This is a genomic window from Rhizobium sp. HT1-10, from assembly GCF_049472505.1.
Lineage (GTDB): Bacteria > Pseudomonadota > Alphaproteobacteria > Rhizobiales > Rhizobiaceae > Rhizobium.
Window position 1 is genome coordinate 508480 of record NZ_JBCEBQ010000001.1, and the last position, 112771, is coordinate 621250.

Consider the following 112771-nt stretch of genomic DNA (forward strand, 5'->3'; position numbering starts at 1 on the left):
CGCCCGGCCAGTCGCAGGATCCGAACTCCATGCCGCTCGCCGAATTCGCCGACGAAGTCATGGCCTTGCTGCACGGCAGCGGCGACCGCTCGCCCGCGGAAATCTGCGTCGAGCGCGTCCGCGATTTTCGCAACGCGGAACGGAGCGGCAGCTTCGACGCGCTGCTGGCAATGATGGTCGAGTACACCCCGAAGGGATAGGATCACGCACCGGCCTTAAGCCGCGACGTCGATCTCCCCAGCCACGGATATTTTCCAACATCCGGCCCGGCCCTGTCGTCTCTCTGTACCTAGCGCGGCGGGCAGGATTCCAGCGGGATGGTTTTTCCCGGGGCTGTCTGAAGATTGCCGAAGTGGGGCGCGATCATGAACGGTGGGCATGGCTACCCGACAACCCTTGCAAACGATTGACGGCCGTGATGGTCTTTTCGCGGCCGCCCATGAGATCAAGGCAGTATCGGGCATGCCGTGTCGGATGGCATGCCCAACTTGGCCTGCTTAGCGAAAACCGCCACTTGCGGTCAGTTTTTCGCCGGTGAGCCAGCGGGCGTCGTTCGAAGCGAGGAAGACTGCGACATCGGCGATATCGTCGGGCTGGCCGGTGCGGCCGAGCGGGGTCTGGGCGACGGCGCTGACCTCGAAATCCGAGCCGACGAATCCGGCGGTATGCGTCCCTTCGGTTTCGACGATGCCGGGCAGGATGGCATTGACTCGGATCTTGCGCGGACCGAGTTCCTTGGCGAGCACGCTGGTGATGACGTCGACAGCGCCCTTGGTGCCCGAATAGACCGCGGAGGTCGGCGGAGCCAGGCTCGTCACCGCAGACGAGATGTTGATGACGCTGCCGCCTTCACCGATGTGCTTGACCGCCGCCTGCGTCATCAGCAGCACGCCGAGGACGTTGACGTCGAACATGCGACGATAATGTGCCTCGGTAATGTCGTCGATGGCGCCGAACTCGTAGACACCGGAGTTGTTGACCAGGACGTCCAGCCGACCGAAGGCCTCGATGGCGGCATCGACCAGCCCCTTTGCCTGCTCAGCCTTGGAAACATCGCCCTGCACCGCAATGGCCTTGCCGCCAGCGGACTTGATGGCCTCCACAACGGCGTCAGCGCCAGCCTGACTCGAGGCATAATTGACAACGACGTGCGCGCCCTCCGCTGCGAATGCCTTGGCAATTGCCGCGCCTATTCCCTTGGATGCACCGGTCACCAGGGCCACTTTTCCCGTAAGTTTAGACATGATCGTTCCTTTCGACACGGACGCCGCCGCTTTGTCGGGCGTTGTTCCGTAGTTCAGGATTTCGGAACTGTTGATCCTGATTTCAAGTGTCCCTATATAAAGTTTATGAGACCGCTCCTGCATCCAGCCATAGAAGACATCAGGCCCGAGGCCGTCCTGTACGCGCTTTCCGATCCGGAACGGGCCGCGATCTTTGCCCAGATCGCCGGCGTCGGTTCGAGCGGGACGTGCGCGGCACTCGCATGCCTTGGCGAGCGCGTCATTCCGAAGTCGTCTCTCTCGCAACATTTCAAGGTTTTGCGCGAGGCCGGACTGATCCGCTCCGAGCGCCGCGGCATCGAAATGAGCAATCATTCGCGCTGCCAGGAAGTGGATGGCCGCTTCCCCGGCCTCATCCTGGCCATTCTACGCGCCTATGGCCAGCCTTCCGCTGCGGTCTCCGGCGAGCAAACGGCTCCTTGATGCTTCGCCATCGGTGGATTCCGCGGCTGCAGACCGGCGCGCCGGTGCAATTCCCTTGGGCAGACCTACATATGGTGGGCCCTACATCGGCGATTGAAATTCTGCGGCCGAGTGACCTGCAGACGCCCAAGCAAAGGAATCGACAATGAGTGCTTATGTGGTTTTCGTGCGCGACCGGATCACCGATCCGGAGGAGTTCGCGACCTATGGAAAGATGGCGCCGCTGGCGCGGGACGGGCATGAGATGAAGGCCCTGGCGTTCTACGGCACGGTCAAGACGCTCGAAGGCCCGGCCGTCGATGGTTCGGTCATCCTCGAATTTGCGACGATGGCGGAAGCCCAGGCCTGGTACGACAGCCCTCTCTACCAGGAAGCCGTGCAGCACCGCTTCAAGGGTGCCGAATACCGCGTGTTCATCGTCGACGGCGTGGCCGGCTGACGACCGTCGAGAGCCGTCGCCAAGGCGAGGCAAAACCGGCGGCCCTCTCTGCGGCCGCCGACAAATTCTGACCCAGACGATCATGGACCCGGCCGCTTCCGCGCGGCGACACGCCAGATGGGTGCCATATTCTTCGTCTAAGGCATCCGCCAAGATGATTCTGCTGGAGGAAAGCATGCCCGCTCCCATCACTCGCCGCCTGCTCCTGGGTTCCGCCGTCCTCGCACCGGTGGCGATCCTGATGCCGCAGGGCCTGCTCGCCCAGACAACCCCGCCGCCCGTCGTGCCCACTAAACCCTTGAGCGACGCGGTGCCTGAGCAGCCGGCACCGCCAGCCGGCGACCATAAGACCGAGGAGGATGCCGACGCCCAGCTGACGGCGCTTGAAAAACGCACCGGCGGCCGGCTCGGCGTCTCCATTCTCGATACGGAAACCAACATATCCCTCGGCAACCGCGAGACCGAGCGCTTTCCGATGTTCAGCACCTGGAAGGCGCTCGCCGCCGGCTTCGTGCTCGCCCGCGTCGACCAGGGCAAGGAAAAGCTCGATCGCCGCGTGACCTTCGGCAAGGAGGCGCTGGTTGCCTATTCGCCGGTCACGGAAAAGCACGCCGGCACCGACGGCATGACCATTGCCGAGCTCTGCGAGGCGGCCGTGACCGTCAGCGACAACACGGCCGCAAACCTCATCCTCGACAGTTTCGGCGGCCCCTCGGCTCTGACCGACTGGCTGCGCACAACAGGCGATACCGAGACGCGTCTCGACCGTCGCGAACCGGAACTGAACCAAGCCAAGAAGGACGATCCGCGCGACACCACGACACCCGACGCCATCCTCGACACGCTGGGCCTGCTGACCCTCGGCAATACCCTGTCGGACGCCTCCAGCGCGATGCTGACCGGCTGGCTGATCGCCGCCACCACGGGCAAAGATCGTCTGCGCGCCGGCCTGCCGCCGCAATGGAAGGTCGGCGACAAGACCGGCACGGGATCTGCCGGAATGGCTGCCGACATCGCCATCGTCTGGCCGCCGGAGCGCGGGCCGATCCTGGTCGCGGCCTATATCGCGGAGGCAACGGCGCCGGCTGCAGAGCTCAATGCGGTCTTCGCGGAAATTGGCAAGATGGTCGCCGGCATGGTCGGCAGCTCGGCGGAAGAACAATAACCACCGAAAGTTCAATGCGCTGCGGGAGAGAAGCGATTCTCTCCCGCAGCGTCTTCATGTGATGAATGGGACAATCAGCCGAGCGAGACAGCCGTGCTGCCGCCGTCGCTGTCCCCGTCGGCATCGCCCGTCTTGCCGTCGCCGAGCTGCTGCTTGATCATGTCGGCGATCTGGTCATTGATCGCCTTCTGCTGATCGGCCGGTAGCTGCGAAAACTGCTCTTCCGTCATGTTTTGCTGTTCGAGATACTGGGCGCGGATCTTTTCCGCTGGGCTCATATTCGCCCATTTCGCGAATTCGGACAGGATGTCGTCGTCGGACGCGGCGGTGTTTGACGACGACGTGCCCGACGTCGAAGCCGTGCTGTCCCCTGCGCCGCCCGACTGGTTCAGCCAGAAGCCGGAGGAAATCGAATTGGAGATGCCGGCACTGCTGATCGAGGGCGCCGCCTTCTTCTGACTGCTGTCTTCGTCATCGGGCAGGACGAAGGGGGTATCGTCATCGGAGTCCGAATAGGACTGGCTGAGCAAGGGGGCGCTGTAACTGCTCTGGCTGCTGTGAACCTTCATTGTCGAGTCTCCTGAGATCTGCGTCGACGTTCCGCCGCCAAGCCTGCGCGGGCCTTGCGTTGAAGGCATCCATCCACAAAAAACCTCCCCGTCGTTGCCAACGGGGAGGTGCTGATTCAGGCGGTAGCGATGCCGGCGCTTACGGCAGCGTGTAGGCCATCACATAGTCGCCGGGCTTGGTGCCGATGGAGCCGTGGCCGCCGGCGACGATCAGCACGAACTGCTTGTTGTCGCCAGCCGTGTATGTCATCGGGGTGGACTGGCCACCGGCCGGAAGCCGGCCCTTCCAAAGCACCTTGCCTGTCGTCAGGTCATAGGCGCGCAGGAAATCGTCGACGGCGGCTCCCATGAACACGACGCCGCCCTTGGTGATCATCGGCCCGCCGATGCCGGGAACGCCGACGTTGAAGGCGAGCGGCAGGGGTGTCATGTCGCGCGTCGTGCCGTTCTTGTGCTTGTAGACGGTCTTGCCGGTCTTGAGATCGACGCCAGCGACGTAACCCCATGGCGGAGCCTGGCAGGGGATCTGCAGCGGGCCGAGGAAGGGGCCCATGAACACGCCATAGGGCGCGCCGTCATTGCGGTTGAGGCCCTGTTCGCTGCCCTTCTCGTCCTGTCCGCGTGGCGGGATCTGGCTGGCGGGGACGAGCTTCGAGGTGAAGGCGAGGTAGGTCGGCATGCCGAACATCACCTGGCGCTCCGGATCGACGGCGACGCTGCCCCAGTTGAAGGTGCCGAAATTGCCGGGATAGATCAGCGAGCCCTGCAGCGACGGCGGCGTGTAGCGGCCTTCATATTTCAGCTCGTGGAACTTGATGCGGCAGGCCAGCTGGTCGAACAGCGACACGCCCCACATGTCCTTTTCCTGCAGCGGCGGCGGGCTGAAGGTGAGGTCAGAGATCGGCTGCGTCGGCGAGGCGTGGTCTTCCGGGATCGTGCCGCCCGGCGCCGGGATTTCCTTGAACGGGATGACGGCTTCGCCGGTGCGCCGGTCGAGCACGTAGATGTCACCCTGCTTGGTGGCGCCGACCAAAGCCGGAACGGTGGTGCCGTCCTTCTTGGTGATATCGATCAGCGACGGCTGGGCCGGCACGTCCATGTCCCACAGGTCGTGGTGGACGAACTGCTGAACCCAACGGACCTTTCCGGTGGCAAGGTCGAGCGCCGCGATCGACGACGAGAACTTCTCGACGCTCGGGCTGCGGCCCATGCCGAGCTGGTCGGGCACCTTGTTGCCGAGCGGCACGTAGAGGAGGCCGAGGGCTTCGTCGGCGCTGGAGACGGACCAGCTGTTCGGCGAGTTCGTCGTGTAGGTCTGGCCTTCAGGCAGCGGTGTTGTCTCGTCCGGGTTGCCCGTGTCGAAGTTCCAGACGAGGGCGCCGGTGTTGATGTCGAAGGCGCGGATGACGCCGGAGGGTTCCTGCGTCGAGTAGTTGTCGTTGACGGCGCCGCCGACAATGATCATGCCCTTGGCGACAACGGGCGGCGACGTCGAATAGTAGTAGCCGGCCGGATTGAACTTCATGCCCTGGCCGAGGTCGAGCGTGCCCTTGTTGGCGAAGGTCTCGCAGACTTTGCCGTTGGCGGCATCGAGCGCGATCAGGCGTGCATCCGAGGTCGGCAGGTAGACCCGCTCGGAGCAGGCGGCGCCGGCCGGTGCAGCCACATCGTGATAGTAGCTGACGCCGCGGCAGGTCTGGTGCTGCCGGTTCGGGTTCATGCCCGAGTTCGGATCGTAGCGCCATTTTTCCTTGCCCGAAGCGGCATCCAGCGCGATGGCCAGATTGTGCGGCGTGCAGAGATAGAGGCTGTCGCCGACTTTCAGCGGCGTCACCTGATAGGTGGTTTCGCCGACGTCATCAGGGCGCTTGACGTCACCGGTCTGGTACTGCCAGGCGAGCTTCAGATCGGCGACATTGGTCGGCGTGATCTGGGCTAGCGGCGAGTAGCGCTGGCCGTAGGGCGTGCGGCCATACTGGTGCCATTCGCCATCCGGCATGTCGCCACCCATGGGGGCAGCGGCTGCGACATCGGTCGGCAGGGCGCCGGCCAGATCATGCGGATCTGTCGTCATGGAATAGCCGGCAACCACGATGGCAATGATGACGCTGATGGCAAGCGGCCAGGGATTGGCCGGATAGCGTGTTCCGGTGGTGCCCCTGAAGCCGAGCGGCCGGCGTATCCAGGGCGTCAGCAGCCAGAGGCCCAGCACGATGATCAGGCCGCCGCGTGGGCCGAGCTGCCACCAGTCGAAGCCGACTTCCCAGACCGCCCAGCCGAGCGCTGCGAGCACCAGGACCGCGTAGACCCAGAGGGCCGCGGCGCGGCGCATCCAGAGGAGGGCGCCGGTGACGACGAACATCACGCCGGCAAAAAGATAGAAGGGACTGCCGCCGAGGGCAACGAGCCACCCGCCGCCGCCGCCGAGCGCAAGCCCGATCAGAATAAAGAGAATGGACGTAATCGTGATCGCCATCGAGCAATCTCCGCTGAGAGGGAGCCGCACCGCCGGAGAGCGCGCACGGCATTCGGGGCCGCGTGTCGGCCCATTTCAGCGACGCACATAGCGTGCGGAAAATGCCTTTCAATGGCCACAATCGAAATAAGGTAGGCGAGCTACCTATTTTGACGAGATCGGGATGGCTATGGTTGTAAGTGTTTTGCGACGTTAAATTGCGGAGATCGGGCAGGCCTGCATGACAACCCTCTCACCGCCTACGCCCGAAGTTGTCGGTGGTTGCAGCTAGCTTAGGCAAATAGGTGAAGACTATGGCAGGCCGGGGCAGGAAACCTACTGCCAATCACGCCCTATTTGAACATGTCCGGCGAGTAGGTGCCATCGCTATCGAGATCATGCGCTCGTTGCTGTAGCCAGGAAAGAAACTGATGGATTGAGGTTGTGGTCTGCTCTCCATTCCCTGCTTGAAAAGAGTACTTGTCTGCTTCGCCGCTTTTAATCAGATTGGTGATATATTCGATGCGAGGCTGAACTTCAGCCTCGGGTAGCGTCGCAACGTTTGTCTCGTACATCGCGTTGCTCTCGGACTTTGGGCGATAAAAATCCGGATTGGCTGCTGTTGCCGCCTGATATTGTGCGTTGAGGTTCGCCACATTTGCTTTGCTCGCGGCCGCCTGTGCCTTCACTTCAGGCGGCATTGGAACAACGGCAGACGCAGGAACATCGTGCCAATTTTTAATGTCTGATATTTTCAAATCTGCGTAAAACTTTACCGGGCTGCTAGCGCTAATCGTTGAGGTCATATCGGATCCTATAGCCGGCTGGTGCTATCACAAGGTCTCTACTTTTAGTAGAGTTGTCTTGTGTCGAGCTTGCCTTAGCTGGAGCCGATCCGGCAGCCTGGGGGAGGGTAAGGCTCGATCCGGTCTTCGCGGATGTAACGCGCTGCAAATCGGAGACAGCGCCAGACGTCGGTCAGGCGCAAGGAAAATTCTCTCTTGGAGCAGATTGGGCGGCATCGCCTAATCAAAGACTGGGAGACGTCGACCGCGGCCCGAGCTGCAGATCACGGGTCGCGGACCTGCCCACCGGTCATCCCGGTCTATTGGGAGTTGACTTTAGACCGTCATTCCCAGGTCTAGGAGAAACAAGGATATCGCGATGTCATTCTTGCAGAGCCTGTTGAAAGTCCTGGCCTCACTTTTCTTTCCGCTCCCTGTGGCGATCTTCAGGATTATCCAGTGGCTTCGACAGAGGTCATCGAAAGAGGAGGCGGCCCCGCCGACCAACGAGCGCGAAAGCGCAACATCTCCCGATTGAATGGCGCCCATCAACTTGTGCCGAGGAAGGCATGACTACTGGCGGCCTAACTATGTGTAATTTTGGTTTTGGAGTTTGGCATTGGCTAGCCTAAAGGCCGGCCGTCCCCCGCCTCACGTCCCACAGAACGTCTGCAGCACCCGCTCCGCCGGCTTCGGCGGCTCGGCATAGGCGGCAAAAACCGGCTGGTCCTCGTAGGGCTTTGCCAGCACATCCAGCAGCGCATGAAACAGCGAGAGGTCGCCTTCCTCGACGGCGGCGACAATGGCCTGCTCGATGCGGTGGTTGCGTGGGATGAAGGCGGGATTGACCGAGCGCATGCTTTTGGCACGCTGTGCAGCCGTCTGCGGATCGCGCGTCAGGCGCTCCCTCCAGCGGGCGAGCCAGGGCAGGACGGTATCCGGGTTCTGGAAAGTTGCCGCAAACGCCGCGGTGGCGTCGTCGTCCTCGGCGACCGCAGCCAGCCGGCGGAAGGTGAGCGTGAAGTCGGCTGCCTCCGCCTGCATCAAAGCCAGCAATGCCTGGATGAGATCCAGATCGCCATCCTCTTCACCGATAAGGCCGATCTTGCGCCGTATGCCCTCAAGCCAATGGGCCTGGAAGCGGGGGCCGAAGCCCTTGATCACGTCGTTTGCCAGCTGCGCCGCCGTGTCGGGATCGTTATCGAACAACGGCAGCATGGTTTCACCGAGCCGCGCCAGGTTCCACTGGCCGATGGCCGGCTGGTTGGCATAGGCGTAACGCCCCTGCCGGTCGATCGACGAAAACACGGTGGCCGGATCGTACTCATCCATGAAGGCGCAGGGCCCGAAGTCGATGGTCTCGCCCGAGACAGTCATATTGTCGGTGTTCATCACGCCATGGATGAAGCCGACCCGCAGCCAACAGGCAATCAGCGCCGCCTGCCGCTCGACGATCGCCTCGAACAGCGCCAGATAGGGGCGGATGCTGTCGCGCGCGTGCGGATAATGCCGTTCGATGACATAGTCGGCCAGCGCCCGCGTGCCCTCGACATCGCCACGCGCTGCAAAGAACTGGAACGTGCCGACGCGGATATGACTGCCGGCAACCCGGGTGAAAACAGCGCCCGGCAACGCCGTCTCGCGGTAGACCGGCTGCCCAGTGGAAACAAGCGCCAGCGCCCTTGTGGTCGGCAAGCCCAGCGCATGCATGGCTTCGCTGACGACATATTCGCGCAGGGCCGGCCCAAGCGCCGCCCGCCCGTCGCCGCGCCGCGAAAACGGCGTCTGTCCGGCACCCTTCAGCTGGATATCGCGGCGTCTGCCGTTGATATCGATGACCTCGCCAAGCAGGATCGCCCGCCCGTCGCCGAGCTGCGGCACGAAGCCGCCGAACTGGTGCGCCGCATAGGCCATGGCCAGCGGATCTGCCCCTTCCGGCACTCGATTGCCGGAAAAGATCTCGGCGCCATCCCGCTGCAACGCGGCCACGTCGAGCCCGAGTTCCAAGGCCAGCGGCTCGTTCAGCGCCAGGAGCAGCGGGGCTGCCGCTTCTGACGGCCGCTGACGGGCAAAGAAATGCGCAGGCAACCGCGCATAGCTGTTGTCGAAGGAAAAGATGGCGGCAGTCGCCGCGCCGTTGCGAATGGATTGGCTCATGGGTTAAAAATAGGGCGTCGGCGGCGCGGCTGCAAGGCGCTTGCTCGGTCCTGTGTTTCGCCTTACTTTACCGTCCTGACCAAGAGGCGTCCGGGCCATGAACCAGAAACTCAGCATCTCGCTTCCCGCCGAAGTCGTCGACGCCATCAATGCGCGGGTCGAGGCGGGTGCCTATGGCTCGGCCAGCGATGTGGTTCAGGCCGCCATGCGGGCGCTCACCGAGCGGGATGAAGACAGTGCCGCGCGCATCGCCTCCATCCGGGCGCGCGTCCAGGCATCCCTCGACGATCCGCGACCACGCCTCTCGGCCGACGAGCTCGAGACATGGATCGACGCGCTGCCGGATGACGCCGCGTGACCGCGCCACGGCGGGCTGTCTTCGGCCAGTTCGCGCGGGGTGATCTCAATAAGATCTACCAATATGTCAGGGACAGCAGTGGCTCAGCTGCGCTGCCAAAGCCTATCTCCGCCGCATTCGTGATCGCTGTCTGAAGATCGGTGACCTTCCTTTTTCGGGTGTCTCCCGTGAAGATCTCGCCGCGGGCATCCGGGTCGTTGTATTCGAGCGACGGGTGGTCATCCTATACCGCGTCGAGGACGATGCCGTGTTGATCACCAACATCATTTCCGGCGGTCTTGATTAGGAATCGCTGTTCGGCCATCTCGGCCTGATCCCGCCCGAAGACCCCACCTAATCGTTCACCAGCGCCAGGATCAGCTGCTGGACATTGCCGCCCGGGCCCATTTCCACCTTGTCGAAGTCGCGGTTGCGCTGGCGTTCGCGGGCGGAGATTTCGCCGAGCCGCTTGGTGAGCTCGATGCGGATCTTGGCGCAGTCGGGATCGTCGGCGACGGTGAAGCCGATGCTGGTCGCCTCGATCTCGTGCACCATGTCGCGGATGAAGCCGCCATGCACCCGCTCATGGGCCGCAACGCCTGATATGAAGGTCTGCCATTTGGCGTTGACGGCCGGCGGCAGCGGCGAGGACGGTTTCGGCAGGGTGTATATGATCGTCAGCTTCGGCACGGCCGATACCAGGACGCAGGACGAGGCCTGCGGCCGGTAGTTGCGTGTCCAGGTAAGCTTGAAGGTGGTGTGGGCGATCACCCGGCCGCCGCCGAGTGCCGGACCGCGCGCGCCGATCGAGGCGTAGAGCTCGGGCGCCGTCGTGCCCGATATGGCGTACGGTTTCGTGGTTTCGACGGCCTTCCACTCGGCCTTTGCCGCAATGGGTGCCAGCGTCAAGGCCAAGGCCAAGGCCAATGTCATTGCGTTCAGGCCCGTCGAAATCCCTGTTCTCACCACGCTCGCTCCGTCGCATTTCCTCGCTCGCCGCCTAGAGGCCGCAAATCCGCATTGCAATCAAGGGGAATTGTCAAAGCGGCGCAGTCTCGGCCTCACGGGAACCGGCACCGCACATGTCCATCACCGCCAGCGTTGGCTGCCGGTGGCAAAAGGCAGCAGGCACGCTAAAAAACGATTCACGCCGCTGACCCCGCAGGCTAAGGTCGGCGTCCAAGCATTCACTGGACTGGACACCATGACCGATACCGTCACTGACCGCTTCCTCCGCTATGTCGTCATCGACACCCAATCCGACGCCAGCTCCACGACCCAGCCGACGACCGAGAAACAGAAGACGCTCGGCCGGCTGCTGGTGTCGGAGCTGCTGGCGATGGGCCTCAAGGACGCCCATCTCGACGAGCACGGTTATGTCTATGCCACGGTGCCTGCCAACACCGACAAGGACGTGCCGGTCATTTGCTTCTGCTCGCACATGGACACCGCCCCCGATTTCACCGGCACGGATGTCAAGCCGCAGATGGTGCGCAATTACCAGGGCGGCGATATCACGCTCCCGGGCGATCCCTCACGCGTCATCCGCGTCGCCGAGCACAAGGCGCTGGCCGACCAGATCGGCAACGACCTCATCACCACCGATGGCAGGACGCTGCTCGGCGCCGACGACAAGGCGGGTCTTGCCGAGATCATGACGGCGGCTGAGACGCTGATCGACAATCCCGATATCCGCCATGGCACGATCAAGCTGCTGTTCACGCCCGACGAGGAAGTCGGCCGTGGCGCCGACAAGGTCGACCTCACGAAGCTCGGCGCCGCCTTCGCCTACACCGTCGATGGCGAGACCGCCGGCCATATCGAGGACGAGACCTTTTCCGCCGATGGCGTCGAGATCACCATTTCGGGCGTCGCCATCCATCCGGGCTTTGCCAGGGGCCGCATGGAGAACGCCATCAAGATCGCCGGCGCCATCATTGCCGGCCTGCCGAGGGACCAGGCACCGGAGACGACCTCGGGCAGGGACGGCTTCGTCCACCCGGTCGGGATTGCAGGCTCGATGGAAAAGGCGACCGTCAGCCTCATCGTCCGCGATTTCGACGACGAGGGCCTCGCCACCAAGGAAGCGATGCTGAAGACCCTCACCGAAACCGTCATGGCCGACTATCCCGGTTCGACCCACACATTCACCGTCAAGCAGCAATACCGCAACATGAAGCAGGTGCTCGACCGCCACCCGGAAATCATGGAAAACGCCGTGGAAGCCATACGCCGTGCCGGCATGGAGCCGGTGCGCGGCAGCATCCGCGGCGGCACCGACGGCTCGCGCCTGTCCTTCATGGGCCTCCCATGCCCCAACATCTTCGCCGGCGGCCACGCGTTTCATTCGCCGCTGGAATGGGTCAGCCGCCAGGACATGGAAAAGGCCGTGAAGACGCTGGTGGAGCTGGCGCGAGTGTGGGAGGAAAGGGCGTAGGGGCGGGGTCATGGGCAGTAAATTTGATTTCGCCTTGCGGTAGAAACGCGTTATATTGATGGAATGGCGAAGACATCCAATCCAACCAAGAAACTTGTTCGCAATGCCAACACGGGCGAACTCCTTTCCGTGCGCGGCTTGGGTGCGATGAAGGATATGCCGCTTCCACTCCGGCGCGGTATCGATCTGGCAAAGCCCATTGCGGCACAGATCTTGAAGGACAAACGCAAATAAGAGGTCTGTCGCGTGCCGGGACTGTTGCTCGATACGCACGCCTTTTACTGGTTCGTTACCGGGGCCGAGACGCTTTCCGACGAAGCGATTGGCGCCATCGCTGAACACCAGCTGGCCGGCACACTTTACGTATCGCCAATCTCCGCTTGGGAATTGGCGCTGGCTGTGCGCAAGCCACACAACCCACCGCTTCTGGGAGAACCGTCTGTCGGAAACTGGTTCAGTAAGGCGATGCGATCAACAGCGGCGAAATTGGCGCCGATAAACCGCAAGGTCGCAATCGAAGCAGCGGAGGTTGTTGCCGTGACAGGCCATAAAGATCCGGGTGACTGCTATCTGATATCAACAGCGCGTGTTCGGCATATCCCGATCGTGACACGCGACGGAATTCTGTTGAGAATGGCGTCGCAAGCTTACCTCAGCGTCATTCAATGTTGAGGATTGTCCAACCCTGTTCCCTCGGCGGCTGCCGCCATCGCGGCAAGCCTGCGCACTGTATTCAGATTCCTCGCCGTTCCGGCCGTAAGGGCCGGCAGCTTGAGCTTGGAGCGGCCTGGGCCGCCAGAACATGGAAAAGGCCGTGAAGACACTGGTGGAACTGGCCCGGGAATGGGAGGAGCGGGCGTAGAGGACGGGTCTTTCCCAGCTGACACAGGTGTGCGGATAGTGCGGATCACTCTGGCAGAGTGCGAGCCATGTGAAGATTTGCACCGGCCGCCGCTTGCAGCCGCTTGTCGCGGGTCCACAACATCGCGCGGCTGTCCAGCAGCACGGAGGCCAGCAAATGGGCGTCTGTATAGCCATTCCCATGCTAAAAATGCCGTGGCGCTCGATCATGAGCATCACGGCTTCGTGGGTTGCCACCAGCGCTTGATGTTGGCTTGCGAGGTAGGCAAGCACATTGTCGCGGTGAGCGAGACTGCCCAGCGCCAACTCACCGATGACAGCAGGATGGCACAGCAAGGCATCGCTTTCGATGATCCGACGCAACTCTGGATCGGCACGCCGGAAGTGGTCGATCCAGATCGAGGTGTCGGCGAGGATTACGCCGATGGAGCGCTCCGTCGCCTGGGTGCGGCCTCTGCGTCGGGCATGCTGCGGCCGAGAGCGATCAATCGCCTTCCGGCTTCGACGCGGATGAGCGTTTCCAATGCTTGTCGGACGAGGGGCACTGTATCCTTGATGCCGGATAGCGAGCGGGCCGTTTCCAGCAGACTGTCATCAATCTCTATTGTCGACCGCATTGCGCCGCTCCTTTGTCGCCACCATGAATAGCACGACCCGGTGGCTAAATCCACGAGCGGCACCGATGGCTCGCTCCTGTCCTTACAGGCCTGCTATGCCCCAACGTCTTCGTCGGCGGCCACGTCTTCCACGCGCCCTCGGAATGGGGCAGCCGCCGGGACATTGAGAAGGCCGTGAAGACGCTGGTGGAACTGGCGCGGGTGTGGGAGGAGCGGGCGTAGCGCGGCAGGGGCGAGGGCAACGTCGGCAAGGAAGCCGGCAATCCTTACGCGGAGATCACCGGCGCTTTTCGGAGCCACCGATCCTCGGTCAATTGCGCCACCGCAAACCTTGCCACGCTGCGCCGCGAAATCGATCCGCCGTGGAAGCCCGACAGATCGGTCAACGCCCGCACCGCCTGCGGTTCCTGCTTGTCGTTCAGCACAGCCGGCCGCAGGATCACCCAGTCGAGGCCGCTGGCGCGGATCACCGCCTCCTGCCGGTCCTTGTCCTCATAGACCTTTCTCAGCAGGATAGGCTGGATCAGCCGGTCGTAGACGAAGCCGCCGTGGCCCTTGCTGTCGCCGGCGCCCATGCCGGTGATGCAGACAAGACGCGGCACGCCCCGGCGTTTCATCGCTGCGATCAGCGCTGCCGTCGATTGGGACAGCAGCGTGATTTCCTTGATCGGCCCGATGCCGGTGCCGAGTGCGCTGATCACCGCATCGCAGCCTTCGAGGGCGGCAAAATGCGCCGCCTCGTCGCGAGCATCGCCATCGACCAGCACCGCTCCCGCGAGCTCGGCTGCCTTCTGCCTTGAGCGCACCAGCGCGACGACGTTGTGGCCCTCCTCCTGTGCGGTACGAACGATGGCCTGACCGGTTCCCCCGGTGGCGCCGACGACGAGAATTTTCATGGGATCAACTCCTTGATGCGACGTTGAGGATGCGATGGCGGTTGGTTTCAGGCTTTTGCCCATGCGGCGGCTGTTTCGGTTGCAAAGGCCCGGTAGGATGCGAGCGGGCGGCCGAGCATGGCTTCCAGACGCTCGACATCGCCGGCATCCGGGATCATGCCGTCGCTCTGGAAACGGCGGGCCATCAGGGCGAGATCGTAGGCGGTCCAGCTCGGTGAAAATTGCCGCAGCATCGCTTCGAATGCCTGCGTATCGTCGCCTCCATAGGCAATCGGCTTGCCCAGCACGTCCGACCAGATCGCAGCGACCCGCTCGCCCGTCAGGCTGTCCGGGCCGACGACGTTGATCGTCGTGCGCGGCAGCGGGGTTGCGGCCTGCTCGCGGCGCAGCAGTTCGATGACCGCCAGATCGGCGATGTCGCTGGTCGCCACCATTGACAGGCCGCGGCTGCCGATCGGCATGCCGTAGACGCCGTATTCGAGGAGCGCCGTCTTCTGTTGCACGTCGTTATCGAAGAAATAGGCGGGGCGCAGGATGGTGGCGGCCATGTCGAATTGTTCGATCATCCGTTCGACGGTGAACTTGCCGGTGAAGTGCGGCACGTTGGTGTAAAGATCGCTGTGGATGACGGAGAGGTAGACGATCCGCTCGATGCCGGCATCGTGGGCAAGGTTGAGGGTGATCAGCGCCTGGGTGACTTCGTCCGCCGTGACAGCGTTGAGCAGAAACAGCGTCGAGACACCCGTCAGCGCGGCGCGCATGGCGTCGATATCCATCAGGTCGCCTTTGACGACAGCCACGCCGGCCGGGAATTGCGCCTTTGCGGGATCGCGGGCCAGTGCACGCACATCGGCGCCCTTGGCGACCAAGCCAGCCACCACCTGCCTGCCGATGTTTCCGGTGCTTCCAACAACGAGAATGGTCATGATCGTACTCCTTTTCGAGATCGCCGCCGGTCGCGTCATTGCGCCGCCGTGATGTCCAGCTGAAGGTAATCGATCCATTGTCATGCAAGTAGTCCGGGAATATAGATGGGGTGTCTCGCTGATGGAACGATGCCGATGGACCTGCTTGCGATTTCGGATTTCAACCTCGTCGCCGCCCATGGCGGTTTCGGGCTTGCCAGCCGGGCCAGCGGCCGGCCGAAGGCGACGCTGTCGCGGCGCGTTGCCGAGCTTGAACTCAGCCTCGGCGTGCGGCTGTTCGAACGCGGCGCAAAGACCCTGCGGTTGACCGACGAGGGGCGCCGTCTGCACGAAAAGACCGGCGGGCTGCTTGCCGAGATTTCCCAGGCTGCCGAGGAGGTGAGCAGCGGTTCGGCGCAGCCGCGCGGCCGCCTGCGGGTGAGCGCGCCGGTGCTGTTTTCGCATATGGCGATGGGCCGGATCGCCGCCGGTTTTGCCAAGGCCTATCCGGAGGTGAGGCTCGAGGTCACGGCGGAAGACCGCGATGTCGACATGGTCGAGGAGGGATATGACGTGGCGATCCGGGTCAATCCCGCGCCGGATGAATTGCTGGTCGGCCGCCGCTTTCTGCATGACGACCTGCTGCTGGCAGCCGTGCCGACGCTGCTGCCACCGATGGCAGGCGACGGCGATGAGCCGCCACGGCTTGCCGCCGTCGTGCTGGAATCCTTCGGCCTGCGCGCGACCTGGACGACCGTCGATCCTGTCGGCGGCCGGACCTTTGTGCCCGATCCCATCCTTCGGCTCGGCACCATGATCATGGTGCGCGATGCGGTGCTGTCAGGCGCCGGTGCCGGGCTGCTGCCAAAGTCGCTGATTTCAGCCGACCTCGCCAGCGGTCGCCTGGTCTCCTGGGGCAGTGCCAGCCGGTCCGAGACCGCCATCTGGGTCCTCTACAGCTCGCGCCGCCTGCTAAGCAGCAAGGTCTCCGCCTTCATCGCCCACCTGCATACCACCTTCCCGAACGGCACGGCTGAAGAGCTGGGAGCGATGTTTGCGGGCTGACATGCTGGCGCTGTCGCCAGCAGGATCAGATCCGGACATTCCGGAAGAGCAGCGCCAGCGTGTCGCCGAGCAAGGTGTCGACAAGCGGCACGGCGGCTCTGGTCAACCTTACCCCTCGGCCGCTGCCGCCATCGCGGCAAGCTTGCGCACCGTATTGAGATTTCGCGCCGTCCCGGTCGCAAGGAATGGCAGCTTGAGCTTGGAGCGGCCTGAGCCGTCGGGATAGTGGATGAAGATCTCGCGGCCCGTGACGACCACCCTTTCGCCGCCCGGCGCCACCAGCCGGTCGAGCGCGTCGGCGGGTGGCGGCGCGGGCAGGAAGGTGATCAGGACCTTGCTCGGTTCGGCGTTCGCAAAGGGCGAGCGACCCGCCACCGCCTGCATCTCGGCAGCGTCGCGCAGCAGCATGCCCGTTGGCCTGCCCATCCGTTCGCAAAGCGCTGCCTCCAGCCTCGCCAATACCTCCGTCTCGGTTAGAGCCGACCGGAACACCACGTTGCCACTCTGGATGTAGGTCGCGACATCGGCGAACCCCAGCCCGCTGCAGATCGCCTTTAGGTCCACCATCGACAATAAACCGGTGCCGCCGACATTGATGGCGCGCAGAAGGGCGACGTAGACGGTCATGTCTTGGAGCCGTTGTGTGGCAGCCACCATACTCCCAGTCCTAAAATCCTATGATCGCCGCACGCTGGCGATATCTCAAGCTGGGGGGACGATTTTGAGCTCTGGGTGGTAATTCTGAAGGGTCGAAAACCGATACTCTCTGAGGATGTTGCTGTCACCGGAGTTGGCGCCCTTGATGTATTTCTTGATAAATTTTTCGAACTTTTCACGAATGTGAAGTTCCCTGTCGGCGATTTTAACAAATTCGTCTTGGGGGATGTGGAAGGCCTCCCGAGAAACATGGTTTTCATTCCTGATGAGAACCGCTTTCGTATAGTCCAGCCCTTTTGTGCCAATGGTAATAAATGCTGAACGGTGCGTGATATGGGAACGGAGCGGAATTCCGAAAAGCATGCCGTTTTCAATCCGCACTGTCACAACCCCGTAACCACGTGTCTTTTCTGCGGACACGTCGCCGCCGGTCCCACTGTGAAGTGCTTCAATAAGATGGTTGTTTTCTCGGAAAAACGCGTCTTCGAGTTTGACTATTCTAATGATTTTCATGAAAAATCTCGGCAATAAAAAAGGCCCGAAGGCCTTTTTATTGTCAGTCAGCGGGTATTTCAGTTTTTAACGTGGGGCACACCCTACCACCACCTCAGTCAGTGGGTATTTCAGTTTTTTACGTGGGGCACACCCTGCCACCACATCACTAGACATATATACAACTCAAGCGGGCGCAGCGTCAAGAGCTGATTTGCACACCGGATAGGCTGGTCGCCCAATCCGGTGCGTCCTGATCCGATAAGAATATCGGTCGTTAGAGCCGCTTAAAACACCGCCCCCTCAGATCTTCCCCACCACCTTCAGCGCAAATCCATACTCGAACGCGATCTCCTCCAGCCGCTGGAACCGCCCCGACGCGCCGCCGTGGCCTGCGTCCATGTTGGTCTTGAGCAGGATCGGCGCATCGCCGGTGGTCTTTTCACGCAACCGGGCGACCCATTTGGCGGGCTCCCAATAGGTGACGCGGGGGTCGGTGAGGCCGCCCAGCGCCAGGATCGGTGGGTAGGGCTTTTCGCCGACATTGTCGTAAGGCGAGTAGGCGGCGATCTGGTCGTATTCTTCCTTGCTGTCGATCGGGTTGCCCCATTCCGGCCATTCCGGCGGCGTCAGCGGAAGCGTGTCGTCGAGCATGGTGTTGAGCACGTCGACGAAGGGCACGGCGGCGATGATGCCGGCGAATTTCTCAGGCGCCATGTTGGCGATTGCGCCCATCAGCATGCCGCCGGCCGATCCGCCTTCGGCGACGATCTTCGCGTAAGAGGTGAACTTGTTCTCGTTCAGATAATCGGCGGCCGCGATGAAGTCCTTGAAGGTGTTGGTCTTCTTGTCCATCTTGCCGTCTTCGTACCAGGAAAACCCCTTGTCCTTGCCGCCCCGGATATGGGCAATGGCATAGACGAAGCCGCGGTCGGCGAGCGACAGCGCATTGGTGCTGAAGCTCGCCGGAATGGCCATGCCGTAGGCACCGTAACCGTAGAGCAGGCAGGGGGCTGTGCCGTCCAGAACCGTGTCGGCGCGGTAGAGCAGCGACACCGGCACCTCGACGCCGTCCCAGCCGGGCGCAAAGACGCGGCGGGTGATGTAGTCGTTGGCATCGTGGCCGGAGGGGACTTCCTGGGTCTTGAGAAGCGTGCGTTCGCGCGTCACCAGGTTGTAGTCGTAGAGCTGGCTCGGCGTCGTCATCGACGAATAGGAGAAGCGGATGGTGTCGGTGTCGTATTCGGCAGCCCCGTGCAGGCCGAGCGAATAGGCCTCTTCCGCAAAACCGATGGCATGCTCGTCGCCGGTCTCACGGTCGCGCACGATGATCTGCGGCAGGCCTTCCTTGCGCTCCAGCCAGATGAGATGGCGGGCAAAGGCCATGTGCGACAGGATCAGCGTCCCCGGCTTGTGGGCGACGACCTCGGTCCAGTGTTCCTTTTCCGGCGTGGCGACCGGGGCCTGCATGATCTTGAAGTCGAGCGCATCGTCGTCGTTGGTGAGGATGTAGAAGACGTCGCCGCCCTCGGTTATCTCGTATTCGATGCCTTCCTCGCGGGCTGCCACCAGCTTCGGCTCGGCCATCAGGTCCATGGTCGACAGGATGCGATATTCCGATGTCTCGTGATCGTGGATGTCGATGAAGATGTAGTCGTCGAGCAACGAGCCGCCGACGCCCATGAAGAAGCCCGGATCCTTCTCCTCGTAGACCAGCCGGTCGGTCGACTGCGGCGTGCCGACGATGTGGTGGAAGACCTTCGAGGGACGATGGTTCTCGTCGAGGGCCGAATAGAAGAAGCTCTTGCCATCGGGCGCCCAGACGCCACCTCCACCAGTGTTCTCGACGACATCGGAGAGGTCCTCGCCGGTTGCGAGATCGCGGATCTTCAGCGTGAAATATTCCGATCCCTTGTCGTCATAGCCCCAGATGCCGAAAGCGTGATCGACGGAGTGGTCGAGACCGGCCAGCCGGAAATAGCCCTTGCCGGCCGCTTCCTTGTCGCCGTCGAGCATCAGGGTGCGCTCGCCGCCGTCGCGCGCCTCGCGAAAATAGCGCGGCTGCTCGCCGCCGGTGACGAACAGCGTGCCATAGGCATAGGGACCGTCCTTGACAGGCACCGAGGAGTCGTCCTCCTTGATGCGGCCCTTCATCTCGGCAAACAGCACCTTCTGGATGTCCTTGGTGTCCTCCATGGCCGCGTTCATGTAGGCGTTTTCCGCCTCCAGATGCTTGCGGATGTCGGCGTCGAGGATCGACGGATCCTTGAACATTGCCTGCCAGTTGTCGGCCCGGAGCCAGGCGTAGTCGTCGGTCCGGGTGATGCCGTGGCGCGTGTCGGACACCGGGCGTTTCGGGGCGACGGGGGCTGTCGGCAGGGACTTGAATATCGACACGTGGGCTCGCTTTCTGGTGATCTGAGGTGACAGAGAGATAGACACCGGCCGGTGCCGGATCAAGCGCCTTGTCGGTAGGGGCTCGCCGGCGAGGTCGTAACGATTGCGCGATTGGCGGTGGGGAATGGCAAGGTTCAGCCCCGCTCGCCATGATGTCACCACATTATTTCAGACAGATCACGCGATGTTACAAACATGTGAATCGGCGGTCGGCCGCGCATCTGCGCGTTCCATCGCCATTTCTGGTCTGAACTGAACCAAGGAAGTGCCTTTTATGCTGAAATTCATCGGCGTGCTGATCCCCGCCGTTTGCCTCGCGACGACCTCCTTTGCCGTCGATGCCGCCATCAAGAAGCAGCTGGAAAAGCTCGACCCCGCCGAACGCCTGGAACAGAGCTGCGACACCGAGGCGATGAAGCGCATCGGTGCGGAGAAGGAGTATCATCCCGACAAGGTCATCGCCTACACCTTCGGCGACCCTGCCATGACGGCAGACACGATCAAGGCGCCCGGCGCGGTCTTCCGCAGCAAGGGCGAATGGTACCACCTCAACTACGATTGCAAGACCGGCCCGGAACAGATCGACGTCAAGTCGCTGAGCTTCCAGATCGGCGAGAAGGTGCCGAAGGACGATTGGCAGAAGCATTACCTCTACGATTGATGCCGCGCGGGCAGGGGCAGGCCTGACGGCCCCGTGCCCATGGTAAGGGTCGGATACTGCCACGCGCATTACAGGTTGAGGCCAGCAGCGCAACGAGCGTATGCCGGGCACCGAAGGCGGAATAGGATTTGATTTCGCCGATATCAGCGATAAAGGAGGCCGGCCGGCCATAGTTCCGTCCTCCTTCCGTCGGATGGCAGGGCGGGGCGCATCGGCGCTCTCTATCTCTGTCCTTGCTCCGGTGGCTGCTTTGATGATCCGTCTGCTTTTCACATCCGCGGCCCTCTTTGCCGCCGTTCCGGTGGCCATGGCGGCCAACACCACTCTCCCGGCAGCCCCGGCGCCGGTCTCGACGGCGGCGCTGGCAACGGCACCGACTGTGCCATCGGCGCCGAAGGGCGCGCCCGCCGGTGCGCCAACCAAGCTGGTCGAGCCGCATCTGCATGTGCTGAAGGCCGGCAAGCCGGCCGTCCGCGTCGCGCTGACCTTCGATGCCTGCATGGGCAAGACCGACATGCGCATCCTTGATACCCTGATCAATCAGCAGGTGCCGGCCACTATTTTCGTCACTGCCCGCTGGCTGCGCACCAATCCCGAGGCGCTGGCGCTGATGCTGGCCCACTCCGATCTGTTCGAACTGGAAAACCATGGGCTGAACCACATTCCCGCCGTCGATCGTCCGACCCTGGTCTATGGCATTCCCGCCGCCGGCTCGCCTGACGCCGTTGCCAGGGAAGTGCAGGGTGGTGCAGATGCGATGCTGGCGCACGGCATTCCGAAGGCCCGCTGGTTCCGCGGCGCCACCGCCAAATACGATGCCTCGGCGATTGCCGAGATCCGTGCCCTCGGCTTCGAAGTGGCGGGCTATTCGATCAATGGGGATTCTGGTGCATCGCTGCCGGCCGCCGCCGTCGAAAAGCAATATCTTTCGGCCCGCGACGGCGACGTGCTGATCTCGCATATCAACCAGCCCACCCACGCCTCCGGCGAGGGCGTGGTCAAGGGCATCCTCGACATGAAGGCAAAGGGCGTTCAGTTCGTGCGCCTCGAGGACTTCGCAGCCAAGGGCGACGACAACACCACGCAGCAGGCCGCGCGCTAATCGCTTCGCAGCCCTCATGGCGTCCAGAGAGGGGAAGCCTAACGCTGCGGCATCCCTGCTTGCCGCAAATGACGGCGTTAGGCCTGCAGGCTCCGTGCCTGCGGCGGCAGGGCGGCGCTGAAGCCGCGATAGGGCAGCGCCTCGCGGTCCAATGCGAAATCGTCGAACCAGCTGCGCCGCTCTCCCGCGACGAAGGCGCCGATCATCAGCGCTGCCATAAAGGAAAAGGCAATGCCGTTGCGGCCATAGCCATAGGCGGCAAACACGGATTCCATTCCGGGCACCGGACCGATCATCGGCAATCCGTCCTCGGTCTCGCCAAAGGTGCCGGCCCAGCGATAGTCGACAGATGTATCCGCCTGCGGCCATAGCCGCTGCAGTTTCTCCCGCAGGCTTTCCACTTTTTCCGCTGTCTTTGCGTCGCGCAGCGCCGGCGTGCCGATCGCTTCATCTTCGCCGCCGATGATGATGCGGTTGTCTTCCGAGGTCCGCACGAAGAGGGAAGGGTGACTGCCTTCCCAGAGGAAGGTCCGGTCCCTCCAGAGCCTGCCCGGATGCTGCGGCACGGTGGCCATGGCCCAGCTCGAGGTCACGCGGTGCGCCTTTGGCATGGCCACGCCCGGCATGGCATGCCCGGTGGCAAGCACCACATTTCGCGCCCGGATGACATGCCGGCCCTCGGTCGCAATCGTCGTTGCACTGGCATCCGCCTCGATCCTGGTGACAGTGGCCTTGACCAGCAGCGCTCCGCGATCGGCGGCCACCGACAGCAACCCCCAGGACAAAAGCAGCGGATCGACCTCGGCCGCACCGGGCGACAGGATGCCGCCATCGCGTTCGATCTCGAATTCTGTCATCAGATAGGGATGCGAAAAATAGTCGCCCGGCAGGCCGGCCCGCTTGCGCAGCGCCGCCTCCTGCTGCAGCTCGCGGGCGCCGCCGGGGCTGTTGGCGAGATAGAGGCTGGATCGGCGACGGAAGCCGCAGGCAATGTTCAGCCGCTCGATCAGCTTGCCGAGACTGGACACGGCGACAACGCTGCGCTTGTAGAGCGCCGAAGCCTTTTCGAAGCCGTGATGGAACGAAAGGTCGGAGAGCGATGTGTCCATTTCCCACCGTAGCATGGCGGTGCTTGCGGCCGTGCTTGTGAGGTTTGCCTCGTCGCGATCGACAATGGCGACGGAGTAGCCGCGCGCCGTCAGGTGTTCGGCGATCAGCGCACCGCTGATGCCGCCGCCGACAATGGCGACATCGACGGAGACGTCTTCGCGCAGCGGGTTGTACCAGGGCTGCAGCGCCATCCGGCCGAAGGGTGAGCGCCCCTTGGGGCTGTCGGATTTCTGCGGTTCGTAATACAGCGGATCGATGGTCATGGGACGTCGTACTCCACGCGGGGCCGGCTTCACAAACGCGTCACGGCAACTGCGGCTGCGGCTTTTCCTCGACAAACAACTCGTTGATGATGGTCATGACGATCAGCGACAGCGGCAGGGCGAGCATAGCACCAACAGCGCCCCACATCCATGTCCAGAAGATGATGGCGACGAAGACGATGAACGGATTGAGTTCCAGCTGCCGCCCCATGACGGCCGGGAAGATCAGATTTTCCATCGTCAGATGAACCAGGAAAAAGATCGCAGCCGGTATCAGGCCGATGAAGATGCTGTCGCTGCCGAGCACGCCGGCAATTGCCACGGCGAGCGTCATCAGCGTGATGCCGAGGAACGGCACGAAGCTCGACAGGAAGGCGAAGACGCCCCAGAGAAGCGGCATGCCGAGGCCGCCGAAATAGGCGATTGCGGTCATGATCACGCCGAGCCCGACATAGATCAGCGAGGCGGTGGCAAAATAATAGCCGAGCACCTGCTCGACGGCATTGATGATGCGGATCGCAGCCAGCCGCTCGGGCCGGCCCGTGAAGGCCATGATGATGGCGCGGCGCAGATGCACGCGGCTGGCAAGGAACAGCAGCAGCGCCGCGAAGAACACCAGCCCCTGGACGATGGCGGGCGTCAGGTTGTTGGTGACGACATGCAGGATGCTGCCGGTGTTTTCAAGCAGGGCGCCGGCCGACATCGGTCCGCTCTCGAACGTCTTCGGCGTGATGTGCAGCCAGTGGATCTTCTCGATGAACGGCATGACGCGGTCGATCGATTTCTGCATGAGGTCGGGACCCTGGCTTGCCAGGGCAGCCAGTGGACCGGCAATGCCGTTGATAATCAGGAAGATGATGAGCGCCACGGAGCTCGACAGCAGCACGGCGTTGAGAATGCGCGGCACGCCGAGCTTGCTGAGCTTTTCCGCCACCAGGCCGAGGATCATGCCGACGACAATCGCCAGCGTCACGGGGATGAGGATGATCGACATGAAGTAGATGCCGGCGCCGGCCATCAGCAGGAAGATCCCGATCAACGCCCAGGCGGAGGCGACGTCGAGGCCATCCTTCTCCACCCGGCGCATCGGCGCGCCGCCATCCATCTGCTCGGTCGCTTGCTTCAGCGAATTTGCCCAGCTGCTCAATCGCATCTCACGCTCGATCGCAATCTTGCGAGTCTGCTTACGTATACCGTTGGCAATGCCCATTTTTGTGACTGTTCCGGAAGCCCCAGCGCCTCACAGCCATAACGCGCAAATGGCGTCCGGGTTCCGGCCCTGTGGGGGGCGGTGGTTGCAGCCAGTTTCAGCGCCAGATTGGGCTGCTGCCAATGGCAACTGGCCGCGGAGCTCCGGTCTCAACCGACGCGTATAAGCGGGCCTATAGGGCTCGGGGAAGATCGTGGCTGCTTCGGGCTGTAGCCAGCCTTTTCCCTGAGGTTTATGCTTCGGCGGTAAGCGTCAGGCCGATGCCCCAGGGGTCGCGGAGCGAGACGCCGCCGTCGCGCTTGTCATGGGCGATCTCAAGCGTGTCGAGCTTGGCAACGGCGGCATCCAGCGCCGTCCTGTCGTTGAACCGCAGCGTGTAGTCGGACAGGCCGGTCATGCCTGCGGTACGGGCGGTGGCGCCGCGGCTGTTCCAGATATTGGCGGCCACATGGTGGTGGTAGCCACCGGTGGCAAAGAAGCTGGCGCCGGGATAGCGGGCCATGATCTTGAGCCCGAGCACATCGCGATAGAAGGCATCGGCTTCCGGAATATTGCCGACCTGCAGATGGATGTGGCCGATCGCCGAACCCCCGGCCATGCCCTCCCAGCGATCCTGCGGGGCGCTTTCGTAGAGTTTTTGCAGGTCGAGCGCGAGCGTCGCCATCTCGACCATGCCATCCTGGTGAAGCTTCCAGATATCGTGCGACCGGTCGGCATAGACTTCGATGCCGTTGCCTTCCGGGTCTGCCAGATAGATGGCCTCGCTGACGAGATGGTCGGATGCGCCCTGCAATTGGACATTGCTGTGGGCGGCATGGCGCAGCCAGCGCGCCAGTTCGTTGCGATCGGGCAGCAGAAAGGCCGTGTGGAAGAGGCCTGCTGCATTGCGCGGCGCCGTCCTTGCCGCCTTGTCCGTCGTCAGCAGCAGCAGCGGCTTGCCATGGACGCCCAGCACTTCGCCGCTCGCGGTCTTCTCGATCGGCGTCAGTCCCAGCATCGACTGATAGAAGCCAGAAACCAGCGGCAGGTCGCGGACGACGAGATGCGACTGGCCGACATAGGCGGGTCGGGTCAGCGCGTAGGACGGTGCGGTGTCTGTCATGCTGGTCTCCTGCCTCTGCATTGATTGGTCCAGCCGGCGCAACCTCGGCCGGGTCCGGCACAAAGCCGCTCCCGGCGGCCGTTGTCCGCGCGCCGCTCTTCCATCCTATCCTTATGGCCGATATCGACCGTTCACAGAAGATAGGTTTCTGAGGATGAAGCGTGCACCCCTTGTTGACGATGAAGCTTTGACTTCGATCAACGGCCGGATGTCCGGTCATCGCTAGGGTGGCATCGTCGCGCATCGCGCATCACCCATCGCGCATTCCTAGGGAGAGCTGGCATGTACCGGAAGATAATCGTGGCAATCGACATGGCGGCGCTGGAAAAAGCCGAACCGGCGCTGCGCCGGGCAGCCTCCCTGCTCGAGACCGGCGGCGAGATCATCGTCCTCAACGTCGTGGAAGATCTCACCGCAGCGCTCATCATCGACCTGCCGCAGGACTACGTCGCGGAGGCCATCGACGATGCACGAGGCAAGCTGAAAGAGCTCTGTGAGCGACTGGAGATTGCAGCGGTGATCGAGATCCGCGCCGGCTCGCCGGCGGCCACCATCTTGAAGACCGCCGCGGAAGCCGCCGCAGACCTCATCATCGTCTCCTCCCACGTCCCTGATCTCTCCAACTATTTCCTCGGCGCCACCGCCGACCGCGTCGTCCGCCACGCCAAATGTTCGGTGCTGGTCGAGCGGAAATAGGCGCGATTTGCGGGAGTTTCGGGCGTTTCGATCGCGCCGCCACGGCGCGCAAGACGCCCGTCGCTGCGGCGGCACTCGATCGTTCCCCACATGCCTCCAGCGCGCGGCTCCACCCTCCTCTGTCGGCGACGCCGACATCTCCCCCACAAGGGGGGGGATCAGCCACGAGCCCCACGACCCAAAAGCTACCCCACAGCAGCCCCTGAGGCCGGCGATGGTGCCCCAGCCAATCTCCCCCCTTGTGGGAGAGATGCCCGACAGGGCAGAGGGGGGCGGGTCTGGCTGAGCACAGCATTGGCCGTGGGTCTAGTGAAGGCCTTCGTCCACCAGCCAGTTCGCCCCAACCGACCAGCAGGATTGTTACCGCCGTCCGCTCGCCCTATGCTGGACGGAGCTTGAAGCCGCAACGGAGGGCATCCATGGAGTTTCGCCAGGCAGGCGCGGCCGATGCAGCAAACCTTGCTGCGCTCACCGTGCAAGTGTGGCTCCACACCTACGCCAAGCGCGGCATCAGAGGCGTGCTGTCGAATTACGTTCTGTCCGAGTTCACGACTGACAAATTCCGGCAGGTTTTGGCCGATCAAAACCAGATGATCATCCTGTGCGAGGCCGACGCGCATCTGGTTGGCTATGTTCGCCTCGACTTTTCATCGCCATGCCCGACGGATGACAGCGTCCATTCCGAAATTTCTACACTCTATGTGCAGGCGCATTTCCTGCGCCGGGGCATCGGCACGCAGTTGCTGCTGCGGGCGCTCGACGCATTCCGTCGGCGCGGTCGCAAGTCCGTATGGCTGTCGGTCAATCACGAAAATGCCGATGCCATCGGCTTCTACGACCGGCACGGCTTCCAGCGCCAGGGCTCCCTCGACTTCGAACTCGATGGCGAACGGCATGAAAACTTCATCCTCCGGCGGGCGCTGCGCGAGGTGTGAGGCAGGCGGCTGCCGCTTGGCTCTCGCCCAAGACTTGCTCGCATCCGCACAAAATGGCACCATCGGTTATCGCCAACAGCGACGGACAATCCTCCATGACGGAGTTCAACGGCATCCGCTGGGCCTATGACAGGCACGAAATCATTGCCGACAGCATCGTCAACGGCATCGGCGTCGTGCTGGCGCTGATCGGTGCCGTGGTGCTGGTCTTCCATGCGGCGCAGTGGAATTCGCATGGCCAGATCCTCGCCGCCGCAGTCTACGGCGCAGGCCTCGTGCTGGCGCTGGCCATGTCCTTTTCCTACAATATCTGGCCGGTCTCGCGGACCAAGTGGATGTTGCGGCGCTTCGATCATTCGGCGATCTTCGTGCTGATCGCCGCCACTTACACGCCGTTCCTCGAACGCGGCGCCGACGATCCGCTGCTGCGCGTCATGCTGGTCGCCATCTGGGCATTCGCTGCCCTCGGCGTCCTGTTGAAATGCTGCTTTCCCGGCCGCTACGACAGGCTGGCAATCCTGCTCTACCTGGCGATGGGCTGGAGCGGCGTGCTGGTGGCCGAGCCGGTCTCAGCCCGCATTCCCTTTGCCTCGATGCTGCTGATCGTCATCGGCGGGATCGTCTATTCGCTGGGGGTGATCTTCCATGTCTGGGAAAAGCTGCGCTTCCAGAATGCCATCTGGCACGGCTTCGTGGTGACCGCCGCCGCCGTGCATTATTCCGCAGTGCTGATCTGCCTCAGCCCGTCGCCGCCAGCGAATTTCTGAATGGCTGCTTGGTGCCGCCGCCGACGCATTTCGCGGTGCTCTTTAGGCTGCGCACCAGCCGCATGACGACGGCGTCGTAGCGCTGCATGTCCGACTTGGCATAATCCATCTGGAAAAAGGCCGATGCGCCGTTGCACAGCGCGACGCCGCGCCCGTAGACGATTCGCTCGCGGCGTACGCCGGTGTAGCTGAAGCCCTGCGGCGTCATCTTGGAATAGGAGACCCGCCAGCCATCCTGCTTGGCCAGAGCCAGCCGCGTTTCGGCCTCCCGGGAGAAACTGCTGTCCAGTCCCGGTGTGGCAAAGACCAGCAATGTTGCCGATCGGTCGGCAGGCGCGAGGGCCAGTCCGTCCTTGCGGTCCGAGACAACGGTCGTCCCGAAGCCGGGGGGAAGTTCGATGCTGTAGCCGAAGTGCGGGTTGTCATAGGGCCACCACTCGCTGGCACGGGCTTCGGCCACGGAAAATGCCGACACGGCGGACAGGAAGAGAGCGGTCACAAGAGGCGGCAACATGCGTTTTCCGAAAGGCGGGATCAGCGGGTGCCCATTGATTAGCGCATTTCCATAAGGAAATCCTGCTGTCTTGAAAATTTAATCTGATTAACCGCCTAAGGAGGCGCCACCGGCGTTGCAGCTATGCAAGATCGGTCGATTTACTTTTTTGGACTGGCGGCGTATCCCCGTCGACCTCGGGAAAAGGAGTTTGCCGTGACCGCCCCAACCCTTCTGCGCGACGCCGTCGAGGCCGATCTGGCCGCCATTCGCGACATCTACAACCATGCCGTCGAGCACACCACGGCGATCTGGAACGAGACGCTGGTCGATGTCGACAACCGGCGCCAGTGGTGGAGCGCGCGCACCGCCAAGGCCTATCCGGTGCTGGTCGCCGAGCGTGACGGCAAGGTCGCAGGCTACGCGTCCTACGGCGATTGGCGGGCCTTCGACGGCTATCGCCACACGGTCGAGCATTCGGTCTATGTCGAAAAAGACGCGCGTGGCTTCGGGATCGGAGAGCAACTCATGCGCGCATTGATCGCCCGTGCGGCGGCTGGCGGCATCCATGTGATGATAGCCGGTATCGAGGCGCAGAACGCTGCCTCCATCCGCCTGCACGAGAAGCTGGGCTTTCGCACCGTCGGGACCTTTTCCGAGGTCGGCATCAAGTTCGGCCGCTGGCTGGATCTGACCTGCATGGAACTGCGGGTTTCGCAGTAGTTCGACCGCCGAATGCCATTCGACGGGCAGCCTCCGACCTTTCAAAGTCCATGTTGTCGCCGTTAGTTACCGCTGCTTCCGCGTGGAATTTCAATTTGTTGCTTCCCTCGGGCCGCCCGTTTCTTTGGTCGCGAAAGGACGACGACGCTGTTGTGCGAGATGAAGCCGCTCGACTTGCGGCCTACTGGCGACGCGATGCAATTCCGGCTTGACGGAAGGTACTTGCGCAGGGCATTTATTCGCATGCAACTAATAGCCGTGCTTACCTGTTCGCGGTGGGTGCTGGCGCGTTAAGCGAGTTGCTTGGCCGCTTGTGAATAATGCAACTGATGTTCCATTTTACCGATCGGTCATTTTTCTTGAAGTTGAATTTCGGAAGTATTAATGCGTTAACGGTCACTGGTTTGGTTGAAAACTGGTTGAAGAATTATTGCTCTCGGTGACTGGACTTTCGGGCTGACGATGCTAATTCATTGCAAGTCACCTTGTGACGTTGATTTGAACTCATGAAGACGCCCTTGATGCTTAAGCTTTCTTATGAAAAGTTTTATGACTGGTGGCTTCTAGATGCACTGATAGGCGTCGAGTGGCTTCCTCCTGATTCTGGGAGGGCGTGCCACGTCCGAGGCCTGGAACCGAGATTTGTTTTTGATGTCACGTTTAACCGTGGTTGAGAGCGATGACGGCGGCGCGTTGACCCGAACTGAGACACGTCGGAAGCGGCGTTTCTCTGTAGAAGCTAATAGGAGAATAAGAATGACAGACGCGGCTCTTGGTACCGGCGCCGATCTACTGGTTGAACTGACGGCCGATATCGTTGCGGCCTATGTGAGCAATCACGTGGTCCCCGTCAGTGACCTCGCACATCTCATTTCGGATGTGCATTCCGCGCTTAGTGGCACGTCCGTGCCGGTCCCCGCTGCGGCGGTGGTCGAAAAGCAGAAGCCGGCCGTTTCGGTCCGCAAGTCTGTTCAGGACGATCAGATCACATGTCTCGAGTGCGGTGGCAGCTTCAAATCCCTGAAGCGCCATCTGATGACGCATCACACGCTCTCGCCGGAAGATTACCGCGAGAAGTGGGACCTGCAGTCCGATTACCCCATGGTCGCCCCGGCCTACGCCGAAGCGCGCTCGCGCCTGGCCAAGGAAATGGGTCTCGGCCAACGCCGCAAGCGCACCCGCTGAGGCTGGCAGCCAGATCGCAACGACAAGAACCGGGCCTGGCGCCCGGTTTTTTTATGGGAAATCGATATGAAATAAGGAAAATAATCCCATTTAAATCGGGGGTATTTCTGGGAAAGTATCGATTTATCAAGGGATGTTGACATCCTGCACAAATAGCGGGCCTCTTGCGCTCAAGATCGAAGTGTGAATAAATTCCTAAAAAAGGAGTTCACATGTCACTCGATCCCGTCCCCCCCGCGCCAACCTATGCCAATCTGCCGATCCCGCTTACACCATCCTCGACGGCGCTGCAGCAGCCGCAGGGCTGGCTGCCGGTGCGCAATACCTGCCGCATCGTCAATCGGATGACCGGCGAGATCGCCGACCTCGTGGCCGAGCGCGCGCTGCATCGGCGCGATCGCCGACGCACCCTGTGGCACATTCGGCAGATCGCCATGTATGTCTGCCACGTCGCCTTGCAGATCCCGATTTCCGACATCGCCGATGCCTTCGGACGCGACCGCAGCACGGTGACCTATTCGCTGCGGATCGTCGAGGATCGCCGCGACGACAAGGCCTATGACGGCTTCGTCGATGCCGTGGAGCGCCTGGCCGTATCCGTCTTCCTGTTCGGGGAGGTCGGCGTCGATGAGTAGGGGTGTGAAAGAAGACAAGATGTTGGTGAAGCTGCTGCGCTTCATCGGACGAGGTGCGGCGATGATTTCCGGGCCTGAAGGCGTGACGCTCGAGGCAGCCGACGGGCGTCGGCATCCGGTGGTGCCCGCACTGCTGGACCGGGCTCTGGAGGCGGGGCTCGTTTCCGCGGGGGAATCCGAGGCGGACGAGGCCTCGTCGGCAATGCCCCGAGGCGCCCGCAGGATGTTGACACTGCTGCCGGCGGCCAGGGGCTTTCTGCGGCGCGCGGCGGCGGAGGCGGAGGAAGTGTTCCTGTCGCAGCATGCCGATATCGTGGATGCCACGGTCGAGGTCGAGGGCATCAGGCAGGCCGTGCGGTTGGACCAGTCGGAATCGCCGCTGGCCGCCCTGGCGCGACTGAAGGACCGCAACGGATCGGCTTTTCTGCCGCCGGAGGCTCTGGCTGCCGGAGAGAAACTGGCGGCCGATTTCACCCGCGGGCAGATGCAGCCCCGCGTCACGGCCTCCTGGGAGCCGAGGTTGTCGAGCGCCGGCAAGGGAGGGCGCGGCGGCATGTCCGACATAGCCGACAGCGCCATGGCCGCCCGAGCCGCCGTAAACCGCGCTGCCGCTGCCATGGGCCCGGAGCTTTCCGGCGTGGCGCTCGATATCTGCTGCTTCATGAAAGGGCTGGCGACCGTCGAGCGGGAAAGACAATGGCCGGCGCGCTCCGCCAAATTGATGCTGCGCACCGCTCTGCTGGCGCTGTCACGGCACTATCATCCGCCGCGTCCGATGAAAGCGGGCGGAGTTCACCACTGGGGCGCGGACGGATATCGCCCGGAATGGCCATAGGATGCGCAGTCCGGTCTCCGACCTGTCCCATTGGAAGACAGGAACGCCAGTGGAAAGCAGGATGCGGTGATCGGAAGCGTATTTCAGGTCCGAATGCTCAGCGGATGCGTCATATTTGTGGGCAACCAAGTCGATCTATTTCTGCGTTTGATCGCAGTTTAAGTGCCCAAAGGTTGTAAAGTTCCAGGCCGACGGAATTCCATCGGGCGCGGTTGCGTGCGGCCCGGGGGAGGGAACGGCGAGCCAGCGAAGGCTTCCGTCGCGCCTTCATCAATTCTCGCCCGGAACGAAGCGGTCGCTGTCTCGCCGCCATCTCGACAAGAGGCTGGCTAGGCGCTAGTCCGATGAGACAGAGCCGCTCGCCGGCCTTGCCCGCTGCTTCCCTTCGATAGGTCTCTGCACAGATGGATAAAGACCAGGCCAGATCGCGCGTCATCGAGGATATCGCCACCGTCGGCGAGCTGACCCGGATGGTGAGCCAGCGCTACGACGGCATGTTTGCGGATTTTTACGCCGTCCTGCTCGAGGCCCTCGAGACAAGTCCGGACATGGAGAGTGCGGCACTCGCGGCCATGGATATCTCGGATGCCGCCGTCGAGACGGTGCGCGGCAATTTCTCCGGGCAGCCGCGCTTTGCCTGTGCGAAGGGCTGCAGCCCCTGCTGCCATCTCTTCGTCGCCGTTCCGCCCGGCGTTGCCGAAGCCATCGCCACCTATGTCGAGCGACATTTCACGGCTGAGGCGCGCGACGAGGTGGTGGTGCGACTGGAAGCCAAGGTTGCAGTCGAAGCCAGCGCGGCCGATCCTATGGCGGCGCGCAGCCCCTGCGCCTTGCTCGATGCCGAAGGCGCCTGCTCGATCTACCCGGTTCGTCCGCTTTCCTGTCGCAGCTTCACCTCCACCTCGCTGCCGCGCTGCAACCAGGTGGTCTTCGGCGACGTCAGGGACGGCAGTGGCGTCGAGCAGAACCCGGCCCGCTACCGCCTCTATGAACTCGCCACCCGGGCCATCGAGGAGACCGCCCGCCGGCGGGGACTGTTGTCGCAACAGCGGGGCCTGTCCTCGGCGCTGCTGGCGCAATTGCGCGGTTGACGCCCTCATTCGTTCAGGAGGCAGGCGAGCGTGGCGGCGGCAGGCTCAGGCCGCGAGCCTTGCCTGGGCTTCCTCGCGGATGCGCTTGACCATCGAGCGCAGCCCATTGGCGCGCTGCGACGACAGATGTTCGACCAGTCCGATCTTGCCGAACACCTCGATCGCGTCGAGATCGGCGATCTCGGACGCATGCTTGCCGGAATAGGTGGCGAGCACGATGGCGACCAGGCCGCGGACGATATGGGCATCGGACTCGCCCTCGAAGGTCATGACCGGGTCCTTGGCGCCGTCTTCGCTATGGCTGACGAGCCAGACCTGGCTGGCGCATCCCTGCACCTTGTTGGCAGGCGTGCGCTGCTCCTCCGGCAGATCGGGCAGCGCCTTTCCGAGCTCGATCACATAGCGATAGCGATCCTCCCAGTCGTCGAGAAAGGTGAAGTCTTCGATGATCTTCTCAAGGCTGCTCATGGCGTCGGTCCAGTGTCGTTAGGTTTGCCATATAGGCCATGGAGCCCGGGATTTGAACCCGCCGCAACAAAAGAACGCCGTGCGGAAGGGTTCCACACGGCGTCGAGTTGGATCGTTTACAGGGCAGGCACGGCACGGCTTGGTAAAAGGGGTCGGCGGCGCGCTTTAAGGCGCCGGAAGGGCGTGAGGTTCAGAGCACCGGGCGGCGCATCGGCACGGGCACATGCAGGATGGTGCCGGTGAAGACGTTGTCGGCATTGTCGCCTGTTGCGGCAAGCTTCGGCGGCATCGGCTGCATCGCCTCATCGGACGGCGCTGCGGCTTCGGCCACCTTGTCGCTCTGCTTGCCGGAAAGCTGGCGGTCGATCATCTCATAGGCAACCAGCGCGCCTTCGCGGGCACGGTAGCCGAGCGCGGTGAAGGTCTCGCCGCCCTTGACGCAGATATCGGGCTTTTCGCTGCACAGCGACGTTACATATTGGAAGGCGCCGGTGGCGGCGGTCACAGCATCGGACACCTGCACCTGCGGGTTGCTCTGCGTGCGGTTGCTGCTCTGCGAGCTGAACACCGGCAGGAGTATAAGCACGAGCGAGAACCAGAACGCTGTCTTGATCAGAAACCACATCGTTTTGCCCATCCTGTTTTCGTTCGGTCTTGAGGCCGAATCGATCCGGTTTCCCCGGTTGAAACAAATCTAGTCGGCAGATGCTGACATCGCTTTTCAAAACTAGAAAGCGTTTGAGGCGAATTTGGTTCAAATGCCTCATATCGGCATTTTACCCACATTTAAGTCAAATTGTCCTGGCCGCCGTTAAGCATGTCCCGGCCGATCACCCGCTAATCCCGGGGGTTGCGGCGGCCGGCTCCGCCGCAAATCTTAACGCTTGAGTGAAAAAGCAGCGAAATCCATCGCTTACCCCCTGTTAACGATAAAAACCGATGCATCCTTTTGGTGCGCCAAAATGGGATTTTCGGGCTTTTCGGCGGTGGATTGCGCCTTTTGACTTATCCTTTCCTTAAGCGCGCCGGTCCTATTATCCGGCCAGAAACAGACGCCTTTTAGTGCGGATTTTGGTGTGCGCGTATTGAGTAAAATGGCTGACAGGGCAATCGCCCTCGTGGACCGGGCAGCCGGCAGCTGGTTGTCGAGGACCTCCGGAAACGGACAGGTGCGCGGCGAGGAGCTGACGATCCTGCGGCGCGTGGCGGCGCTGTCGTCGCTGGCGCTCGTGGCCGTGCCCTTCGGCCTGTCCTTCGTCACCACCCCTGCCGTAGCCCTTCCGGTCGGCGTTGCCGCCGTCTGCGCCGCCTTCCTGTTCTCGGCCGTCGGCAGCATTGCCCTGTCGCGCCAGAAGCCCGTGCCCTTGGAAATGCCGGCAGTCGTCCAGCGTCAGGAACTCATGCTCGAGGCTGCGGCTGGCCTTGTCATGCTTCTCGATCCCCATGGCGTCGTCACCACCGTCGGCGGCCGCGACCGCGCCGAATTCCTGGCCTGGATGCGCCCGGCGCTCGGCCGTGGCTTTTTCGAGCAGGTCCATGTTTCCGATCGCATCCTCCTCCTCCAGGCCGTCGACATGCTGCGCCAGGGGACCGACGCAACCTCGATCCATCTGCGCCTCGATCGACCCACAGGCACGGTCGAAGGCGAGCAGTTCGTCCATATCAGCCTGGACATGACTGCGCGCCGCGATGCCGATGGCCAGTTGAGCGACATCGTCACCCAGGCGCGCGACATCGGGCGCGAACGCAAGCTCTATGACGCGGCAGCCCACAAGGCGGCGGAAGCGGAATCCGCCAACGACGCCAAGTCGCGCTTCCTTGCTGCCGTCAGCCACGAACTGCGCACGCCACTGAACGCCATCCTCGGCTTTTCCGATATGCTGGCCGGCGAATATGTCGGTCGCCTCGAAAACGACCGCCAGCGCGAATATGTCGGCCTGATCCGCGATTCCGGCGCCCATCTGCTGTCCGTCGTCAACGCCATGCTCGACATGAGCAAGATCGAGTCCGGCCGCTACGAGCTGATCGTCGAGCCCTTCTCTATCGCATCGGCCATCCGGTCCTGCGAGGCGATGCTGTCGCTGCAGGCCAAGGCCAAGGGCCTGACGCTGACCAGCCGCATCCAGCGCGGCCTGCCCGAAGTCGTCGCCGACCAGCGCGCCATCCAGCAGGTGCTGATCAATCTCGTCGGCAACGCCATCAAGTTCACCGATGCCGGCGGCGCCGTCACCGTCGATGCGACGGAGGCCGGCGACATGCTGAAGATCTGCGTCAGCGACACCGGCATCGGCATCGCCGCCGACCGGCTGGCCACGCTCGGTCAGCCCTTCGTGCAGATCCAGAGCGACCATTCCCGCCGCTACGAGGGCACCGGCCTCGGCCTGTCGCTCGTCAAGGGCCTGGTGGCGCTGCATGGCGGCAGCTTCGGCATCGCCAGCACGCCGGGCTACGGAACTGTGATTACAATCCTCGTGCCGCTTGACGGCACGGCGGCAGAAACGGCACAAGACCAGCAGCCGGTGGAGTTTCCACCGCGCCTCCGATCCGCAGTGGAGCAGTCCGACATAGAGAGCAAGGAAGCGTTCAATGGCCACGCGAAAGCGAAAATCGCCTAAGGGAAAGGGCAAGCGGCAGCAGTCCGGGCTCGCGTCCCGCAGCGCGGTGGCCGTCGGCACCCTCGGTCTGCGCGGCGCCGGGCTTCTGGGCACTGCGTCGTTGCGCGGCGCCAGCGCTCTTGGCGGCGTCATCGGCCGCTACCCTTCGACCGCGGGCGGCGCCATGGCCTTCGCCGTGATCTTCAGCTTCATTGCCACCAATGCGCTCTGGTACCAGCCGGGCAGCCACCCGTCGCCGTTCTTCCGCACGCGCGACCCGGCATCGCCCTATGCACTTGCCGGCCGCAAGCCCTTCGCCGTCACCCAGCGCGAGCCCGCCGACACCACGACCTTCCGCATCGAACGACCGGATGCGACGGCGGTTGCCGCAGCCCCGGCCGCTGCCAGTGCCGCGCCGACGACGATCGTAGCGCAGGTTCAGAGCGAACTGGTGAGAAGGGGCCTCTACACGGGCGCCGCCGACGGCGTCATCGGTCCCCGCACCACGGCAGCCATCCTTTCCTTCGAGCAATCCGCGGGCCTGAAGCAGACGGGCGAGCCGAGCCCGGACCTGCTGGCAGCCCTGAAGGCTGACATCAAGCCCGACCTCCAGCCCGGCATCGCCGTACCGGTCGAACGACCGCCGGCCGACCTCAACTCCAAGGCTGCCGCCATAGACCCCGTCGCGGCCGCGATCATGAACTCCGACAAGGACGTCAGGACCGCCTCCGTCAGGACAGCCGCCATGACGCCGGCCAAGAAGCCGGGCGCCGATCCCGTTGCCAACGTCACGATGGTGATGCAGATCCAGAAGGGCCTGAGCAACATCGCCTACAGCAATGTCAGCATCGACGGCGTGGCCGGCGAGACCACCCGCACCGCGATCCTGCATTTCCAGAAGCACTACCGCTTGCCGGAAACCGGCGAACCCGACGGCACGGTGCTGAAGAAACTCCGCGACATCGGCGCGCTGTAAAGGGTGGTCGACTGGTGCTACGGCGGGAGCCAGCGCCGTTCGCAGCAACGCCGATGCGCGGATGGCCCTTGCCGCATTCAAGGTCATCCTGTCCGATGGGGAAGTTCCCGGCCTCCCTTAACGTCTCCGGAGGATACGATATGACCACCAATATCCGCTTGCTCGAAGCCGATGACCCCGCTGAAGCGGGTCTCGTTACGCTCATGCAGGAGATGCAGGCGCACTACAAACTTGATTGTCCACCGCCGGAGGAAGTTCTGGAGCAGTTGAAGGTCAGGCCTGACGGCGCCGAAATTCTGGTGGCCGAAGACGACGGCAAGGTTGTCGGCCTCTGCTCGTTCAGTGCGATCTTCCCCGGACCCGGCCTGAAGCCCGGAATCTTCCTGAAGGAACTCTACGTCGGCGCGCCCTACAGAGGGCGTGGCGTGGGCCGCTCGCTGATGCGGACGCTGGCCACGCTTGCCGGCAAGAGAGGGCTGGTGCGGATCGACTGGACCGCAGACGCCGGGAACGACAGGCTTCTCGCCTTCTACGACGACATCGGCGGCGCGCGGAAAACCGACAGGTTTTACTACCGCCTGGAAGGCGAAACGCTGGACGCACTCGGTCGCGACCCCGCATCCTGAGGAGGCTCGGCCGGCACCGCTTGCGGGACGTCGGACAGAGACATCTGACAACCGGTCGGCCTGTCATCGCGTGGCCCGATGCGGCATACCGCGGAGCGTGAACGCGCCATAGCCGGAAGCGCGGTAAACGATGGGGGCACCGGGCTTTCGCCCGATGCCCACCGACCTCTGCGTCCGGCAACTTACCGTAGCAGCCCCAGTGCTTTGGGTGCGAGGGTCTGCGCATGGACATTGGCGGCAGCCTTGTCGCCGATCATCGCCACGTCGATCAGGCAGGCTTCCAGCAGCGCGCCTTCCTTGACGCCCGCCCGGGCACAGGCAAGCCGGGCGTTCTTCATCGTTTTCGGGTCCAGTTCCCTGGAGGTGAAAGGTTTCTTCGGAATGCCGGCCATCGTCCGTTCGCCGCACACGTTGAGCATCGATTCACCGGACCTGACGCGCCAGCTGTCGGCATAGGGGCGGTAGATTTGCTCGAACGAGAACGGATTCTTCAAAACCTCTCCCTCCCGCGTAGCGAGCAGGTTGGGGTCTTCCTTGACATTGGCAAGAAGCCCATGCGCCTCTATCGGCCATTGGCCGAGGCCGACCTTGAGGTTGATGTAATCGGTGCTCCCACCGCTATTGATGCCGGCCTGCACCCAGTCGCCGGTGGCGCCGCGGATCAGATAGGTGTTGCCGGTCCGCGTGACCTGCGTCCCGTCGGCCAGCGCAAGCGGCTTTTTATCGCTGACCTTGACCGGTTTGCCGTCGATGAAGACGCCGCGCGGCTTCAGGCAGACGGCGACCTCCGTCTTCCCGAGCTTTGCGGCGACAGCCGAGTTCACGCTGGCGTCCGGCCAGGTCGGCGCACCCGAGACCTGCCTGTTCTGCACGTTGAAGCCGGACGCCGTCTGCAGCAGGACGAAATCGCCAGACGCCTGGAAGTCGTAGAGCAGGCCGCTGAGCGTGGTCAGATGGGTGTCGCCGACGGCCGTCGAGGCTGCGCAGTTCGAAGGACTGCCGCCGGCGGTGCTTTCGTTGAAGATGATCGCCGGTCCTGGTCCGGAGGCGGCCGGCGCGGTCGGACCGAAGCTCAGGTTGTTGGTCTCAGCGGTAAAGCCCTGCGCCACGCAGTTCGGCGGCCCGCTGCCGCCATAGACGATCTGCGTTCTTGTCGTGAGCGCGGCACCGTCATTGAAGGTTGCCTGACTGCCGACGCCAACGGCGTTGCCGCCATCGCCGACAATGTTGAACTCGGCAATTCTCCAGCCGGAGGATGCATTGACGGCGTTGTCGCCGACGCGGGTAAATGCCGAGCCGCCGATGGTCATGACGATGCTGTCGCCGCCGGCATCGGCATTGCCCGTCAGCGTCACCTGGCCGAGATTGGTCACCGGAACCGGCGGAGTGCTAACAGCACCGCTGGAGTTGCTGAGGATCACGCAATAGATGTCGCTGCCATTGGGGAACTGCGTCCAACCGGCCGGGCAGGTCGTGTTGTATTGGATCAGCCAGTACTGGATGAAGGCGCGGTGCGAGACGTTGTTGTTCTCGAACACGAATTGCTCCCAGCCCCGGCAGCCGGGGTTGGGCGAGGCCGCGCAGACGCTGCTCTGGAAGAAATCCGTGTTGATCTGCAGCGTGTAGGCGTTGGGGATCATCGGCCCGACGGCACCGATCTGGCCGCTTTCGCTGGTGACATTGGTGAGCGTGTCGAAGCTTCCGGTTGCCGACGAGATGATGCCGCTCGGCGCCTGCGCCGCAATGTCGTTGCCGTTGCCGATTACCTGCGGCACGATGCCGGAGCGGGGCGGCATGGGATAATCCGGTGCCGCCACGCAGGGGACTTGCTTCCACTTGGTCGACGGGTATTTCGCCGTGAAGCAACCCTTGCTCGGTTTCGGAACGGTGGCGATGGTCGTCCGCCACTCCTGCTGGCGGCGAAATGCCGTTGCCGAGAGCATCGGCACGGGCCGTGTGGCGGCGGCAACTGCCGTGCGCTTCCGGCCTTCGGCGGCGGAGGACGGCGACGTCAACAGCGCCGTCGCGGTCAGTATCATCAACATCACTCCAAGCCCGTGGATGGTCTTGGCGAACAAAGACATGGTCATAGGCGCCTCTCCCTCAAGATAGCGGTTGCAGTTCGGCATGATGGCATGAATGCTACTAATGCGATTATTCTGCGCTCAATACTCGCGTAAGGCAAGTTGATAATTTCAGCGCACCGCGGATCCCGGTTGCACCCCGATCGGCTCTCCGGTGGACATTGCCGGGACGATTGTTGACGGCGCCTTTGGCGGCTATAGCAATGTGATGAGATTACGCAGCGACATCTTCGTTTCCGCCCTGATCCGTCGCCTGTTCGGCCGTGGTGATTTTGCCGCGGTCGAGCGCAAGGGGGCGGAGGCTTCAGGCGCCATCTTCATCCGCCAGCGGTTTCGCGACGGGCTGGAAACCCTGTTCGGCCCGGCGCCGCAGAGCCTGATCGACGAGGACGAGGCGAGCGGCCGGCTATTCGAGGTGAGGCTGGAGCGGCAGGAAGCGGAGGCTGTGCGGCAAATGCTCGAGCGGGAGATGAAATTCGATCACGATCTGTGGATACTGGAGCTCGAGACCGACGACATCGGCGACATCGTGCCTCTGGCCGCAAAGCCCGCCGATCCGTTCTGAAGGACGGGCGTCAACCGTTACGCGCTGAAGCGTTTCCCCATCATGTGTCGCAGCGCCGGCCGGACTTGCGAAACCAGACGCGATCGGCGCGACCAAATCGGCGCGATCAGCGCGCGCGGCTGCCGGTGCGGACGGCGTGCAGCCGGCTGTTGGCAGGAAGGTCGTCGGCGGAATCGCGGTTTGCCGGCTGCACCTGGTCGGGCGTGACATAGGTGTAGCGGTCGGCACGACGCCAGCTTTCGACGCGGCTCTGGCTGTCGGCCGGATCGATGGCATCCATGATCCGCCAGGCCCGGCTGACGCTGCCGTGGCCCTCGGTCAGGTGCGGATAGAAGCGCTCCAGCACGTAGACGGCATCGGCAAAGTTCATGCCGAGGCTGGTCAGCGTCACCGCCAGCTGCTGGCCGGAGAGGTCGAGCAGGATCCGTTCGGCCAGCCAGCGGCTCGAAGACAGCGCATCGGCAAGTGTCGTCGAAAAGCTCTGCGCCTCCCGCTCGCGGGCAAACCGCACCAGCAGCGTTTCCTGCATCTCGGACAGCGAGCGCAGGCCGAGGCGGTCGGTTTCGTCATGGGCGAGATGCCGGGCGATCTGGCGCAGTTCCTGGCGCATCGCTTCCTCGCGCGCCAGTCTCTCGGTCACGGCGGCATCGGGCGCATCCAGCAGAGGGGCGCGGACGGCAGGCGGGGCGACCTCGGCCTTGCTGCCGCGGCCGCTATCGGCGTGGCGCAGGCCGACCAGCGCATCGACCACTTCGGAGGAAAGGTTTTCGCGCCGGACGATGGCCTTGGCGTGCTCGGCGCCTTGGGTGCGGGCGATGGTGATGAGCGTGTCGTCGTCGATGGTCCTGGCGCCGCAGAGGAACGGGGCAGCGATGGCGATCGGCTGGCAGCCGATGAACAGGGCGACAGCCGATGGAACATGCGGGCATTGCGACAGCGCGGCCACGGCCTGGCGCTTGGCCTCCTCGCTGGAGGCGGTAAACAGCGGCATGAACAGCTCGGCGAACTGGCGCAGTTCCGACCGGCTGGGGTTGGCGCGTTCCTCGAAGCTGCTGACCGTCGCCATCAGGACCACATCCTTCTTGCGCTCGCCAAGCGGTCCTTCCAGGTCTCTAAACCGATCACGCACGCCACCACCCACACACAAACAAAGAAGGGGAGCCAGGGTCGGCGCGCGCGCGCTGCCGGGCGGTCGCGTCCTACCGCGAACGACAGGGCGCGGAAGACGGTCTCGGACCGGCGGACGCTCTCGTCCGGATCTGGCTTTCCCCTTCACGCTACCGCGATCACGGTTAATAGCAGGTGAAAATCTGGCGGAAAATCCGAACCGACTGTCACGTATGAGGACAGGCAGGGGAGACGACAGGCCTAAAACGCAGAAGGCGCCCCAGTGGGACGCCCGATTATCTTGCTTGCGGTCGTGATGCTGTTCCGCCTAACGCGACCGGCGGCTGCGCAGGGCGATGAGCAGGCGGTCATGAGTGTCATGGCCGGACTGGAAGAGGTCCAGCGCAGCCGAGGCGGCGGATTGCGCTTCGGTGCTCTTGATGTCGATACGCTTTTCCGCGCACCAGGTGTCCAGCACGCAACGAAGCACGTCGACGTCGTCGGTTGTAAAGGCGGAATTTAGCAGTAGCGACATCGATCGCCCTCCTTAAGTATGAGGTCAATGGTCCTGAATGTCAGAAGCAGCCAAGGTATCGGACGCCTTTGGATGCCATGATCATACGCCAATTGTAAAAAGCCGCAAATAATATCTGGATGACGTTTTCGTGTCACAGTCGCGACAGCCGCTCCTTGGAATCGCTGGGACCGAAAAAGCTAACAGTATGAATAATTGGTGATTTAGGGCTTTGGAGATCAACCGATGGTGGAGGCCTGTGGCGCCTTAGGCCGCCCTTTGCCCGATAACGGACGGTAGAGATCCGGAGATCGGACAAGTGCAGCGCATTCCGTTAGGGTTCTGTTAACGATCAGCTGTCTCAATCCGCCGATAGCACCGCATGCGTCGCTGTCCAAACGCACTGATTTTCTTCCGGACAGGCCATGCTGTGCTGCTGGAAAAGGCGCGAATGCCCAAGGCGTGGCAACCTCGACAAGGCCATGCCGCTGGGAGCGCCGGCCCGCCAAAGCGCGGGCAGGGTGAAATCGACGACACATTCATCCGTCTCAAGGTTGCAGATGGGAGACGAGACATGGCTGATATCATAAGACTGGAAGACCGACGAAGGGACAATCCGCAACCGGCGTCGCAACAGGTGGTTGCAGCGCGGGTTCTGCTGTTTACCGGGGTACGCTACGAGCGCCTCGATCCGCCGAAACACCGCACTGGCCCCGGCGCCAAGCGGCCAAGAGCGAAATCGACCAAGCGCGGATAGCGCCCGGCCTGGTACGCTTATCCACCGACATCGAAGGCGTCGCACTGCGCCTTGGAGAGAAAATCCCTTGCGCCGTCGCCGAAGCTTGGCTGCGGCACCATGGTCCGCAGCACCGCGTAGCCCTGGCCCTCGGCCATTTCCACCAGGATCGACTGCGCGAGTTCGGCGGGCAAAGCCTTGCGGATAGCCGCCAGCTGCACCGGTGCTGCCACCAGCACATCGAGCGTGCCGCCGACCGACGTCCGGTCGCTCATGCTGAACACCTCGTTCGAGGCGCTATCGTAGATCGCCAGCGACCAGAAGGGCACTTGCCCCTTGGCCATGAGGTGGACCGGCATGTCGCTGAGGTCGAAGGCGCAGACGGCGGTGCGCAGATAGGGATCGCCGTTGAGCAGCCGGCCGCCATCCTCGCCCGCGTCCAGCACATGGAAACTGTCCTCCTCGCCGATTGCCTCGACCCGCTGGAAGGCATCGCTGTTGCTAAAGCCGGGCAGCGAAAGGATGATGATCAGGTGTAAAAAAGCGGCCCCCAACACCCCGACGATGATCGAAAACAAGATCTTAAGCATAGCCGCAGCCGATCTTCTCGACCTTCGGCATCGACAGGTCGATCAGCCCGGAGCTGCCTGCCGCCGGCGTATCGAGCAGCGTCAGCACCAGCTTGAAATCGCCCGATGGCGGCAGCGCCAGCCAGTTGCCGGCGGCGGCATCGCTCGAGACGGTGATCGAGAAGCTGGAGTCGCTGTCGCGCAGCACCACCCAGGAATTGATGGCGGTCGGGCGGCCCTCCTGCACAGCCAGCGGCTTCCCGTCGGGGGCAACCGGGAACAGCGTCCAGAGCCGCGCCGGCGGCGTCTGGCCGCTGATCCTGTAGCGGCAGGCGGCGGACAAGCGGGTGCGGGCATCGTCGTCGCTGGCTGTGAATTCCAGCCCCTCGGCAGTGCCGAACAGCAGCCGTCCGGCCCGCGCCCGATGGGATTTGGCATAGGGGTCGGCATCGGCGGTATGGAGGGCGGGAAAGGCTTCCCAGGCGCCGAGCCGGATCGCACCGAAGCCGGCGCTGGCGTCGAGCGCGTAGCGGGTGAAGAGGATGCCGCCGCCAAAGGCGATGACCAGCGACAGCGCGACCAGAAGGGGAACCCGAAACACGGCGGCGTCCTTGTGACATCGAAACGACGAAGCTTATCCCTGATTCTGCCGGGAGGGGGAAGGGCGGTAGGGTGGGCGGGCCGACATCCGACAGTGCGATATGGCCGGCGCGGCTTTGACGGTCCCCGATCCCGAGCGGCGAACTGTTGGCGTGCGACCGCACGCAGGTGGCATCGCCGGATACTTTTGGGGACGCCGCGAGCGGAGAGCTGGGCGTTGGCCGTGGAAGCGCGGAGCGCGCGGTTGAGCAAGGCGCGCTGATTCGCACGCGAGGCAGGATCACGCTGACCCGGTTTCGCCTGCAAAAACCCTGACCCACCGGGCCCCGCCGGCCGCTGCCAGCAGCCGCCGAGCCGCCCGTCGCGCGAACGCGTGGCGGGAACATCCCGTCCAAAGCTACCACAGGATGCGAGATTGGAGCGGCTCTTCTGCCGCGGTTGAACGCCCCGATGAGGGGTCAATGCCAACTAACGACCCTTCACAAACCGGGCTACTCCCGGCTCCTCCCTGTTCCACCTACTGCATTGCACAATGAGCCCTCCGGGCTCGGTCGATCAGGCACAAAGGAAAAGCCATGCAAAAGCTCCTCTCCGCTCTCGCCCTATCAACCGCAATCATGCTCGGGCAGACACCTGCCCGTGCCGCGCCGGCCGATGACGCGATCGCCGGCTGGACCTCGCTCGGAACCTATGTGTTCGGCACCAATGCCACCGCCGGGACGGGCGAAACCGCGATCAAGAACAAGACGCAGCTCGAAGGCAAGTTCAACTATTTCCAGAACAATGCGGCAAAAGTGACGATCGGCTCCGAAGTTCAGCGCTACACCGAGGGCAGTGCCCAGACCCACGTCTTTGCCGCCGACCGGCTCAACCTCACCGGCGTGCTCGGCGGTGGAGATGCCGCCTATTCCGGCGGCTTCACCAATGTCTTCGGCCAGATCAGCGGTTCGATCGACGTCAACAATCCGGTCGATCCGGCCCAGTTCGGCTTTCCCGCCGGCACCAAGATCGAGGTCGGCAACATGATCGTGCTGCAGTCGCGCGGCATCTACCGTGTCGATACCGTCGGCTCGGACGGCAAGATCAAGCTTCTCGCCCTGTTCAACTCCAACACCGCCAATCCGGTCACCAATGCGCTGGCCGTGCTCACGCCTTTCTATGCCCTGAAGCTCGCCCAGCCGACCGCAGACAATGCCGCCGGCACGGCCACCACCATGGTGTTCGACACCATTCCGGCTTCCATGCCGTCGGGCATGGCCGTCGGCTACGTCAAGGACAACGCCTTCCAGCGGAACGACGATTATCGCGCCGTCAGCGTCGACAAGACCACCAAGACGGTGACCACGCAGAAGAAATTCGTCTTCATCAGCCAGCCTGAGACCTACCAGAACCCGGCCGGCCAGATGATGATCTTCGTGCCGCCGATCCGCTCGGCGCAGATCATCGCCAAGGACACCTTCGACCTCAAGAATGGCGACTATGCCTTCGACGCCACCGTCAACTACCCACAGGCCGTTGCCAGCCGTCAGGTCAACACCTTGCCCGAACTGAACGCCCTGCCTGCCAACCAGCCGAACGGTCTGTGGGGCGCCACCTGGCTCTACGGCAAGAACACCACCCCCACGCCGTCGAGCACCGACGAGATCGACATCGAGAGCTGGTTCGATTTCTACAAGGGGCCGGACATCTTCTCGGCCTTCACCCATGGGGGGACCGCGACCCAGGACTTCCAGCTCAGCAACGACGAATGGGCGCCGGCCACGGCAGATGTCGGCAAAGGCTATCTCAAGCGGCTGACCGGCCCGCTGGTCGGCGATGTCAGGCTGACCAAGGTCGTGCGCACCAGCGCCGGCAAGGTCGACACCTATGTCAACGGCACCCTGGTGGACACCAAGGGCTACACCTGGACCAACCCCAACCCGGCGGAGTTCATCGTCAACCTCGCGGTCGGCTCGATCAGCGGCAGCTACGCCGCCAACGTCCTCTTCCCCCTCAAACCCTCCAACTTCAACAACATGAAGTTCGGCATCAAGCGCCTGGCGTTTTACAAGAAGGGGTGAGGGCTAAATGAAGTAGACCGGCGCCGGGTGAACGAGCCCGCCAAGCTCTAGCCCGGCGCCGGCTGGCTATGCAGACGCAGTTTTCGCACAGGAGCTTGCCCTATCTTCCCTCATTCCAGTGCTTGTCACAGGAATCCTGTGCGCCCAAGTCCTTGGGCGCGAAAGGGACTGTGGCTGGCGATCGAGGTCTTCTCACGGCGCAGACGCGCGGTGGCTGGATTGCTGTGACGAGCACAGCAATGAGGGAGGAGGGTGCATGGGCGAATAGAAAATTCGCGCAACAGGCTACAGCCCCACACTCGCCACGCTCTGCCCCTTCAGCGGCGGCGCATCCCTCAATTGCTCTCCGATATCTCGCAGCACTTTCGTCGATTCTGCCGATAGCGAGCGGGGGCGGACCGGTGGGGGCTCGGCGCTGGCGGCGGCCTCCGTGGCGGCCTTGCGGGCCGCCGCCGTCATCGGCTTCTGGGCCGGGAAGGGGTCGGCGAGGCCGGGGATGGGTTTGAGGGCGATGCCCTGGTGGGCGTAGTCCATGATCTTCTTGAAGGTCATCGCCGGCAGCGTGCCGCCGGTCATGTTGTTGGTCGAGGTATAGTCGTCGTTGCCGAACCAGACGGCGCAGGTGTAGTTGCCGGAAAAGCCGATGAACCACGCGTCGCGATAGGCCTGGGTCGTGCCGGTCTTGCCGCCGACGACGATGCCGCGGTCGAGCGCTGCCTTGCGGCCGGTGCCGATGACCGGGATCTGCGTCAGCATCTGCGTCATCGAGCTGTTCGCCTGTTCCGACAGGACGCGCTTGGGCGCCGGCTCGTCGCGATTGAAATCATAGAGGATCTTGCCGTTGTAGCCGAGGATCTCGCTGATCCCGTGGCGGCGTGACTGCAGCCCGTCGGAGGGGAAGACGGCATAGGCGGTCGCCTGGTCGAGGACGGTGACTTCGGAGGTGCCGATCGGGATGGTCTTGTCGTTGCGCACGGGGCTTTCGACGCCCATGCGCTTGGCCATCTCGCGGATCGGCTGGATGCCGAAATGCTCCTTGGCGAGCCGCACCGGAATGGTGTTGATCGATTTCGCGATCGCCTCCGTCATCGTCACCCGGCCCTCGTAGCGATTCTCGTAATTGTGCGGGCTCCAGTTGCCCCAGGAGATCGGCGCATCGACGACCGTCGTCGTCGGCGCCATGCCGCTCTCCATGGCAACGGCATAGGTGTAGATCTTGAACGACGAGCCGGGCTGGCGCAGCGCCTTGGTGGCGCGGTTGAACTGGCTTTCGCCGTAGTCGCGGCCGCCGACCATGGCTCGGACAGCGCCACCGGTCTCGATCATGACAGTGGCGCCCTGCTTGGCGTTATAGCGCTCGCCATATTCCAGCAGGCTGGACGAAACGGAATCCTCCGCCGTCTTCTGCAGGCTCATGTCGATGGTGGTGCGCACGATCAGCGAGCGCTCGGCAAAGCGCTGCGACAGGCGCTGCACCTCGTCGAAGGCCCAGTCGAGGAAGAAGTCGGGCGACACCACCTGCGCCCGGTCGACGACGGAGGCAGGGTTCCGGCGGGCGGCCACCACCTGGCCCTCGGTCATGAAGCCGGATTGGACGAGGTTCGACAGGACGTCGTTGGCCCGCGCCCGTGCCGCCGGCAGGTTGACGCTGGGGGCGTATTTGGTCGGCGCCTTGAACAGGCCGGCGAGCATCGCGGCCTCGGCGAGATTGACGTCGGAAATGCTCTTGCCGAAATAATATTGCGCCGCCGCCGCCGCGCCAAAGGTGCCGCCGCCCATATAGGTGCGGTCGAGATAGAGCGAGAGAATTTCCTTCTTCGAGAGGTTCGCTTCGAGCCAGATGGCGAGGAAGGCCTCCTTGATCTTGCGCTCGATGGACCGTTCGTTGGAGAGAAACAGGTTCTTTGCCAACTGCTGGGTCAGCGTCGAGCCGCCCTGGACGACGCCGCCGGCCTGCGCGTTGACGGTGAGCGCCCTAAACAGGCCGAAGATGTCGATGCCGAAATGGTCGAAGAAGCGCCGGTCCTCGGTCGCCAGCACCGCCTTGACGAAATAGTCCGGCAGTTCGTCGACCGGCACCGAATTCTCGTGGATGATGCCGCGATGGCCGATGACGTTGCCGTAGCGATCCTCGAAGGTGACGGCGAAATTGCCGCGATTGCGCCAGTCGCCCACCGTCGACTCGAAGGCCGGCATGGCGAGCGTCAGCATGACGACCGAGGCGGCGACGCCGAGCGTCATGCCTTCGCCGGCGAGTTCGAAGAAGACCCGTTTCCAGCCGGTCATGCGAAAGCGGCGGAAGAAGATGGTGATGTCTTCCCAGATTTCGACGGCGCGGAAGCCGGCGTTCCAGACGGTGGAATCGATCAGCGAATCCAGCCGCAACAGCAGATAGCGCTTGCGCCGCGGCCGCTTCAGTGGCTGCCCCTCGGTCTCTGTCGGCTCCGGCATCGGCGATTTCCCGTTCAACTCTTCAAGACCTCAGCCGATTGCGACGGGCCTGGCCTTTCACGGCAATCCATATTCACCTATATCCGGCACAGATTGAACAATTGGTTGCTTTCCGGCAAATCACAAAACAAGGCGGCGCCTAGCGACCTTAAAGAGGCGCCGGCGCGCAGGAACGGCATGGGCATGGATGAGATCCCTTTCTGGCAGCACAAGACGCTGGCCGAGATGACGACGCGGGAATGGGAAAGTCTGTGCGACGGCTGCGGCCTCTGTTGTCTCAACAAGCTCGAGGAGTGGGACTCGGGTGATATCTATTTCACCGATGTCCGCTGCAAGCTGATGGACAGCGAAAGCTGTCGCTGCACCAGCTATCCGAACCGCTGGGACTTCGTGCCCGACTGCGTCCAGCTGACGCTCGAAAATGTCTCGGAAATCCAGTGGCTTCCGCCGACCTGCGGCTACCGGCTGATCAACGAGAAGCGCGACCTCTACTGGTGGCACCCGCTGGTTTCGGGCGACCCCGAGACCGTCCACGCCGCCGGCATCTCGGCCCGGGGCCGCACCGTCAGCGAGGAGGAGGTGCCGGTCGACGACTACGAGGATCACGTGGTCGACTGGCCGCTCACCGTCGGCGACATGCCGCGGGACGGGGAGGGCGACGCGGATGAAGACGAGCGGGAGAGGCTGGCTGAGTTAGGGAAATAATCCTTTATTCGCAGGTATTCGTACGAATTTTTCCGATATAGGAAAATAGTCCTTGACTGCGTGACGGTGGTTTGGTAGTCTTCAGGTATAGTCGGAGAGGTGCGGGCAGGGGAGACGCCAGCCTGATCTCCCCCCTTGTGGGGAGATGTCAGCAAAGCTGACAGAGGGGGGCCGCCACGACTTCCGAGACTGCCGCATCACCCCCCTCTGCCCTGTCGGGCATCTCCCCCACAAGGGGGAGATCAGCTGGGGCGACATTGCGGGCTTCATTGGGCCCCACGCCTTCAGACACCATCCATGTCCCGCCCGCCGAAGCTTGAGGCTTGGCGCGCCGACCCGTGAGACAAGCCATGCAGGAATTCGACGGTTTTGACCCGACTTTGTTCGGCGAATGGCCCGGCGTGGCCGGCTATGACGGCAGCAGCGCGGCAAACCCCGATGGGGTCGGCTGGAGCGGCGAGGAATGCCGGCGGCAGGTGGCGGTGTTCGCACTGGAGACCAAGGCCGGCGACCCGGAAGAGGCGCTGCGCATCCTGCTCAACGACATGACGCGCGAAATGCGCGCCGAGTTCGACTATTTTCGCACGCTGCGCTCCGCCGCCGAGCTTGCCGGACAGCCGGGCGAGGGAGGCGACGAGGCGGCGATCAAGCTGGCGCGCGCCGACATGAAGAGCGCCGTCGATGCCATGTCGCTGATCGTCCGCACTCTGGAAAAGATCGATTCCCTGCAGCGTCAGCTGGCGCGCGACCGTGAAGCGGAGGCGGAACGCCATGCCGATGGGCCCGGATATGTCGAAAACAAGCGCCGGCTGCTGGCGATCATCGAAATGCGTGCCGAGGACCGTGCCCGTGCCATCGTCGAAGAGCGCGACCGCGCGCGGATTGCCGAGGGTCTGGCAGCGGCTGGTCCACCGCTCGCAGGCTATCCTGCCACCGGACCTCCGCTCGGCCAACCCGCATGAGACCCGGCGTCGCCTCGTCAGGCTGCAGTCGGCCACGATAAGGCTGGACAAGGATATTGCTGAGATCCGCCGAGCGAAGGTGAAACGCGCCCGTCAGTCGCTCACCCGACGCGGCGCTGTTTCCGCCGTTCGCGGTGTGGCCGAGGCGCCCGAGACGCCCGAGGCGCACGAAGCGTCTGAGGAAGTTGTCAAATATGCCTTCCGTCCGGGCCCGGCGTCAGCTGGCACGAACGGCAGTTCCGGCGCCACGGCCTTGCCAGTCGAGATTTCCAGCGCCGCAAATTCGGGAAGCGCCGGACCTTCGGCGAAGGATACTCCATCACCGACGCACAGGCAGAGGGAGGCCGCAATTTCGAGCGAAACCGAGGCGCAGCCAGCACAGTCTCCCGAACCCGCCGGGCTCGAGGCTGTCATCGAGGCGCTGGCGTCCGATCCCTTCGCCCTTCGCGATTGGGAGATTGCCGGGCGCGATCACCAGAAGCCGCCGCCCGGTGCCTGGCGCAGCTGGCTTTTGCTTGGTGGCCGTGGCTCCGGCAAGACGCGGGCCGGCGCCGAATGGGTGCATGGGCTGGCCAGCGCCGGCGAGCGGTCGCAGTTGCGCATCGCGCTGATCGCCGAAACGCTCGGCGATGCCCGTGAGGTGATGATCGATGGGGTTTCCGGCATTTGTCGGATCGCCCGCCTGAAGCGGCCGGAATTCGAGATCTCCCGCCGCCGGCTGGTTTGGCCGAACGGCGCGGTGGCGCAGATATTCTCCTCGGAAGATCCCGAAAGCCTGCGCGGACCGCAGTTCCATTTTGCCTGGTGCGATGAGCTGGCCAAATGGAAGCATGGCCAGGAAACCTTCGACATGCTGCAGTTCGGCCTGCGCCTCGGCGCACACCCGCGCCAGCTGGTCACCACCACGCCCCGCCCGGTGCCGCTTCTGAAAGCCCTGCTTGCGGATGACGGCACGGCGGTGACGCGGCTGTCGACCTCGTCCAATAGCGGCAATCTCGCCCCAGGCTTCATCTCGGCGCTGGCCGCCCGCTACGGCGGCACGCGGCTGGGACGGCAGGAGCTGGACGGCGAGCTGATCGAGGATAGGGAAGACGGACTGTGGAAGCGCGATGCCATCGCCGCCCTGGTCGTCAGACTGACCGGGCCGCTGCGACGGATCGTCGTTGCCGTCGACCCTCCGGCCTCGGCCGGGCCGAATGCCTGCTGCGGCATCGTCGTGGCGGGACTGGAGGCATCGGGACGCGCTATTGTGCTGGCCGACTGCTCGGTGGAAGGCGCAAGCCCAGCCACCTGGGCGGGCGCGGTCGTCAAGGCCTATCGCCGCTTCGATGCGGACCGGATCGTCGCCGAGATCAACCAGGGCGGGGATATGGTGACGGCCATGCTGCGCAGCGTCGATGTCAACCTGCCGGTGACGACGGTGCGCGCGACGCGCGGCAAGTTCCTGCGGGCGGAACCGGTTGCCGCGCTCTATGAGCAGGGCCGCGTCAGCCATGCCGGCCGCTTCACGGCATTGGAGGATCAGATGTATGATTTCGGGCCGGACGGCCTGTCGTCAGGCCGGTCGCCCGACCGGCTGGATGCGCTGGTCTGGGCGCTGACGGCGCTGATGCTGGAAGGCGTGGGAGAGCCGCGCGTGCGCGGCATCTGAAGTTGAAGCACGGTAGCGCTTGCCCGTCCCGGCCGCTCAAGCCTGGGCAGGAATGGCGACGGGCTTTGGGGCAGGCTCACGCACTTGAATCTGCCGCCATTCGCTTTCATGACGGTCGAAAACATGTTGCGGAACGGGCTTGGCGGTTTGCTCTGGCTTCGACATGAGAACCTCTTATGACGTTGACTGGGCCGATAACGAATTTGTGACACCAAAGTTCCACAGCTCAAAGCATTTGTAAATCAGTGGGTTAATGTCACTAAACGATTGAATTTATTTTAAATCGATTGAAGATGTGGAAGAGCCAGCTGCTCGCGCTTGGTCCCTTCGCCATAAACGATGTTTGGCCGATCTGCTTCCAAAGTTGTTGCAACCGAAAGATAGATGTGTGGCTATGAACATCTTGAGGTTGGGTTCATAAAATCATGAAGTTTTGGGAGAAGTGAGTCTGGCGTCGCCTTGCGCCGGTAGATCAACCTGTTTGGCCTGAGTTAGGCGAGGCCGTGGAGAATGCGATGACGATAAACCGCGATTTCTTCTTCGACCACGTCCGCGAGAAGCTCTATCCGCACGGGCTGAACACATCGCAGCTCGAGGGCCACGAAGCCATTCTCGATGCCTGGGAGAAAAACCATGCAAAGAGCGACGACCGATGGCTCGCCTATATCCTGGCGACCGCCTATCACGAAACTGCGTTTACGATGCATGCGGTCCGCGAAACCTTGGCCAACAGCGACGAGCAGGCGGCGGCCAGGCTCGAGGCAGCCTGGGATGCGGGAAAGCTCACCTGGGTGAAGACCCAGTACTGGCGCAGGGATCCGGACGGAAAATACTGGTTCGGGCGTGGTCTGGTGCAGCTCACTTTCAAGGCCAATTACAAGACGCTCGGCGATGCGATCAATGTCGACCTCGTCGGCGACCCGGATCGAGCCCTGGAGCTGGGCGTCGCCGTCAAGATCATCTTCCACGGCATGCTGAACGGCAGCTTCACCGGCCACAAGCTCGGTGACTATTTCAACACGACGAAGAGCGACTGGGTCAACGCCCGCCGCATCGTCAACGGACTCGATCGCGCCGATGCGATCGCCGGCTACGGCAAGGCCTATTACGCTGCGCTGAGCTATACGGTGGGTTGATCGGCGAGACGCGTCGGGAAGGAAGCCGATCTCAATCCGGCAGAAACTTTCGGACGATGTCGTGGGCAAGGCGCCGCGGCTTGCGCGTGGCGGCGTCTATGCAGCACCAGGAGCTGATGACCTCGGCCGAGATATCCTTGCCGCGCTTGAAGATCGTCTTGAACGATGCCCGCGAACCGCGGGTTTCCGTCGCCGTGACCAGCGCTTCGACATTGTCGTCGAGGAAGAGGGGCGCCCGGTAAGTGATCTCGTGCTTCAGCGCCACCCAGAGGAGCTCGGTCCGGGCTTCCGTTGGCGCAATGTGCTTCCAGTAGTTGACGATGGTTTCCTGCACCCACTGCAGGTACACGGCGTTGTTGACATGCCCCATGTGGTCGATATCCCGAGGGGAGATCGTGATGTGATGTTCGAACGTCGGTATTGCGTGTGTGGACATGATCTACAGTTGGGTGCGGAATGCTTCCGATTCAATAGCGCGGAGCAGTGCCGTCAGATCCAGCGGGTCTGCTTGAAGCGGATGTAAAGCCCGCCACAGAGCACGACGATGACGCCGAGCACGACATAATAGCCATACTCGGTCTTCAGCTCGGGCATGTTTTCGAAATTCATGCCGTAGATGCCGGCAATCGCCGTCGGCACGGCAAGGATCGCCGCCCAGGCCGCCAGCTGTCGGGTGATGACGCCCTGGCGTTGTTGCTCGAGCAGATTGCTGGCCTCGAACACCGAGGTGATGACGTCGCGCAGCCCGGCGACCATCGACTCCACCCGGTGGACATGGTCGAGCACGTCGCGGAAATAGGGCTTGGCCTCATAGTCGAGGCAGGGCAGGTCGAGATGGACCAGCTTGCCGCAGAGTTCCGACATCGGCCCGAGCACGCGCTGGAACAGGATGACCTGGCGGCGCAGCTGGAACAGGCGGGTGATCTGCGGACGCTCGAGAAAGGAATCGAGCATGCGGCTCTCCATGCCGAGCACATGGTCCTCGATCGTCTGGACGACGGGCAGGTAGCCGTCGACGATGAAATCGATGATGGCGTGCAGCACGTAGTCGGTGCCGTGCGTCAGCAGCTGCGGCGCCTCCTCGAGCTGGCCGCGCAGCTTGCTGTGGCCGCGGTCGGAGCCGTGCCGGACGGTGATGATGTGCCGCTTGCCGACAAAGATCGCCGTTTCGCCATACTCGATGTCGTCGCCGGTGAGATGCGCGGTCTTGACCAGCACGAACAGCTGCTCGCCATAGACATCGACTTTCGGCACCTGGCTGGTGTTGAGCGCATCCTCGACGGCCAGGCGGTGCAGGCCGAATTTGTTCTGCAGCGTCTGCATCTCGTCGACGGTCGGGTCGTGCAGGCCGATCCAGATGAACTCGTTTTCGCCCGCTGGTGGCGCGGCATCCGACAGAGCAATGCTCTCGGCACGCACGCCGTCGCGATAGAGAAAGGAAGCAACCACACCCATGCAATGACCTCGTCTTAGGGCATGCACCAAACGCATCACCGCCCTCTTGAGCCGCTATTTAGGCGGACCGTTGCAGGATGTAAGAGCGGTAGAGAATTTTTCGGGATCGGGCGTCTGGAGAAGCTTGAGCACGTCCGGCCAAGCTGCGAGCCCGAGCCGCGCATCGGCTTCGTCCGATCCGCCATGGGCATGCAATGTAGATCGGGGCGTTTTCTCGCCGGGAAACAGGATGCGGTGCCCGGCGCCTTTGTCGTAAAAGAGCGAGACAGGCCTGTGGTAGTCTTTCCGCCGTTTGACAAGCGCCTCGGCGAAACGTGCACTTGGCCAAACTGCATCGTCTCCACCGGCGATGAGCAGAATGTCTGCTTCCGCCGTCTCGATTGGTATCTGAGCCTCGCTGCGACACGCATTGCCTAGGCAGTGCGTGAAGAGCTCGCAATAGGATACCAATCCGTCGCGCTGTACCGGTTGCCATCCCGGAACGAAAGGGACGAAGTCGAGCGGCCGACCAGCCAGAGACCATGATGATCGCTCGGGCCAGGCGACCCCGTCCTTGCCGGCGCCGATGTTACCCCAGACAACGGATGGACCATTGATGGCAACGACAGTGCTGACGCGGCTGTCGAGCCCCGCGACCAGCAATGCCGCCTCGGCACCCTTGGAAGTTCCCACAAAGACAACGCGGCGACAGCCGAGCGATAAAAGGTAGTCCGTCGCCGAAAAAAATGTCTCCAGCGGGATCTCGCAGATGCCTGCAGCCTGCCCGACGCCGCCGAACCATTGCAGGGCAAGCGCCTTCGTTCCTGCGTTTGCGAACAGTTTGGCCCGTTCAGTGTCCAGCCTACCGCTGGAGCCACTGAGCACGACGACGCCGGTCTCAGCGCCATCGGGTCCTTCGAACAATTCGCCGAGAACATTGCCCCGGAGCGTTTTCACTCTGGTGTCGATCACGGTTGCGACATCCCGATAGAACATTTGAAAGCGCGGGGTCCAAGCTATTTATTGCACAGGATGGACGTTCTGAAAACACGATGGGACGTAGCCGAGGCTGGCACGCGCCGGCCTCATCACAATGTGACCGCGCTGCGGCGCTGCAAGCCCCAAAACTGTCACGAAACTGTCAATCCGCAGGGCTAGCGTCGGCGCCAGTGAAGACATCGGAGATACCCATGACATTGAAATTCCTCTCTGCCCTGCTGGCAGCAAGCGTTGCCAGCCTCGGCACGCTTGGCGCTGCGCAGGCTGCCGACCAGCCGCACAATGTCATCCTGTTCGTGGCCGACGGGCTGCGCAGCCCGCTGGTCGACGACACGACGGCGCCGAACATGGCAGCGCTCGCCCGCAACGGCGTCTATCTGCGCAACAGCCATTCGCTGTTTCCGACCTTCACGACGGCCAACGCCTCGGCGCTGGCGACCGGCCACATGCTCGGCGACACCGGCGATTTTTCCAACACCATCTATACCGGCTTCCAGGTTCCCGGCGCCGGCAAGAGCCTGACGCCGTTTCTGGAAAGCGATCCCGTTCTCGGCGATGTCGATGAGCATTTCTCCGGCAACTACCTTAACGAGGCGACCATTTTGCAGCTGGCCCGCGACAAGGGTTTCAGCACCGCCTCGATCGGCAAGCTCGGCCCGGCGCTGATCTTCGACCACACCGAGCGGACCGGCGAAAAGACCGTGCTGATCGACGACGCGACCGGCAGCGATAAGGGCATTCCGCTGTCCGCCGAGACCCAGGAGCGCCTGAAGGCGGCCGGCCTGCCGCTGGCAGCCCCCGCCCTTGGCCCGAACGGCAAGGCCGGCGATTTCCAGACGCCCGGCACGAAGTCGGCCAACACCATCCAGCAGGACTATTTCGCCGCCGCCGCCACCCGCGCCGTGCTGCCGGAGTTGGCCGACAAGCACAAGCCCTTCGTCATGGTGTTCTGGTCGCGCGACCCCGATGGCACCCAGCATAACCAGGGCGACAGCCTCGGCAAGCTGGTGCCCGGCATCAACGGCCCGACCTCGCTTGCCGCCATCCGCAACGCCGACGACGACCTCGGCCGCCTGCGCGCCGCCCTCCAGGAGCAGGGGCTGGCCGACACGACCGACATCATCGTCACCGCCGACCACGGCTTCTCGACCATCTCCAAGCAGAGCCAGACGAGCGATGCCGCCAAGGCAAGCTATGCCGACGTGCCGGCAGGCCTGCTTCCGGTCGGTTTCCTGTCGCTCGATCTTGCCAAGGCGCTGGGCCTGCCGCTGATCGACCCCGACCAGGACTACAAGGCGATCGACGCCGGCCAGCATCCGAAGAGCGGCAACGGCCTGATCGGCGGCGACAAGGATCACCCCAAGGTCGTGGTTGCTGCCAACGGCGGCTCCGACCTGATCTACCTGCCCGACGGCGACAAGGCGATGGCGAAAAACGTCGTCGACGCGCTCCTGAAGCAGGACTATGTCAGCGGCATCTTCGTCGCGAAATCGCTGGGCGCCTTCCCGGGCACTCTCAGCCTCGACGATATCGCCCTCGAGGGCACGGCTGTCACGCCGATGCCGGCGATTGCCGTCAACTTCCGCTCCTTCTCCACCATCTGCGGCCAGCCGGAGCGCTGCGCTGCCGAGGTGTCCGACACCGGCCTGCAGCAGGGCCAGGGCATGCACGGCTCGTTCAGCCGCGCCGACACCTGGAACTTCCAGGCGATGATCGGCCCGGACTTCAAGTCCGGCTTCGTCGACGCAGCACCGACCAGCAACGCCGATGTCGGCAAGACCATCGCCCGCATCCTCGACTTGAAGACCGAAGACAAGGGCAAGCTCGTCGGCCGCGTCATCACCGAAGCGATGAAGGACGGCACGATGCCGGAGGTCACGACCAAGATGCTGGTGTCGGAGCCATCGGCCAACGGCCTGAAGACCGTCATCAACCTGCAGATGGTCGGCGACACCCGATACTACGACGCCGCCGGCTTCCCCGGCCGCACCGTCGGCCTCACCGCCTCGGACGGCGCATCGACGAATTGAGGCTGCCAGGGTCAATGTCGGGACGGCAGGGTTAGTGTCGAGGACGGCAGCCTGTGGGCTGTCGTCAGACTGCTGACAAACCCTAAAGAAGCTGTTTGACGAGAGCGATACCCTGTTCTCCCTCATCCTCGCCCTTGTGGCGGGGATCCAGCGACCCGACGTCCGTCGGGTCAAAAGACTCTTTCAGCTCAAGGACTTGAGCTGACTGGATCCCCGCCACGAGGGCGAGGATGGGGAGTTTCGCAACCGGATCAATTCCCAAGTCACCTGCGGAGTTGTCAGATATGCCTTGTCAGCAGTCTGACGGCAGCCGCTGGGCTGCCGTTTCGTTTTTTGGGGAGATGAGTCACTCTCGTCTGTCGGGGGATGACAATCATTGATGGCGCTCGCTCCATATGCTATCTATGACATAGGATGCCGCGCGCCACGCTCTTGATCGATAACAAATTCTGGTTGGCATCTGGGGCCATCGTGCAGGTGCGCGTCTGGCGCTTGCCCACTTCGGATGAGGAGCGTCCGCACGGACTGAAGTACTCGCTGTTCTATGGCCAACACGGCGAGCGGATTGTCGCCTATGACAACGAAGCCGGTAAGGGCGATCATCGGCATTACCGGACAGTGGAAGAAGACTATATTTTTACGACCCTGGAGCAATTGATCCGCGACTTCGAGCGGGATGTAAGGCGGGAGGTTGAGGGTGAAGGACGTTAAGCTGCATATCTCGAACCTCGACACGTTCTTCGCCGAAACCGCGAGCGCTGCGCGCGCAATCGACAAGGGTGGCGCTGGCGAAGCGACAGGCAACCTGGCTTTCGAAAGCATGGAAAATCTCCTCACCGTGCTGACGGCCGGCCGCTGGCAGCTGCTGCGGACACTGCGTGGCAACGGCGCGACCTCGATCCGCCATCTGTCCCAACTCCTGAAGCGCGATTATCGCGGCGTCCATCGCGACGTGCATGCGCTGATGGTGGCCGGCCTTGTCGACCGCGATGCGGACGGCGCCATTTCCGTTCCCTGGGAAAAGATCACCGCTGAGATGGCGCTGGACCTGGCCGCCTAAGGCAGGCCCGCCGTATGGCACCTTGCCGCCGTTGAACGCCCGGCGCCCGCATGCTAACCGCTGCGGCAGACAAAGTGCCTGAGGAGTGCCGCGCATGATCCGTCATATCGTCTTCTTCAACGTCGCCGACCGGGCCAATCTGGAAGCGGTCAGGGCGGGGCTCTCGATCCTGACGGAAATCCCCCACGCCCGGCTGCTGGAGATCGGCACCAACGTCAAGACCGACCAGCTCGGCACCGATGTCGACCTCGTGGTCTACGGCGAGTTCGACGACGAGGCCGCACTGGCGGCCTATAAGGCGCATCCGAATTATCAGATCTCGATTGAGAGGGTCCGGCCGTTGCGCGAGATGCGGATTGCGGCGGATTATGAGAGCGGGACGGCGGTGCGGGAGGCGATCTAAGGGGAGGTCGCAAGTTGTACCTGCAGTCAGCGCAAAATATGCGTCGCCAGGCTTGTTCGTGGCACAATGTTGTGATTTGTTATGGATGAAATTTGGGATAGGCAAGAGCATGTTTCACGCTAATGTCTGATTAATGTTTCTGTAATAGATTCTATTGGAACAGTGCATCACAGGAATGTCAGTCCGCCAAGCTTGATGTTGCCGCAATGCAACATTATATGGTCGAAGAATGATGCCAGATACCACCTAGGCGGATTGTAATTTGCATTTCGCCTCGAAGTGGTATTTGTGTCAGCGGTGCGGCTGACTAGCTTGCACCGGTTTTTAACACGTGGAACATTCATCAGAATGTGTCGTTATTTCTGCAGGCTGCCTCGGGAGGGTCGAATGCAAGAAACAGAAGGAGTGTCTAGATGACAGAGCAGACTAAAAGTAAGCTCCACTCTCTTCTTTTCGAAGAAGGTCGAGAGTTGGTAAACATAAAGTTTTTTCCGGGCTCAAATCGGGGGCTTACGTCAGCTAAGCTTTCGGATGCTGCCGCAGATATGTTGCGCAGCGCCATGGTGGGTGGTTTAAAAAATGAGCCGCCCCGCACTGGTATGAAAAAGTGCAAACTTGAAGCGTTCAACTAAAGCGGATATAAATGTGTATTCGAATCATTAGGCTCGGATTAGTCCGAGCCTTTTTTGTTGGGCAAGTCAGTAGATGTACTTAAAGAATTTACTTGCAGCCGCCGGGAAACTGGAAGGCAATATGCCTGTGGAGATAGAAGAGCTAGCGAGTGAGCTAGTGTTGGCTGGATTTCAAGATAGCATTATATTTCACCCGGAAGATGTAGATCCCGCGACTGTGCAAGGCGTGTTTTATCAGTACACGACCCATTCTGGCGTCTATAGTGCGCCCGAGTTCGTGACGCTTATCGTTTTTTCTCAACATCTAGACATGGCCTGGCAACGTCTAGTGTGTGGCAAGGAACTGATCCACGTCTGCGATACTGCGGCGGAGCAAACCAATACTGAAGACGAGCTGGAAGCGTTGCTCGATAAGGTATTGGGTCCGCTGTCGACAGAGGATTTCGGCATAGCTGATTTGATGGCGGCAAAAGATAAGTTGGCGATATATCAGGCGCTAGCAATATTGTTCCCTCTTCGCGCAAGGGAAGAGGCGAGGGCACATTTGAACGCAGGCAGTCGTACAGTTGAGCAGGTCGCTCTTTGGGCGGCTCTGCCGGTTCCACTCGTAAATTTGGTAGTTAGCGACGATTGGCCGTCGTTTTACGAGTTCTTAGTCGATGGATGGGGCGCGTAGTCGCCATAGGCCGCTAGTGGGAGGCGGGGCTGTATCCCACACGGCTACCTCTTGAAGGCGGAAGTGGCTTAGAGCCGCCGATTAGTGCCCTAATCTGGGCCCTGCGCACGCTAAAAACCTGCAACCTAAAAAGGACACTCCCGGATGAAACTCCCATTCACCCTGCCGTGGCGTTCCGCCGCGACGGGCCGCAGGCCTGTGCCCGAGCACAAGGCCACCGGTTCCCTCCTGCAGCTGACATCGGAGGGGCGGGCGCATTGGACGGGGCGGTCCTATCAGGCGCTGGCGCGCGAGGGGTTCATGAAGAACCCCGTCGCCCATCGCTCGGTGCGGCTGATTGCCGAGGCGGCAAGCTCCGTTTCCTGGCTGCTCTACGAGGGCGACCGGGAGATCGGTGCGCATCCGCTGCTGTCGCTGATGCGCCGGCCGAACAGCCGCATGGCGGGCCCCGATTTCTTCGAGGCGCTGCATGGGCATCTGCTTTTGTCGGGCAATGCCTATGTCGAGCCGCTCACGGTCGGCGACGAACTGCGCGAACTGCATCTGCTAAGGCCGGATCGCATCGCCATCGTCGAAGGCCGCGATGGCTGGCCGGAGGCCTATGAATACCGCGTCGGCGGGCTCGTGCGCCGTTTTTCGGCCGAGAGCGACGGGTTGACACTGCTGCACCTGAAGCTGTTCCACCCGCTCGACGATCATCTCGGCTTTCCTCCGCTCGCCGCCGCCCAGGTGGCGCTCGATCTGCACAATGCCTCCTCCACCTGGAACAAGGCGCTGCTCGACAATTCGGCCCGGCCCTCGGGCGCGCTCGTCTACCAGCCGAAGGAGGGCGGCAACCTGTCGCCGGATCAGTACGAGCGGCTCAAACAGGAGCTCGACGAGGGCTATTCCGGGCCGACCCGCGCCGGCCGGCCGATGCTGCTCGAGGGCGGCCTGGACTGGAAATCGATGGGCCTGTCGCCGAAGGACATGGATTTCGTCGAGGCCCGCAATGGGGCTGCCCGCGACATCGCGCTTGCCTTCGGCGTGCCGCCGATGCTGCTCGGCATTCCCGGCGACAACACCTATGCCAACTACCAGGAGGCCAACCGCGCCTTCTACCGGCTGACCGTGCTGCCGCTGCTCACCCGTATCGCCGCGGCGCTGTCGCTGTGGTTCGCCACGGCCTATGGCGAGGGGCTGCGGCTGGAGCCGGACCTCGACAAGATCGCCGGCCTTGCCGCCGAGCGTGGCGAGCTATGGTCGCGGGTCGGCCAGGCGGATTTCCTCACCGACGCCGAAAAGCGGCAGGCGGTCGGATATTGAGGGGCGGTCGAAAATTTGTTATACAGCGTATAACAAATTGAAGGAGCATCCGATGACCAAGTCCGTTCTCTCCGACCCGATCGCCCTGCGCATCCCAGAAGACATCCTGAAGGACATCGAGACCATCGCCAAGGCCTCAGAGCGCAGCCGCAGCTGGGTGATCGTCCGGGCGCTGAAATACTATCTGATGCAGGAGGGCAATGACATCCTGCAGATCATGGCGGCGCAAGCCGAAGTCGAGGCAGGCGACGTCATCGACATGGACGATTTGCTGGCTGAGCTTGAGGCCGACAGCGAGCAACAGCCGATTCGGAGGCATGATGCCGCATGACCAAGGTTCGGATCTCGGCGCGTGCCGCTCGGTTTATCCGCACCGAAAAAGCGTATCTCGCAGGTGTCAACAAGAGAGCGTCTGCCGGCGTCTCCCGCCAGTTCCGGCAGGCAGCAAAGACGCTGTCCGACTATCCGAATGTCGGCACACCGGTCATGGCGCAAGGCGATGTGAGGCGGTTCGTTACGCCGCCCTATATCATCGAATATGAGATCCATCGAACCGAGATCGTCATCCTGCTCGTCCGACACGGCCGCCAGCAGACGCCGGACCTCGACAAGGCCGACGGCCCGGATATTCCCGACGCAGAATAGGCGTCCACGACCCCTAAAATAACCTCTACCGGGGACCGACCCTGACGGCCATGCCGTCGCCACGGGCTGAACCAAAGTCTGAACTGTTTCGCACACCGCGCGAACGACGGCCCCGATCCGATTCAAAAGACTCAGGAAACAAAACCGGCGCCCCGCTTGCGAGCGCGCATGCGCCGCTTTTGAGCACAAACGCACCGCTGCGGACTTGAGCCGAGATATCCATCCTAACAGAGGGAGATTAACAATGGCGCACCTTCCGAGCGATACCTCGATGCTGGCGACGAAGTTGGTCGGGGCTTCCGCAGGAGCAGCGGTGTCGCTGGTCTATCTGCTGCCGAAAACCCGCCGCGAGGCAGCCGGACGCTTTTTCACGGGCCTTGCCTGCGGCGTGATCTTCGGCGGCCCGACCGGTCTCTGGGCAGCCGATCGGCTGGCTCTATCCGACCTGCTCTCGGACGCCGAGATCATGCTGGCCGGTTCAGCCGCCGCCAGCCTTTGCGCCTGGTGGGCGCTCGGCATCCTGTCGCGCCTGGCCGACCGCTACAGTGAAAAACCCGGCGCCTGACGCCACACCTTCCTTCCTCATCCGGAGCCATGACCATGACCGCATTCCGCGCGTCTGAGCGATCCCCCATGGGCATCGACAGCTGCAAATTCGCCAGTCTCGAATTGAGAGGCCTCAATCGCGACGGCAGCTTTTCCGGCTATGCCAGCGTCTTCGGCGAGGTCGACCTCGGCAAGGATCGCATCGAGCGCGGCGCCTTCACCCGCTCGCTGGCGAGCCGCGGTCCCGCAGGCGTGCGGATGCTGTTCCAGCACGATCCCTCCGAACCGATAGGCACCTGGAAAACCATCCGCGAGGACGAGCGCGGCCTCTATGTGGAAGGCATCCTCGCCGAGGGCGTCGCCCGTGCCCGCGAGGTGCACCAGCTGCTAAAGAACGCCGCACTCGACGGTCTGTCGATCGGCTTCCGCACCGTGCGCGCCAGGACCGACGCGAAATCGGGGGTGCGACGCATCCTCGAGGCAGACCTCTGGGAGATCTCTGTGGTCACCTTTCCGATGCTGCCCTCGGCCCGCGTTCAGAATGTCAAGAATGCGCGGTGGTTCCGCGACAGGGAGACCGAGCTCGTCCGCCATATCAGGCGGGCGGCGCGGCAATTGATGACCGAAACCTTCAAACAAGGATGATTTCATGAGCGAGCAGACAGCGACGGCACCGCGCGGCGGTAGCCTGGAAGTCAAAACCGTGCCTGATACCGTGGGGGCTGCCTTCGAGGAGTTCATGGAGGCCTTCGAGGCCTTCAAGGACGTCAACGACCGGCGTCTCGGCGAGATCGAGGGAAAGCTCACCGCCGATGTGGTGACGCGCGAAAAGGTCGACCGCATCAACAAGGCGATGGACGACAACAAGAAGGTGCTCGACCAGCTGGTGCTGAAGAAGGCCCGGCCACCGCTCGGCCGCAGCCTTGCCGGCTCGGCCGATGCCGCCGAACACAAGGCCGCCTTCGAGACCTACATTCGCCGCGGGGAAGAGGCGGGCCTGCGCGAGATCGAGGCCAAGGCCCTGTCGGCCGGCTCCAACAGCGACGGCGGCTATCTGGTCCCTGACCAGACCGACACCGAGATCGGCCGTCGCCTGTCGGTCGTCTCGCCGATCCGCGCGCTGGCGACCGTCCGCCAGGTCTCGGGTTCTGTCCTGAAGAAGCCGTTCACCACGCAGGGGCTCGCGTCCGGCTGGGTGTCCGAGACAGCGGCGCGGCCGCAGACGACAGCGCCGCAGCTGGCAGAACTCAGCTTCCCGACCATGGAACTCTACGCCATGCCGGCTGCCACCCAGGCGCTGCTCGACGATGCTGCCGTCGACATCGAGAGCTGGATTTCCGGCGAGGTCGATATCGTCTTTGCCGAACAGGAAGGCACCGCCTTCGTATCGGGCGACGGCGTCAACAAGCCGAAGGGCTTTCTCTCCTACACGACTGTCGCCGATGCCGGCTGGAGCTGGGGCAATCTCGGCTATATCGCGACAGGCGCCGCCGGTGGCTTTCGCTCCGCCGGACCCTCTGATGTGCTGATCGACGTGATCTACGCGCTGAAGGCCGGCCATCGCCAGAACGGCACCTTCGTCATGAACCGTCGAAGCCAGGCCGCGATCCGCAAGTTCAAGGATGCCGACGGCAACTACCTCTGGCGTGCGCCATCGGGTGCCGGCCAGCCGGCCTCGCTGATGGGCTTTCCGATCGCCGAGGCGGAAGACATGCCCGACATCGCAGCGGATGCTGTGGCCATCGCCTTCGGCGATTTCCGCGCCGGCTATCTCGTCGTCGACCGCACCGGCATCCGCGTCTTGCGCGATCCCTATTCGGCCAAGCCCTACGTGCTGTTCTACACCACCAAGCGCGTCGGCGGCGGCGTGCAGAATTTCGAGGCGATCAAATTGATCAAGTTCGCGGTCAGCTGAAGCCCCTCATCCGGCCTCCGGCTCCTTCTCCCGAAGGGGAGAAGCGGAAAGCGGCGCCGCCTCTTGCTCCATCTCCCTCTCCCCTTGGGGAGCGGGCAGGGTGAGGGGGCAGACGCAGACTCCGCGCTGGAAAGCGTTGGCGCAGGGCCGCGTCTGGAAAGTGTCCACCGCACCCTGTTTCACCCGGCGGCCCAACCTCCTCATCCGGCCTTCGGCCACCTTCTCCCCGAGGGGGAGAAGGGGAAAGCGGCACCGCCTCGATCTCTTCTCCCTCTCCCCTTGGGGAGAGGGCGGGGTGAGGGGGCGCCGCCCATACGATCTCCAATGAAAGAGCCCCCATGACCTATGCCCTGATCACTCCGTCCGCCTCGGAGGCCCTGACGCTTGCCGAGGCGAAGGCGCATCTGCGGCTCGATACGGATGATGAAAACGAGCTCGTCACCCAGCTGATCATCGTTGCCCGCGACCACCTGGAACGCACGACCGGCATCAGCCTGATCACCCAGCGCTGGCGCCTTTATCTTGATTCAATCTCTGAAGACGGCGTGATTCCGATTGCCAGGGGTCCGGTTCAAGTCATTGAAAGCCTTACCGTCTATGACGGGGAAGGGGCGCCCTCGGACGCCAGCCTTGAAGGCCATGTGCTGGACGGAGCTGCACGGCCGGCGCGGCTGATGCTGCCGCGGAGGCTTTCACCCGGGCGCGCCGTCAACGGCATCGAAATCGACTTCCTCTCGGGCTTCGGCGACACCGCCAACACCGTGCCGGACACGCTGAAACGGGCGATGCTGACCCATGTGGCGCAGATGTTTTCCTGCCGCGGCGTCGTCGGCATCGAGGACCAGCCGGCGCTGATCCCGCCCGGCTACGACCGGCTGGTGGCACCCTTCCTGATCCGAGGCCTGTGATGCGCTCGACATTCTTCGATCCGGGCCAGATGACCGCCCGGCTCAATCTCGAGGCGCCGGCCGAGACGCCCGACGGTCAGGGCGGTGTCACCATGGTCTTTGTCGAGACGGCATCCGCCTGGGCGCTGATCGAGCCCATCGGTGAGGTCGTCGAAGAGGAAGCCTCGGGCACCACTTTCCGGCGTACCCACCGGATCTGGCTGCGCTATCGCACCGATGTTGCAGCCGGCATGCGCCTTCGCAAGGGCAACCGCATCTTCTGCATCGGCGGCACGCGGGACCCGGACGACAGCCGCCGCTATCTGATCTGCTACTGCGAGGAGAAGACGGCATGACCGCGCAATCGACCTACACGCTGCCGGACCTCGCGGCTTGGATGGCAAAACTGGTGGCACCGCCTGTCCGACAGGGTCGGCGCCCAGCGGGCATCGATAACTGCCGGGATTGCGCGAAATGAGCGCCGCCGCCAACGAATTGCTGCGCGCCGTCCACGCTACGCTAACCGAAGACGAAAGCCTGACGGCGCTTGTCGGCGTCGACGGAATTCGCGATCGGCTGGTCACCGGACGGCATCTGCCTTGTGTCATCGTCTCCGAGCTTGTCACCACCGATTACTCGACGGCGACAGAACCGGGCGAGCAGCATGTCTTGACCCTGCAGGTCTGGTCCGACGCATCGGGTCAGAAGCAGGTGCAGCAGATCGCGTCCGTCGTCGGCAGCCTGTTGCAGGATGCAAGGCTGCCGCTTGAAACCGTATCGCTGGTCAATCTGCAGCATCTCGACACCAAAACCCGGCGCGAGGCGAAGACGCGGCTATTCTCTGCCGAAATGCGTTTTCGGGCCGTGACGGAATAGCTGTAGGCGCGGCTCCGTCGGTTCTCAGGCTTTTGCGAGCAACGCGCCTGCGGCCGTCGCGCGGCGCACCAGCAGGCCGAGTGCGAGAACCAGGAGCAGCGACGACAGCGACAGCACCACGCAGACAGCCAGCGCCGTGGGCGCGCCGGCACGATCGAGGATTGCGGTAAAGACAACGGGCGCGACGGCATTGGCGAGGTTCTGCGGCAGCGAAAGCCGCGCCGAATGGAGGCCGTATTCGCTGCGAGAAAACAGCGCCAGCGGCAGCAGTGCCCTTGCCACTGCCATCACCCCCGAGCCGAAGCCAAACAGCAGCGTGAAGATCACCAGCTGCGTGGTCGATGCGCCGGCGACGAGCAGCAGCAGAAAGCCTGAGAGCATCAGGCCGATGCCGATGATGGCGCTCAGCAGCGGATTTCCGCGCCGACCAAGCAGCATGTCGACCAGCCGCGCGGAAATGCCGATGATGCCGCGCGCCGAGCCGAGCTGCAATGCCAGCGCCGGCGAAGCGCCGTACTGCCGGAAGATTTCGAGCAGCGACGGCGCCAGGCCAAAGGTCACGAAGGTCGAGATCGTCGTTGCCGCAGCGATCAGCACGAATGCCCTGCGCTTGCCCTTAGCAGACAGTGGCACGGGGGGCGTCCGATGTCCGGCATCGCCTTGCTCGGCAACGATCGGCCTTGGCAGGGCAAGCAGATAAAGCGGCAGGCAGACGAAGAGATGCCCGGCCGCACAGATGACAAAGGTCGCACGCCAGCCGAAATGGGCCGTGAGCAGCGTCAGCAACGGCCAGAAGATGGTCGCCGACAGGCCGGTAAACAGCATCATGATGGTGATGATGCGCTTGCCGTTGAGACCCTCGCGTTCGACGACGGCGGCGTAGGCAGGGGCCGAGAGGCCCATGGCGCCGGCAATTCCCATCACCAGCCAGGCGATGGCATAGAGGATGATCCCCTGCGAGGCGGCAAGCATCAGGAGGCCGAGGGCAAAGGCAAGCGAAGAGGCCGCCAAAACCTTCGCCGCGCCGAGCCGTGCCAGCGCCCGACCCGTCACCGGGCTGGCGAGGCCGCCGACCACCATCATGATCGTCAGCCCGGAAAAAGCGACTTCGTTGGACAGGCCGAGATCCGGCGCGATGACGCGCCCCATGACGCCGAGCATGTCGAAGCTCGTACCCCACCCGACGAGCTGCGTGACGCTGAGGACGGCAACCGTCTGCGCCGAGCGCAGTGAGAAAGGTTTCGGCATCGATGAGGCGCTTCGTGTTCGCTGTGTCGATGTCCGTAACAGCTTCCACCGCCAGGTCAAAGTGACATCTGAATGACATCCAGTCCGTCCTTTCACGTCGTGCCGGGCCAGCTTATCCAGTCGCGCATCAACCCCAATTCCATCCAACCACAGGCGCCCGTCAGGCGCCGTCTCCCATGAAAGGAAATTCCGATGGTGGCGCAGAAGGGCAAGGACCTGCTGCTGAAGATCGCCAATGGCGGGGCCTATGAAACAGTGGCAGGGCTTCGCAGCAAGAAGCTGTCGTTCAACGCCGAGACGGTCGACATAACCGATGCCGAGAGCGCCGGGCGATGGCGCGAGCTGCTGGGGGGCGCAGGCGTCCAGCGGGCGGCCCTGTCCGGCTCGGGCCTGTTCAAGGACCTCGCCTCCGACGCGCTGATCCGCTCCGCCTTCTTCAATGGCTCGATCCTGTCCTACCAGGTCGTCATCCCGGATTTCGGCACGGTGAGCGGTGCCTTTCAGGTGACGGCGCTCGACTATGGCGGCGAGCATAACGGCGAAGTGACATTCGACATCGCGCTGGAATCGGCAGGTGTCATCACCTTCGGAGCGCTGTGATGAACCGCCCCGTCAACGGGTGCCGCGCCAATCGCCGTCGCGGCGAGATCGAGGCGGAGATCGACGGCGAGCGCCGCATCCTCTGCCTGACGCTGGGTGCGCTGGCCGAGCTGGAAACGGCCTTTGCCGCCGACGATCTGGCCGGCCTTGCCGCACGCTTTTCGGCCGGCGGGCTGAAGGCCGCCGACCTCATCCGGATCATCGGCGCCGGCCTTCGCGGCGGCGGCAATGTCTACTCGGACGAAGACGTGGCTGGCGCCGGTATCGCCGGCGGCATAGCGGCCACGGCGACCATCGTCGGCGACCTGCTGGCGGCGACCTTTCTCGGTGAACCGCTGGAGGTGAGCTCGGACCCTCGCTAGCCGCAGCATGCCAGACGACCGAGGGAGCGGACGAGGGCAGGCCGACGGCCTTTCCGTGGCGCCGCGCCCTGCATGTCGGTCTTTGCCTGCTGCGGCTTCCCCCCGACAGCTTCTGGGCCATGACCCCCATCGAATTTCACGCCATGGCCGGCGGCCTTTCACCCCGCCCATCGACGCTCGACCGCACCGGGCTTGCAGCCATGATGGCGCGCTTTCCGGACTGACGCGCTCGAAGAACCGCAACCGAGGACCTTCCATGACCGATGCCAATGATCTTGCTGACACCAATGCCGAGGCGCTTGCGCTCAAGCAGACGCTTGACGATCTCGACAGCCGCTCCCGTTCCTTCGGATCGGCGCTCGGGAGCGCCCTGACGGCGGCGACCACGGGCGGCAAGGGGCTCGATTCCGTCCTGCAGGGGCTCGCCAACCGGCTGACCGGCATCGCCCTGTCGGCCGGCCTGAAACCGCTGGAAACGGCGCTCGGCGGCGCTGCCGACAGCCTGACCAGCGGCATCGGCAAGCTGTTAGGCTTCGCCAAGGGCGGCGTTCCCGGCCGGGTGACGGCCTTTGCCGATGGCGGCGTCGTTGCGCAGCCGACCTATTTCCCGATGGGCGGCGATCTCGGCCTGATGGGCGAGGCGGGTTCCGAGGCGATCCTGCCGCTGAAGCGCGGCCCGGATGGTTCGCTCGGGGTCGCGACCTCGGGCGGCGGCGGTTCCTCGGTCGTCTTCAACATCACCACGCCCGATGTGCCGGGCTTTCAGAAGAGCCAGGGGCAGATTTCCGCCATGCTGGCCCGCACCGCGTTGCGCGGCCAGCGCAATCTTTGAGGACACTGATGACAACTGCTTTCCATGATATCCGCTTTCCGCTGCGCCTGTCGCTCGGCACCAGCGGTGGGCCGGTGCGGCGCACCGATATCGTCAACCTGTCGAACGGTCGTGAATGCCGCAACAGCCGTTGGCGCGATGCGCGCCGAAGCTACGACGCCGGCTCCGGTATCCGCTCGGTCGATGATCTCTACGAGGTGCTGGCCTTTTTCGAGGCCCGCAACGGCCAGCTCTATGGCTTCCGGTTTCGCGACCCCGTCGATCACGCATCAGCGCCTCCGGGTGTGCCGGTGACGGCGCTCGACCAACGGATCGGCACAGGCGACGGGACAACGCCCCGTTTCGCCCTCGCCAAAACTTATGCCGACGCCGCCGGCCAGTCTGTGCGCGCCATCGCCAAGCCTGTCGCCGGATCGGTAACGGTTGCGGTGCATGGGGCGGTCGTGCCAACGGGCGATTTCAGCTGTGATCCGGCGACCGGCATCATCCTCTTTGCGGCACACGCCGTTCCGTCGTCCGGTGCCGCTGTCACGGCCGGTTTTGCCTTCGACGTTCCGGTGCGCTTCGATACCGATCGCATCGACGTCATCCTGTCGGCTTTCCAGGCCGGCCGCATACCCTCCATTCCCCTGGTGGAGATTTTGCCATGAGAGCGATCGATGCTGGGCTCGCAGCCCATCTTGCCGGCGACGCCACCACCCTTTGCCATTGCTGGCGCGTCATCCGCCGCGACGGCCTCGCGCTCGGCTTCACCGACCATGACCACGATCTGAACCTCTTGGACACCCGCTTCCTTGCGGCCAGCGGCTTTTCCGCCAGCGAAAGAGAGGAGGAGGGCGGGCTCTCTGCACCCTCGAGCGAAGTGGCCGGCGGCCTTTCCAATGATGCAATTTCGGAGGTCGACCTTGCGGCCGGTCTCTATGACGGTGCACGGGTGGAGGTCTACTTGGTCAACTGGGCAGCCCGGGAGCAGCATCTCCTGCTCAAGGTGCAGGAGATCGGTGAGGTCACGCGGCAGACCGGTCAGTTCCAGGCCGAGTTGCGCAGTTTTGCCGCTCGCCTGTCGGAGCCGCAAGGCCGCATCTACAACCGCCGCTGCGACGCCGTGCTCGGGGATGGCAGGTGCGGCATCGACCTGACCCGGCCGCCCTATCGCGCCGAGGCAACCGTCGTGTCGTTCAGGGATGCAACGCGGATCGTCGTTGCCGGTATCAGCGGTTTTGCCGACGGCTATTTCTCGCGCGGCAGGCTCACCTTTCTCGATGGGCCAGGAGCGGGACTTGCGGTCGATATCGAAAGCCACTCCGTCACGGGGACGACCGCGCAGCTCATTCTGTGGCTACCGCTGGATATCGTGCCGGCAGTCGGAGCCCGCGTCGCGCTGACGGCGGGATGCGACAAGGCCTTTTCGAGCTGTCGAACCAAGTTCGCCAATGCTTTCAATTTTCGCGGATTCCCGCACATGCCGGGCGCCGATTTTGCCTATGCCTATGCAAACGGGACAAGTTTGCACGACGGGAGCCCGCTCTATTCATGACCGACTGCAATACCGGGCGAGTGCTCGAGATCGCCGCCAGCTGGATCGGCACGCCCTACAGGCACCAGGGCTCGACCAAGGCAGTGGGCTGTGATTGCCTGGGCCTCATCAGCGGTGTCTGGCGCGAGCTATACGGCCAGGACCCCGAACTGCCACCGGCCTACGCGCGGGACTGGGCCGAGCGCAGCGGCGACGACCGGTTGATGAAGGCGGCACTGCGCCACTTCGGACCGAGCCATGGTCTTGAGCATGCAGCGCCAGGAGACCTCATCCTGTTTCGCTGGCGGCCGGAATATGCGGCCAAGCACGCGGCCATTCTCGATCACGGCGGGCACTTCATCCACGCCTATGAACACGCCGCCGTCCTCCGCTCTCCGCTCGTCGCCTCCTGGCGACGCCGCGTTGCGGGTGCATTCGCCTTTCCATGTCATGGCCGATAACGCCGCCCCACTTGCAAGGCGCGACAACCTTTAGTATTTTGGAGTGGTGAACGAGGCTGTAACCTCGCTCACCTTTTGCTTATCCTGTGATTTGGACCCGGACGGTCAATAACCAGCTCGTCCGGGTCTTCCTCACGGTTAGGGTGATGCTAAGTGGAAACCACCACATAACCTCACCTCCATGTTCGAGAGCAAGGTCCCTTGCCAAGGTCGGCGTGGCCAATCCTCGCCGACACGCCGGCTGGCGCGGCGCTCGCTGCTTCTGCACTCGACGTCGCAATGATGCAAATTTTGAGATAATTTGCAACGCAAGGATGTGGTAGCTTGTGATGTTGATGAATCCGGGTTGATGCGAGCGGCTATAGCTTGCTTGCAAAAGCCGACAACCTTTAGTATTTTGGAGTAGTGAGCGAGGCTGGAACCTCGCTCACCATTTGCTAGACTGCCATTTCGACCCGGACGGTCAATAGCCAGCTCGTCCGGGTCTTCCTCACAGTCAGCGTGACGCTAAGTGGAAACCACCACATAACCTCACCTCCATGTTCGAGAGCAAGGCCCTTGCCAAGGTCGGCGGGGCCTATCCTCGCCGATGCGCCGGCTGGCGCGGCGCGTGCTGCTTCTGCTATCGAACACCTCTTGTAATGCAATTTTAAGATGAGCATCAAGCCTGGCGTCGCCCGGCGATGATTGCCTGTGCTCCAATCATCAGCGAGATATTCATGGCAACCATCCTCTTTCAGGCAGCGGGGGCGGCGCTGGGTGGCGTCTTCGGACCGGTTGGCGCGATGATCGGCCGGGCGGCGGGGGCCCTAGCTGGCAGCGTCGTCGACAAGGCGCTGATCAATGGCGGGCGAACGATCTCCGGCGCGCGGCTGTCGACCGCCCGCATTCCGGGCGCCGACGAGGGTACGGCCATCACCCGCCTCTACGGCACCGCCAGGCTGGGTGGTACGTTGATCTGGGCGACGCGGTTCGAGGAAGCAGTCTCGTCCGAGCGCTCGGGCGGCAAGGCGACAGGCCCGCGCGTCGAAACCTTTCGCTACTTTGCGAATTTCGCGGTTGGCCTCTGCGAGGGAGAGATCGCCTGCATCCGCCGGGTCTGGGCGGATGGCAAGGAGCTAGACCTGACGGAGATCGAGATGCGGGTCTACAGGGGCACCGAGGACCAGTTGCCGGATCCGCTCGTCGCGGCCAAACAGCGCGCAGGAGAGGTGCCCGCCTATCGGGGCCTCGCTTATGTCGTCTTCGACCGGCTGCCGCTCGATAACTTCGGCAATCGCATTCCCCTGCTGCAGTTCGAAGTGGTGCGGCCGATCGGCAAGCTGGAGAGCCAGATCCGCGCCGTGACTATCATACCGGGCTCCACGGAGCATGGATACAATACCGTCAGGGTTACCGAAAAAACCAGCGCCGGCAGCGCACGGGCTATCAACCGCAACGTCTTGACGGCGTCGACCGACTGGCACGCCTCGATCGACGAGCTGGTGTCGCTCTGTCCCAATCTCGAGAGCGTGGCGCTCGTCGTTGCCTGGTTCGGCACGGACCTGCGCGCCGGAAGCTGTCAGGTCGTTCCGGGCGTGGAGACGCTGACGCGTAGCAGCGAAAGCAGTTCATGGTCGGTATCGGGTATCGCCCGTGCGAATGCGCACCTGATCAGCGCCAACAATGGCAGCCCCGCCTATGGCGGAACCCCGAGCGATCTCAGCGTGCTGCAGGCGGTGACCGATCTCAAGGCGCGGGGGCTGAAGGTCGTCCTCTATCCGTTCCTGATGATGGACGTTCCGCTGGGCAACGGATTGCCGGATCCGGAGGGCGCATCAGAGCAGGCAGCCTACCCCTGGCGCGGCCGGGTTACCGCCTTTCCCGCTATCGGCCGACCGGGGACGGCGGACCGAACAGCTGCGGCGGCCGCGCAGATCAGCGCATTTTGCGGCACGGCGAGGGCAACGGATTTCACCGTCGACGGCACTTCGGTCACCTATCATGGTGTGGATCGCGGCTACCGGCGGATGGTTCTGCATTATGCCCGCCTGGCGGTCGCCGCAGGCGGCGTCGACGGCCTCATCCTTGGCTCTGAAATGCGCGGGTTGACGCAACTGCGCGATGCCGGCGGCACCTTTCCCTTTGTCCAGGCGCTCGCCACCCTTGCCACGGACGTTCGTGCGATCGTCGGGCCGGCGACCAGGCTCACCTACGGCGCCGATTGGAGCGAGTATTTCGGCTACCATCCGGCGGACGGCAGCGGAGACGTCTACTTTCATCTTGACCCGCTCTGGGCTTCTCCCGCCATCGATGCTGTCGGGATAGACAACTACATGCCGCTGTCCGACTGGCGGGACGAAGATCTCTCGTCGGGAAATCCGGATGGCTTCCGGGTTGCCGACGACCTTGCCGGGCTGACTGCGGCGATCACCAGCGGCGAGGGCTTCGACTGGTACTATGCCAGCGAGGCCGACCGGACGGCGCGACGGAGGCTGCCGATCAGCGATGGGCTCAGCGGCAAGCCATGGATCTTCCGCTACAAGGATATCGAAAGCTGGTGGGCGAACGTGCATCGCAACCGGATCGGCGGCGTCGAGCAGACCGCGCCGACTGCCTGGATACCCCGGGCAAAGCCGATCTGGCTGACCGAGCTCGGCTGCCCGGCGATCGACAAGGGTGCCAATCAGCCCAACGTCTTTCTCGATCCGAAGTCGGTGGAGTCGGCAGAGCCGTATTTCTCCAACCGCCTGCGCGCCGACAGCGTCCAGCGGCGCTTCCTCGAGGCCCATCACGAGCATTGGGCCGGGTCTGCGTGCGTCGAGCCTGCGCGCGTCTTTGTCTGGACCTGGGACGCGCGGCCTTATCCGGCCTTTCCCGCCGATACCGGTCTATGGAGTGACGGCGACAACTGGCGGACCGGCCACTGGCTGAACGGTCGGCTCGGCGCCGGCACGCTTGCCGACATCATCGCCGCCATTCTCAAGGATCAGAATTTCAACGACTTCGACGTGTCTGAGGTGAGCGGTGACCTCGTGGGCTATGCGCAGGGTAGCCTCGCCTCCGCTCGCGACCTGCTGGCGCCGTTGCTCGAAGTCTTCCAGATCGATGTCGTCGAGGATGGCGCTGTGCTGCGCTTTCGCTCACGCGCGGCCGCGAGCCTGCCAGCCATCGCCATCGACGCCGTCGTCGACAGCGAGGATCAGCCGCTATGGCAGGAGACCCGAGGCCATGACAGCGATTTCGCCGCAGAGGCTATCATCACCTTCTACGACCCGCTGGCGGACTACGAGCAGGCAAGCGTCCGCTCGCGCCGCGCGCCGTCCGCCTCCCATCGCCTGTTGCGCAGTGACCTCGGCGCCGTTTTACCGGAGGAAGCCGTGCTGCAGGCGGCCGAGGCGCTCCTGCGCGACAACCGCATCTCGCGCCGCGCGCTCAGCCTGTCGCTGCCGCCGACCGCAATCCAGGTGCAGCCGGGCGACGTGATATCTCTGCCCGGAGGCCCAGAAGGGTGCTTTCTGGTGACCCGCATCGAGGATGGGGCAGCGCGCAAAATCGAGGCGCGCGAATTCGCACCGCTGATCGGCGGTTCACCTGTTGCCGTCACGCCGCCTAAGTCTGTGGCCGGAACGGCTTCGGCCATCTTCGCACCCATGATCGCCCTGATGGATCTGCCGCAGTTCGAAAGCGGCGCGGCAGCAGATTTCGCCCGTGGCGCGGCTTTTGCTCGACCCTGGCGGACCACGCAGCTTTCTTCTTCGCCGTCGACCGAGGCCTATGCCAGGCGCGTTCTCCTCGACCGGCCAGCCCGCATCGGCACTTTGGCGACATCGCTTGCCGGCGCCGTCAGCGGTCGGTTCGACTGGTCGCAGGCCGTGGACGTCGACCTCGCCAATGGCGAACTCGAATCGGCGCTGAAGGTGTCGGTGCTGAACGGCGCCAACCGTTTTGCTATCGGCAGCGCGGCAGGCATATGGGAAATCGGCGCGTTCTTGCAGGCCGAGGAAGTCGCCGCCGGTCGGTGGCGCCTTTCCGGCCTGTTGCGCGGCCTTGCCGGCACCGAAGACGCGATGCAAGCAGGCGCCGCCACCGGGGCTGCCTTCGTCATGCTCGACGACGCAGTCGCCTCGCTCGGCATAACCAGTGAGGAAACGGGCCTGCGGCTCAACTGGATCGCCGAGGCGGCCGGATCGAGCGACAGGGCCGGCCCCTTCGTGTTTGCCGGGGGTGTCAGGGCGCAAACGCCCCTGTCGCCGGTGCGTCTCAACGGCCGCCGCAACCTTGATGGCTCGACGACCTTCACCTGGATTAGGCGCGGAAGAATCGATGCCGATAGCTGGATGGCGGCGGATATCCCGCTCGATGAACCCACCGAGGCCTATCGTATCGATCTCATGCAGGGCGGCGTGCTGAAGCGGCGGGTGGCTGTCGGCATCCCCAGTTTCACCTATGCCGCTGCCGACGAGATTTCGGATTTCGGCACACGCCAATCCCACTTCACAATCGTCATTTCGCAGATGGGGCAGCGGGTGCCGACGGGCATCCCGTCGTCTGCCGTCATCGCGGTCTAGTTTGCAACCAGAGGAGTTTATCATGGAAGACGCAAAGCATTGGTACTATTCGAAGACGATCTGGGGCGCGCTGCTCGCCGTCGCAGCCTCCGGGCTGCAGATGAAGGGCCTGCAGCTCGACGCGGCAAGCCAGGCGACGATCGTCGATTCCGCCGTTTCCATCGCCGGCGCGGTGGGCGGACTGGTTGCGGTCTACGGACGCCTCACGGCGAACCGGCAGATCAAATCCAGCTGAGGTAAGCACAATTTAGTGAACGAGATTTCCGCTGCAACCTGTTGGCAAAGGATATCACTACCCATTCATTTGCCATTCAGACGGCTTTGGGTAACTATCGCCACAAGTTCTTGTCTCCATGGAAGTTAATGAGCATGGCATCATCCTTGAGCGTAGCAGCGATCCTCGCCATGATGGCGGGATCGGCTGCATTGCCGGTGACGACGCCGACGCTGGTCGCTCGGGCAAAGTCCGACTGCAGCGATGCTGCGGCCCAGGTTGTGGAAAAGACCGGAGGGCAGCTTCTGTCGGTGCAGCCTTCCGGCGACGCCTGCGTCATCACGGTGCTCGTCCAGGGCAATGGGGAGCGCCCGCGTAAGGTGACTGTAAAGGTTCCGATGTAGGAGATGCACATGATGCATCGCAAAACGGCAGCAATCGGGCAAAAACATGCGCATTCTCGTAGTTGAAGACGACGTCACCCTGAACCGGCAGCTGGCCGATGCGTTGAAGGAGGCCGGCTATGTTGTCGATGTCGCCTTCGATGGCGAGGAAGGGCATTTCCTGGGCGATACCGAGCCCTACGATGCCATCATCCTCGATATCGGCCTGCCGGAAGTGGATGGCATAACCGTGCTCGAGAAATGGCGATCGGCCGGCAAGGGAATGCCGGTGCTGCTGCTGACCGCGCGTGATCGCTGGAGCGACAAGGTTGCCGGCATCGATGCCGGTGCCGACGATTACGTCGCCAAGCCGTTCCATGTCGAAGAGGTGCTCGCCCGCATCCGTGCGCTGATCCGCCGCGCTGCCGGCCATTCCTCCTCCGAAATCACCTGCGGCCCGGTCCGGCTGGACACCAAGAGTTCCAAGGCGAGCGTCGACGGTAAGCCGCTGAAGCTGACGTCGCATGAATATCGCCTGCTGGCCTACCTCATGCATCACAAGGGCGAGGTCGTCTCGCGCACCGAACTGGTCGAGCATATGTACGACCAGGATTTCGATCGCGATTCCAATACGATCGAAGTCTTTGTCGGACGCCTGCGCAAGAAGATGGGCGTCGACCTCATCGAAACGGTTCGGGGGTTGGGCTACCGCATTCAAGCGCCGACCACCAATGCCAATTAAGTCGCTCACCGCCCGCGTCCTGTTGCTGACCACGCTGTGGTCGGCAGTCGCGCTGGTGGTCATCGGCCTGGTCATCTCGACGCTGTACCGCAAGAGCGCTGAGCGCGGTTTCCAGGACCTGCTGCGGGCACAACTGAGCAACCTCATTAATTCCGTCAGTATTGGCGAAGAGGGGGCGCTTGCTGGAACGCCGCAGCTGGGCGACCTGCGCTATGTCCAGCCAAAGACGGGCTGGTACTGGATTGTCGAGCCGCTCGGGACCTTCACCTCGCCGCCGCTGGTCTCTCCCTCCCTCGGCTCCGTCAATCTTCCGGTGTTGTCGGTGCTGGAAGCGCCCTTCGACAAAAACTACCAACGCTACTACATCGTCACCGACAGCGTCGGCAACCGGGTCCAGGTGGCAGAAACGGAAATCGTCTTCGAAGGCGACGGTCGCTCGGCCCGGTTCCGCGTCACCGGCAATATCGATGTCATCGAGGCTGATGTCGGCTCTTTCTCCCACAGTCTCTATCTATCGCTTATCGTCTTCGGCATAGGCAGCCTGATCGTCAACGCGCTGGCCATTCTCTATGGCCTCAGGCCGCTCGACCAGGCGCGCGGCGCCCTCGAGCGCATCAGGGCTGGCGAGAGCGAACGGCTGCAGGGCGATTTCCCGCGCGAAATCTTGCCGCTGGCCAACGAGGTCAATGCGCTGATCGAAAGCAATCGCCGTATTGTCGAGCGGGCTCGCATGCAGGTCGGCAATCTCGCGCACTCGCTGAAGACGCCGATTGCCGTGCTTTTGAACGAGTCGCGGGTGCTCGATCAATCCCACGGCGATCTGGTCAAGGGGCAGGCCGAGGCCATGCAGGGCCAGGTGCAGTCTTATCTTAACCGCGCCCGCATTGCCGCCCAGCGCGATACGGTCCTCGCACGCACCGACGCCGAACCGGCGCTCGAACGGTTGGTTCGCGTCATGCGGAGGCTGAACGACGCGATCGAGTTCGAGCTGACGATCACGACAGGTCTTGCCCTTGCCATGGAACAGCAGGATCTCGAGGAGACCGTCGGCAACCTGTTGGAAAATGCCGCAAGGTTCGCCAGGCACAAGGTCATCGTGCGGGCCGCAGAAGCCGCGCCTGAGGTGAAGGGGCTGGATCCCATGAGGCGCCACTGGGTCGAGCTTGTCGTCGAGGATGATGGCCCGGGCCTTGAGCCGGACCAGATCCGCGAGGCGATGAAGCGCGGTCGGCGCCTGGACGAAAGCAAGCCGGGCACGGGGCTCGGCCTGTCGATCGTCAGCGAGATCACCGCCGAGTATCAGGGGGTGCTGACCCTGTCGCGCGGTAACGCCGGCGGACTGCAGGCCACGTTAATTCTACCGGGCATCGTAAAGGATGTTGCGTGAGTGCTGGCATGATGCCAGAAAGATCATACGCGCCATGGGGATGCCCGCCATGGACTGCAGCGTTTCTGTCGCGTCCACGGGCAATTGATTCTGGTTCGATTGCATGAAGCTTGGCATTTCCCCTTCGATCGTTGCCGTCCTGCTGGTGGCGGTTTCGCTGTCCAGCTGCAGCACCACCGCCGGCAAGGGCGCCCTTGGGCGATTGTCTCCGATCAAGAGCAACTCCTCGGCAACCTTCATCACGGCGCTGGACGGCGGGATCGTCAGCCACACAGGGCTGACGATCAGCGACAGCGACAAGCAAAGAGCGCTCGAGGCGGAATACCGCGCCCTCGAGGCTGCTCCCGGTGGCCAGCCGGTCGTCTGGAGCGGCCGCAACATCAGCGGCCAGGTCGTGGCCGCCGCTCCCTACCAGGTCGGCTCGCAGAACTGCCGCCAGTACACGCACACCGTCACCGTCGATGGCAAGGCGACGGTCGCGCGCGGCTCCGCCTGCCGTAACGACGACGGCACCTGGACGCCGCTGGAATAGGCGGTCGACCCATTCCGGAAACGAAAGCGTCCGGCTGTCGGCATCGAGCAGTGCCTCGCGACCTATGGGGACACCGACAGGCAACGCGACCAATCGCCTCAAATGTGCGTCATCGACGCTTTGACGATTGGAATGCGACGGCTGTTAAAGTATTGCGATACGATGTTGTTCTGGATCATCGTCGCCGTGTTGACGGCGAGTGTCGGCGCTGTCCTTCTCATCCCGTTGCTGCGCGGCGCGCCGGCGGTGGCGCTCGATCGCGCCGGTGAGGCGGCGGTCTATCGCGATCAGCTATCCGAACTCGATCGCGATCTTGCAGGCGGCTTGATCACTGCGGAGCAGGCGGACTACGCCAGGGCGGAAATCGGCCGGCGGCTGCTGGCGGTTTCGGCGTTACCCGACACACCGATGAGCACGTCGGTCGGACGCAGGAGCTCGTTATGGGCCCAGGCCTTCATCATCCTCCTCTTGCCCGCCTTGGGGCTCTGTCTCTACTTGCGGACCGGCGAGCCCGGTCTGCCCTCGCAGCCGCTCGCGGCAAGGCTTGCCAATCCGGGCAACGACATGGCCATCCTCGTCGTCAAGGCCGAGCGCCATCTGGCCGAGAATCCGGATGACGGAAAAGGCTGGGACGTGCTGGCCCCGATCTATGCCAAGACTGGTCGCCTTGACGATGCCGAAGTCGCCTACCGCAACGCCATCCGCTTGTTGGGACCGACGCCGGAGCGGCTGGGCAGCCTTGCCGAAGCGCTGCTGCTGGAATCGGGCGGCGTGGTGACCGCCGAGGCGCGCGAGGCGCTGCAGACGTCGCTACGATTGCAGCCGGACAATCCGACCCCCAAATTCTATCTGGCGCTTGCTTTCGAGCAGGAAGGCAAGGCGGAGGAGGCAAGGAAGGCTTTTGCAGCCCTTGCCAGCGAGTCACCGGCGACCGCGCCATGGCTGCCGCTGGTCCGCGAGCACATCGCCAAGAACGGCGGCGCGCCGGCAGCGCCCGCCAGTGAAAATCCGAAGGCGCCCGGTGGACCCGATGCCAGCGAGGTCGCCGCCGCCGATGACATGAATGCCGAAGACCGCCAGAAGGTGATCCGCGGCATGGTCGACACGCTCGATGCCAAGCTGAAGCAGGACCCGGCCAATTTCGAAGGTTGGATGCGGCTGATCCGTTCCTATACGGTGCTGAATGATAGGGACAGGGCCATCGACGCCGTGAAGCGGGGGCTTGCCGCCTTTCCGGCAAGCGGCGACCAGGGACAACAGCTGGTGGCGCTCGCAAGGCAACTCGGCCTTCCCTTGGAGAGCATACAGCCATGACCCGCAAGCAGAAACGCCTGGCTGTCATCGGCGGCGGCATGAGCTTCATCATCGCCGCCGTGCTCCTCGTCATGTTCGCCTTCAGCCAGTCCGTCGCCTATTTCTACATGCCGGGCGATCTTGCCAAGAAGCCCGTCGGCCCCGGCACGCTGATCCGGCTCGGCGGCCTCGTCGGCGAGGGATCGGTGGTGCGCGGCGCAGGGACGACGGTGCAGTTTGCCGTCACCGATGGCGCAGACGCCATCAAGGTCCGCTACACCGGCATTCTTCCCGACCTCTTTCGCGAAGGGCAGGGCGTCGTGACGGAAGGGCGTTTCGAGCCGGGAGACGATGTTTTCGTTGCCGATACAGTGCTCGCCAAGCATGATGAGCGCTACATGCCGAAGCAGGTCGCCGACCGCCTGAAGAAGGATGGTGTCTGGAAGGGCGAGGAGGCCAGCAAATGATCATTGAGCTCGGGCACTACGCGCTGGTCTTGGCGCTGGCGACAGCCATCATCGTCGCCGTCCTGCCGATGCTCGGCGCCCGCAGGCTCGATCAGGCGATGATGGATGTGGCACGGCCCGGCTCGCTGGCGCTTTTCCTCCTGGTGGCTTTCTCCTTCGGCACGCTGACCTATGCCCATGTCGTGTCTGACTTCTCGGTCGCCAACGTCTGGGAGAATTCCCATTCGATGATGCCGACCGTCTTCAAGGTCTCCGGCGTCTGGGGCAATCACGAGGGATCGATGATGCTCTGGCTGCTGATCCTGTCGCTGTTCAGCGCGCTCGTCGCCCTGTTCGGCCGCAACCTGCCGGACACGCTGCGCGCCAACGTTCTTGCCGTGCAGGCCTGGATCTCGGTGGCCTTCCTGTTCTTCATTCTGCTCACCTCCAATCCCTTCACCCGCCTCTATCCGGCGCCAGCGGAAGGCAAGGATCTCAATCCGGTGCTGCAGGACATCGGTCTCGCCATCCATCCGCCGCTGCTCTACCTCGGCTATGTCGGATTTTCCGTGTGCTTCTCCTTTGCCGTGGCCGCCCTGATCGAGGGCCGCATCGACGCCGCCTGGGCGCGCTGGGTGCGTCCCTGGACGCTGGCTGCCTGGATCTGTCTCACCGCCGGCATCGCCATGGGCTCCTACTGGGCCTATTACGAGCTCGGCTGGGGCGGCTGGTGGTTCTGGGATCCGGTCGAGAACGCCTCCTTCATGCCTTGGCTCGCCGGCACCGCGCTTCTCCATTCGGCCTTGGTCATGGAAAAGCGTGACGCGCTGAAGATCTGGACGGTGCTGCTCGCGATCCTCACCTTCTCGCTGTCGCTGCTCGGAACGTTCCTCGTCCGCTCCGGCGTGCTCACCTCCGTGCATGCCTTTGCCAGCGACCCGACGCGCGGCGTCTTCATCCTCTGCATCCTGCTGATCTTCATCGGCGGCGCGCTGTCGCTGTTTGCCTTGCGGGCACCGCGCCTGACGGCAGGCGGGTTGTTCGCGCCGATCTCGCGCGAGGGCGCGCTTGTTCTCAACAACCTGATCCTCACCGTTGCCTGCGGGACGGTGCTGATCGGCACGCTCTATCCGCTCGCACTCGAAACCCTGACCGACGACAAGATCTCCGTCGGCCCGCCGTTTTTCAACATGACCTTCGGCCTGCTGATGATCCCCCTGCTGGTGGCCGTGCCGTTCGGCCCGATGCTTGCCTGGAAACGCGGCGATCTCCTCGGCGCCCTGCAGCGGCTCTATGTCGCCGCCGGGCTCGCCTTCGTGGCCGCCCTGGTGCTCTTCTACCTGCAGCATGGCGGTCCGGTGATGGCCGTCCTCGGCCTTGCCGCCGGGCTGTTCCTGATTTTTGGCGCGGTCGCCGATCTTTGGTTTCGCGCCGGCATCGGCAAGGTCTCGGCCGATCTCGCCTGGCGGCGCTTCTCCGGCCTGCCGCGCTCCGCCTTCGGTTCGGCGCTCGCCCATGCCGGTCTTGGCGTGACAGTCCTCGGCATTGTCGCCGTCAGCACTTTCCAGACCGAAAATATCCTCGACATGAAACCCGGTGCCTCGACGGAGCTCGGCGGCTACAGCCTGCATTTTGACGGCATGAAGCCCGGCCTCGGTCCGAACTTCACCGAGGACCGCGGCACCTTCACCGTCAGTCGCGGCGGTGTTTCCGTCGCCACCGTCTCCTCGGCCAAACGCATCTTCACCGCCCGCAAGAGCGCCACCACCGAGGCCGGCATCCTAACCTTCGGCTTCAGCCAGCTCTATGTCTCGCTCGGCGATGCCGGCAAGGACGGCAGCATCGTCGTGCGCATCTGGTGGAAGCCTATGATCGTCTGCATCTGGGGCGGCGCGATCCTCATGGCGCTCGGCGGCATGATTTCGCTCAGCGACCGGCGCCTGCGCGTCGGCGCCCCCAGCCGGCGGGCCAAGCCGGTGCGGGCGTCCATGGAGCCGGCCGAATGAGGGTGCGGCGGGCATACCCCCCTCTGTCGGCTACGCCGACATCTCCCCCACAAGGGGGGAGATCGTTGTTTTCCCTTTTTGGCTCTGAAGTCTCGGCCGATCTCCCCCCTTGTGGGGGAGATGTCCCGAAAGGACAGAGGGGGGCTGTCGCGGCGATCGCGATGCTCATTGCCATCATGCTCGCCCCCCTGCCGGCCTTTGCCGTCAACCCCGACGAGGTGCTGCCCGATCCGGCGCTCGAAACGCGTGCGAGGGCAATTTCCGCCGAACTGCGCTGCATGGTCTGCCAGAACCAGTCGATCGACGATTCCAATGCCGATCTGGCAAAGGACCTGCGCCTTCTGGTGCGCAAGCGCCTGACCGATGGAGACAGCGACAGCCAGGTCCTCGACTACCTTGTCTCCCGCTACGGCGAGTTCGTGCTGCTGAAGCCGAGACTGGGCGAGAAGACCTATATCCTCTGGGGCGCGCCAATCGCTCTTCTTCTGGCTGGCGGTATCGCCATGGGCGTCTACGCTGTCCGTCGCCGCGGTAAACCGACGGGCACGCGGCTGACCGAGGACGAACAGGCTAGGCTTGATCGGCTGCTCAGCGAATAGGGTGTTTCGCGTCGGGGAGGTGGGCAAAATATCGCCTTGTTCTTTACCCTGCCGGAAACATTTTACAACATTACCAAGATTTCATCGGCTGGACAGTTCTCCGTAACGTGGCAAATCCTATATCCTTCTCATCACCGGATCGCCGCTGACCCCACGGCGCAAGTATAGACGAGAGAAAAGGTAACGCCCATGTTCGAGACCATCAAAGGCCGCCTGACGCGCAGCACCGCCTTGAAGGCTTCCGCTGTCGCCGGCATCGCTGTTGCCGCCCTGGCAACCGGCGTCCCCGCCGTCATTTCCAATTCCTATGCCGATGCCGTGGTCGTCCAGGCGCCGCAGGTCCCAAGCTTTGCCAATGTCGTCGACGCTGTGTCTCCCGCCGTCGTCTCGGTGCGTGTCGAGTCCCGCGTCAATCCTGCTTCCGCCGAAGAAGACGATAGCTTTGGCCTCGGTCGCGGTTTCGACGACCTGCCGGACGATCACCCGCTGAAGAAGTTCTTCAAGCAGTTCGGCCAGCAGCCGAATGGCAAGGGCATGCAGGGTGAGCAGCAGAAGCCGAATGCCGACAAGGGCCGCCTGCGCCCTGTCGCCCAGGGCTCCGGCTTCTTCATCTCCGAAGACGGCTACCTCGTCACCAACAACCACGTCGTCTCCGATGGCGCGGCCTTCGTGGTCGTTCTCAACGACGGCACCGAGCTCGACGCCAAGCTGATCGGCAAGGACCCGCGCACCGACCTCGCCGTTCTCAAGGTCAATGACAAGCGCAAGTTCACCTACGTCAAATGGGCCGATGACGAGAAGGTTCGCGTCGGCGACTGGGTCGTTGCCGTTGGCAATCCCTTCGGTCTCGGCGGCACCGTCACCGCCGGCATCATTTCCGCCCGTGGCCGCGATATCGGTTCCGGCCCCTATGACGACTATCTCCAGGTCGACGCAGCCGTCAACAAGGGCAACTCCGGTGGCCCGACCTTCAACCTCAGCGGCGAAGTCGTCGGCATTAACACCGCGATCTTCTCGCCGTCGGGCGGCAGCGTCGGCATCGCCTTCGCCATCCCCTCGACGACCGCCAAGGATGTGGTGGCCGACCTGATCAAGACCGGTTCCGTCTCCCGCGGCTGGCTCGGCGTGCAGATCCAGCCCGTCAGCAAGGACATCGCCGAATCGCTCGGTCTCTCCGAGGCGGCCGGCGCGCTCGTCGTCTCCCCGCAGGAAGGGTCTCCCGGCCAGAAGGCCGGCATCAAGAACGGCGACGTCGTCACCGCCGTCAATGGCGAGCCGATCAAGGACCCGCGCGACCTCGCCCGCCGCATCGGTGCGATGGCACCGGGCAAGAAGGTCGAAGTGGCGATCTGGCGCAATGGCAAGTCGCAGTCTGTGACCGTCGATCTCGGGACCCTGCCGGCCGAACAGAAGGCCTCCGCCGATGGCAACAACCAGCCGCAGGCCGAGCCGCAGCAGCCGGCCTCCGAGAAGGCCCTGACTGATCTGGGCTTGACCGTCGGTCCGTCCGATGACGGCAAGGGTGTCGCCATCACCGGCGTCGATCCGGACTCGGATGCGGCCGACAAGGGCGTGAAGGAAGGTGAGAAGATCACCTCCGTCAACAACCAGGACGTCGCCAACGCCCAGGATATCGCCAAGGTCCTGACCCAGGCGAAGAAGGACGGTCGCACACGGGCGCTCTTCCAGATCCAGTCCGACAACGGCAGCCGCTTCGTGGCGCTGCCGCTCAGCAACCAGGGCTGATCGTCGAACCAGAAACGGGGAGGGAGCCGTGCAAGCCGCCGCCTGCACGGCTCCTTCGTTTCAAACCAAGTATGGGTGAGAACATGACCACCGGTAGCCAGCCAAAGTCCGACAGCACCGATTCCGGCTGTGCAGCAACGCCGCCGGCGGCTAATGTCACGCACATGAAGATTCTGATCATCGAAGACGACCTCGAGGCCGCCGCTTATCTGACCAAGGCGTTCCGCGAAGTGGGCATCGTGGCCGATCACGCCAGCGACGGCGAGAGCGGCCTCTTCATGGGCTCGGAAAACACCTACGACGTCATGGTCATCGACCGCATGCTGCCGCGCCGCGACGGCCTGTCCGTCATCGCCGAACTGCGTCGGAAGGCGATCCACACGCCGGTGCTGATCCTCTCCGCGCTCGGCCAGGTCGACGACCGGGTTACCGGGCTGCGCGCCGGCGGCGACGACTATCTGCCGAAGCCCTACGCCTTCAGCGAGCTTCTGGCCCGCGTCGAGGTGCTCGGCCGCCGCAAGGGGACGCCGGATCAGGACGTGCTCTACCGCGTCGGCGATCTCGAGCTCGACCGCCTGTCCCACGAAGTGCGCCGCGCCGGCAAGGAAATCGTCCTTCAGCCGCGGGAATTCCGCCTGCTCGAATATCTGATGAAGAATGCCGGCCAGGTGGTGACCCGCACAATGCTGCTCGAAAACGTCTGGGACTATCATTTCGATCCCCAGACCAACGTCATCGACGTGCATGTTTCCCGGCTGCGTGGCAAGATCGAACGCGACTTCAACAATCCGCTGCTGAAGACCATTCGCGGCGCCGGTTACATGATCAAGGACGACGGATGAGCCGCTTCCGCGTCCTCTTCAAGTCCACCGCCGTCCGCCTGTCCGCCCTCTACATCCTGCTCTTCGCGCTTTGCGCGGCAACGCTGGTATTCTACGTCACATCGATGTCGGAGCGGCTGCTGACAGGCCAGATCCGCGATGCGGTCAGCCAGGAAGTCAGCCAGGTCAAGCATGCATACGAGGCCGGCGGCCTGAACCTCCTGCTGCGCACGATGGAACGGCGCGCCCGCCAGCCGGGAGCGAACCTCTATGTTATCGCCAGTCCGACCGGCCAGATCCTTGCCGGCAACGTCGCCTCGGTGCAGCCGGGGACCTTCGACGACCAGGGCTGGACCGAGATCCCGTTCATCTACGAGCGCTATGCCGACACCGGCGCAGAGCGTCAGCACTTGGCCATTGCCAACATCTTCACGCTTGACAATGGCCTGCGCATCCTGATCGGCCGCGATCTCGGCGAGCCGGAGAGGTTCCGGCTGCTCGTCCGCCAGGCGCTGATGCTGGCACTCGCCATCATGGGCGTCGGCGCCCTGGTGATCTGGTTCGGCATCGGCCGCAATGCGCTCCGGCGCATCGACCGGATGACCGACGCCAGCCGCAAGATCATGGCCGGCGACCTGTCGCAGCGGCTGCCGGTCGGCGGTTCCGGCGACGAGTTCGACCGCATGTCGGACTCGTTGAACACCATGCTCGAGCGCATCGAGAAGCTGAACGAGGGCCTGCGCCAGGTCTCCGACAACATCGCCCATGACCTGAAGACGCCGCTCACCCGGCTGCGCAACAAGGCTGTCGATGCGCTCGATATCGACAACGAGGAGCGTCGCCGCGGTGCCCTTGAAGGCATTATTGCCGAATCCGACCAGCTGATCCGGACCTTCAACGCCCTTTTGATGATCTCGCGGGTCGAGGCCGGCGCGGCTGCTGCCGAAATGACCACCATAAACCTGTCGGCCATCGTCGCCGATACGGCCGAGCTGTACGAGCCGGTGGCGGAGGATGCCGGGCTGGTGCTGACAGCCGAGATCGAGCCGGGCGTGGAGATCCAGGGTAACCGCGAGCTAATTGGCCAAGCGCTTTTCAACCTGATTGACAACGCCATCAAATATGCCGCCGGCGGTTCGGGGAAGCCGGATGTCATCCTTAAGCTCAGCCGCACCCCCGAGGGCGTGACCCTATGCCTCGCCGACCACGGGGCGGGGGTGCCAGCTGACAAGCGCGAAGAGGTCGTCAAGCGCTTCTTCCGGCTGGACGAAAGCCGATCCAAGCCGGGCACCGGGCTTGGATTGTCGCTGGTAGAGGCCGTGATGGAGCTGCATGGCGGTCGCCTGCAACTCTCCGACACCGACCCCGAGAGCAGCGAAGCCCGCGGCCTCACTGCAACGATGATCTTTTCGCCCGCTGGCAAGTCATAGAAGGACGTAGGAAGGGGTATCGTCGCGTCTATCCGCCGGATCGCGACGGGGCGTCACAATCCGTTCACAGGCCTATAATACTGGTCCGCGCAGCTTGTATCAGGACCTCATCGCCCATGGCTTCCGTCGTTTCCGTCGCCCGTCACCAGACGCATGATTTCTCGAAGACGGTGGTCGACCGCATCCAAATCATCGAGAATTTGGGCGTCGCCGGCGATGCCCATGCCGGCGTCACGGTCAAGCACCGCTCCCGGGTCGCAGTCGACCCGAGTCAGCCCAATCTCCGCCAAGTCCATCTCATCCAGCGCGAACTCTTCGATGAACTGGCCGACAAGGGCTTTGAGCTGAAAGCCGGTGATCTCGGCGAAAACATTCTGACCGAGGGCCTGGCCCTTCTCGACCTTCCGACCGACACGATCCTGACTATCGGTCCGGACATACGCCTCAAGGTGACCGGCCTGCGCAATCCCTGCGCCCAGATCGAGAGGTTTCGGACCGGCTTGCTGAAGGAGCTGGTTTACCCGGGGGACGATGGCGCCATCGTCCGCAAGGCTGGGATCATGACCGTGGTGCTGGCAGGCGGCTGGGTTCAGCCTGGCGACAGGATCGAAGCAGAACTGCCGCCCTTGCCGCACCGCCCGCTCGAGCGCGTCTGAATTCAGCCACATCGCGCGAGCGAGGACCAAGGGAGCCTAGCTGCCTTCCGCTCTTGGCGCAGACGGCGGTTCGGCCTAGATTGACGGCGTTGAGCCTCGCCCATACCGGGCGGGCGTTCGACGACGACCGCTTGAAACAGGCCGGAGTGCATGCGTGACCCCACCGAACGATCGACTGGATGCCGTTTCCCCCACACTGTTGCGACCGCTCAACCAGGCCGAAGCCAAGTCAGCTCTCTCCAGCCTGAAATCCATCGGCAAGACGGAACCGGCCGTCGCCGCGCTGGTCGATGGCGAGACGCCCCTGCGTGCGTTCATCCTGGCTGTCTTCAGCCTCTCGCCTTATCTCCGCGATACGGCGGAGCTCGATCCACCGCTGCTGGCCTCCGCCATCACGGCACCGCTGCTGCCGCAGATCGAGCAGCTGGTGCAGGATGCGCGACGGGCCTGGCTTCCCGCCGATGGCGTGGCTCCTCCTGAATCCGAGCTCATGGCCCGTCTGCGGCGTATCAAGCGCAAGGCGGCCTTCCTCATCGCGCTTGCCGACCTCAGCCGGCTGTTCGACGCGCGCACCTCGGCGCGGCTCCTCAGCGGATTGGCGGAAGCCTCCATTTCGGCCGCGATCGACTACCTGCTGCTCTCGGCTCACGAGGCTGGAAAGCTGGCGCTGAAGAGCCTTGCCAATCCCAGCGAGGCTTCAGGCCTGATTGTCCTCGGAATGGGCAAGCTCGGCGCCGAAGAGCTCAACTATTCCTCCGATGTCGACCTGGTGATCTTCTTCGACGAGATGGCGGGGATCGTTCCCGATCCAGACGATGCCATCGAGATTTTCCCGCGATTGATGCGGCGCCTCGTGCGCATCCTGCAGGAGCGCACGGCGGACGGCTATGTGTTCCGGACCGACCTGCGCCTGCGGCCCGATCCGGGGGCGACATCGCTTGCCATGCCGGTCGAGGCGGCCATGATCTATTACGAGGGCAGAGGCCAGAACTGGGAGCGCGCCGCCTTCATCAAGGCCCGCCCGGTGGCCGGCGACCGAGAGGCGGGTGCCGGCTTCATCCGCGACCTCGTTCCCTTCGTCTTCCGCAAATATCTGGATTTCGCTGCCATCGCCGACATCCATTCGATCAAGCGGCAGATCCATGTGCACAAGGGTCACGGCAACATCGCGGTCAAGGGCCACAACGTCAAGCTCGGGCGCGGCGGCATTCGCGAGATCGAGTTCTTCGCCCAGACGCAGCAGCTGATTGCCGGCGGCCGCATGCCGGCCCTGCGCGGCCGCGCCACCGAGCAGACGCTCGCCGAGCTGACCAAGGCCGGCTGGATCGATGCTGAAACGCGCGACGAGCTGACCGCCGGCTACTGGTTTCTCCGGGATGTCGAGCATCGAATCCAGATGGTGCGCGACGAGCAGACGCATCTGTTGCCGGAAACGGATGCCGAGCTGAAGCGCATCGCCCTGATGATGGGCTATCCGGATCTCTCGAGTTTTTCCGAACATCTGGTCGACGTACTGCAGACAGTCGAGCGGCGCTATGCGCAGTTGTTCGAGCACGAGACGCGGCTGTCTGGGGAGGCCGGCAATCTGGTCTTCACCGGCCAGGCCGACGATCCCGAGACCTTGCGGACCCTCGAACGACTGGGGTTCGAGCGTCCGGCCGACATCTCCCGCATCATTCGCACCTGGCATTACGGACGCTATCGCGCGACGCAATCGGTGGAAGCCCGGGAACGGCTGACCGAGCTGATGCCGCAATTGCTGCGCGCCTTCGGCGAGAGCACGCGTGCCGACGAGGCGCTGTTGCGGTTCGACCAGTTTCTGGCCGGGCTGCCGGCCGGCATCCAGCTGTTTTCGCTGCTCGGCAACAATCCCGTGCTGCTTGATCTCCTCGTCACCATCATGTCGGCCGCCCCCCGGCTTGCCGACATCATCGCGGCCCGCCCGCATGTCTTCGATGGCATGCTCGACCCCGGCATCATGGCGGAACTCCCGACGCGGCCCTACCTTTCTTCCCGTCTCGCAAGCTTCCTGCAGCCTGCCCGCCACTATGAGGATATCCTCGACCGGCTGCGCATCTTTGCCGCCGAGCAACGCTTCCTGATCGGCATCCGTTTGCTGACGGGCGCCATAAACGGCGCCATGGCCGGCCGCGCTTTCACCCATCTTGCCGACCTCGTCATCGAAGCGGCACTGGAGGCGGTGCGCGAGGAGATACGCGTCGCCCACGGAGAGTTTCCCGGCGGCCGGGTCGCCGTGGTCGGCATGGGCAAGCTCGGCAGCTATGAGCTCACCGCCGGTTCCGACGTCGATATCATCCTGCTCTATGACTACAACGATGCGGCTGGGGAATCCGACGGCGCCAAGCCACTCGACGCAAACCGCTATTTTACCCGCATGACCCAGCGCTTGATCGCCGCGCTCTCGGCGCCGACCGCAGAGGGTATTCTCTATCAGGTCGACATGCGGCTGCGCCCGTCCGGCAACAAGGGGCCGGTCGCCACGCGCATCAATGCCTTTGAAAAGTACCAGCGAGAGGAAGCCTGGACCTGGGAGCATATGGCGCTCACGCGCGCGCGGTTGATCTGCGGCGACCACGGATTGTCGACCGATGCCGGGCGGATCATTGACGACATCCTGGCCGCACCGCGCGAACCACGCAAGATCGCCAAGGACGTCGCCGATATGCGGGCCCTGGTCGATGCGGAAAAGCCTCCTGCCGGCGTCTGGGATATCAAGCATGCGCCGGGCGGGCAGATCGACGTCGAGTTTCTCAGCCAGTACCTGCGGCTGGTGTCGCCGGTGCGGGATGAAACGGAAGCGAATGCCGGCTTTACGACCGAAGATGCCTTGCTCCGGTTCGGGCCGGGCGTGATGTCCGAGGAGGAACTGGCCCAATGCCGGCAGGCGCTGGCGCTCTATACGGAACTATCCCAGCTGATCCGCCTCTGCATCGGCGGCGTGTTCGATCCGAGCCTCGCACCGGCAGGTTTGACTGAGCTGGTGGCGCGCGCCGGCGATTGCCCCGACATCAACGCGCTCGAGGCCGAACTTTCCCGTCTAGGCGGCGCTACGCGCCGCATATTTCAGGCGGTCCTCCGCCGCTGAGGCCTCCGCCGCCGCCGCCGGCTGGTCGGGAATGTAAACCGAAATCACCGTGCCGACGCCCTCTCGCGAGCGGATGTTCATGCTGCCCTTCTGCAGCTGAACGAGCGATCGGGAAATGGCAAGGCCAAGGCCGGAGCCGCCCTTGCTCTTGGCGTATTGGCTTTGCACCTGTTCGAAGGGCTGGCCGATCTTTCCGAGCGCCGCCTTCGGAATGCCGATGCCGGTATCAGCAATCGTCAGCATGACGCCATGGCCGACATCGCGCATCCGCACGGCGATGCGACCGCCCTCGTTGGTGAACTTGACGGCATTGGATAGGAGGTTGAGCAGGATCTGCTTCATGGCGCGTCGGTCGGCGGTCAGCGTCCGGCCGGCGGCAAAGCGCGGATCGACGGTAATGTTCTTCGAAGCGGCCGGCACCGAGGTGAAGCGCAGGCATTCCTCGATCAGCGGCACCAGGTCGATCGTCTCGCAGGACAGCTTGACGTGTCCGGCCTCGATCTTCGACATGTCGAGGATGTCGTTGATGACGTTGAGCAGATGCTTGCCGCTGTCATGGATGTCGCGGGCGTATTCGTCGTATTTCTCCGAGCCGAGCGGGCCGAACATGTGGTTCTGGAGGATTTCCGAGAAACCGAGAATGGCGTTGAGCGGCGTGCGCAGCTCATGCGACATATTGGCAAGGAATTCCGATTTCGCCTTGTTGGCGGCCTCGGCGCGGTCTTTCTCGGCGAGATAATTGGTATTCGCGATAGACAGTTCTGACTTCTGCCGCTCGAGGATTTGCCGCGATGCGGAGAGGTCATCGATCGTCGCGTTGTTGCGCCGTTCCGATTCGCGCAGGCGCTCCTGGTGGCGCTTCAGCAGCGTGATATCGGTGCCGACGGAGACGGTGCCGCCATCGCGGGTGCGGCGCTCGTTGATCTGCAGCCAGCGCTCGTCTGCGAGCTGCACTTCCGTCGTCTGCGAATAGCCCGAGCGGTCGGCATCGGCGATGCGGCGCTCGATCACCGGGCGGGCTGCGGCGGCGGCGACGACGGAGCGTTCCGTGCCGGGCATCAGAACGGTATCCGGCAGCCCATAGGCCTGCTGATAGTGGGCGTTGCACATCACCAGCCGGTCGTTCTTGTCCCAGAGCACGAAGGCTTCCGACGTGCATTCGATGGCATCCGCCAGCCGCTGGTCTGCCTCGGCGTAGCGCTGTGCCAGGCGGTGCTGCTCGGTCACGTCCATGGCGATGCCGATCATGTGCACCTGGCCGGAGTTGTTGCGGATGACCTGGGCGCGGACCCGCATCCAGACATAATGGCCGCTGGCATGGCGTATTCGCATGATCTGGTCGATCTGGCCGGCCTTGCCGCGCGCAACGGCGCGGGCCAGTTCATAAAGGCTGTTCTCGTTCGGATGCATCAGGCGGGCGGCATCGCCGAAGGAGAGGCTCTTTTCCGACGGAGGCAAGCCGAGCATGTCGTACATCGACTTCGACCAGAAGAATTCCCGGTTGGCGAAATCGAAATCCCAGAGGCCACAGCGTCCGCGCGACAGCGCCGTCTCAACCCGCAGGTTTGACTCGAGGAAGGTCTCGTCCGCGTCGCGGGCCCGGCGTACCTGCATGTAATAGGCGTAGAGGATGACCAGCAGGATTGACGATATGCCGGCAAAGAGCGTCACGTTGAGCGTCAGTTCGTCGCGCCACAACCGGCCGATCTGCTCGAGCGACACGGCCGAAACAACGAAGCCGCCCTTGTCGCCGATCAGCGCGATCGCAGCATAGTAGGGTAGGCCGCCGATCTTGGTTTCGATCACGCCCTTGCCATCGGCGAATCGGCGAATCGTCGAGACCTCCGGAAAGAAATCGGCAACCGTCAGCCCGATATAGTGGATGCCGTCGGCCGAGGAGGCAAAGACGCGGCCGCTGGGCTGAACCATCAGGACGAAGTCGCCGCCGTCGAGCCGATCAGGCGGAAGAAACATGCCAAGGCGCGATTCGGCGGCGGCGCGGTTTCCGGTCTCGAAGAAGGCTGTGTCGTTGGCGAAGGCAGCGGCGGCTATGGAGGCGGAAAGCGCGGTCGAGTGACGAGCTGCCGTTTCCATCCGGCCGTGCTCCATGACCATCGCGACGATGTGCGAGGCCGCAACGACGGACAGAAAGGCCAGGATCAAGACCGGGATCGCGCGCTTGAGGATGTTCTCGATCTTGGAAAATTCCCGCGATACATTGCTGACGCTGGCTCCGGCGCGGTCAACGAGACCATCCTGCCAAGATTTCAAATCGTCGAAATTGACACGCAGCCGCCCTTCGGCCGCAGTTGCCCGCCGCACGTCCACCATATTGCGCCCTGAACCTCGTATGATTCGCGGCGCCGCTCGCCCGAACCTGCGCCAATGAATCATTCGTGATTCGGCTTGTCCAGAGGGCCTGGTAAATCTTTCTTAACTATTTGCTATTGCAGCATTTTTAGAAGCCTTATCGGCTTCCGGTCGGAGAAACCCGGGCCATCCGACGCGATAGCGCTGCAAATCACCTTTGCGTCGGCGCAAATCACTCCTTCAACGTGCGCTCAACGATGTCGCGAACGTCGGTCGAAAGTTCGCCCGCTCGCTCGATCTGCATCAGTGCCGCCCGGGCATGATCGGCGCGCACGGGTTCCAGCGAGCGCCATGACCGCATCGAGGTCAGGATGCGAGCTGCGAGCTGCGGGTTGCGAGGATCGATCTTCAGGATCTGCTCGGCAAGGAAACGGTAGCCGGCGCCATCGGGGCGGTTGAAGCCTGTCGGATTGCCGAAGGCGAAGGTTCCGACCAGCGCACGGACGCGGTTCGGATTGCCCTGGACGAACAACGGGTCCTGCATCAGCGCCTGCACCCGCTGCAGCGTCGCCGCACCGGGAACGGCCGCCTGGATGGCAAGCCACTTGTCCACGACGAGCGCGTTATCGGCAAAGCGCGCCTTGAAGGTCGTCAGCGCTTCCGTGGCCTCGGCCGATTCCGGGAAACGATGGGCGAGGATCGTCAGAGCCTGACTGAGATCGGTCATGTTGTTTGCGGCGTCGAAGGCGGCCTTGGCGCGGGCCGGCGCCTTGTCGGAGAGTGACAGGAAGCCAAGCGCGGCATTTCGCAGCGCGCGGCGCCCGGCGCTGGCGGCATCGGGGCTGAACGGTCCGGGTGTGCCAATGCCTTCGTAGAGTGCGGCGAACACAGCCTTGCCGGCGTCGGCGATCTGCATGATGATCGCCTGGCGGCCGGCATGGATAGCGTCCGGATCGTTGTCGGTGCCGAGTTCGCGGGCCATGTCGGATTCGCTCGGCAGGTTCAGCACCTGGGCGCGAAAGGCGGGCTCAAGGCTTTCATCGGCGGCAGCCGCCAGCAGCGCCTCGATCAGCGCGGCATCGCAAACGACCGGTGCCTGGTTGCGCGTGTCGCGCGCGGCCTGCAGCAGGATCGGCAGCGCCAGATCCGTCAGCGCCTGCCAACGGGCAAAGTGATCTGCCTCGAAACGGGCAATGAGAGCAAGGTCGGCGGCACTCTGGTCGAAATGCAGGTTGATCGGTGCGGAGAAGCTGCGGTTCAGCGACAGCACCGGCCGAGACGGGATATCGTGGAAGACGACGGTCTGCGACCGTTCGACCAGATGCAGCACGTCCTTGGTGAATTCTCCACCCGCGACGCTGCCAGGTGTCATCGGCTGTCCGTCTTCCGAGATCAGGCTTAGCCGCAGCGGAATGTGCATCGGCTCCTTGATGGATTGCCCGGGCGTTGCCGGCACCATCTGCTCAAGTGACAAGGTGAAGGTCCGGGCGCCGGCATCGAAAGCGCAGGAAGCAGTGACGAGCGGCGTGCCGGCCTGGTGATACCAGAGCGAGAACTGTGTGAGGTCGCGGCCGCTGACTTCGGCAAAGCAGGCGACGAAATCCTCGACCGTCGCCGCATCGCCATCGTGACGTTCGAAGTAGAGGTCCATGCCCCTCTTGAACAGTTCGCGGCCGAGCACGGTGGCGATCATCCGGGTGACTTCGCTGCCCTTCTCGTAGACTGTCGTGGTGTAGAAGTTGTTGATCTCACGATATTTCGTCGGGCGAACGGGATGCGCAAGCGGGCCGCTGTCCTCCGGGAACTGCTCGGATTTCAGATGGCGTACTTCGGCGATGCGCTTGACCGGGCGCGAGCGCTGGTCGGCCGAGAATTCGTGGTCGCGAAAAACCGTCAGGCCTTCCTTCAGGCAAAGCTGGAACCAGTCCCGGCAGGTGATGCGATTTCCGGTCCAGTTATGGAAATACTCATGGGCGATGATCGCCTCGATGTTGGCATAGTCGGCATCCGTCGCCGTTTCCGGATCGGCAAGCACGTACTTGTCGTTGAAGACGTTGAGGCCCTTGTTCTCCATGGCGCCCATGTTAAAGTCGGATACCGCGACGATCATGAAGATGTCGAGGTCGTACTCACGGCCGAACACCTCCTCGTCCCATTTCATCGAACGCTTCAAGGCGTCCATGGCGTAGGCGGCGCGGGCTTCCTTGCCGTGCTCGACATAGATCTTCAACGCGACTTCGCGCTCGGACATGGTGACGAACGTATCTTCGACGACGCCCAAATCGCCGGCGACCAGCGCGAAGAGATAGCTCGGTTTCGGATGCGGATCGAACCACGCCGCAAAGTGCCGACCTTCGCCGTAGCCGGCGCCACCCAGGAAATTGCCGTTCGACAGCAGCAGAGGATTGGCCGCCTTGTCGCCGATGATGTTCACCGTGTAGGGCGCCAGCACGTCCGGGCGATCTGGAAAATAGGTGATGCGGCGGAAGCCCTCGGCCTCGCACTGGGTGCAATAAACGCCGCCGGTGCGGTAAAGCCCCATCAGTTGCGTATTGGCTTCCGGGTTGATGATGGTGGTGATGGCCAGCTCGAACGGGGTTTCGGCCGGCAGGTCGCGCACCGTCAGGCTGTCGTCGGTAACGGTATACTGGCTGGCCGGCATTTCTTCCTGATCGAGCAGCAGGCCGGAAAGGCTGAGCTCGTCACCGTCGAGAACAAGCGGTGCGGAGATATCGACACCTTCACGCCGATGGAAGATCAGCCGCGCCTCGACCTTTGTGGCGGTCGGATCGAGTTCGAAGGTCAGGTCGACACGCTCCAGCACGAAATCGGTGGGGCGGTAGTCTGCCAAATGAACGATCTGGCCGATATCAGTGCGCATGAGACTTCCTAGACAGGCGTTACGACGGCAGCCAACCCAGTTGGGAGGAAACGTCTTGGAACAACGATTTTATTCAATATGATTACATTAAAATCTGAACCAAAGTTAAAGCTACAAAATACTGCGAACACAATGTGGGATTGTCGTTAAATTATCTGTATTTTACTGTTGTTGTCTGCGCGCTATGGCGTGCGGTCGTCCGGTGAAGCGGTGCGCACCGAAGTCTCGGTGCCGCGCACGGGGATCGGCATGGCCTTGAAGTCCGTCTTCTCGAGGCGACCTTCGCCGACTTTGCGCCGCGCCGTCCGCCAGCCGGCATAGCCGGCATAGAAGGCGAAAACGAGCGCCAGGAACCAGAGAAGCCCCGATGTGCCGCCGAGCTGCATCATCGCGCCGGCAGCCAGCGGACCGAACACCGTGCCGAGACCATAGAGAATCATGATGCCGCTCGAGATGGTTACATACTCGTCGGGCGCTGCGCGATCGTTGGCATGGGCCACGTTGATCGCATAGATCGGGTAAAGCACGGTGCCGACGAAAAACGCCGCAACGTAGAGCGCGATGATCGAATGGACGTCGAACAGGCTCATCACGGCGCAGGCGACGACACCGATGATCCCGCAGACGATCATCACCAGGCGGCGGTCCACCAGGTCGGAGACGCGACCGATCGGCATCTGCGAGATGGCGCCGCCGGCCAGCACACAGGCGAGAAGCGTGGCACCCTGTGCCGTGTTCATGCCGACGATCTGCGTATAGACGCCGCCAAGGCTGTTCCAGGTCCCCGACAAGGCACCAGACAGCAGCGAGCCGACAAAGGCCACCGGCGACAGCCTGTAGAGTTTCGGCAGGTCGAATTTCGCCTGGGCAATCGGCGTCGGAGACTGGGCCGTCGATAGCGCGGTCGGCAGCATGGCCAGCGCGAAGATGATGCCGCAGAGAATGAACAGGGCGGTCGACTTCGGGTCGGCAAGCGGCACCAGATATTGTCCGCCGATCGAGCCGACAAGGCAGGTGATCATATAGACCGAGAAAATGGTGGCGCGATTGGCGTTGGTGACGCGCTCGTTCAGCCAGCTCTCGATGATCAGGTAGCTGCCGGCGATGGCAAAGCCGCTGATGAAACGAAACGCCACCCAGGCGCGCCAGTCGACCAGCAGCGCGCATAACAGGATGCCAACGCCCAGCAGCGAGATCAGTGCGCCGAACACGCGCACATGGCCCACCCGTTTCACGAACATCGGTGTGATGATGCAGGAGATCGTGAAGCCGAGCGTATAGCCGGTGGCGATGAAGGAAATCGTGAAGGTTGACCAGCCCTCGGCGACCGAGCGGATCGGCACCACATAGTTCATCAGTCCCAGCCCGACCATCATCAGGAGGGTCGACAGCATCAGGCTGGCGATCGAGATCAGGCTGGCCAGCATAAGGTGATTCCGATTGCTGCGAGGGGAGATGGCGGTGGCCATTTTTCATCTATCCCACGACGGGGGCGCAATCAATCGCGACATGAGGCGGCGTAGAACACACCCATACCAATTTGAATGGTAAGGCGCAGATGATGTTCAACCACTTTCGCTATGATCACACTCGGGTGGAATCTGACCACTCAGTAGCTTGCTAGCTATGCGTTTCGCGCAACCTCAGTATGCCCGGAATTCGGCAAACATCGTGGTCGGGCGGACAAGCCTGGAGGAGGAGCCAGTGCCGCGTCCGCTGATCTGTTCGTTCGTTGCCTCTAGACGGCGATAGCCGCAGGGCGAGCGCAGGTCTTCTCGGGCCTGTCGAAGGGTTTCAAACCCGCAATGTATCGGACGCGATCGAGTGGTCATGGCCCTGGTTCCTAGTGGCGGTTCCTCCCAAGACGCGACCACAATATTGCAGTGCACACCTGATTCCACAACGCGCACAACCGCCTGTGCAGATATGCTAAAAATGCATGGGTAATTTCATAATTCGATATTATTGCCGAAAAAATAGCCGATTACGCGCCTGCGTCAATACGTCGCCGAAAAGCCAAAAGATCCTGCCACGCCAAGCGCTTATTGATCGGCGCGGTCAGGAGGTCCTGCGGATGAAGCGTCGCAATGGCCGGAACCGCGCCGGATCCAACGCCGATTTCCCGCCATTGGCCGCGAAGAGCATGGATCGTCTCATTGCCGCCAAAAAAGAACCGGGCGGTGAAATTGCCGAGCAGAAGCAGGATTTTCGGCTCTGCGAGCGCGATTTGCCGGTCGATGAAGGGCCGGCAGATATCCACCTCCGGAATGGATGGAGCGCGATTGCCGGGCGGGCGCCACGGAATGACGTTGGTGAGCAGGATGTCGTCCCGCCCAAGCCCGATCGCCGCCAGCATGCGGTCCAGCAACTGGCCGGACCGACCGGCGAAGACGGCACCCTCGCGGTCGTCGTCTGCGCCCGGCATCGGACCGACGACCATGATGCCGCTCTCCGGGTTGCCGCTGGCAAACAGCGTGGAGCGGGCACTGTTTTTCAGATTGCAGCCATTGAAGGCTTCAAGCGCCGCCTTCAGTTCCGGCAGCGAGCGGGCGCTTTCGGCGGCAAAGCGCGCCTGGTCGATAGCCTGTTCGTCTGGGATGGCCGGCGAACGCGCGGCAAGCGGCGGTGGTGCGGCCGACGCTGCCGACCGACGCTCGACCTGGCTTGCTGCCTGACTTGCCGGCGACGACACCGACGGCTGCGGCGGCCGACCCGCCTGGCGCGCCGCCTTCATCGCCTCGAACTCGGCGAAACGGTCGACCGGCTCCTCCTCCAGCAACCAGCCGACGCCCGCATCCGCATGGAAATGCAGAAGCGCGGCGAGCTCGGCCGGGGAAAGGTCTTGAACGGAGATCATGGTCCGACACTACCGAAGCGGGCGGACCAAGGGAAGGGCCAAGGGCGCATCCATCCCCGGCTCAGGCTGTCCATTGCGCGATATCGTCGCGCTCACCGATCAGCGCCAGGCCGTGCGCGATCGACAGCAGCTCGCCGCCGGTCTCGATGCGGCTGGCGTCGAAACGCTCGGTGAACAGCCGTCGCACTGCCGGCACGAAAGAGGTGCCGCCGGTCAGGAACACCTTGTCGATGCTACCAGCCGCGGTGTTGGTTTTTTCAAGCACCTCGTCGAGCGCACCTTCGATCCGCGCCAGTTCAGGCGCGATCCAGCCGTCGAAATCTGCGCGCCGGATGGTCGTGCGGCCGGCAGCGCCGAGCGGCTGGAAGTTGAACTCGGCTTCCTCGGAGGACGACAGCGCCATCTTGGTGGCGGAGACCGCCTGGTAGAGCGGATAGCCTTCGTCATGCTCGATCAGCTCGATGAAGGTTTCAAGTTTTTCCGGCTCCAGCGCGGTGCGCACCAGCTTCTGCAGCTCCGGAAACTCGCGCGACGTCTTGAAGATCGACAGCTGGTTCCAGCGACCGAAATTGGCGTAGTAGGAGGAGGGCACTTCGAGCAGTTTGTCGAAGCTCTTGAAGTAGCTGCCCTTGCCGATCTGCGGTGCCACGACGTTGTCGATGATGCGGAAGTCGAAGTGATCGCCGGCGACGCCGACGCCGGAATGGCCGATCGGCGTTGCCGTCAGGCGGCCGCCCTGTGTTTCGAACCGGATGAGCGAATAGTCGGTGGTGCCGCCGCCGAAGTCGGCGACCAGCACGGTCGCGTCGCTCTTCAGGTTCTGCGCGAAATAGAACGCAGCCGCGACGGGCTCATAGACGTAGTGAATCTCGGGAAAGCCAAGCCGCGTCAGCGCCTCGTTGTAGCGCGCGGTCGCCAGCGCCGGATCCGGGTTGGCGCCGGCGAAGTGCACGGGGCGGCCCGTCACGATGCGGCCGACATCGGCCGGCCAATGATCGCCGGCATAGGCCTTCAGGCGGCGGATGAAGACCTCCATCAGGTCCTCGAACGAGTGCCGCTTGGCATGCACGAGGGTGCCCTGGAACAGCGCGCTGGCCGCAAAGGTCTTGATCGATTGCAGGAAGCGGCAATCGCCGGGATTGTCGATGAATTGCTGGATGGCCGCGTGCCCAGCCTCGACTTTCAGGGCAGAGGCGCCGAGGTGCCGATCCTTCATGAACGACAGGGCGGTGCGCATGCTGTCTGCCGAACCGGTCGCACTGTTGAAGGAGACGGAACGTGTCGCCGCTCCATCGGCCAGCGCCATCACGCTGTTCGTCGTGCCGAAGTCAAAACCCAGCGCCTGAGCCATGCTCGCACTCCTGTCTGTCAAATTGTCTGGATGGGGGCACTGTCCCGCATCAACGCGAAACGCCCTCTGGTCAAAGGAGGGCGCGTCATCGCATAGGCAGCCTTGCTGTGCAAGATGCCGGCGGCCGCGAAATCGACGGCCGCCTGCCGGCTCCTATTCAGCCGCGATTGCAGTCGGCTGATGTTCTTCCACCGGTTCGTCTTTCCTTCGCCCTAGGCGTCGGACGAAGTTGTCGAGCCGGTTCATCTCGAGGAAGATGACGGGCGTGATGAACAGCGTCAGGATCTGCGAGACGACGAGGCCGCCGACGACCGCCACGCCGAGCGGCTGGCGCAATTCAGAGCTTGCGCCGCCACCAAGCGCGATCGGCAGGGCGCCGAGCAACGCGCAGAAGGTCGTCATCATGATCGGCCGGAAGCGTCGCACGCAGGCCTCGTGGATGGCTTCGGCCGGCGAGGCCTTGTCGGACGATCTCAATGTCTCCAGCGCCACGTCGATCATCATGATGGCGTTCTTCTTGACGATGCCGATCAGCATCAGCAGCCCGATCAGGGCGATGATCGATAGATCGAAGCCGAAGATCTTCAGCGCCAGCAACGCGCCGAGAGCGGCCGCCGGAAGGCCGGACAGGATTGTCAGCGGGTGGATGAAGCTCTCATAGAGCACGCCGAGCACGACATAGATGGTTAGCACCGCAGCAAGGATCAGGTACGGCGTGCTGCCCTGCGACTGCTGGAAGATCTGCGCTGTACCGCCGTAGGAAGTGAAGACGTCGGCCGGCATGTCGATCTGTTTTTTGATCGCGTCGATGGCGGCCGTTGCGTCGCCAAGCGACTCTCCGGCGGGCAGGTTGAACGACACCGTCGTCGATACGAGCTGGCCCGTCTGGTTGATCGTCACAGGCCCGGTCGTGCGCTCGATATGGGCGAAACTCGACAGCGGCACCTGCGCGCCCGTCGACGAGGTGACGCGGATGCGCGCCAGCTTCTGGTCGTCCCAGGGCTGGTTGGCATCATATTCGATGATCACGTCGTAGCTGTCGCCGGTCGACTGGATCTGGGCGGCGGAATAGTCGCTGAACGCCTCCTGCAGAGTGGTGCGCAGCAGGTTGTTGTTGATGCCGTAGGCCGCCGCCTTCTCGGTGTCGATGACGACATTTGCCTGCAACGCGTTGTTTTGTGCGTCGGTCGTCACGTCGGTGAAGCGCGGGTCCTTCTTCATCTCGGTCAACAGCTTGTTGGCCCAGGTGTTGGTGAGACTGGAACTAAGGGCCTGAACCACCAACTGATATTGGCTGGCGGTCTGCCGGCCGCCGAAGCGCAGGCTCTGCTGCGGATTGATGAACACCTGGATGCCAGGGATCGTGGCAACGGCGGCGCGCATCTCCCGCAATGTCTGGTCGAGCGGCGGACGATCCTTCTTGTCCTTGAGCTGGGCATACATGGTGCCGTTGTTCAGCGTCTGGCGCGCGCTGGCGCCGACGATCGACATCACATGATCGACGGCTGGGTTCTTCTGGATCAGCGCCGCCGCCTGGGCCTGCAGATCGCGCATGGCCGTATAGGAGATATCCTGGCGGGTCCGAGTCGAGATCTGCAGCCGGCCGATGTCTTCGGTCGGAAAGAAGCTCGCCGGTAGCGTCATGAACAGGAATATGGAAAGGCCGACGGAAGCGAGGAAGCTTCCGAGCACGATCGCCCGGTTGCGCAGGCACCAGGCGACACCCTTGTCGTACTGGCGCTCCGTCCAGTTGAAGCCACGGTTGAACAGGCGTACCGGCAACGGCGGATGGCTATGGGCGCTCGACAAGCGGGAACCCAGCATCGGCGTAACGGTCAAGGAAACGATCGCCGAAGCGACGATGGCGATGGCCACGACCATGCCGAACTCATTGAAGATCCGGCCTACGACCCCACCCATCAGCAGGATCGGGATGAAGACGGCGATCAACGAGATCGACATCGAGATGATGGTGTAGCTGACCTCGGCCGAGCCCTGGATGGCGGCCTGGCGCACCGGCATGCCGTTCTCCATGTGCCGGAGGATATTCTCAAGCATGACGATGGCGTCGTCGACAACGAGCCCGACCGCGATCGTCAATCCCAGCAGCGATATATTGTCGACGCTGTAGCCGAGCACATACATCATCCCGAAGGTGGCGATCAGCGACAGCGGCACCGCCAGCCCCGGAATGATGGTGGCCATCACATGGCCCGTGAACAGGTAGATGACGAGAACGACGAGGCCAATGGTCAGTGCCAGGGTGAATTTGACGTCGGCGATCGCCTCGCGGATCGGCGCTGCCGAATCGTTCATGACGACCGTCTTCACCGATGCCGGCATTTCGGCATGCAGCTTCGGCAGCGTCTTGTTGATCGCATCCACCACATCAACGGTATTGGCATCGGGCTGGCGCTGGATCGACAGGATGATGGCGCGGTTGCCGTCGTACCAGCTGCCGATGTTCTGGTTCTCGACGCTGTCCTTGACGTCCGCGACGTCGCCGAGATGGATCGGGGCGCCGTTGGGATGGGCGATGACCAGCGAGCGGAACTGATCGGCGTTGACGCGCTGCGTGTCGGCATTGATGGTCATGCTCTGCGACTGGTTCTGCAGCGTGCCGACGGGGACCTGGCTGTTGGCATTCACCACGGCGGCGTTGACGGTATCGATGCCGATCCCGCGGTCGATCAACTTGTCCGGATTGACGTCGATGCGCACGGCATAGGTCTGCGCTCCGTTGACGTTGACTTCTGCCACGCCCGGCAAAGTCGACAGAGACGGCGAGATGATGTTCTCGGCGATGTCGTCCAGCTTGCTGCGCGGCAGCGTGTCGCTCTGCACGGCAATCAGCATGACCGGGGCGTCGGCCGGATTGGTCTTGCGATAGCTCGGCGGAGTGGTGAGGTTGTTCGGCAATTGCCGCGTGGCTGTTGAGATCGCGGCCTGTACATCGGCCGCAGCCGCATCGATGCTACGGTTGAGATCGAACTGCAGCACGATGCTAGTGTTGCCGAGCGAGTTGGTCGAACTGATCTCGCTGATGCCGGGGATGGTTTCGAACTGCTTGATCAGCGGGGTGGCCACCGACGTTGCCATGGTCTGCGGCGAAGCGCCGGTCAGCTGCGCGGAAACGTTGATGGTCGGAAAGTCGACCTGCGGCAGGGCCGCGACCGGGATGAGCTGGTAACCGGCAAGACCGGCAAGCACGACGCCGATCGCTAGCAGGGTGGTCGCGACCGGACGCTGGATACAGAAATTCGGGATCATGGCTGCGCCCCAACTGCAAAGGCTTCGGTCTTGCCGGCGTCGGTGGAGGCGACCTTCTGTGTGCCGCCGTCATTGAATTCTTCCTTGATCGCCTGACCGTCGGTGATCTGCGACTGCCCCTCGATGACGACATGGTCGCCAGCCGATAACCCCTTGGCAACGGCGGTACGGTCGCCGTTTGCACGTGCGACGGTCACAGGCGTCACATGAACCTTGCCGTCCTTGACGACGAAGGCAATGAAACCGTCCGGGCCGGGGCTGACGGCAACGGTCGGCACGACGATCAGCGGTTCCTGGTCGGCGAAATGAACGGCGACGTTTTCCGACCGTCCTGGCCAGAGGGCGCCATTGGCATTGTCGAACTTGGCCTTGACCATGACGGTTCCAGAGGTGGAATCGACGGTGTTGTCGAAGAAGCTGACCTGCCCTTGGCGAACCTTGCCTTTATCTGAATGCGGGACGGTGGTGACCGGCACGGGACCGGCCGCAAGCGCCTCCTGCAACTGGCGCAGATTGGTTTCCTGCATGTTGAACTTGATGAAGGCGGGATTGTATTTGGCGATCGTCACCACCGCAGTGCCAGCACTGACATAGGCGCCGACGCTCAGCGATACGTCGCCGAGGCGGCCGTCATAGGGTGCGCGGATGTCGGTGTGTTCGAGCTGGACCTGGTCCGCCGCAAGCTGCGCTTTGTCGCCATCGGCGGTCGCAACGGCAGCGTCGCGCGCCTCCTGCGCTTCATCTGCGGATGCCTGGGTGCCGGCCTTGCTGCTTAGCAGGCTCTGGGCCCGTGCAAGGGCGGTTTGCGTCTGCGCCAATGTCGCCTGGTCCTTGGCAACCGTAGCCTTGTCCTTGTCAACAGCCGCCTGGGCAGTGCGCGGATCAAGCCTGGCGATCAGATCGCCGGCCTTCACCGTGGCGCCGTCTTCCGCGACGATCTGAGTAATCACGCCAGCTTCTTGAGCGGCGATCGTCGTCGAGTCCACGGGAACGACCCAGCCTGTGGCGGTGACGTCCATCGGCAGGGTGGTATTGACTGCGGCAACGGTCTTAACGACCACGGTGCCCACCTTCTTATGGCCTCCGGTCTGGGCAGTCGTGGCATCCTTTGGCGCCGCCGATGCTTTGTCGACCAAGTCGGAGAGAATTGGGATGCGCTCCCGGTAAGTCCAAAGCGCCGCGCCCGCGACGGCGACAAGACAGAGGGTCAACGCAATTTTCTTCATATTTTGATACCGGCCAGGATGTTTCGCAAGTAAGCGGCTTGCTATTGCTGCATGAAGCCAACAGACGAATGACCGGAGACGGCGGAATACATCACGTTTCTGTTACCGCTGTCGTCCGCCAAGTGTAAGTTGGAAATGGTCTGCAACCGCTCTATGCCAACTTACCACAATTATTTCCGGTGAAAAATTAACACTTGGAAAGCTTTGACCGATTCATCCCGTCACTGCGCCAACACCGCGTCGTTCCTCTCCTGTTAATTGGCAGCTGGACCATCACGTCCGATAGCGGCAAAACACCCCTCGGTTGACCGGCTGCAGCGAACTCCTCCGGTCCGAACCCGCTTTACCAGGCGAGCTCGGCCGGCTCTCGTGTTCAATTACAGAGAACGGGCGGCACCGCCATCGCAGCGGATCATTGCCCCGGTAATGTAGCTTGCAGGCTCGCTGCAGAGAAATGCTGCTGTCGCGGCAAATTCCTCCACCCGGCCGTAGCGGCCCATCGGGATGCGCGCCTGCTTCTCGGCGCGGATTTCCTCCATGGGTCGTCCGGTCCTCTTGGCCGCCGCACCATCCAGATCATCCAGTCGGTCGGTCGCGATGCTGCCCGGCAAAAGCATGTTTGCGGTCACGCCATGGGCGGCAATCTCGGTGGCAAGCGTCTTGCTCCAGCCGGCAAGGGCCGGGCGAAGCGTGTTGGAAAGCGCGAGGTTTGCCAGCGGTTCGATGACACCAGACGATGCGACCGTCAGAATACGGCCCCAGCCCTGGGCCTTCATGTGCGGCAGGAGAGCATTGGTCAGCGTGATGATCCGCGCCACCATCGACAGGAAATAACTCTCCAGATTGTCCGCCGTCATGTCCTCCGTCGTGCCCGGTGTTGGACCGCCACTGTTGTTGACAAGGATATCAACGCCGCCGAGTTTTGCCTGGACGCCCTCAGTCACCGTCTTCACGAAGTCGGAATGGCTGAGGTCCGCCTGCATCCAGTCAGCCTTTCCCTTGCCCTCCGCGTTGATTGCCGCGCAGTTAGCGGCCAGCCGCTCGACGCTGCGCCCGCAGATCAGCACGTCTGCGCCCTCGCGCGCCAAAGCCACGGCGATGCCGTGGCCAAGCCCCTTCGACGATGCGAGGATAAGCGCGCGCTTTCCTTTGATGCCGAGATCCATGGTGCTACTCCTTCTTTTTAAGTCATGCGCACCGATATAGAGCGGCAGTCGCCGGCACTGAAGCGAAATGCACAATTCTCCTTCGGCCTCAGACCAAGAGGCTTTGCGCAACCCCAACGTCGATTGTGCAAATTGAAGGAGTGGGCGTCGCATCCCGGCTCGACAATCCTATCTGCTTTTGACAAGAGAGAAGACAAAACGGGGACAGGGCCGTCGCACGGCCAAGCGGAGACGACCGAATGACCGACGCATTGGAACTGCCGGAACGCGAAAGCATGGAATTCGACGTTGTGATCGTCGGGGCGGGCCCGGCGGGCCTGTCTGCTGCCATTCGCCTGAAACAGGTCAACCCGGACCTCACGGTCGTGGTGCTTGAGAAGGGTGCCGAAGTCGGCGCGCATATTCTGTCGGGTGCCGTCGTCGATCCCATCGGCATCGACCGCCTGCTGCCGGGCTGGCGCGAGGAAGAGGGACACCCTTTCAAGACCGAAGTCACCGACGATCATTTCATGCTGCTTGGCGCCTCCAGCGCGCTCCGCCTGCCAAATTTTCTGATGCCGCCGCTGATGAGCAATCACGGCAACTATATCGTCTCGCTCGGGCTCGTCTGTCGATGGCTGGCGGAAAAGGCCGAGGCGCTGGGCGTCGAGATCTATCCGGGATTTGCCGCAACGGAAGTGCTTTATAACCAGTCGGGTGCCGTCATTGGCGTGGCGACCGGCGACATGGGCATTGAGAAGAGCGGAGAGCCCGGCCCGAACTTCACGCGCGGCATGGAACTGCTCGGCAAATACGTATTGATCGGCGAGGGCGTGCGCGGCTCGCTCGCCAAGCAGCTGATCGCCAAATTTGACCTTTCGAAAGACCGCCAGCCCCAGAAATACGGCATCGGCATCAAGGAACTCTGGCAGGTCAAGCCCGAGAACCACAAGCAGGGGCTCGTGCAGCATTCCTTCGGCTGGCCGCTCGACATGAAGACTGGGGGCGGTTCTTTCCTGTACCATCTGGAAGACAATACCGTTGCCGTCGGCTTCGTCGTTCACCTGAATTACAAGAATCCCTATCTCTACCCCTTCGAGGAATTCCAGCGCTTCAAGACGCATCCGGCGATCCGCAGCACGTTCGAGGGTGGCAAGCGGCTATCCTACGGCGCACGTGCCATTACCGAAGGCGGCTATCAGTCGGTGCCGAAGCTGACTTTTCCGGGCGGCGCGCTGATCGGCTGCTCCGCTGGCTTCGTCAACGTGCCGCGCATCAAGGGCAGCCATAACGCCGTGCTGTCCGGCATGCTGGCTGCCGACAATATCGCTGCGGCAATCGCGGCCGGTCGCGCCAATGACGAAGTGGTCGAGATCGAAAGCGAATGGCGCGCCGGCGACATCGGCAAGGACCTCAAGCGGGTGCGCAACGTCAAGCCGCTCTGGTCGAAGTTCGGCACCGTGCTCGGCGTCGCGCTCGGCGGCCTCGACATGTGGACCAATTCGCTGTTCGGCTTCTCTTTCTTCGGGACGGTCGGCCACGGCAAGACCGATGCCGCCTCGCTGGAGCCGGCCGCACAACACAAGAAGATCGATTATCCGCGCCCGGACGGTGTCCTGACCTTCGACCGCCTGTCGTCGGTATTCCTGTCGAACACCAACCACGAGGAGAACGAGCCGGTCCACCTGCAGGTCAAGGACATGGCGCTGCAGAAGTCGTCCGAGCACGACATCTATGCCGGCCCTTCAACACGCTACTGTCCCGCCGGCGTCTATGAATGGGTGGAGAAGGACGGCAAGGAAACCTACGTCATCAACGCCCAGAACTGCGTGCACTGCAAGACTTGCGACATCAAGGATCCGAACCAGAACATCAACTGGGTGCCGCCGCAGGGCGGCGAGGGTCCCGTCTACCCGAATATGTGAGGAGCGACGGCATGACATTGGAGCCGGCCGAGGGGTTCATCATCCGGCTGGCCCGGTCGCAGGAACTGCCGCGCCTGACCGAAATCGAGCTGGATGCTTTCGGGGCGCTGGCCGAGGCACGGGGAGATGGGCTCGAGGCTCATGCCCTGCCGCAGGATATTCTCCGGCAGTCCCTTGAAGATGAGTTGTTGTTCGTCGCGGCTGATCGCAGCAACGAGCCGATAGCCTTCCTGGCCGGCACGGAGCGCGACGGCATGCTCTACGTCGAGGAGGTCGACGTCGCCCGTGCCTGGCAGCGTCGAGGTGTCGGCCGGCGGCTGATGGCAACCGCAATCGAGACCGCTCGGGCAAGCCGGCTGCTTGGCGTGACCCTGACGACCGACCGCTTGGTCCCCTTCAATGCGCCCTTCTACGCCAAGCTCGGTTTCTTTGAGATTGCCGAGGACGATGTCGTACCGCAACTTCGGCGGATACTGGCACGCGAAATCTCGATCGGCACTGGTGGCGACCGTCGTGTGGCGATGATCCTGCGCTTCCCTTGAAGCAATGCTTCAGCCCGTCACACGGCTCATCGTCGGTGATGTCTCCTGGAGATCGATGGCAGGTAGCGTCCACGATTTCCAGGCCACGACCATCAAGCCGCCGATGATGCTGATGTGCTCCATCACCACGTAGAATTCCATTGTCCTGAACGGCTCATCCATCTTCCAGAACGTATGGACGATCGGAATGGTCAGCGCCGTGAACACCGCGAGCGCGCCGGCGCCGAGCCAGGTCCAGCGGTTGGCGATGATCAGCGCCGAGCCGACAAGTTGGGTAACGAGAACGGCGACGTTGAAGAGCGCCGCTGGCTCAAGGCCGAAATGCGCCATCTCCGCCACTCCACCCTGGAAGTCCAGGAGCTTGGAGAGCCCGCTCGCCCAGAACATGAAAGTGAGAATGGTTCGGGCCAGATAGCCAAACCAGGTCGAACTCGTTGCGGCAGCAATGAAAGACGTCATGGAAATCCCCCGATCCCAATATACCCACTCCCACTCTACAATGCGGTTGCACCCTCGTAAATGGAAATGCGCGTTAGGGTTTAAAAAAGGAACGGATTTCAGGCAGACAGACGGGCGGCTGGGCCGCCCGTCTGTATCCGTCAGAGCAGGGTGCCGCTTAGGATCGCCAGCGCGACGCTGAAATAGATCACCAGTCCGGTGACGTCGACGAGCGTCGCGACGAAGGGTGCGGAGGCGCTGGCGGGATCGAGGCGGATCTTCTGCAGCAGGAAGGGCAGCATGGAGCCGCAGATCGAGCCGAAGGTCACGATCCCGATCAGCGCCGCGAATACCGTCAGCCCCACCAGCTGCCAGTGTGGCCCGTAGTCGAACAGCCCGATCTGCTGCCAGGCGACGATCCGTACGAGGCCGACGAGCCCGAGGATTGCACCGAGGGTGACGCCGGTCGGCAGTTCGCGCAGCAACACTCGCCACCAGTCCGACAGCTTCAGTTCGCCGAGCGCCAGCGCCCGGATGATCAGCGACGTTGCCTGCGAGCCGGAGTTGCCGCCAGAGCTCATGATCAGCGGAATGAACAGCGTCAGTACGACAGCCTTTTCCAACTCCCCCTCGAAGTGCTGCATCGCGCTTGCCGTCAACATTTCACCGAGGAAGAGGGCAGCAAGCCAGCCGGCCCGTTTCCGGATCATGCCCGCAAAGCTGATCTGCATGTAGGGCTTGCCGAGTGCTTCCATGCCGCCGAACTTCTGCGCGTCTTCGGTTGTGTCGGCAATCATCGTGTCAATCACGTCATCGACGGTGACAATGCCGAGCATATGCTGCTCATCATTGACGATCGGCAGCGCGAGCAGATTGTGCTTGCGGATCAGCCGGGCGACGTCCTCCTGCTTCATCAACGGCTGGGCCGTCACAGGCTCGCCCATCTGGGCGACGGTGAGGATCGACGCATTCTCCTCGCCATTGATCAGCCGGCGCAGCGTGACGACATGCGAAAGCGCATGCGTCTTACTGTCGAGGACATAGATGGCATAGACCGTCTCGCGCGAGCGCTCGACCTGGCGGACATGCTGCAGCGCCTGGCCGACGGTCCAATCGTCGGGCACGCTGACGAATTCCGTCGTCATGATGGCGCCGGCCGTGCGCGGCGGGTAGCCCATCAGCGTCTGGATCGCCTGCCGCGTTGACATGTCGAGCCGTGCGACCAGCCCGCCGCGCACATCCTCGTCCATTTCGAGAAGGATGTCGGCCACCCGGTCGTTGGCTGTCGCGTTCAGCAACTTCGCGGCCTGTTCGGGCGGCAATACCGTCAGGATGTCGGCCGCCCTGTGCAGCTCCGGCTGGTTGAGGACGTGCACCGCCTTCTGTAGCGACAGAGACGCCAGGATGGCCGCCGCCTCCTTGACACCAACGGCATTCAGCCGTTCGACGCGTTCCGCAGTGGTGATGCCACGGCCTTCGTTGATGAGGTTAAGGGCGGCATGGCCAGCCCGAATGGGTAAGCTGTTGAGGTTCATTGGCTCGCCTTTCCGTCGATCCGCCGCAGCGGCGGATCGTGGCGAGCCGACAGGAGTCGGTTAGTGCACGAACGCCGCTGACGGCAAAGGCAATCGACTGCTACTGTCGCTAGGCATCGTAAGATGACTCCGGTTGATCGAAGTGGAGGCAGACCGCTCTCCACGTCGCGAGAAATCTGCCAAAACAGCTAAAAAGTCAAGTCCCGTAGGGAGTTGGTGTGGTTCCCCAGCAGGCTATAGAATGACCGGCGGCGCTTTAGGCTCAAGTTCTTTTTCGGGCCTGCGCGCAGCAATTGAGCAGTCGCGGCCGGGCCTTGTCTGCCCGGCCTGCATATCGACAGTCGACAGGAGATCAGAACCCGGCGAGAACGATCTTGCCCTTTGTCCTGCCGCTTTCGAGCATCCTGTGCGCCTTCTTGAGGTTGTCAGCGCTGATCGTGCCGAGCACCTCGGACAGCGTCGTGCGCAGCTTGCCTGCATCGATCAAACCCGCGACCTCTGTCAGCAGCTTGTGCTGCTCGATCATGTCGGCGGTCTTGAACATCGAGCGCGTGAACATGAACTCCCAATGGACGGACACCGATTTGCGTTTGAACGGCATGATGTCGAGCGTTTTAGGGTCGTCGATCAGCGCGAACCGTCCCTGCGGCGCAATGAGCGTGGCGATTTCGGCGAGATGGTCGCCGGTGTTGGTGGTCGAGAATACGAACGACGGCGCGCCGGTGCCGAGTGCATCAATCTGCGCGGCCAGCGGCTTCGAATGATCGACGACATGATGGGCGCCCAGATCCTTGATCCAGTCGCTTGTTTCCGGGCGTGATGCGGTGGCGATGACGGTCAAATCCGTCAGCGTGCGAGCCAGTTGAATGGCGATCGATCCGACGCCGCCGGCGCCTCCGATGATGAGGATTGCTGGCGCGGCGCCCGGGACCGGGTCCTGCACGCGCAGGCGGTCGTACAAGGCCTCGTAGGCGGTGATCGACGTCAGCGGCAGCGCCGCCGCTGCGGAAAAATCGAGATTTTTCGGTTTAAGCGCAACGATCCTCTCGTCAACCAAGTGATATTCGGCATTCGAACCGTCGCGCTCGAGCGCGCCGGCGTAGTAGACCTCGTCGCCCGGCTTGAACATCGTGACAGCAGGTCCGACGGCTTTGACGATGCCGGCCGCATCCCAACCGAGAACCTTGTACTGGCCGGCTGCCGGCGTTGCGCTGGCGCGCACCTTGGTGTCGACGGGATTGACGGAGATAGCCTTGACCTCGACCAACAGATCGCGATCCTTTGCCTCCGGCATCGGCAGCTCGACGTCGATCAACGAGCTTAATTCCGAGATCGACTGCGGTTTCTGATAGGCGACAGCGCGCATGGGAAACTCCTGTGTTTGTTCACGAAAGTTGGTGGCCCATCATCCTTTGGCAAGGCCAGACTGTGCAGATCGGCTATTGCCTCGCCCGATCAAGCGACTTGCGATGCACTCCCAGCCCGGCGCTCCAGGGCGACGGAGAAGCCGAACACCACCAGGCCGCCGACAGACAGGATAGCGCCGACATAGCCGGTTGCCGCAGCCGTATAGCCCCATGCGATGGCAATGCCACCGAGCCAGGCGCCAAGCGCATTCGCGACATTGAACGCCGAATGATTGGAGGCGGCGGCAAGGGTCTGTGCATCGGCCGCCACATCCATCAGCCTCGTCTGTACGGCTGGACAGGCGGCAAAGCCGCAGCCAATGAGGAAGGTGCAGATACACAGCATTACCGGACTGGTGGCGGTCAGGGAGAACAACGTCATGATGACGACGTTGAAAGCCATCATCCCGCCGATCGTGCCCTTCAGCGAAATATCGGCAAGCCGCGACCCGACGATGTTTCCAACATTCATGCCGATACCGAACAAAGCCAGGACGACCGGGATCATTCCTGCAGACATCCCGGAAACGTCAGTCGTCGTCGAGGCAATATAGGTGAAGATCGAGAACATGCCGCCGAAACCGACGGCTGCGATGCCAAGCGTGAGCCAGACCTGGACACGGACCAGCGCCCCGAGTTCCCGCATGATACTGGCGCCGTCGGCGACCCGATCCTTCGGCAAGAACAGCGCGATCAGCAGAACCGTCAGAGCGCCGAGCCCGCCGACCATCATGAAGGCAGCGCGCCAGTCGAGAAGCTGTCCGAGGAGGGTGGCGATCGGCGTGCCTACCAGCGTCGCGATCGTCAGGCCCAGCATGACCCGTCCGACGGCCCGCGCCCGGCGGTGGATCGGTACCATCGAGGCGGCAACCAGCGCAGCGACGCCGAAATAGGCGCCATGCGGCAGACCCGTGAGGAAACGCAACAGCGTAAAGCTCGCGAAGGTCGGCGCGACGGCGCTCATGATGTTGCCGGCGGCAAACACCGTCATCAGC

The 112771-nt window shown here is 63.1% G+C and carries 107 protein-coding genes and 4 pseudogenes (2 of these 111 running past the window's edge); 70 read left to right on the plus strand and 41 right to left on the minus strand.

Annotation, left to right across the window (positions count from 1 at the left end; genetic code table 11):
- Positions 1–200 carry the 3' end of an SDR family oxidoreductase gene (locus VH564_RS02520; RefSeq protein WP_423338240.1) on the plus strand. 562 nt of this gene lie to the left of the window's left edge, so the window shows 200 of its 762 coding nt (coding positions 563–762); its start codon lies beyond the left edge, outside the window; it ends in the stop codon at positions 198–200.
- 297 nt (positions 201–497) lie between these two features.
- On the opposite strand, the gene VH564_RS02525 is transcribed toward VH564_RS02520, so the two are convergent.
- The gene (locus VH564_RS02525) at positions 498–1244 is read right to left on the minus strand and encodes a glucose 1-dehydrogenase (protein ID WP_423338241.1); all 747 of its coding nucleotides are present in this window, start codon (positions 1242–1244) and stop codon (positions 498–500) included.
- A gap of 105 nt (positions 1245–1349) precedes the next feature.
- Between VH564_RS02525 and VH564_RS02530 the strand changes: the two genes are divergently transcribed.
- From VH564_RS02530 to bla, 3 genes are all read left to right on the plus strand, one after another.
- A complete protein-coding gene (locus VH564_RS02530; protein WP_423338242.1) occupies positions 1350–1706 on the plus strand; it encodes an ArsR/SmtB family transcription factor in 357 nt (118 codons plus the stop codon).
- Between the two features lie 145 nt (positions 1707–1851).
- Complete coding sequence (locus tag VH564_RS02535) at positions 1852–2145, plus strand: DUF1330 domain-containing protein (protein ID WP_423338243.1); 294 nt, start codon at positions 1852–1854, stop codon at positions 2143–2145.
- A 175-nt stretch (positions 2146–2320) separates the two neighbouring features.
- Positions 2321–3310, plus strand: a complete 990-nt coding sequence (bla, locus tag VH564_RS02540; protein WP_423338244.1) for a class A beta-lactamase — start codon at positions 2321–2323, stop codon at positions 3308–3310.
- A gap of 74 nt (positions 3311–3384) precedes the next feature.
- On the opposite strand, the gene VH564_RS02545 is transcribed toward bla, so the two are convergent.
- From VH564_RS02545 to VH564_RS02560, 4 genes are all read right to left on the minus strand, one after another.
- Positions 3385–3879 carry a hypothetical protein gene (locus tag VH564_RS02545; protein ID WP_423338245.1) on the minus strand — a complete coding sequence of 165 codons (495 nt, stop codon included), beginning with the start codon at positions 3877–3879 and terminating at the stop codon, positions 3385–3387.
- Positions 3880–4018: 139 nt separating this feature from the next.
- Positions 4019–6355 (minus strand): glucose/quinate/shikimate family membrane-bound PQQ-dependent dehydrogenase, encoded by a 2337-nt coding sequence (locus VH564_RS02550; protein WP_423338246.1) that lies wholly within the window; start codon positions 6353–6355, stop codon positions 4019–4021.
- Between the two features lie 332 nt (positions 6356–6687).
- On the minus strand, positions 6688–7140 hold the full coding sequence (locus tag VH564_RS02555) for a hypothetical protein (protein WP_423338247.1): 453 nt from the start codon (positions 7138–7140) through the stop codon (positions 6688–6690).
- Positions 7141–7770: 630 nt separating this feature from the next.
- Positions 7771–9276 carry a protein adenylyltransferase SelO gene (locus VH564_RS02560; protein ID WP_423338248.1) on the minus strand — a complete coding sequence of 502 codons (1506 nt, stop codon included), beginning with the start codon at positions 9274–9276 and terminating at the stop codon, positions 7771–7773.
- A 97-nt stretch (positions 9277–9373) separates the two neighbouring features.
- Between VH564_RS02560 and VH564_RS02565 the strand changes: the two genes are divergently transcribed.
- Both VH564_RS02565 and VH564_RS02570 read left to right on the plus strand, forming a co-directional pair.
- The gene (locus VH564_RS02565; protein ID WP_423338249.1) at positions 9374–9634 is read left to right on the plus strand and encodes a ribbon-helix-helix domain-containing protein; all 261 of its coding nucleotides are present in this window, start codon (positions 9374–9376) and stop codon (positions 9632–9634) included.
- A 136-nt stretch (positions 9635–9770) separates the two neighbouring features.
- On the plus strand, positions 9771–9920 hold the full coding sequence (locus VH564_RS02570) for a hypothetical protein (RefSeq protein WP_423338723.1): 150 nt from the start codon (positions 9771–9773) through the stop codon (positions 9918–9920).
- Between the two features lie 47 nt (positions 9921–9967).
- On the opposite strand, the gene VH564_RS02575 is transcribed toward VH564_RS02570, so the two are convergent.
- Positions 9968–10546 (minus strand): DUF922 domain-containing Zn-dependent protease, encoded by a 579-nt coding sequence (locus tag VH564_RS02575; protein ID WP_423338250.1) that lies wholly within the window; start codon positions 10544–10546, stop codon positions 9968–9970.
- A 271-nt stretch (positions 10547–10817) separates the two neighbouring features.
- On the opposite strand from VH564_RS02575, the gene pepT reads away from it, so the two are divergent.
- The 3 genes from pepT (at position 10818) to VH564_RS02590 (ending at position 12722) form a co-directional block, all read left to right on the plus strand.
- Positions 10818–12050 (plus strand): peptidase T, encoded by a 1233-nt coding sequence (gene pepT / locus VH564_RS02580; RefSeq protein ID WP_423338251.1) that lies wholly within the window; start codon positions 10818–10820, stop codon positions 12048–12050.
- A 63-nt stretch (positions 12051–12113) separates the two neighbouring features.
- Positions 12114–12284, plus strand: a complete 171-nt coding sequence (locus tag VH564_RS02585; RefSeq protein ID WP_423338252.1) for a hypothetical protein — start codon at positions 12114–12116, stop codon at positions 12282–12284.
- Positions 12285–12296: 12 nt separating this feature from the next.
- Positions 12297–12722, plus strand: coding sequence for a type II toxin-antitoxin system VapC family toxin (locus VH564_RS02590; protein WP_423338253.1), 426 nt, complete (start codon positions 12297–12299; stop codon positions 12720–12722).
- Between the two features lie 235 nt (positions 12723–12957).
- On the opposite strand, the pseudogene VH564_RS02595 reads toward VH564_RS02590, so the two are convergent.
- Together VH564_RS02595 and VH564_RS02600 are read right to left on the minus strand one after the other, a co-directional pair.
- Positions 12958–13337 (minus strand): annotated as a pseudogene (locus VH564_RS02595) (type II toxin-antitoxin system VapC family toxin).
- Complete coding sequence (locus VH564_RS02600) at positions 13328–13528, minus strand: type II toxin-antitoxin system VapB family antitoxin (protein ID WP_423338254.1); 201 nt, start codon at positions 13526–13528, stop codon at positions 13328–13330. The pseudogene VH564_RS02595 and the gene VH564_RS02600 overlap by 10 nt, the downstream one beginning before the upstream one ends.
- Positions 13529–13586: 58 nt before the next feature.
- Here VH564_RS02600 and VH564_RS02605 point away from each other — a divergent pair.
- Positions 13587–13750: pseudogene (locus tag VH564_RS02605) on the plus strand (peptidase T); the annotation flags it as partial.
- 44 nt (positions 13751–13794) lie between these two features.
- Here VH564_RS02605 and VH564_RS02610 read toward each other — a convergent pair.
- Positions 13795–14424 (minus strand): NAD(P)-dependent oxidoreductase, encoded by a 630-nt coding sequence (locus VH564_RS02610; RefSeq protein WP_423338255.1) that lies wholly within the window; start codon positions 14422–14424, stop codon positions 13795–13797.
- Between the two features lie 47 nt (positions 14425–14471).
- Complete coding sequence (locus VH564_RS02615) at positions 14472–15350, minus strand: NmrA/HSCARG family protein (RefSeq protein WP_423338256.1); 879 nt, start codon at positions 15348–15350, stop codon at positions 14472–14474.
- A 135-nt stretch (positions 15351–15485) separates the two neighbouring features.
- Between VH564_RS02615 and VH564_RS02620 the strand changes: the two genes are divergently transcribed.
- Positions 15486–16394, plus strand: coding sequence for a LysR family transcriptional regulator (locus VH564_RS02620; protein ID WP_423338257.1), 909 nt, complete (start codon positions 15486–15488; stop codon positions 16392–16394).
- 108 nt (positions 16395–16502) lie between these two features.
- Here the strand turns inward: VH564_RS02620 and VH564_RS02625 are convergent, their stop codons facing one another.
- From VH564_RS02625 to VH564_RS02635, 3 genes are all read right to left on the minus strand, one after another.
- On the minus strand, positions 16503–17021 hold the full coding sequence (locus tag VH564_RS02625) for a DUF1697 domain-containing protein (protein WP_423338724.1): 519 nt from the start codon (positions 17019–17021) through the stop codon (positions 16503–16505).
- A gap of 75 nt (positions 17022–17096) precedes the next feature.
- Entirely contained in the window at positions 17097–17564 is a 468-nt protein-coding gene (tenpIN, locus tag VH564_RS02630; RefSeq protein ID WP_423338258.1) for a type III toxin-antitoxin system TenpIN family toxin, read from the minus strand.
- A gap of 282 nt (positions 17565–17846) precedes the next feature.
- The gene (locus VH564_RS02635; RefSeq protein WP_423338259.1) at positions 17847–19940 is read right to left on the minus strand and encodes a S9 family peptidase; all 2094 of its coding nucleotides are present in this window, start codon (positions 19938–19940) and stop codon (positions 17847–17849) included.
- A 274-nt stretch (positions 19941–20214) separates the two neighbouring features.
- Here VH564_RS02635 and VH564_RS02640 point away from each other — a divergent pair, with 274 nt between their 5' ends.
- Both VH564_RS02640 and VH564_RS02645 read left to right on the plus strand, forming a co-directional pair.
- Entirely contained in the window at positions 20215–20601 is a 387-nt protein-coding gene (locus VH564_RS02640) for a DUF930 domain-containing protein (protein WP_423338260.1), read from the plus strand.
- Positions 20602–20854: 253 nt separating this feature from the next.
- Positions 20855–21703: a polysaccharide deacetylase family protein gene (locus VH564_RS02645; RefSeq protein WP_423338261.1), complete on the plus strand. Its 849-nt coding sequence runs from the start codon at positions 20855–20857 to the stop codon at positions 21701–21703.
- A 77-nt stretch (positions 21704–21780) separates the two neighbouring features.
- Here VH564_RS02645 and VH564_RS02650 read toward each other — a convergent pair whose 3' ends face one another.
- From VH564_RS02650 to VH564_RS02660, 3 genes are all read right to left on the minus strand, one after another.
- The gene (locus VH564_RS02650; RefSeq protein WP_423338262.1) at positions 21781–23076 is read right to left on the minus strand and encodes an NAD(P)/FAD-dependent oxidoreductase; all 1296 of its coding nucleotides are present in this window, start codon (positions 23074–23076) and stop codon (positions 21781–21783) included.
- Positions 23077–23116: 40 nt separating this feature from the next.
- Positions 23117–24286 (minus strand): AI-2E family transporter, encoded by a 1170-nt coding sequence (locus VH564_RS02655; RefSeq protein ID WP_423338263.1) that lies wholly within the window; start codon positions 24284–24286, stop codon positions 23117–23119.
- A gap of 232 nt (positions 24287–24518) precedes the next feature.
- Positions 24519–25388 carry a VOC family protein gene (locus VH564_RS02660; protein WP_423338264.1) on the minus strand — a complete coding sequence of 290 codons (870 nt, stop codon included), beginning with the start codon at positions 25386–25388 and terminating at the stop codon, positions 24519–24521.
- A gap of 282 nt (positions 25389–25670) precedes the next feature.
- Between VH564_RS02660 and VH564_RS02665 the strand changes: the two genes are divergently transcribed.
- From VH564_RS02665 to trhA, 3 genes are all read left to right on the plus strand, one after another.
- Positions 25671–26084, plus strand: coding sequence for a universal stress protein (locus VH564_RS02665; protein WP_423338265.1), 414 nt, complete (start codon positions 25671–25673; stop codon positions 26082–26084).
- Between the two features lie 419 nt (positions 26085–26503).
- On the plus strand, positions 26504–27019 hold the full coding sequence (locus VH564_RS02670; RefSeq protein ID WP_423338266.1) for a GNAT family N-acetyltransferase: 516 nt from the start codon (positions 26504–26506) through the stop codon (positions 27017–27019).
- A gap of 95 nt (positions 27020–27114) precedes the next feature.
- On the plus strand, positions 27115–27786 hold the full coding sequence (gene trhA, locus VH564_RS02675; RefSeq protein WP_423338267.1) for a PAQR family membrane homeostasis protein TrhA: 672 nt from the start codon (positions 27115–27117) through the stop codon (positions 27784–27786).
- Here the strand turns inward: trhA and VH564_RS02680 are convergent.
- Entirely contained in the window at positions 27758–28300 is a 543-nt protein-coding gene (locus VH564_RS02680; protein ID WP_423338268.1) for a hypothetical protein, read from the minus strand. The two genes, trhA and VH564_RS02680, sit on opposite strands and share 29 nt — an antisense overlap.
- 195 nt (positions 28301–28495) lie before the next feature.
- On the opposite strand from VH564_RS02680, the gene VH564_RS02685 reads away from it, so the two are divergent.
- From VH564_RS02685 to VH564_RS02705, 5 genes are all read left to right on the plus strand, one after another.
- Complete coding sequence (locus VH564_RS02685) at positions 28496–29002, plus strand: GNAT family N-acetyltransferase (protein WP_423338269.1); 507 nt, start codon at positions 28496–28498, stop codon at positions 29000–29002.
- 756 nt (positions 29003–29758) lie between these two features.
- Complete coding sequence (locus VH564_RS02690) at positions 29759–30187, plus strand: MucR family transcriptional regulator (protein ID WP_423338270.1); 429 nt, start codon at positions 29759–29761, stop codon at positions 30185–30187.
- 212 nt (positions 30188–30399) lie between these two features.
- Positions 30400–30822: a helix-turn-helix domain-containing protein gene (locus VH564_RS02695; RefSeq protein ID WP_423338271.1), complete on the plus strand. Its 423-nt coding sequence runs from the start codon at positions 30400–30402 to the stop codon at positions 30820–30822.
- Positions 30815–31657, plus strand: a complete 843-nt coding sequence (locus tag VH564_RS02700; RefSeq protein ID WP_423338272.1) for a DUF6456 domain-containing protein — start codon at positions 30815–30817, stop codon at positions 31655–31657. The genes VH564_RS02695 and VH564_RS02700 overlap by 8 nt, the downstream gene beginning before the upstream one ends.
- A 404-nt stretch (positions 31658–32061) precedes the next feature.
- On the plus strand, positions 32062–32748 hold the full coding sequence (locus VH564_RS02705) for a YkgJ family cysteine cluster protein (RefSeq protein WP_423338273.1): 687 nt from the start codon (positions 32062–32064) through the stop codon (positions 32746–32748).
- Between the two features lie 45 nt (positions 32749–32793).
- Here VH564_RS02705 and VH564_RS02710 read toward each other — a convergent pair whose 3' ends face one another.
- Together VH564_RS02710 and VH564_RS02715 are read right to left on the minus strand one after the other, a co-directional pair.
- Positions 32794–33216, minus strand: coding sequence for a SufE family protein (locus VH564_RS02710; RefSeq protein WP_423338274.1), 423 nt, complete (start codon positions 33214–33216; stop codon positions 32794–32796).
- 190 nt (positions 33217–33406) lie between these two features.
- Entirely contained in the window at positions 33407–33841 is a 435-nt protein-coding gene (locus VH564_RS02715; RefSeq protein WP_423338275.1) for a DUF5330 domain-containing protein, read from the minus strand.
- Positions 33842–34310: 469 nt separating this feature from the next.
- On the opposite strand from VH564_RS02715, the gene VH564_RS02720 reads away from it, so the two are divergent.
- From VH564_RS02720 to VH564_RS02730, 3 genes are all read left to right on the plus strand, one after another.
- Positions 34311–35831: a sensor histidine kinase gene (locus VH564_RS02720; RefSeq protein ID WP_423338276.1), complete on the plus strand. Its 1521-nt coding sequence runs from the start codon at positions 34311–34313 to the stop codon at positions 35829–35831.
- Positions 35803–36786 (plus strand): peptidoglycan-binding protein, encoded by a 984-nt coding sequence (locus VH564_RS02725; protein ID WP_423338277.1) that lies wholly within the window; start codon positions 35803–35805, stop codon positions 36784–36786. Before VH564_RS02720 ends, VH564_RS02725 begins: the two co-directional genes overlap by 29 nt.
- A gap of 140 nt (positions 36787–36926) precedes the next feature.
- Positions 36927–37412 (plus strand): GNAT family N-acetyltransferase, encoded by a 486-nt coding sequence (locus VH564_RS02730; RefSeq protein WP_423338278.1) that lies wholly within the window; start codon positions 36927–36929, stop codon positions 37410–37412.
- Positions 37413–37594: 182 nt separating this feature from the next.
- Here VH564_RS02730 and VH564_RS02735 read toward each other — a convergent pair whose 3' ends face one another.
- Positions 37595–39502 (minus strand): hypothetical protein, encoded by a 1908-nt coding sequence (locus VH564_RS02735; protein WP_423338279.1) that lies wholly within the window; start codon positions 39500–39502, stop codon positions 37595–37597.
- Positions 39503–39704: 202 nt separating this feature from the next.
- Here VH564_RS02735 and VH564_RS02740 point away from each other — a divergent pair, with 202 nt between their 5' ends.
- A complete protein-coding gene (locus VH564_RS02740; protein WP_423338280.1) occupies positions 39705–40061 on the plus strand; it encodes a DUF1491 family protein in 357 nt (118 codons plus the stop codon).
- Between the two features lie 106 nt (positions 40062–40167).
- Here the strand turns inward: VH564_RS02740 and VH564_RS02745 are convergent, their stop codons facing one another.
- Together VH564_RS02745 and VH564_RS02750 are read right to left on the minus strand one after the other, a co-directional pair.
- A complete protein-coding gene (locus VH564_RS02745; RefSeq protein ID WP_423338281.1) occupies positions 40168–41190 on the minus strand; it encodes a DUF2336 domain-containing protein in 1023 nt (340 codons plus the stop codon).
- Positions 41191–41496: 306 nt separating this feature from the next.
- Entirely contained in the window at positions 41497–41703 is a 207-nt protein-coding gene (locus VH564_RS02750; protein WP_423338282.1) for a hypothetical protein, read from the minus strand.
- Positions 41704–42256: 553 nt separating this feature from the next.
- On the opposite strand from VH564_RS02750, the gene VH564_RS02755 reads away from it, so the two are divergent.
- Positions 42257–42439, plus strand: a complete 183-nt coding sequence (locus VH564_RS02755; protein WP_423338283.1) for a hypothetical protein — start codon at positions 42257–42259, stop codon at positions 42437–42439.
- Between the two features lie 17 nt (positions 42440–42456).
- Here VH564_RS02755 and VH564_RS02760 read toward each other — a convergent pair whose 3' ends face one another.
- Both VH564_RS02760 and VH564_RS02765 read right to left on the minus strand, forming a co-directional pair.
- Positions 42457–43008: a DUF1254 domain-containing protein gene (locus tag VH564_RS02760; RefSeq protein WP_423338284.1), complete on the minus strand. Its 552-nt coding sequence runs from the start codon at positions 43006–43008 to the stop codon at positions 42457–42459.
- On the minus strand, positions 43001–43588 hold the full coding sequence (locus VH564_RS02765; protein WP_423338285.1) for a DUF1214 domain-containing protein: 588 nt from the start codon (positions 43586–43588) through the stop codon (positions 43001–43003). Before VH564_RS02765 ends, VH564_RS02760 begins: the two co-directional genes overlap by 8 nt.
- Before the next feature lie 574 nt (positions 43589–44162).
- Here VH564_RS02765 and VH564_RS02770 point away from each other — a divergent pair.
- A complete protein-coding gene (locus VH564_RS02770) occupies positions 44163–45647 on the plus strand; it encodes a hypothetical protein (RefSeq protein WP_423338286.1) in 1485 nt (494 codons plus the stop codon).
- Between the two features lie 285 nt (positions 45648–45932).
- Here the strand turns inward: VH564_RS02770 and VH564_RS02775 are convergent, their stop codons facing one another.
- Positions 45933–48098 (minus strand): transglycosylase domain-containing protein, encoded by a 2166-nt coding sequence (locus VH564_RS02775; protein WP_423338287.1) that lies wholly within the window; start codon positions 48096–48098, stop codon positions 45933–45935.
- Between the two features lie 183 nt (positions 48099–48281).
- Here VH564_RS02775 and VH564_RS02780 point away from each other — a divergent pair, with 183 nt between their 5' ends.
- The 4 genes from VH564_RS02780 (at position 48282) to VH564_RS02795 (ending at position 52552) form a co-directional block, all read left to right on the plus strand.
- Positions 48282–48803 (plus strand): YcgN family cysteine cluster protein, encoded by a 522-nt coding sequence (locus VH564_RS02780; protein ID WP_423338288.1) that lies wholly within the window; start codon positions 48282–48284, stop codon positions 48801–48803.
- Between the two features lie 350 nt (positions 48804–49153).
- The gene (locus VH564_RS02785) at positions 49154–49765 is read left to right on the plus strand and encodes a hypothetical protein (RefSeq protein WP_423338289.1); all 612 of its coding nucleotides are present in this window, start codon (positions 49154–49156) and stop codon (positions 49763–49765) included.
- 412 nt (positions 49766–50177) lie between these two features.
- A complete protein-coding gene (locus VH564_RS02790; RefSeq protein ID WP_423338725.1) occupies positions 50178–51416 on the plus strand; it encodes a DNA-packaging protein in 1239 nt (412 codons plus the stop codon).
- 515 nt (positions 51417–51931) lie between these two features.
- Positions 51932–52552, plus strand: coding sequence for a glycoside hydrolase family 19 protein (locus VH564_RS02795; RefSeq protein WP_423338290.1), 621 nt, complete (start codon positions 51932–51934; stop codon positions 52550–52552).
- A gap of 31 nt (positions 52553–52583) precedes the next feature.
- On the opposite strand, the gene VH564_RS02800 is transcribed toward VH564_RS02795, so the two are convergent.
- Genes VH564_RS02800 through VH564_RS02810 form a run of 3 tightly spaced genes read right to left on the minus strand, consistent with a single transcriptional unit; the run spans position 52584 to position 54958 of the window.
- Positions 52584–52988: an acyl-CoA thioesterase gene (locus VH564_RS02800; RefSeq protein WP_423338291.1), complete on the minus strand. Its 405-nt coding sequence runs from the start codon at positions 52986–52988 to the stop codon at positions 52584–52586.
- A 53-nt stretch (positions 52989–53041) separates the two neighbouring features.
- A complete protein-coding gene (locus VH564_RS02805) occupies positions 53042–54007 on the minus strand; it encodes a magnesium and cobalt transport protein CorA (RefSeq protein WP_423338292.1) in 966 nt (321 codons plus the stop codon).
- Positions 54008–54061: 54 nt separating this feature from the next.
- The gene (locus VH564_RS02810) at positions 54062–54958 is read right to left on the minus strand and encodes an acyl-CoA thioester hydrolase/BAAT C-terminal domain-containing protein (RefSeq protein ID WP_423338293.1); all 897 of its coding nucleotides are present in this window, start codon (positions 54956–54958) and stop codon (positions 54062–54064) included.
- Positions 54959–55176: 218 nt separating this feature from the next.
- Here VH564_RS02810 and VH564_RS02815 point away from each other — a divergent pair, with 218 nt between their 5' ends.
- The 15 genes from VH564_RS02815 to VH564_RS02885 all read left to right on the plus strand — a co-directional run bounded on the left by VH564_RS02815 (position 55177) and on the right by VH564_RS02885 (position 65960).
- Positions 55177–57015: an alkaline phosphatase family protein gene (locus VH564_RS02815; protein ID WP_423338294.1), complete on the plus strand. Its 1839-nt coding sequence runs from the start codon at positions 55177–55179 to the stop codon at positions 57013–57015.
- A gap of 414 nt (positions 57016–57429) precedes the next feature.
- Positions 57430–57726 carry a toxin-antitoxin system TumE family protein gene (locus tag VH564_RS02820; protein WP_423338295.1) on the plus strand — a complete coding sequence of 99 codons (297 nt, stop codon included), beginning with the start codon at positions 57430–57432 and terminating at the stop codon, positions 57724–57726.
- Positions 57713–58075, plus strand: a complete 363-nt coding sequence (locus VH564_RS02825) for a hypothetical protein (RefSeq protein WP_423338296.1) — start codon at positions 57713–57715, stop codon at positions 58073–58075. The genes VH564_RS02820 and VH564_RS02825 overlap by 14 nt, the downstream gene beginning before the upstream one ends.
- Positions 58076–58169: 94 nt before the next feature.
- A complete protein-coding gene (locus tag VH564_RS02830) occupies positions 58170–58478 on the plus strand; it encodes a Dabb family protein (RefSeq protein ID WP_423338297.1) in 309 nt (102 codons plus the stop codon).
- Positions 58479–58891: 413 nt separating this feature from the next.
- Positions 58892–59110 (plus strand): hypothetical protein, encoded by a 219-nt coding sequence (locus tag VH564_RS02835; protein ID WP_423338298.1) that lies wholly within the window; start codon positions 58892–58894, stop codon positions 59108–59110.
- Positions 59111–59183: 73 nt separating this feature from the next.
- Positions 59184–59786 (plus strand): hypothetical protein, encoded by a 603-nt coding sequence (locus VH564_RS02840; protein ID WP_423338299.1) that lies wholly within the window; start codon positions 59184–59186, stop codon positions 59784–59786.
- 144 nt (positions 59787–59930) lie between these two features.
- Complete coding sequence (locus VH564_RS02845; RefSeq protein ID WP_423338300.1) at positions 59931–61091, plus strand: phage portal protein; 1161 nt, start codon at positions 59931–59933, stop codon at positions 61089–61091.
- Between the two features lie 52 nt (positions 61092–61143).
- Positions 61144–61422: a CopG family ribbon-helix-helix protein gene (locus VH564_RS02850; protein ID WP_423338301.1), complete on the plus strand. Its 279-nt coding sequence runs from the start codon at positions 61144–61146 to the stop codon at positions 61420–61422.
- On the plus strand, positions 61419–61736 hold the full coding sequence (locus VH564_RS02855; protein ID WP_423338302.1) for a type II toxin-antitoxin system RelE/ParE family toxin: 318 nt from the start codon (positions 61419–61421) through the stop codon (positions 61734–61736). The genes VH564_RS02850 and VH564_RS02855 overlap by 4 nt, the downstream gene beginning before the upstream one ends.
- A 244-nt stretch (positions 61737–61980) precedes the next feature.
- The gene (locus VH564_RS02860; RefSeq protein ID WP_423338303.1) at positions 61981–62301 is read left to right on the plus strand and encodes a DUF6107 family protein; all 321 of its coding nucleotides are present in this window, start codon (positions 61981–61983) and stop codon (positions 62299–62301) included.
- A 35-nt stretch (positions 62302–62336) separates the two neighbouring features.
- Positions 62337–62927: an HK97 family phage prohead protease gene (locus VH564_RS02865; protein WP_423338304.1), complete on the plus strand. Its 591-nt coding sequence runs from the start codon at positions 62337–62339 to the stop codon at positions 62925–62927.
- A 4-nt stretch (positions 62928–62931) separates the two neighbouring features.
- Positions 62932–64197, plus strand: a complete 1266-nt coding sequence (locus tag VH564_RS02870; RefSeq protein ID WP_423338305.1) for a phage major capsid protein — start codon at positions 62932–62934, stop codon at positions 64195–64197.
- A gap of 338 nt (positions 64198–64535) precedes the next feature.
- Positions 64536–65105, plus strand: a complete 570-nt coding sequence (locus VH564_RS02875) for a head-tail connector protein (protein ID WP_423338306.1) — start codon at positions 64536–64538, stop codon at positions 65103–65105.
- Entirely contained in the window at positions 65105–65440 is a 336-nt protein-coding gene (locus VH564_RS02880; RefSeq protein ID WP_423338307.1) for a phage head closure protein, read from the plus strand. Before VH564_RS02875 ends, VH564_RS02880 begins: the two co-directional genes overlap by 1 nt.
- 118 nt (positions 65441–65558) lie before the next feature.
- Positions 65559–65960: a DUF3168 domain-containing protein gene (locus VH564_RS02885; protein ID WP_423338308.1), complete on the plus strand. Its 402-nt coding sequence runs from the start codon at positions 65559–65561 to the stop codon at positions 65958–65960.
- Positions 65961–65984: 24 nt separating this feature from the next.
- Here the strand turns inward: VH564_RS02885 and VH564_RS02890 are convergent, their stop codons facing one another.
- The gene (locus tag VH564_RS02890) at positions 65985–67208 is read right to left on the minus strand and encodes an MFS transporter (protein ID WP_423338309.1); all 1224 of its coding nucleotides are present in this window, start codon (positions 67206–67208) and stop codon (positions 65985–65987) included.
- A 192-nt stretch (positions 67209–67400) separates the two neighbouring features.
- Here VH564_RS02890 and VH564_RS02895 point away from each other — a divergent pair, with 192 nt between their 5' ends.
- The 22 genes and pseudogenes from VH564_RS02895 to VH564_RS03000 all read left to right on the plus strand — a co-directional run bounded on the left by VH564_RS02895 (position 67401) and on the right by VH564_RS03000 (position 90890).
- Positions 67401–67808: a phage major tail protein, TP901-1 family gene (locus tag VH564_RS02895; protein ID WP_423338310.1), complete on the plus strand. Its 408-nt coding sequence runs from the start codon at positions 67401–67403 to the stop codon at positions 67806–67808.
- Entirely contained in the window at positions 67808–68170 is a 363-nt protein-coding gene (locus VH564_RS02900; RefSeq protein WP_423338311.1) for a gene transfer agent family protein, read from the plus strand. The genes VH564_RS02895 and VH564_RS02900 overlap by 1 nt, the downstream gene beginning before the upstream one ends.
- Before the next feature lie 62 nt (positions 68171–68232).
- Positions 68233–68394, plus strand: a pseudogene (locus VH564_RS02905) (rcc01693 family protein); the annotation flags it as partial.
- Positions 68395–68426: 32 nt separating this feature from the next.
- On the plus strand, positions 68427–69002 hold the full coding sequence (locus VH564_RS02910) for a phage tail tape measure protein (protein WP_423338312.1): 576 nt from the start codon (positions 68427–68429) through the stop codon (positions 69000–69002).
- An 8-nt stretch (positions 69003–69010) separates the two neighbouring features.
- Positions 69011–69652, plus strand: coding sequence for a phage distal tail protein, Rcc01695 family (locus tag VH564_RS02915; RefSeq protein WP_423338313.1), 642 nt, complete (start codon positions 69011–69013; stop codon positions 69650–69652).
- Positions 69649–70539, plus strand: coding sequence for a DUF2163 domain-containing protein (locus VH564_RS02920; RefSeq protein WP_423338314.1), 891 nt, complete (start codon positions 69649–69651; stop codon positions 70537–70539). Before VH564_RS02915 ends, VH564_RS02920 begins: the two co-directional genes overlap by 4 nt.
- Positions 70536–70979, plus strand: coding sequence for an NlpC/P60 family protein (locus VH564_RS02925; protein WP_423338315.1), 444 nt, complete (start codon positions 70536–70538; stop codon positions 70977–70979). Before VH564_RS02920 ends, VH564_RS02925 begins: the two co-directional genes overlap by 4 nt.
- Positions 70980–71698: 719 nt before the next feature.
- Positions 71699–75529 carry a baseplate multidomain protein megatron gene (locus tag VH564_RS02930; RefSeq protein ID WP_423338316.1) on the plus strand — a complete coding sequence of 1277 codons (3831 nt, stop codon included), beginning with the start codon at positions 71699–71701 and terminating at the stop codon, positions 75527–75529.
- Positions 75530–75551: 22 nt separating this feature from the next.
- Complete coding sequence (locus tag VH564_RS02935; RefSeq protein ID WP_423338317.1) at positions 75552–75764, plus strand: hypothetical protein; 213 nt, start codon at positions 75552–75554, stop codon at positions 75762–75764.
- A 134-nt stretch (positions 75765–75898) separates the two neighbouring features.
- Positions 75899–76147, plus strand: a complete 249-nt coding sequence (locus tag VH564_RS02940) for a hypothetical protein (RefSeq protein WP_423338318.1) — start codon at positions 75899–75901, stop codon at positions 76145–76147.
- A 46-nt stretch (positions 76148–76193) separates the two neighbouring features.
- The gene (locus VH564_RS02945; RefSeq protein ID WP_423338319.1) at positions 76194–76868 is read left to right on the plus strand and encodes a response regulator transcription factor; all 675 of its coding nucleotides are present in this window, start codon (positions 76194–76196) and stop codon (positions 76866–76868) included.
- A complete protein-coding gene (locus VH564_RS02950; RefSeq protein WP_423338320.1) occupies positions 76858–78255 on the plus strand; it encodes an ATP-binding protein in 1398 nt (465 codons plus the stop codon). Before VH564_RS02945 ends, VH564_RS02950 begins: the two co-directional genes overlap by 11 nt.
- A 103-nt stretch (positions 78256–78358) precedes the next feature.
- Positions 78359–78787, plus strand: a complete 429-nt coding sequence (locus tag VH564_RS02955) for a hypothetical protein (RefSeq protein ID WP_423338321.1) — start codon at positions 78359–78361, stop codon at positions 78785–78787.
- A 162-nt stretch (positions 78788–78949) separates the two neighbouring features.
- Complete coding sequence (gene ccmI, locus VH564_RS02960; protein WP_423338726.1) at positions 78950–80101, plus strand: c-type cytochrome biogenesis protein CcmI; 1152 nt, start codon at positions 78950–78952, stop codon at positions 80099–80101.
- Entirely contained in the window at positions 80098–80547 is a 450-nt protein-coding gene (gene ccmE / locus VH564_RS02965; protein ID WP_423338322.1) for a cytochrome c maturation protein CcmE, read from the plus strand. The genes ccmI and ccmE overlap by 4 nt, the downstream gene beginning before the upstream one ends.
- Complete coding sequence (locus tag VH564_RS02970; protein ID WP_423338323.1) at positions 80544–82532, plus strand: heme lyase CcmF/NrfE family subunit; 1989 nt, start codon at positions 80544–80546, stop codon at positions 82530–82532. Before ccmE ends, VH564_RS02970 begins: the two co-directional genes overlap by 4 nt.
- A gap of 161 nt (positions 82533–82693) precedes the next feature.
- Positions 82694–83131 carry a cytochrome c-type biogenesis protein gene (locus VH564_RS02975; RefSeq protein ID WP_423338324.1) on the plus strand — a complete coding sequence of 146 codons (438 nt, stop codon included), beginning with the start codon at positions 82694–82696 and terminating at the stop codon, positions 83129–83131.
- A 189-nt stretch (positions 83132–83320) separates the two neighbouring features.
- Positions 83321–84877, plus strand: a complete 1557-nt coding sequence (locus VH564_RS02980) for a Do family serine endopeptidase (protein WP_423338325.1) — start codon at positions 83321–83323, stop codon at positions 84875–84877.
- Between the two features lie 164 nt (positions 84878–85041).
- Positions 85042–85719, plus strand: coding sequence for a response regulator transcription factor (locus tag VH564_RS02985; RefSeq protein ID WP_423338727.1), 678 nt, complete (start codon positions 85042–85044; stop codon positions 85717–85719).
- Positions 85716–87128, plus strand: coding sequence for a sensor histidine kinase (locus VH564_RS02990; protein ID WP_423338326.1), 1413 nt, complete (start codon positions 85716–85718; stop codon positions 87126–87128). Before VH564_RS02985 ends, VH564_RS02990 begins: the two co-directional genes overlap by 4 nt.
- 116 nt (positions 87129–87244) lie before the next feature.
- The gene (locus VH564_RS02995) at positions 87245–87784 is read left to right on the plus strand and encodes an MOSC domain-containing protein (protein ID WP_423338327.1); all 540 of its coding nucleotides are present in this window, start codon (positions 87245–87247) and stop codon (positions 87782–87784) included.
- Between the two features lie 154 nt (positions 87785–87938).
- Complete coding sequence (locus tag VH564_RS03000) at positions 87939–90890, plus strand: bifunctional [glutamine synthetase] adenylyltransferase/[glutamine synthetase]-adenylyl-L-tyrosine phosphorylase (protein ID WP_423338328.1); 2952 nt, start codon at positions 87939–87941, stop codon at positions 90888–90890.
- A 24-nt stretch (positions 90891–90914) separates the two neighbouring features.
- Here VH564_RS03000 and VH564_RS03005 read toward each other — a convergent pair.
- The 8 genes and pseudogenes from VH564_RS03005 to VH564_RS03040 all read right to left on the minus strand — a co-directional run.
- Positions 90915–93221 (minus strand): annotated as a pseudogene (locus VH564_RS03005) (PAS domain-containing sensor histidine kinase); the annotation flags it as partial.
- 211 nt (positions 93222–93432) lie between these two features.
- Positions 93433–96081, minus strand: coding sequence for an aminopeptidase N (gene pepN, locus VH564_RS03010; protein ID WP_423338329.1), 2649 nt, complete (start codon positions 96079–96081; stop codon positions 93433–93435).
- A gap of 182 nt (positions 96082–96263) precedes the next feature.
- The gene (locus VH564_RS03015; protein WP_423338330.1) at positions 96264–97508 is read right to left on the minus strand and encodes an MFS transporter; all 1245 of its coding nucleotides are present in this window, start codon (positions 97506–97508) and stop codon (positions 96264–96266) included.
- A gap of 557 nt (positions 97509–98065) precedes the next feature.
- Positions 98066–98938, minus strand: coding sequence for a uracil-DNA glycosylase (locus VH564_RS03020; RefSeq protein WP_423338331.1), 873 nt, complete (start codon positions 98936–98938; stop codon positions 98066–98068).
- A 61-nt stretch (positions 98939–98999) separates the two neighbouring features.
- Positions 99000–100289: an Hsp70 family protein gene (locus VH564_RS03025; protein WP_423338332.1), complete on the minus strand. Its 1290-nt coding sequence runs from the start codon at positions 100287–100289 to the stop codon at positions 99000–99002.
- Positions 100290–100442: 153 nt separating this feature from the next.
- Positions 100443–103559, minus strand: coding sequence for an efflux RND transporter permease subunit (locus VH564_RS03030; RefSeq protein ID WP_423338333.1), 3117 nt, complete (start codon positions 103557–103559; stop codon positions 100443–100445).
- Positions 103556–104785, minus strand: coding sequence for an efflux RND transporter periplasmic adaptor subunit (locus tag VH564_RS03035; RefSeq protein ID WP_423338334.1), 1230 nt, complete (start codon positions 104783–104785; stop codon positions 103556–103558). Before VH564_RS03035 ends, VH564_RS03030 begins: the two co-directional genes overlap by 4 nt.
- Before the next feature lie 377 nt (positions 104786–105162).
- Positions 105163–105951 (minus strand): SDR family oxidoreductase, encoded by a 789-nt coding sequence (locus VH564_RS03040; RefSeq protein ID WP_423338335.1) that lies wholly within the window; start codon positions 105949–105951, stop codon positions 105163–105165.
- A 239-nt stretch (positions 105952–106190) separates the two neighbouring features.
- Between VH564_RS03040 and VH564_RS03045 the strand changes: the two genes are divergently transcribed.
- Positions 106191–107855: a 4Fe-4S dicluster domain-containing protein gene (locus VH564_RS03045; protein WP_423338336.1), complete on the plus strand. Its 1665-nt coding sequence runs from the start codon at positions 106191–106193 to the stop codon at positions 107853–107855.
- Positions 107856–107866: 11 nt separating this feature from the next.
- The gene (locus VH564_RS03050; protein ID WP_423338337.1) at positions 107867–108397 is read left to right on the plus strand and encodes a GNAT family N-acetyltransferase; all 531 of its coding nucleotides are present in this window, start codon (positions 107867–107869) and stop codon (positions 108395–108397) included.
- Positions 108398–108406: 9 nt separating this feature from the next.
- On the opposite strand, the gene VH564_RS03055 is transcribed toward VH564_RS03050, so the two are convergent.
- The 4 genes from VH564_RS03055 to VH564_RS03070 form a co-directional block, all read right to left on the minus strand.
- Positions 108407–108856: a DoxX family protein gene (locus VH564_RS03055; protein ID WP_423338338.1), complete on the minus strand. Its 450-nt coding sequence runs from the start codon at positions 108854–108856 to the stop codon at positions 108407–108409.
- A gap of 140 nt (positions 108857–108996) precedes the next feature.
- Positions 108997–110370: a magnesium transporter gene (mgtE, locus tag VH564_RS03060; protein ID WP_423338339.1), complete on the minus strand. Its 1374-nt coding sequence runs from the start codon at positions 110368–110370 to the stop codon at positions 108997–108999.
- Between the two features lie 352 nt (positions 110371–110722).
- Positions 110723–111736, minus strand: coding sequence for a zinc-binding alcohol dehydrogenase family protein (locus tag VH564_RS03065; protein ID WP_423338340.1), 1014 nt, complete (start codon positions 111734–111736; stop codon positions 110723–110725).
- 89 nt (positions 111737–111825) lie between these two features.
- Positions 111826–112771, minus strand: the 3' portion of a protein-coding gene (locus VH564_RS03070) for an MFS transporter (protein ID WP_423338728.1). It continues 269 nt past the right edge of the window; only the last 946 of its 1215 coding nucleotides appear in the window; its start codon lies off the right edge, out of view — the gene reads right to left on this strand; the stop codon is at positions 111826–111828.

Excerpts from the sequence above, each read along its gene's own strand:
- VH564_RS02525 (WP_423338241.1), bottom strand. The coding sequence starts at position 1,244 with ATGTCTAAACTTACGGGAAAAGTGGCCCTGGTGACCGGTGCATCCAAG.
- VH564_RS02530 (WP_423338242.1), top strand. The coding sequence starts at position 1,350 with ATGAGACCGCTCCTGCATCCAGCCATAGAAGACATCAGGCCCGAGGCC.
- VH564_RS02535 (WP_423338243.1), top strand. The coding sequence starts at position 1,852 with ATGAGTGCTTATGTGGTTTTCGTGCGCGACCGGATCACCGATCCGGAG.
- bla (WP_423338244.1), top strand. The coding sequence starts at position 2,321 with ATGCCCGCTCCCATCACTCGCCGCCTGCTCCTGGGTTCCGCCGTCCTC.
- VH564_RS02545 (WP_423338245.1), bottom strand. The coding sequence starts at position 3,879 with ATGAAGGTTCACAGCAGCCAGAGCAGTTACAGCGCCCCCTTGCTCAGC.
- VH564_RS02550 (WP_423338246.1), bottom strand. The coding sequence starts at position 6,355 with ATGGCGATCACGATTACGTCCATTCTCTTTATTCTGATCGGGCTTGCG.
- VH564_RS02555 (WP_423338247.1), bottom strand. The coding sequence starts at position 7,140 with ATGACCTCAACGATTAGCGCTAGCAGCCCGGTAAAGTTTTACGCAGAT.
- VH564_RS02560 (WP_423338248.1), bottom strand. The coding sequence starts at position 9,276 with ATGAGCCAATCCATTCGCAACGGCGCGGCGACTGCCGCCATCTTTTCC.
- VH564_RS02565 (WP_423338249.1), top strand. The coding sequence starts at position 9,374 with ATGAACCAGAAACTCAGCATCTCGCTTCCCGCCGAAGTCGTCGACGCC.
- VH564_RS02575 (WP_423338250.1), bottom strand. The coding sequence starts at position 10,546 with ATGACATTGGCCTTGGCCTTGGCCTTGACGCTGGCACCCATTGCGGCA.
- pepT (WP_423338251.1), top strand. The coding sequence starts at position 10,818 with ATGACCGATACCGTCACTGACCGCTTCCTCCGCTATGTCGTCATCGAC.
- VH564_RS02585 (WP_423338252.1), top strand. The coding sequence starts at position 12,114 with ATGGCGAAGACATCCAATCCAACCAAGAAACTTGTTCGCAATGCCAAC.
- VH564_RS02600 (WP_423338254.1), bottom strand. The coding sequence starts at position 13,528 with ATGCGGTCGACAATAGAGATTGATGACAGTCTGCTGGAAACGGCCCGC.
- VH564_RS02610 (WP_423338255.1), bottom strand. The coding sequence starts at position 14,424 with ATGAAAATTCTCGTCGTCGGCGCCACCGGGGGAACCGGTCAGGCCATC.
- VH564_RS02615 (WP_423338256.1), bottom strand. The coding sequence starts at position 15,350 with ATGACCATTCTCGTTGTTGGAAGCACCGGAAACATCGGCAGGCAGGTG.
- VH564_RS02620 (WP_423338257.1), top strand. The coding sequence starts at position 15,486 with ATGGACCTGCTTGCGATTTCGGATTTCAACCTCGTCGCCGCCCATGGC.
- VH564_RS02625 (WP_423338724.1), bottom strand. The coding sequence starts at position 17,021 with ATGACCGTCTACGTCGCCCTTCTGCGCGCCATCAATGTCGGCGGCACC.
- tenpIN (WP_423338258.1), bottom strand. The coding sequence starts at position 17,564 with ATGAAAATCATTAGAATAGTCAAACTCGAAGACGCGTTTTTCCGAGAA.
- VH564_RS02640 (WP_423338260.1), top strand. The coding sequence starts at position 20,215 with ATGCTGAAATTCATCGGCGTGCTGATCCCCGCCGTTTGCCTCGCGACG.
- VH564_RS02645 (WP_423338261.1), top strand. The coding sequence starts at position 20,855 with ATGATCCGTCTGCTTTTCACATCCGCGGCCCTCTTTGCCGCCGTTCCG.
- VH564_RS02650 (WP_423338262.1), bottom strand. The coding sequence starts at position 23,076 with ATGACCATCGATCCGCTGTATTACGAACCGCAGAAATCCGACAGCCCC.
- VH564_RS02655 (WP_423338263.1), bottom strand. The coding sequence starts at position 24,286 with ATGGGCATTGCCAACGGTATACGTAAGCAGACTCGCAAGATTGCGATC.
- VH564_RS02660 (WP_423338264.1), bottom strand. The coding sequence starts at position 25,388 with ATGACAGACACCGCACCGTCCTACGCGCTGACCCGACCCGCCTATGTC.
- VH564_RS02665 (WP_423338265.1), top strand. The coding sequence starts at position 25,671 with ATGTACCGGAAGATAATCGTGGCAATCGACATGGCGGCGCTGGAAAAA.
- VH564_RS02670 (WP_423338266.1), top strand. The coding sequence starts at position 26,504 with ATGGAGTTTCGCCAGGCAGGCGCGGCCGATGCAGCAAACCTTGCTGCG.
- trhA (WP_423338267.1), top strand. The coding sequence starts at position 27,115 with ATGACGGAGTTCAACGGCATCCGCTGGGCCTATGACAGGCACGAAATC.
- VH564_RS02680 (WP_423338268.1), bottom strand. The coding sequence starts at position 28,300 with ATGTTGCCGCCTCTTGTGACCGCTCTCTTCCTGTCCGCCGTGTCGGCA.
- VH564_RS02690 (WP_423338270.1), top strand. The coding sequence starts at position 29,759 with ATGACAGACGCGGCTCTTGGTACCGGCGCCGATCTACTGGTTGAACTG.
- VH564_RS02695 (WP_423338271.1), top strand. The coding sequence starts at position 30,400 with ATGTCACTCGATCCCGTCCCCCCCGCGCCAACCTATGCCAATCTGCCG.
- VH564_RS02700 (WP_423338272.1), top strand. The coding sequence starts at position 30,815 with ATGAGTAGGGGTGTGAAAGAAGACAAGATGTTGGTGAAGCTGCTGCGC.
- VH564_RS02705 (WP_423338273.1), top strand. The coding sequence starts at position 32,062 with ATGGATAAAGACCAGGCCAGATCGCGCGTCATCGAGGATATCGCCACC.
- VH564_RS02710 (WP_423338274.1), bottom strand. The coding sequence starts at position 33,216 with ATGAGCAGCCTTGAGAAGATCATCGAAGACTTCACCTTTCTCGACGAC.
- VH564_RS02715 (WP_423338275.1), bottom strand. The coding sequence starts at position 33,841 with ATGTGGTTTCTGATCAAGACAGCGTTCTGGTTCTCGCTCGTGCTTATA.
- VH564_RS02720 (WP_423338276.1), top strand. The coding sequence starts at position 34,311 with ATGGCTGACAGGGCAATCGCCCTCGTGGACCGGGCAGCCGGCAGCTGG.
- VH564_RS02725 (WP_423338277.1), top strand. The coding sequence starts at position 35,803 with ATGGCCACGCGAAAGCGAAAATCGCCTAAGGGAAAGGGCAAGCGGCAG.
- VH564_RS02730 (WP_423338278.1), top strand. The coding sequence starts at position 36,927 with ATGACCACCAATATCCGCTTGCTCGAAGCCGATGACCCCGCTGAAGCG.
- VH564_RS02735 (WP_423338279.1), bottom strand. The coding sequence starts at position 39,502 with ATGACCATGTCTTTGTTCGCCAAGACCATCCACGGGCTTGGAGTGATG.
- VH564_RS02740 (WP_423338280.1), top strand. The coding sequence starts at position 39,705 with ATGAGATTACGCAGCGACATCTTCGTTTCCGCCCTGATCCGTCGCCTG.
- VH564_RS02750 (WP_423338282.1), bottom strand. The coding sequence starts at position 41,703 with ATGTCGCTACTGCTAAATTCCGCCTTTACAACCGACGACGTCGACGTG.
- VH564_RS02755 (WP_423338283.1), top strand. The coding sequence starts at position 42,257 with ATGGCTGATATCATAAGACTGGAAGACCGACGAAGGGACAATCCGCAA.
- VH564_RS02760 (WP_423338284.1), bottom strand. The coding sequence starts at position 43,008 with ATGCTTAAGATCTTGTTTTCGATCATCGTCGGGGTGTTGGGGGCCGCT.
- VH564_RS02770 (WP_423338286.1), top strand. The coding sequence starts at position 44,163 with ATGCAAAAGCTCCTCTCCGCTCTCGCCCTATCAACCGCAATCATGCTC.
- VH564_RS02775 (WP_423338287.1), bottom strand. The coding sequence starts at position 48,098 with ATGCCGGAGCCGACAGAGACCGAGGGGCAGCCACTGAAGCGGCCGCGG.
- VH564_RS02780 (WP_423338288.1), top strand. The coding sequence starts at position 48,282 with ATGGATGAGATCCCTTTCTGGCAGCACAAGACGCTGGCCGAGATGACG.
- VH564_RS02785 (WP_423338289.1), top strand. The coding sequence starts at position 49,154 with ATGCAGGAATTCGACGGTTTTGACCCGACTTTGTTCGGCGAATGGCCC.
- VH564_RS02795 (WP_423338290.1), top strand. The coding sequence starts at position 51,932 with ATGACGATAAACCGCGATTTCTTCTTCGACCACGTCCGCGAGAAGCTC.
- VH564_RS02800 (WP_423338291.1), bottom strand. The coding sequence starts at position 52,988 with ATGTCCACACACGCAATACCGACGTTCGAACATCACATCACGATCTCC.
- VH564_RS02805 (WP_423338292.1), bottom strand. The coding sequence starts at position 54,007 with ATGGGTGTGGTTGCTTCCTTTCTCTATCGCGACGGCGTGCGTGCCGAG.
- VH564_RS02815 (WP_423338294.1), top strand. The coding sequence starts at position 55,177 with ATGACATTGAAATTCCTCTCTGCCCTGCTGGCAGCAAGCGTTGCCAGC.
- VH564_RS02820 (WP_423338295.1), top strand. The coding sequence starts at position 57,430 with ATGCCGCGCGCCACGCTCTTGATCGATAACAAATTCTGGTTGGCATCT.
- VH564_RS02830 (WP_423338297.1), top strand. The coding sequence starts at position 58,170 with ATGATCCGTCATATCGTCTTCTTCAACGTCGCCGACCGGGCCAATCTG.
- VH564_RS02835 (WP_423338298.1), top strand. The coding sequence starts at position 58,892 with ATGACAGAGCAGACTAAAAGTAAGCTCCACTCTCTTCTTTTCGAAGAA.
- VH564_RS02840 (WP_423338299.1), top strand. The coding sequence starts at position 59,184 with ATGTACTTAAAGAATTTACTTGCAGCCGCCGGGAAACTGGAAGGCAAT.
- VH564_RS02845 (WP_423338300.1), top strand. The coding sequence starts at position 59,931 with ATGAAACTCCCATTCACCCTGCCGTGGCGTTCCGCCGCGACGGGCCGC.
- VH564_RS02850 (WP_423338301.1), top strand. The coding sequence starts at position 61,144 with ATGACCAAGTCCGTTCTCTCCGACCCGATCGCCCTGCGCATCCCAGAA.
- VH564_RS02855 (WP_423338302.1), top strand. The coding sequence starts at position 61,419 with ATGACCAAGGTTCGGATCTCGGCGCGTGCCGCTCGGTTTATCCGCACC.
- VH564_RS02860 (WP_423338303.1), top strand. The coding sequence starts at position 61,981 with ATGGCGCACCTTCCGAGCGATACCTCGATGCTGGCGACGAAGTTGGTC.
- VH564_RS02865 (WP_423338304.1), top strand. The coding sequence starts at position 62,337 with ATGACCGCATTCCGCGCGTCTGAGCGATCCCCCATGGGCATCGACAGC.
- VH564_RS02870 (WP_423338305.1), top strand. The coding sequence starts at position 62,932 with ATGAGCGAGCAGACAGCGACGGCACCGCGCGGCGGTAGCCTGGAAGTC.
- VH564_RS02875 (WP_423338306.1), top strand. The coding sequence starts at position 64,536 with ATGACCTATGCCCTGATCACTCCGTCCGCCTCGGAGGCCCTGACGCTT.
- VH564_RS02880 (WP_423338307.1), top strand. The coding sequence starts at position 65,105 with ATGCGCTCGACATTCTTCGATCCGGGCCAGATGACCGCCCGGCTCAAT.
- VH564_RS02885 (WP_423338308.1), top strand. The coding sequence starts at position 65,559 with ATGAGCGCCGCCGCCAACGAATTGCTGCGCGCCGTCCACGCTACGCTA.
- VH564_RS02890 (WP_423338309.1), bottom strand. The coding sequence starts at position 67,208 with ATGCCGAAACCTTTCTCACTGCGCTCGGCGCAGACGGTTGCCGTCCTC.
- VH564_RS02895 (WP_423338310.1), top strand. The coding sequence starts at position 67,401 with ATGGTGGCGCAGAAGGGCAAGGACCTGCTGCTGAAGATCGCCAATGGC.
- VH564_RS02900 (WP_423338311.1), top strand. The coding sequence starts at position 67,808 with ATGAACCGCCCCGTCAACGGGTGCCGCGCCAATCGCCGTCGCGGCGAG.
- VH564_RS02910 (WP_423338312.1), top strand. The coding sequence starts at position 68,427 with ATGACCGATGCCAATGATCTTGCTGACACCAATGCCGAGGCGCTTGCG.
- VH564_RS02915 (WP_423338313.1), top strand. The coding sequence starts at position 69,011 with ATGACAACTGCTTTCCATGATATCCGCTTTCCGCTGCGCCTGTCGCTC.
- VH564_RS02920 (WP_423338314.1), top strand. The coding sequence starts at position 69,649 with ATGAGAGCGATCGATGCTGGGCTCGCAGCCCATCTTGCCGGCGACGCC.
- VH564_RS02925 (WP_423338315.1), top strand. The coding sequence starts at position 70,536 with ATGACCGACTGCAATACCGGGCGAGTGCTCGAGATCGCCGCCAGCTGG.
- VH564_RS02930 (WP_423338316.1), top strand. The coding sequence starts at position 71,699 with ATGGCAACCATCCTCTTTCAGGCAGCGGGGGCGGCGCTGGGTGGCGTC.
- VH564_RS02935 (WP_423338317.1), top strand. The coding sequence starts at position 75,552 with ATGGAAGACGCAAAGCATTGGTACTATTCGAAGACGATCTGGGGCGCG.
- VH564_RS02940 (WP_423338318.1), top strand. The coding sequence starts at position 75,899 with ATGGCATCATCCTTGAGCGTAGCAGCGATCCTCGCCATGATGGCGGGA.
- VH564_RS02945 (WP_423338319.1), top strand. The coding sequence starts at position 76,194 with ATGCGCATTCTCGTAGTTGAAGACGACGTCACCCTGAACCGGCAGCTG.
- VH564_RS02950 (WP_423338320.1), top strand. The coding sequence starts at position 76,858 with ATGCCAATTAAGTCGCTCACCGCCCGCGTCCTGTTGCTGACCACGCTG.
- VH564_RS02955 (WP_423338321.1), top strand. The coding sequence starts at position 78,359 with ATGAAGCTTGGCATTTCCCCTTCGATCGTTGCCGTCCTGCTGGTGGCG.
- ccmI (WP_423338726.1), top strand. The coding sequence starts at position 78,950 with ATGTTGTTCTGGATCATCGTCGCCGTGTTGACGGCGAGTGTCGGCGCT.
- ccmE (WP_423338322.1), top strand. The coding sequence starts at position 80,098 with ATGACCCGCAAGCAGAAACGCCTGGCTGTCATCGGCGGCGGCATGAGC.
- VH564_RS02970 (WP_423338323.1), top strand. The coding sequence starts at position 80,544 with ATGATCATTGAGCTCGGGCACTACGCGCTGGTCTTGGCGCTGGCGACA.
- VH564_RS02975 (WP_423338324.1), top strand. The coding sequence starts at position 82,694 with ATGCTCATTGCCATCATGCTCGCCCCCCTGCCGGCCTTTGCCGTCAAC.
- VH564_RS02980 (WP_423338325.1), top strand. The coding sequence starts at position 83,321 with ATGTTCGAGACCATCAAAGGCCGCCTGACGCGCAGCACCGCCTTGAAG.
- VH564_RS02985 (WP_423338727.1), top strand. The coding sequence starts at position 85,042 with ATGAAGATTCTGATCATCGAAGACGACCTCGAGGCCGCCGCTTATCTG.
- VH564_RS02990 (WP_423338326.1), top strand. The coding sequence starts at position 85,716 with ATGAGCCGCTTCCGCGTCCTCTTCAAGTCCACCGCCGTCCGCCTGTCC.
- VH564_RS02995 (WP_423338327.1), top strand. The coding sequence starts at position 87,245 with ATGGCTTCCGTCGTTTCCGTCGCCCGTCACCAGACGCATGATTTCTCG.
- pepN (WP_423338329.1), bottom strand. The coding sequence starts at position 96,081 with ATGCGCACTGATATCGGCCAGATCGTTCATTTGGCAGACTACCGCCCC.
- VH564_RS03015 (WP_423338330.1), bottom strand. The coding sequence starts at position 97,508 with ATGCTGGCCAGCCTGATCTCGATCGCCAGCCTGATGCTGTCGACCCTC.
- VH564_RS03020 (WP_423338331.1), bottom strand. The coding sequence starts at position 98,938 with ATGATCTCCGTTCAAGACCTTTCCCCGGCCGAGCTCGCCGCGCTTCTG.
- VH564_RS03025 (WP_423338332.1), bottom strand. The coding sequence starts at position 100,289 with ATGGCTCAGGCGCTGGGTTTTGACTTCGGCACGACGAACAGCGTGATG.
- VH564_RS03030 (WP_423338333.1), bottom strand. The coding sequence starts at position 103,559 with ATGATCCCGAATTTCTGTATCCAGCGTCCGGTCGCGACCACCCTGCTA.
- VH564_RS03035 (WP_423338334.1), bottom strand. The coding sequence starts at position 104,785 with ATGAAGAAAATTGCGTTGACCCTCTGTCTTGTCGCCGTCGCGGGCGCG.
- VH564_RS03040 (WP_423338335.1), bottom strand. The coding sequence starts at position 105,951 with ATGGATCTCGGCATCAAAGGAAAGCGCGCGCTTATCCTCGCATCGTCG.
- VH564_RS03045 (WP_423338336.1), top strand. The coding sequence starts at position 106,191 with ATGACCGACGCATTGGAACTGCCGGAACGCGAAAGCATGGAATTCGAC.
- VH564_RS03050 (WP_423338337.1), top strand. The coding sequence starts at position 107,867 with ATGACATTGGAGCCGGCCGAGGGGTTCATCATCCGGCTGGCCCGGTCG.
- VH564_RS03055 (WP_423338338.1), bottom strand. The coding sequence starts at position 108,856 with ATGACGTCTTTCATTGCTGCCGCAACGAGTTCGACCTGGTTTGGCTAT.
- mgtE (WP_423338339.1), bottom strand. The coding sequence starts at position 110,370 with ATGAACCTCAACAGCTTACCCATTCGGGCTGGCCATGCCGCCCTTAAC.
- VH564_RS03065 (WP_423338340.1), bottom strand. The coding sequence starts at position 111,736 with ATGCGCGCTGTCGCCTATCAGAAACCGCAGTCGATCTCGGAATTAAGC.